The organism is Nocardia sp. NPDC051832 (assembly GCF_040681285.1).
GTDB lineage: Bacteria > Actinomycetota > Actinomycetes > Mycobacteriales > Mycobacteriaceae > Nocardia.
In genome coordinates this window covers 109,167-221,607 of record NZ_JBFAYL010000004.1, presented here as the reverse complement: position 1 = coordinate 221,607, position 112,441 = coordinate 109,167, and the positions used below count along the sequence as shown (strand labels likewise).

Sequence of the window (112,441 nt, the reverse complement as noted above, 5' to 3'; positions counted from 1 at the left end):
GCGCGCCCGGCCAGGCGCTGGCCGCGATCAGCCAGAGACCCCACCAGACACAGAAGTCGCCGAAGTAGTTCGGATGCCGGGTCCAGGCCCACAATCCGCGGTCCATGATCCGGCCACGATTAGCCGGGTCGGCTTTGAAACGGGCCAGCTGTCGATCGCCCACCGCTTCGAACAGCAGCCCTACCGTCCAGATGAGGACGCCCGCGCCGATCAGGAACCAGGCCGGGCCCCGGGTCGGTCCGGCCGCGGCCGAGACCTGAATCGGTAGTGAAATCACCCATTGCGCCACACCTTGGGTGAGGAAGATGCGGAGAAAGACCACTCCGGGGGAGCGACCGTGCCGGTCCAACAACTGGTCGTAGCGGGGATCTTCGCCGTGACCGCGGGTGCGCTGATACATGTAGAAGGTCAGGCGCAGGCCCCAGAGCGTCACCAGGACCAGCAGCAGTAGACGCCGGTCCAGCGGTGCGTCGCCGAGCAGTGCCGCGACCAGGGCGACCAGGACGAAGCCGAGACCCCAGATCACATCCACGACGTTGTATCTGCCCAGTCGGCGGGCCAGCACGAAGGTAAAGGTCTGGAGAGTGGCCAGCGCGATCGCCGACGCCAGCGAGATCATCAGTGCGACATGCCAATTCATGATGGGAGGACCGTCCGTCCGGGTGTGCGCCGCACGGTGGGAGCGAGTGCGCGCCGCACGTCGGGAGTGAGTTCGGGCTGCACGTTGGGAGTGAGTTCGGGCTGCACAGTGGGAACGAGTGCGGGCCGCACGGTGGAAGCGAGTTCGGCCTGCACGGTGGAAGCGAGTTCGGGCTGCACGGTCGGAGCGGGTGCGGGCCGCCGCGCCAGAATCTGGTCGACGCCCATGCGTCCGTGCTCGAAGGCGAGCGCGCCGCCCGCGAGATACAGCCGCCACGTGCGTGCGCCGGTCTCCCCGAGCAGCGCCACGGCCTCGTCCCAGCGCTCCTCCAGTCGGTGCAGCCAGGCCTGTGCGGTCCACACGTAGTGCTCGCGCAGGGCTTGGACGCCGCGCACTTCCAGTCCGGCGAGCTCGAGCCGGCCGATGGTGTCCCCGACCGGGCGCATGGCCATATCGGGTGCGATGAAGGATTCGATGAACGGCCCGCCGCCGGGATGGCGTCCGCGCCGCGACATCTGCTGCACCAGCACGGGCGCGCCGGGGGCGGCGGCGTCGTGGAGGGTGCGGGCGTAGCGCGGGTAATTGCGTTCGCCCACATGCTCGCCCATCTCCAGCGAGGCGACCGCGTCGAATCCGGTCTCGGCGAGTTCGCGATAGTCGAGCAGACGCACGCGAACCCGATCGCCCACGCCGCGTTCGGCGATCCGGGCTTCGATGTAGTCGCGCTGTGCTCGAGCGATGGTGATGCCGAGGACCTCGGCGCCGTAGTGCTCGGCGGCATGCAGGCTCAGCGACCCCCAGCCGCAGCCGACATCCAATAGCCGCTTACCGGGGGCCAATTCGAGCTTGGCGCACACCAGGTCGAGTTTGTCGCGCTGCGCCTCGGCGAGTCCGTGGCCCGGATCGTCAGGGACGCCGTGCGCGAAGTAGCCGCAGGAGTAGGCCATCGTGGGATCCAGGAGCAGGGCGTAGAAGTCGTTGGCGGCGTCGTAGTGGTGACTGATCGCGGCCCGGTCCCGAGACCGCTCGTTGCGCCGCCCGCGCAGCCGGGCCTGCGTCGACGGTGCGGGCGGCGGTGGGCCGAGCGCGCCGATCCGGGCGACGGCCACTGCGAGACGAGCGATGTCGGGCAGTCGCACCCCGGTGATCCGGCGGGTCGCGACGGTCTGCCACGCCGTGGCCAGGGCAGAGGACAGATCGCCGTCGACGTCGATCTCGCCGGTGACATAGGCCTGCGCGGCTCCGAGTTCGCCTGGGTGCCACAGTATTCGACGCAGCGCGCGCGGGCTGGTGAGATGCACGCGCGGTGCGTCCAGGGGGCCGGCGGCTCCGCCGTCCCACGTTGTCAGGCGTACCGGCAGGGGGCCGCGCAGCAGGGGGCGCAGGGCGGATTCCAGGTGGTCGGCGGCGGTCACGGGTGCTCCTCGGGCCGGTCGAGAACGATCTGCTGTACATCGAGGTAGCCGGAGCGGAATCCGGCCTCGGAGTAGGCGAGGTAGAACTGCCACAGGCGCCGGAATAAGGCGTCGAAGCCGAGCGCGGCGACGTCGGCGGCGCGGGCGTCGAAGCGCTCGCGCCACAGCCGCAGGGTTTGCGCGTAATGCGGTCCGAAGCAGTATCTTTCGCGCACGCGCAGCCGGGTGTGACCGGTGGCGGCGGTGATCGCCTCGGTGGAGGGCAGGAAGCCGCCAGGAAAGATGTACTTCTGGATCCAGGTGTAGGTGTCGCGGGTGGCGAGCATCCGGTCGTGCGGCATGGTGATCGCCTGGAGTGCGACCCGGCCGCCGGGAGCGAGCCGCTGGTCGAGGGTTTCGAAATACACCGGCCAGTACCGGTATCCAACCGCCTCGATCATCTCGACCGAGACGATGGCGTCGTATTCGCCGCGGACGTCGCGGTAGTCGCACAACTCGATGCGTACCGCATCGGCGAAACCCGCTGCGGCGACTCGGTTCCGGGCCAGGCGCACCTGCTGATCGGACAGCGTCACCGAATGTACCGTCGCACCGCGTGCGGCGGCGCGGATACTCAATTCGCCCCAGCCGGTACCGATTTCGAGGACCTTGGTGCCGGCGCCGACACCGGCGGCATCGAGCAGCTGGTCGATTTTCCGGCGCTGCGCCGCCGCGAGCAGTTCCCACGAGGCGCGACCGGGATCCTCGAACAGCGCCGACGAGTAGGTCATGGTTTCGTCCAGGAAGAGCTGGTACAGCTCGTTGGACAGGTCGTAGTGGTGTGCGACGTTGGCGCGGTTGTTCGCCGCGGTGCCCAGCTCCCGGGCCGGCCGAGCCGGTAGCACTCCGCGAAACCCTTGCAGCGCGGCAGGAATGAGCCGCGTGATGCGGGCGGCCAAGACGCTGAGCACAGCCGCGGGATCCGGCGCGGTCCATTCGCCCGCCGTATAGGACTCGCCGAACCCGATCAGACCCTGTCCGCCCAGCCGGGCGAAGAACGCCGCCGGGTCGCGAATGATCAAGCGCGGCAACATCTCGGTGCGCGCGCCCGCGCCGAGAACGGACCCGTTCGGGAGTTCCACCCGTAAGGGGATCCGGGAAACCGCCCGCCGGAACAGGAACTCGGCGCAGCGGGCGCGGAACCTGGCCCGCGGACCGGCCGGAACGGCGGGCAGCAGGTCACCGCCGCGGGCGTCGAGGCAGAAGCTGGTCATTGCGCAGTCCTTCGAGACGAGGTGGCGTGCGGCCGGGGAACCACCGGAACTCCCCGCGCCCACAGGGCGATTCCGTGCCGGCGAATGCGCAGGGCGGTCAGCCACGGGGAGAACGGGGCGCGTAGTTGCGCGCGCAGCACCGAGCGCGTGGTCAGCGGCATCCGCTGTCCGGTCATCGACGCCAGGAAGGGTGGCTGACCGTCCCGCAGCAGCGCGATACGCAGCGAAAGCCCGTCCGCGGGCTCCGGCAGCCGCAGCACGTAGCGACCCTCGACCGGGTTGAACGGTGACACATAGAACTGTTTGCCGACTTCCGCGCGTCCTCGGTCGTCGGTGCGCAGCACGTAGGCGTGCCGCGCACCGTAGGTGTTGTGCACCTCGGCGATGACGCTCCGGAGCCGCCCGTCGCGGCCGTGGCACCAGAAGACCGTGAGCGGATCGAAGACGTAGCCCAGCACCCGTGCGTTCATCAGCGCCGTGACGGGGCCGTCCGCGTCCTCGATGCCGTGCGCCTGGAGTGTCCGGTCGACCCGGGCTCGCAAATCCGCGCCTGGTCCGTCGAGGTGGTCCGTCGCGCGGAAATATCCGAAGGGCCGCAAGGGAACCGGCAACCGGGGTGGTGACTCGATGTCGAAAAACCAGCTGTAGCCGGGATAATCGAAATGATGGTGCACCGGTTCCCTGCGCGCATGGTGGATTCGAGTGAAGTACAGCGCGGGTGCCGTAGAGCCGGTCATAGCGCCGCCGATCGGGACAGTGCGGCGCCCGCCGGCTGGAGCCACCGGCCGCCGAGACGTTCGGCGGCCCGCAGCCCGGACAGCGCGCCGTCTTCGTGGAAGCCCCACCCGTGGTACGCGCCGGCGAAGGCGATCCGATCGGTGTCGAGCTCGGGCAGGCGGCCCTGTGCGGCAACCGATCCCGGGGTGTAGATCGGGTGCTCGTAGGTCATCTCGGCGATCACCCGGCGTCGGTCCACCAGATGCGCTCCGCCGAGGGTCACCAGGAACCGGTGGTCGCCGACCTGGTCGAGGCCCATGAGCCGGGTCAGGTCGTAGGTCACCACAACCCCGGCCGCGTCGCGAATTCCCGCTGGTATCAGATAGTTCCATGAGGCCCGCGCCTTGCGTGCGCGCGGCAGCAGGGATTCGTCGGTGTGCAGCTGGGCCTGGTTCACCGAATACGGCATGGCGTTGAGCACCGACAGCATCGCCGGGCTCGGCGCGGCCAGCAGCGCCAGTGCCTGATCCGGATGGGTGGCGATGACCGCGGCATCGAACCGGCGCGCACCGGCCGTCTCGGTGAGCAGCACGCCGTCAGGTCGCTCTATGATCGCGCGAACCGTTGTCCCGGTGCGTATTTCGCCGATCCGCTCGGCGACCTTGTCCACATACCGCGCGGAGCCGCCGACGACGGTGCGCCAGGTGGGGGAGCCGAAGACGGTGAGCATGCCGTGGTGGTCGAGGAAGCGGAACAGATAGTGCGCCGGGTACTCCCGGGCCAGCTTCGGATCACAGGACCACACCGCCGCCACCAATGGCGTGATGAAGTACTCGGTGAAGTAGGCGCTGAATCGGTGCCGTCGCAGGAACTCCGCCAGGGTGAGGTCGGTGTCGGGGTGCCGCAACAGGTCCCGCGCGGTCCGGTGAAAGCGCCGCACCTCGGTGAGCATGCGCAGGTAACGCGGCGTGGTCGCGGTGCGCGCGGACGGGAACAGACCCGAAAGGCCCTTCGCGCCAGCATATTCGAGACCTGTCGCATCCGCCCGCACCGACATGGACATGTCGGTGTCACGCGTTTCCACCTCCAGCTCCTCGAACAGCCGGAGCAGAGTCGGGTACGTGCGGTCGTTGTGCACGAGAAATCCGGAATCGACCCGGACGCGCCGGCCCGGCGCGACCTCGACCTCGTGCGTGTGCGCGTGCCCGCCGAGCCGGTGGTCCTTCTCGTACAGGGTGACGTGGTCGGTCCGGGACAGCACATAGGCGGCCATGAGCCCCGCGATGCCGCTGCCGACCACGGCAATCTCGCGGCCGCCGGACGCGGCGGCTGGAGAGCCGCCACCGAAGGTAGATCGCATACCTCGATTTCGATACGCCACCCGCCAGGGTTTGGTCGCCGACGCCACCGATATGGACGCGTCACCGCCGCCACGGATGCGGACGCTGGGCCACCGCCACCGCCACCGCCACCGCCACCGCCACCGCCACCGATGCTGGCGCTGCCGTCCGTCAGCCGTGGATCGATGGCACCGGTCGGCCGAGTAGATGCGCGAGCGCCGAGTCCAGATCCGGCGTGCGGAAGTCATGACCGGCCGACAGCAACTGTGCGGGCCGCACCCGCTGGCTGGCGGTGGCCAATTCGCGGGAGCCCTGCGCGCCGAGCAGCAATGCCGGTCCGAAGGCGGGTACCGGCAGCAGGGCGGGACGGTGCAGGGTGGCGGCCAGGGATCGGGTGTACTCGGTGTTGCGGACCGGATTCGGGGCGACGGCGTTCACCGGGCCGGACAGCGAATCATCCCACAGCGCACGGTGATACACCTCGACCAGATCGTCGATGCCGATCCAGGACAGCCACTGGCGGCCGTCGCCGATCCGCCCGCCGAGCCCGAGCGTGAACAGCGGGCGCAACAGCCGCAGAGTTCCGCCGCGCGGGGACTGCACGATGCCGGTGCGCACGCGGACGACCCTGGCCCCGGCGTCGGCGGCCGGGCGGGTGGCGTCCTCCCAAGCGGCGACCACGTCGGCGAGGAAGCCGTCGCCGCGCTCGCTGTCCTCGGTGAGCAGGGTGTCGCCGCGGTCGTAGCCGTAATACCCGATCGCCGAGGCGCTGACGAAGGTCCGCAGCCCGGCCCGCGCGGCGAGTTCGGCCAGTGCGCGGGTGGGTGCGAGGCGGCTGTCGGCGATATCGCGCCGATGCTGCTCGGTGAACCGGCCCGCGATCGACGCGCCCGCCAGATGGATCACCGCATCGACGCCGTTCAGAAGTTCGGGATCGGGTGCCGAAGGGTCCCATTGCCGCTCGTCGGGTGTGCGCGGCGCATGGCGCACCAGCCGCACCACGGTGTGGCCGCCCGAACTGAGGAACGCTGTCAGCGCCGACCCGACCAGCCCCGACGCCCCGGTGACGGCGATGGTCGCCCCGGCCAGACCGTGCTGGGCCGCGCGCTGATGCGCGGCTAGGTCGGCGGCGAGCTGGCGATAGCGATAGTCGAACGTGGCGTTCAACGCCGCGGCGGGGACGGGCGTCTCGACCCGATCGATGACGCGGGTATGCCCGTCGTCCACCGCTTCGAATTCATGAGTATGCCGCCACCGCACCGCGATTCCGGCGGGAGCCGACGCCGGCCCGTCCACCGCGACGGCGTCCGCGAACCGGTGCGGCGGATCGAAGGCTCGCCGGTCGTGCCTGGCCACCCACCGCAACCCGCCCGGCAACCGGAGCACCGCGCGGCCGTCGGCCAGTGAATCGGTCTCCTCGACCAAGGACAACGGTTGCCACGGCGGCGAGAGGCGCGCGAACGCGCCAGGCCGCGCGAACCACTCGAATACCTCGCGCTGTCCTGCGGGAACGATCGTCGAACGTTCGATGCCCATACTTCGACTGTAGTAGCCATCGCGGTCGATGCAACGTTTGTGCATCGCTAGTCGGATGCGGATGCGGATGCGGATGCGGCTGTAGGCCGCCGTCGAGGCCCGTTACTCCGCGGCCAGCAGGGCGAGATAGCCGTCGAGCCTCGCTGCGGCGGCGAGGAGGTTGCGGCTGCGGGTGGTCAGCCGGGTCTGCCAGGCATCGAGGAAATCCCGCAGTGCGTCCGCTCCGCCTGCCTCGCGTAGCGCATCGAGGAATTGCACGACCTGGGGGAGCGGGTAGTCGCCCTGGCGTAGTTGCCGGGCGATCTCGGCGTCGCGCACGCATTCCGGTCCGTATTCGCGGTAACCCGTCGCGCGATTCCGGTCGGGGCGCAGGATGCCGTGGGTTTCCCAAGTGCGCAGGGTCGCCGGGTGGACGCCGATCCGGCGGGCGAGTTCGCCCACGGTCAGCGGATGCCCCTGGGCGGCAGTTGGTTTCGTGGTGGCCAACGTGCTCAGGGCCGCGGCGACCTCGGTGCGGGTCGTGCGTTCGGCGAGCAGCTCCATATGTGCGGCGTCGATGAGCCGGTAGGCGGACTCGGTGTCTCCGCGGTTGATCGCACGCATGATCTGGACTGCTTGCTGATGAGTGTGGCCGCCGCGCAACGCGAGGAACGTGCGCAAAGCCTGTGCGTGCAGGGGTGTGTAGTGGCGGTAGCCGGTGGCGGTGCGTTCGGTCGGCGGCAGCACCCCGGCGTCGTCGTAGTTGCGAACCGCCTGGGCGGACAACCCGTGCTCCCGGGCGAGGTCGATCGGACGCAACCACATCCTCCTTTGAGGCTTTTCACCATCAATCGCAGGTGAAATCGGCAAAAGCTTCACTCGAATCTTCAACGATACTGTCAAGTGCAGTGCCAATTTGGAAGGGATACTCATGTCTACTGCCGCAGCACTGCGCGAGATCGGCCGCCAACTCGACGACCCGGCCGGTGTGGGCCGCGCCTTCGACGAACTGCTCGCCACACGAACCGAACCGCCGACGCTGCTCGCCCTCGGCGAGCCGACCCACGGGATCGAAGCGTTCCCGCTCCTGCGCAACGAACTCCTCGGTCAGCTCGCCGACCGGGGATTCCGGTCGATCGTGCTCGAAACCGACTTCCTCGCCGCACCGATCGTCGACGACTACGTGAACGGCGGCCCAGCGGACATCGATACGGTCCTCGCGACCGGATTCAGCCACAGCTTCGGCGCCGTGCCCGGCAACCGGGAACTCCTGGAGTGGCTCCGCGCCTACAACGCCGGCCGCGCACCCGAGGACCGAATTCGCTTCTACGGCTTCGACGCACCGACCGAGTACTCCAGCGCGCCGAGCCCGCGCCACACCCTGGCGCATGCCGTCGACTATCTGCCCACCGCGCTCCGCCCCGAATCCACCCACAACCTGGACACCCTGCTCGGCCCGGACAGCGCCTGGACGAACGAGGCAGCCATGTTCGACCCGGCCGCTTCGATCGGCAACTCCGGCAGCGCTCATGCCCTGCGCGTAATCGCCGACGATCTGACCAGCGCCCTGCACCGCGCAGGCCCCGCCCTGCGCCGCACAAATCCCATCGCCTACGACGATGCCCGCGCCCACGCACGCATCGCCCAGGCCCTGCTGCGCTACCACGCCGCCATGGCCACCCCCACACCCGACCGCATCGAAACCCTGCTCAGCGTGCGCGCCGAAATGATGGCCGAGAACCTGCTCACGATCGCCGCCCGCGAACAACGCCGCGGCCCAATCCTGGTGTTCGCCCACAACATTCACCTCCAACGCTCCCAGCCCGCACTGTTCGCCACGGACAACGCCCGCCCCTGGGCCAACGCCGGCGCCCTGGTCGACCTCGCCCTCGGTGACCGCTACCTGTTCATCGCCTCCGACGCCAACCCGCACAGCGACCACGGCACCCTCCAAGGAGCCCTCGCCGCCGCGACCACCCGCCGCGCCCTCTTCCCCACACCCGCCCTCCTCCCAGCCCTCCCGCCAACCATCGGTCCAGGCGAACCAATCCTGCCCGGCCATTTCCCCGTGAACCCCGCCGAACTCACCGGTGCCGACGCGATCATCTTCATCGCCGACACCGACGGCAAACGCCACCAGTACTGGTAGCGAATACGGCGGTAGCCCCGCTGCGCTGGGCATTTGGATCGGCTCGAGGTCGGCTCCTAGGTGGTGGCGGGACAGTCGGGGGATGACTGGGTGTTCGGGTGTGGTGGGTGGTTTCGGGGCGGGGGTTCTTCGGCGGGTTCTTGTCGTGGGGGCCGCGTGTGCTGGTGTGCTCGTGGGCTGCGGTACCGACGATGGGCCACCGGTTCCGGTCGGTACGACAACGGCAGTGCCGGTGACCAGTGCGCCCGCTGTCACCGCGCCGCCGGCGAGCGCGGACACGCCTGTGCCTGAGCCGACGGTTGTGCCGCAGTCCACGACTTCGCCGCAGCCCACCGCTGCGCCCGAACCCACCGCCGCAACCCAGCCCCCCGCCGCGCCGAAACCGACTGCCGCGCCTCAGCCGGCTCCCGCCCCGGAGCTCCCGGACCCGGGCTTCGAACCGCGCCCCGGTTACTGACCACGCCCGATCAGGCCGCCCATCTCGAGAAGGACTGCCCATGCCCAAGACGCTTCGCCGTCGTTGCCTGACCGCCGCGGCCTTGGCCGCTGCCCTGCTTCCGGCGCTGGCTCCGGTCGGGAGTGCCGCCCCCGCTCCCGGGAAATCGCTTGTGGTGCTGGGGGATTCGTTCAGTGCCAACGGCGATATCACTGCTGCGCTGGAAAACTCGGACCCGGCCGCCACCCCGGATTGCTCACACGGCCCGACCTCCTGGCCGACTCAGTTGGCGCAGCGCCTCGGCGTCTGGGGCACCACCGAGTTCGCCGATTTCTCTTGTCGCGGAGCGTCTTTGGTCAGTGGTCCGGGCCTCACCCTGGCGCATCAGGCGCGTAAGGCCGATGCCGAGGGCGCGTTCGGAGCGGGCACCGGGACGGTGCTCATTCAGTCCGGTCTCAACGACACGTGGGGGACCAACTCGATGCGGTTGCGTCAGACGCTGGTCGACTGTGTGCTGCAAATACACCTCAGCTGCGGACCGGAAGCGGCCGCGGAGGGCCGCGCGACCGATTGGCGCGGGATCAGCGGGGAGCTGTATACGGAGCGGATTCGCCCGATCGTGCAGTACGTGCGCTACTACGCCCCGAAGGCGCGGATCATCCTGGTCGGTTATCCGGAACTCGCCCGGCCCGGCCAGCAGCATCTGTGCGTCGATGTGTTCGGGATCGGGTCGATCGTGCAGCTCCGGGCGGGTTCGGCGATCGAACTCTTCGACCGGATCGACGCCGCCCAGCGCACCGCCGCCGAGCTGCTCGGCGTCGAATTCTTCGACGCGCGAGCGGAAACCGCGGGCCACGGCCTGTGCTCGGCGCAGCCGTGGGTGGCGGGCCTGCTCGATCCGCGCAGCGAATTGCTGGGTACGCCGCTGCATCCGACGGTGCACGGGGACCGGGTGGTGGCGGCGGCGCTGCACCGCAGGATCGCGGGCTGATGCCGGACGGCGCGGTGGCGCCGCGGCCGGCGCTGCCGTCGCTGACGGGTGCGCGCTGGTGGGCGGCCTTCGCGGTGTTCATCCTGCACGCGCTGGTGTTTCTGCCGGTGTATCCGTTCCAGAAGTCCGAGCTGTTCCGGCAGCTGCATCAGCTGCTGCCGATGCAGCTGGGTGCGGCGGGAGTGACGTTCTTCTTCGTGCTGTCCGGCTTCATCATCTACTGGTCGTTCCGGCCGGGCAGGTCGGTGCGGCGCTTCTATTGGCGGCGAGTGCTGAAGATCTATCCGACGCACTTGATCGCCGCGGCGGTGTTCGTGGTCGCGGCGAGCGTGCCGGTGCAGCGGCTGGTGCTGTGGGTGCCGAACGCGCTGCTGGTGCACACCTGGGTGCCGAAATGGACGACTGTCGGCGGCCTGAACGTGCCGTCTTGGTCGTTGTGCTCGGAAATGCTGTTCTACCTGAGCTTTCCATTGCTGCTGCCGCTGGTGCGACGGATCGGAGCGCGGCGGTTGTGGTGGTGGCTGGCCGGTCTCGCCGTCGCGATCCTGGTGCTGCACAGCGCTTTCTATCTCTGGGTGCCCGGCCCGAAAGGCATCGCCAACGCCTTCGCGCCCCGGCTGCTACCCGGCGACGCCTCGCCCTTCTACGAAATCCACGCCTCCCAGGCCTGGTTCGCCCAGGCCGACATCCCGGTCTCGCCCGCCTACTGGCTGAGCTACGACTTCCCGCCGGTTCGGCTGCCGGAGTTCTTCCTCGGTGTGCTCGCCGCGCGCCTGGTGCTGGAAGGGCGGTGGCGGCTGACCCGCACGATGTGGCCGCTGGCCGGACTGGCCCTCGCCTACGCGGCGACCTGGGTGGTGCCGGTGAACTACAAGATGTCGGCGCTGCTGGTCCTGCCGATGACGGCGGTGGTCGCCACGCTCGCCGCGCGCGACCTCGCGGGCAAGCGCGGTCACACTGCCACGCCCCGCATGGTCTGGCTCGGCAACATCTCCTACGCGTTCTACCTGATCCAGTACCCGGTCATGGTGATCGTCACTCGAATGTTCATCGGCGGGAAGCAGTTCGGCGTGGCCGGGTGGCTGGGGTGGGCCGGGCTCAGCCTCGTCGTCTCGGTCCTCGCGGCCGCCGCGATCTACCACTGGGTCGACGACCCGTTGATGCGGCGGTTCTCGGGTCGCCGGGTGGAGCCCGCCCCGGCGTCGAGAGCGCCGGTTCCGAGCGCGAAGGCGGGGTGACGAGTCGGCTCAACGGGTGCGCGAATGCACGTGGCGCACAATAAGTTAACTATGCTACAGCATTGCGGTGGAAGAACCGTCGGTGCTAAACTCCGCTGTCTAACGAACAGCGTCGTTTGTAGATTCTTATTGCGAATACGCGGCGGAGAGCATGACCGAATTCAGACTGTTGGGTCCCGTGGATTTGGTCGTCGCAGGGCGCTCCGTAGATTTGGGTCCATACAAGCAACGCGGCATCATCGCGGCATTGCTCGCCGAACCCAATCGGCTGATATCCACCGATACCCTGGTCGCCCGCGTGTGGGACAACCCGCCGGAAACAGTCCGGCATTCGGTGTACACCTACATGGCGCGCATTCGCCGGATTCTGCGCAGCGCCACCGCCGATACCGCGGACCCGATCGAGATCCGGAGCAGCCGTGGGGGATACCTGCTCGACGTCGGCCCGGAGCGGGTGGACCTGTCCGGTTTCCGTGCGCTGATCACCCGGGCCCGCGTCGCCGACGACCAGACCCGGGCGGCGACGCTGGCCGAGGCCCTGCAGATGTGGCGCGGCGATCCGCTCGCCGGTCTGGACAGCGCGTGGGCCCGGAGTTTCCGCTCCGGTCTGCGCCAGCTCCGGCACGAGGCGCTCGTCGACTGGGCCGACGTCCAACTGCGGCTCGGGCATCCCAAGGTCGTCGCCGCCGATTTATGGAAGGCGCTGATGGACGATCCGCTCGCGGAGGATCTGCACGAGCGGCTCATCAAGGCCTACTACCTGGATAATCGAGTGGCCGAGGCGCTGTCGCATTTCGATCGGATGCGCCGGACCTTCGCCGCCGAACTCGGTGTCGATCCCGGTCCGCGGCTGCGTGAACTGCATCGCGTCCTGCTGCGGGGTGAGTCTGCCCCGGTCGAACCGGCGGCCCCGCCAACCCGGGAGGTGCCCAGCGCGGAGGCACCCGACTTCCGCGGCCGCGAGGTCGATCTCGCGGCCGTGCGGCAGGCTTTGACGGCCGACCACGGCCGTTCCTCGAAACCGGTGCTGATCACCGGTGGTCCTGGAATCGGCAAGTCGGCCCTGGCGATTCGCGCGGCGCGGACCTTGCGCGCGCACTACCCCGACGGCGTGCTCTACGCCGATCTCGGCGGGTGCAGCGACCAACCTGCCGAACCGAGCGAGGTCCTGTACCGCCTGCTGCGCGAACTCCAGGTCGCACCCGCCGACATTCCCGCCAACTTCTACGCCCGCGCCGGGCGCTACCACGACCTGATGGCCGGACGACGCATGCTGGTCATCCTGGACGACGCGGCCACCACCACCCAGATCGCCCCGGTCCTCGCCGTGGGGGCGCACAGCGCCACCCTCGTCACCAGCCGGAACTATCTGTCCCCGCGCGGTGTTCGCACCATCGTGCTGCGGGAGCTGTCGGCCGCGGACAGCGTGGGGGTCCTGGCGGCGCTCGTCGGCACCGAGCGGGTGCGGGCCGAACCCTGGCCCGCCAGCACGATCGCCCGGTGCTGTTCCGGAATCCCGATGGCGCTGCGCGCGGTGGCGGCGCGCCTCGCCGCGCACCCGCGGTGGACTCTCACCGAACAACTGGGCCTGATGTCGGACGAAGACCAGCGCTACCGCCAGTTCTCCTACGGCGACCTGGACATCCGCCGCAGCATCGACGCCACAGTGTCGCGCCTGAGCCCGGACGCGGCGCGTGTCCTGCACTTCCTCGGCGCCACGCTGACGCCCCGCGAGCTGGTCACCACCCTCGCCGTCCCCGGTCTCACCACCGAGCAGAACGCCGCGGCCCTGGCCGAATTGGCCGCCGCCCACCTGCTTTCGATCCACGAACAGAGCGACGGCAACCGCGGCTACCTCATGCTGGAGGTCCATCGCCTGCACGCCAAACTGGACGCTCCGCTGCCGGTGTGACGGCCAGATCACCACGGGGCGTCACGTGCTCAGTCGCGCAGCCGGTGGCGGGCCTCGGCGGCGAGTTCGGCGGCGCTGTCGTGCAGGGCCTCGGCGAGTGGGTGTCCGGCGTTCCCAGTGCGGTGGGCGAGGACGGTCGGGCGGATCGCACGGGCGTCGTCGATGCGAACGATCGATAGCGCCGGAGGCAGTGTGCTGACCGTCAATCCGGGGATCACGGTGATGCCGAGACCGGCTGCGACGAGGCCGAGTTTGGTCACCCAATCGCGGGCGATGTGAGCGATGACCGGGTTCCAGTGCGCATCGCTCCAGGCTCCGAGCAAGGTGCTGCCCTGGTCCTCGCTGCCGGCGATCCAGCGTTCCGTGCGCAGTTCGTCGACCGGAACGCTGCTCCGGCCCGTGAGCCGGTGGGTCGCATGCACGGCGATGAACAGCGAATCATCGAGCAGGGGAGTGGAACTCACGCCGTCGGGCAGCTCGTGGACACCCGTCAGCACCGCAAGATCGATCCGTCCACGCTCCAGCGCGGCCAGCAAGCTCGGACTGGTTCCCTCCCGCAGCCGCACCTCCAGCCCAGGAAACCGCTGTGTCGCAGCGGCAATGGCGCGTGGCACCAGAGCCGCGGTCGCCGTGGCGAACGCGCCCACCCGCACCCGCCCGACCGGCCGCCGCACCTCGCGTAACTCCTCCCGAGCGGCATCGAGGGCATCGAGCACCGTCTCCGCCTGCCGCACCACGATCCGGCCGGCCTCGGTCGGGCGCACTCCACGGGGCAGCCGCTCGAACAAGGGCCGCCCCGCCGCCTGCTCCATCAACGTGACCTGCCGCGATACCGCGGACTGCGTGTAATCCAACCGTTCCGCCGCCCGCGAGAACGACCCGGCCCGCGCCGCCTCCCGAACCACCCGCAGCCCGATAACCGTGAACTCACCCATGCGTCAACGTGATACCACCGAAGCGATGTCTTCGCTGATCGCATGGTGGCGTCGGGCGGAACCCGCGGGCCTAGAGATGCCCTGGACACCCAGTGGCGCTGCGGAACAGGTGCGCCCAGGGAAGGGCCCACCCAGTTGGTCGGTGCGGTCTACTGGTCGACCGTGTCCAGCGCCGACTTTTCGAGGCGGTCACCCGAGCCCTTCAAGGACATGAACGAGCCTGGCTTGCGGCCTTCCTTCTGGATCCCCGAAACCGTTGCCTTGCAGACCGCTTCTTTGAGGAACGCGGCCGCTTTTCCACCCAGGTGGAGGTTGCGGGGGCTGTCGTCGCGGTGGCTGAGCTGGATGGTGCCGGCGCGGCGGCCCAGGCTGATGCCGGTGCCGATGAAGCCGATGCTCAGGCCGGTGGGCTGGTTGCCGGCGAGGCGAGCGAGCAGGGTATCGGCGGCGGTGGCGCCGAGGGGGCCCGCGGCTTGGCAGCTCATCCGCAGCGGCTGGTCGGAGGGAGCGGCGGCGTCACCGGCCGCGAGGACGCGGTCGTCGTCGATGCTGGTCAGCGTTTCGTCGGTGCGCAGGCGGCCGAGGTGATCGGTGCGGAGGCCACTGCGGGCGGCGAGATCGGGCACGCCGAAACCGACGGTCCAGATGGTGACCGAACTGTTCAGTACCGTGCCGTCGTCCAAGACGACCTGGTCCGCGCGCACTTCGGCGACGCGTGCCGTGTCGCGGACGTCGACCCCGTTCCTGGTCAGCCACTTGGTGATCGATCGCCGGGCCGGCGCCGAGACCGTGGGCGCCAGCCGGCCCCCGGCGAGGAGTGCGACGGTGTGGCCTTGCTCGGCCAGCTCGGCGGCGGTTTCGATGCCGGAGGGACCGCTGCCGACCACGGTGATCCGGGCATCGGCCGGCGCCGCGTCGAGGGCGCGGCGGAGTCGCTGCGCGTGTTCCCATTCCCCTAGGGGGTAGGCGAATTCGGCCGCGCCGGGCACTGAGGCGGGGGTGGTCGCGGTGCTGCCGACCGCATAGAGGCAGTAGTCGTAGTCGAGTGCGCCACCCGATTCCAGCTCGACCGCCCGGGCGGCGGTGTCGATGCGGGTCACGCTGTCGACGACCAGGCGTACTCCCGGCCCGAGCATCGAGCCGAAGTCCACGGCGGCGGCGCTGGTACCGGCGACCAACTGGTGCAGCCGAATTCGCTCGACGAACCGCGCGCGCGGGTTGACGAGGGTGATCTCGACATCCGCGCGCGCCGAAAGCCGGTTGGCCGCCAATGTCCCGGCGTAGCCGCCGCCGATGACAACGATCTTGGTGTTTTCAGACATGCCCTCTAGACACCGCTCACAGCGCGGACATGACAGTTCGTGACGCGTATCACCTACGGCTGCGCCGCAGCAGCTGCTCGAACCGTCCGGTCCGCGGGAAACAGCTGTGCGCCATCGTGATACCACCCATGCGAGAGTCTCGCTGGTCGCATGACCGCGCCCGCTCTAGCGTCGAAATCATGACGACAGCAGCCAATCGGGCCCTCGTGCGCACCGTTTTCGACCAGCTCGCACAAGGCAACACCCGCGCGCTGGGCGACGCCCTGGCCGATGACTGCCGCTGGACCTTCCCGGGCAATTGGTCCTGGTCGGCGACGTGGCAGCCGAAAAAACAAGTCCTGCACGGCCTCCTGCGGCCACTGCTGACCCAGCTCGGCAACGCCTACCGCATGGAAGCCGACATGCTGCTCGCCGACGGCGACCACGTCGTGGTCCAGGCCCGCGGCTACGGCGTCACCGTCGACGGCCACGACTACCACCAGACCTACTGCTTTATTTTCCGCCTGGCCGGCGGCCGCATCGTCGAGGTGCTCGAGCACTGCGACACCGCCTTGGTGGAACGAGTCCTGAAACCGGTTGCGGCGAAAGCGAACTGAGTGCCGCCCCGATAATCGGCAGGATGTCAAGCACGAGTCCCGGTTGGCCGCTTCGAAGGGCGTTTTATAACGCGTTCTATTAGCCTTAATTCATGGAAAGACTGTCTGGTTACGACTCCACCTTCCTTTTCTTCGAAACCCCGACTCAGCATCAGCACTTCGTAGGTCTCACGATTTTGAATCCGGACACCGAAGGTGCGAACTACTCGTTCGAATCCTTCAAATCGGAGCTGCGACGACGGCTGCCACTTGTGCCACAGTTTCGCAAACGGGTGTACGAAGTGCCGTTCAAACTCGGCCGGCCGGTGTGGGCGGATGACCCGGACTTCGACATCGACAACCACATCCGGCGCGTGCAGGCGCCGACGCCGTGCGGGCAGCGGGAACTGGCCGCGCTCGTCGCGGAAGCGGCCGGGTCACCGATGCGCCGCGATCGGCCGCTGTGGGAGTGGCTCATCGTGGAGGGACTGGACGACGGGCGAGTAGCGCTGATCCAGAAGTACCAGCATTCGATGATGGACGGCTCGACCGGTTCGGAGATCCGGATGCACACCTGTGAACTCGAGCCGGGGGTGCACAAGGAGGTGCCGGCCGACACCTGGGAACCCGAGCCGACCCCGACCGGAGCGCAGCTGCTCCGCGGGGCGCTGCGCAGCATCCCCGCCAAGGTGCGATTCTTCGCACTCCTCGCCGCCACCCTCCGGATCCTCGCCGGGGGCTTCGTCCGGCGCATGCGCACGCCGCGGGCCGATCGGATCTCGATGAAGGCGCCGCGGGCGCCGTGGAACCGCGCGATCTCGGCCGAGCGTTCGGTCTCGTTCGTCAAGACCGATCTCGCCGAGGTGAAGGAGATCAAGAACGCCTTCGGCGTGAAGGTCAACGACGTGGTGCTCGCGGTCGTCGGCGGCGTGCTGCGCCGGTATCTGGAGAAGCACGCCGCGCTGCCGGAGCTGTCCCTGGTCGCCACGGTGCCGATCAACGGCCACCAGGTCAGCCAGCTCGACGACGTCATCAACCAGAACGGGGTGATGCGGTCCACCCTCGGCACCGACCTCGCCGATCCGGTGCAGCGCCTGCACCGCGTCGCGGCGAGCACCCAGCGCGCGAAATCGGCTTATGTCGGCATCGATTTCCTGCTGACCTGGGCCGAGTACTTCCCGGCGAACTTCCTCAATCTGGTGACGCGCGTCGTTTCCAGCTGGCGGGTGGCCGATCGCGTCTCGATGTCGGGTCCGCAGAACCTGACCGTCTCCAACGTCCCCGGCTGGTTCGCCCCGCTCTACGTCTTCGGCCTGCGGATCGAGGCCAGCTACCCGTTCGCACAGGTCATGCACGGCAACGGGCTGCTCGCGGCGGTGCTGTCCAACAACGGTGACATGGACTGGGGTTTCATCGCCTGCAAAGACCTGATGCCCGACATCGAGGAACTCGCCGAATCGGTGCCCCTCGAGCTCGCCGATCTGCTCGCGGCCGCTCGTGCGCTGACCTAGCCCCCAAATCCGGGGGTTCCCCTTGTCTTTCGGCCCAACTCAGACGGTCGTACAGTGCTGATATGCCCGATCAAGCGGACGAAGACCACATGCTCTCGCTCGCCGCACAGCTATGTTTCGCCCTCTACTCCACCTCGCGGTCGATGACGGCGGTCTACCGGCCGCATCTGGACGCCATGACGATCACCTATCCGCAATACCTGGCGCTGCTCGCGCTGTGGGAGCGGCCGGGCATGACGATGAAGGAGCTCGGCGAGCAATTGCGCCTGGACTACGGCACCGTCTCGCCGTTGATCCAGCGCCTGACCGAGCACGGCCTGGTGGAGAGCGTGCGCAATCCGAACGACCGGCGGGCCGTTCAATTGCGCGCGACCCCAGCGGGTCTCGCGCTACAGCAGCGCGCGAAGGAAATGATCGACAAGGTGTTCTCCGAGATCGCGTGGCCGGTGGATGACCTCGTGCGGCTCCGAGACCAGGTCATCGCCCTGGGCGAGCGTCTGGACGCGGTCGTCGCGGAGCGCTCGGAATCTTGACTTCGGGCCGGCGTGGGCAGATTCACGGATTTCTGTGAGTTAGCCGACGCTTTCGGTGGTACTCCGGGGGTGTGGTTACCCGGCGCCGACAGGAAGGGAGGGTTCCTCGGATGACAGCGAGGCATGCCCCTGTGCCCGAGCCGCTGCCATCCAAGGACCAGTTGCTGGCCGCATTGCGCGGCCACTATCTGCTCGGCCCGCTGTGCACTCAGGCCTATGGTCTGGCGGAGTTGCACCGGCAGCGCCGGGACCGACCCGACCGCTCAGCGGATATCGACCAGAGCCGTACCGAATTGATCGAGGAGATCGACGATTGGGCCGACTGGGCGCTGCCCGATCCCCATCCGGGGGCCCGGATGACCCCGGACCGCCTGGGCCTGGTGATCGACCGGATGGCCGACGCCTCCGAGTACGCCTTCCGTTTGCTGATGACGATCGATCCGGGCAGTCACGAGATGCACGCGGCCTGGACCCGGCTCGCCGAACTCGAGATCGCGTACGGCGAGTTGTCCGCGGGGCTGCTGTCGGGGCATCGGCGCCTGCCGCGCGGGCAGGCGCACGCCTCCAGCAGCCGTTGACGGGTCAGTGCGCCACCGGTTCGGCGAGGGACCGCCGGGCGTAGGCGCGGACATCGGCGTCGCTGTCCTCGGTGGCCCGCCGCAGCGCGGCTCGCACCGCGTCGTCGTCCGGCCAGGTGGCCAGGGCGAGCACCGCCGCCTTGCGAACGTCGAGGTGCGGATCATCCAGCGCGCCGTCCAGTGCCGGGACCGCGGCCCCGGGGTCCGCGCCCGCCAGCCCGCGGGCCGCGCCGACCCGCACCTGCCAGGCCGAATCCCGCAGTGCGGTGGTCAGTTCGGTCAAGTCGGCGGCCTCGGAGCCGAGCGCGCCGAACGCGGCCAGCGCGGCGGCGCGTACCAGCGGGTCCCGGTCGGCGGCGAGGTCGCGGACGACCTCGTTGCCGCCGTCGCCGATCGCCGAAAGACCCTGGGCGACAACGATGCGCACCTCACGATTGGCGTCCCGGGCGGCCGCGGCCACACCGTGCCGGTCGTCCAGCGAGACCAGCGCCCGCACGGCTTCGATGCGGACTCGATGATCCGCATCGGCCAGGGCGGCGGTGAATTGCGCCGCGCTACCGGACTTCAGGGCGCGCAGCAGATCGACGACGGTCGCCCGGACGATCGGATCGGCCGAGCCGAGATGGTCGGCCAACCCCGCCGCGGCGGGCAGCACCTCGACGAGTTCGCGCAGCCCCTCGGTGGCCGTCCGGCGCACGGCGGGCGCGGGATCGCCCAAGGCCCGCACCAGGATCGGCGCGAAACCCTCCGGAGTGTTCTCGGTGAGCACCCCGATCGCGGCCACCCGCACCTGCGGGTCCGGATCGGCCAGGTAGTCCGAAAGATCCGGCACCGTGGGCGAATCCAGCGCCAGCAAGCCGACCAGCCGTGGTGACGGGGGAGCGACCGGCTCCCGGCGCGCCTGCGGCGCCGCCGACGCCTGCGGGGCGCGCTGCCCGACCAGTTCGGGCTGTTCGACCGCGAGCACGGTGCTGTCGGCGCTGGGCAGGTCGTCCAGGCCGGGCACCGGCACGAGATACGGCGCCACCGGCCGCTTGCGGAATTCCATTGCGCCCGCGGCGTTCTTGCGCAGATTCAGGTGGTAGCGCCACTGCTGGTCGTCCCGCTCGGGGAGGTCCGCGCGTTCGTGATAGAGCCCCCATCGCGATTCGGTGCGGGTGAGTGAGCTGCGCGCCGCCATCTCGGCGCAGTCCCGGATGAAGGAGACCTCGGCGGCCCGCATCAGCTCGTGCGGTGTGCGCGCGCCGATCCCGGCGACATCGCCGTGCATCCGCTCGAAGGTTTCCACCGCGATCGACAGCTTGGCGGCGGTCTTCGGCGGCGCCACATAGTCGTTGACGAAGCGGCGCAGCTTGTACTCGACCTGTGGCTGCGGCGGGCCGTCCGGGTTGCGCAGCGGCCGGTAGATCAGATCGTGCGCGGCGGCGAGCTGGTCCTGCGGCAGCGCGTCCGGCGCGGCGACCTCGGCGAGGGTTCCCGCCGCGTGCGCGCCCGCGAGATCACCGAAGACGAACGCGCCGATCATGTAGTTGTGCGGCACGCAGGCCAGGTCGCCGGCGGCGTAGAGGCCGGGCACCGTGGTGCGGGCGTTCTCGTCGACCCACACGCCCGACGCGGAATGCCCGCCGCACAAGCCGATCTCGGAGATGTGCATCTCGATGTCGTGGGTGCGGTAGTCGTGCCCGCGGTTGGCGTGGAAGGTGCCGCGGGTAGGTCGTTCGGTGGTGTGCAGGATGCCCTCGAGGGTGTCGAGGGTCTCCTCCGGCAGGTGCGAGACCTTCAGATAGATAGGGCCGCGAGCGGATTCGATCTCGCGCTTGACCTCGGCCATCATCTGCCCCGACCAGTAGTCGGAGTCGACGAAGCGCTCCCCGTGCGCGTTGACCTGATAGCCGCCGAACGGGTTGGCGACATAGGCGCACGCGGGTCCGTTGTAGTCCTTGATCAGCGGGTTGATCTGGAAGCACTCGATCCCCGACAACTCCGCGCCCGCGTGGTATGCCATGGCGTATCCGTCGCCCGCGTTCGTCGGATTCTCGTACGTGCCATACAGATAACCCGAGGCGGGCAGGCCGAGGCGGCCGCACGGACCGGTGGCCAGGATCACCGCCTTCGCGCCGACGGCGACGAATTCGCCGGTGCGCGTATTCAATGCGGCCGCTCCGATGGCACGGCCGCCCTCGGTGAGCACCCGCACCGGCATCAGCCGATTCTCGATCTGGATCTTCTCGCGCATCTTCCGTTGCCGCAGTACGCGATACAGCGCCTTCTTCACGTCCTTGCCCTCGGGCATGGGCAGCACGTACGACCCGGAACGATGCACCCGGCGCACCGCGTACTCGCCGTACTCGTCCTTCTCGAACTTCACCCCGTAGCGCTCCAGCCGCTGCACCATGGCGAAACCGCGGGTCGCGGTCTGGTAGACGGTGCGCTGGTCGACGATGCCGTCGTTGGCGCGGGTGATCTCGGCGACGTAGTCCTCGGGTTCGGCCTTGCCCGGGATGACGGCATTGTTGACGCCGTCCATGCCCATGGCGAGCGCGCCGGAATGCCGCACGTGCGCTTTCTCCAGCAGCAGCACGTTCGCGCCCGCCTCGGCGGCGGTGAGCGCGGCCATGGTGCCCGCCGTACCGCCGCCGATGACCAGGACATCGCAGTCCAGGCGCGTGGTTTCGGCCAAATCAGGAATTTCCATCGGTGACAACAGCCTTCGGGGTCAGCGGGCGGCGATCTCGGACTGGCCGAGCGCGGCGATGATCTCGGCGCGCGCGGCGGAGCGATCGACGCCCGGGGTACGGGGACGCGGCACCTCGAGCAGGGCGCGCAGCGGCTGACCGGCGCGGCCGAGCACGGCCACCCGGTCGCCCAGCAGCAGCGCCTCGTCGACATCGTGGGTGACGAACAGGACGGTGCTCGGGTGCGTCTGCCAGGTCTGGATGAGCAGGCGCTGCATGGTGGCGCGGGTCTGGGTGTCCAGCGCGCCGAACGGTTCGTCCATCATCACCGCGCGCGGAGCGCCGGCCAGTCCGCGCGCCAGCTGCACGCGCTGGCGCATGCCGCCGGACAGGCTCTTGGGCAGGAAGTCGGCGAAGCCGGTGAGCCCGACCTCCTCGATCCACTGCTGCGCCCGCTCGCGCCGCGCGGCGCGCGCGGCTAGGGCGGCCCGCAGCCCGGAGGCGGGCGCTTGCTCCCCTCGAAGCCGCAGCGCCAGTTCGATATTCGCGCGCACGGTGCGCCAGGGCAGCAGCGCGTTGTCCTGGAAGACCACCGCCCGGTCCCGGTCGGTGCCGGTGATCGCGACGTCGTCGGCGAAAACACCACCGGAGTCCGGGCGCAGCAGTCCGGCCAGCGCGCGCAGCACCGTGGACTTGCCGCAGCCCGACGGTCCGGTGAGGATCAGGATCTCACCCGGCCGCACGTCGAGCGTGAGGTCGGCGATCACGGGTGCGCCGCCGTAGGACAGATGCGCCCGGTCCAGGCGCAGATGCGTGCCGATGCCGGTCATTTCGAAACCTCCTGGACTCGCGGCAGCCAGCGGGTGGCGCGGCGGCCGATCACTTCGACCGCGGCGGAGGTGGTGTAGCCGAGTACGCCGATGGTGATGATGCCGACGAATACGCCGGGATAGTCGACGATGGTGTACGCCTGCCAGGTGCGGTAGCCGACACCGAGGCGGCCCGAGATCATCTCCGCGGAGACCACGCAGATCCAGGCCACGCCGATGCCGACCGACAAGCCGCCGAACACGCCGGGCAGACTGCCGGGCAACACCACTCGCCACAGCACGTCCCAGCGGCTGCCGCCGAGGGTGCGCACCGAGTCCTCCCAGAGCGTCGGCAACGCGCGCACCGCATGCCTGGTGGACACCATCACGGGGAAGTAGGCCGCGACGAAGGTGATGAAGACGATGCCGGCCTCGTCACTGGGGAACAGCAGGATCGCCACCGGCACAATGGCGATGGCCGGGATCGGCCGCGCCAGTTCGGTGAGCGGCCCGATGGTGTCGGCGAACCACCGCGAACGGCCCAGCGCCACACCGGTGCTCACGCCGAGCGCCGCGGCCAGTCCGAACCCGGTGAGGATCCGGATCAGTGACTGACCGAGATCCAGATAGAAGGTCTCGGTGCCCAGCTGCGTCCGGAAGGCCCGGACGATCTCGGTGACGGTCGGCAGCGTGTCGAAGCGCACCCAGAGCCGGAGGTCGTTGGCGGTCACGAACTGCCACACCGCGATCGCGGCGAGCACCGCGGCGACGCGGACGATCCGGGACCGCCACACCGCCCGTCCGGCGCGGGGCCGGGCTTCGGCCGCCGCCGTGTCGGCGACCGGCGCCGCTTCGAGATCCAGGACGGCGGCCGTACTCATACTCGCACCTCGGTGACGGCCTGTTCGAACCCGACGGTGACACCCGAGGGATGCTGGGCCAGGTAGCGCCCGGCCGCGGCGGCCGTGGTGAAGGGCAGGTAGGTTTCGCCGTCGCGCACCCAGATCGCCTTGTCCGCGAACCAGCGAGTGCCGAGTTCGGCGTCGGGCACATACCCCACGCGCACCGACTTGCCCTGCGCCCGGCCCTGTTTGACAGCGCGCAGCAGGCTCGTCGGATCGGCGGCCGGTTGGGTCGAAGCCTGGCCGTCGAACCAGATCTCGCTGGCCAGTGCCGGATTGCCGACCGTCTGGTTGCTCACCGGATCGGTGCCCTTGACCAGCGACGGATTCGCGGTAGCGGCGAGCGCGGCCGCGTAGTCCTGCCCGCGTTCGGCGAAGGCCTTGCGGAGCGCGGTGTCGTCGACGAACTTGTCGATATCCAGTTCGGCGAAGTCGCCGATAGACTTCAGGTAGGTGACATCGCTTTTCAGCGTCTCCACCAGGCGCGATTTGACGGTGGCGTCGAAGGAGGTGCCGCCGGGGCCGTTGTAGAGGTACACGACCTCGGTCGGGAGGCCAGAGTTCTCGGCCACGATCTGGGCTGCCTCGAGGGGCTTGTCGTTGAGGAACTGGGTGGCATCCAGTTGCGCTTGCAGGAACGCATCGAGGACCTCCGGATGCTTGGCGGAGTAATCGCGGCGCGCTACCACCGCGTGAAAGGTGGGCACGTTCAGTTCGGCGCCGTCGTAGAGCAGCTTGGCCTTGTCCTGGAAGACCAGCAGGCCGGGCCAGGCCACGAACTGCGAAAGACCCTGCACCTGACCCGATTCCAGTGCGGACGCGCCGATCTGCGGTTGCTGGTTGAGTACTTCGACGCCGGTCTTGGGATCGATGCCGGCCCGGGTCAGCGCCTGCACCAGCGTGCCGTGCCCGGCCGAACCGACACTCGCGGAAACCTTCTGCCCGGCCAGGTCGGCGAGGGTGCGCGCGGGCGAATTCGGCGCCACCACAACCATGTTCAGCGCGCCCCTGGGGTTGTAGCCGGTCACCGACACCAGGGCGGTCCGGGCGCGCTCGCTGGCCTGGGTGCGGGAACCGTTGATCAGCACCGGGTAGTCGCCCATGGAGCCGATGTCGATCTTCTCCGCCACCATCTGCGCGGTGATCGGCGCACCGGTGTCGTAGTCCTGCCACTCGACCTGGTACTTGGCGCCGCCGATCCGGTTCAGCCGCTGCTCCAGGAAACCCTTGGCACGCAACAGTGTTCCGGCGGTGACGGTGTTGATGGTCTTGGACTGGTAGCCGACGACCACCTTGACGGTGTCGCCGGCGGTCGCCTGCTCCAGCGAGCAGCCGGTCAGGGCGAGCGCGGCGGCGAGCAGGACGGGGGCGAAAGGCGTTCTCTTCATGGGTCTTTCCGGGTTCAGCGCAGCAGATAGGGCATGTTGACGGTGACGGCCCCGGTGGGGCAGCGGGCCGCGCACGGGCCGCAGTACCAGCACTCGTCGACGTGCATGAAGGCCTTGCCGTTCTCGGGGTTGATGGCAAGGGAATCCAGCGGGCAGATCTCGACGCACAGCGTGCAGCCCTGGATACACAGCGATTCGTCGATGGTGACGGGGATATCGGCACGCTGATTCGCGAGCGCCATCAGATGACCTTCCATTCGGGATTGGTGCGGGTCAGGTTGCCGCGCATGGTGATTCGGTCGCCGCGCATCCGGATGAACTCCAGGTCCACCGGGGCGCCGTCGTCGAGGCGGGTCAGCCGCTCCAGCATCAGCAGCGGCGCGGCGGCCGGGACGTCGAGGGTGGCGGCGGTGTGCGGGTCGGCGGCGACGGCCTCCATGGACAGGTCGGCCGAGCCCAGGCGCTGTCCGCTGATCTGCTCGAGCAACACGAAGATGTCGGTGGTTTCCAGGTCGTGGTCGAGCACCTGGGCGCCGATCTCGGGGGTGAGGTAGGTCAGATCGAGGCTCAGCGGCAGGTCGGCGAGGTAGCGCAGCCGCTCCAGGTAGACCACCCGGGCGCCCGGCTCGAGGCCCAGCCGGCGGGCGACCGCCGGCGGTGCGCTGATCCGCATGGCGGCGCGCACCTCGTTGCGAACGGTGCCGTGGCCCTGGAAGGTCTCTTGTAAGCCGAGCAGGGCGTCCAGGCCGTGGTCGTATTTCTTGGCGGCGACGCGGGTGCCGACTTTGGGCAGGCGGTCGATCAGGCCCTCGTCCTTGAGCAGCGCCAGCGCTTCGCGCACGGTGTTGCGGGAGGCGTCGTGCTCGGCGGCGAGCTGCTGTTCGGTGGGCAGCACGTCGTCGAAGGCGCCCGCGTGGATCTGGTGACGCACCAGATCGGCCACGCGGCGCGCCTGGTCGGCGCGGAGCCGGCGCACCGGCGCGGGTGCTCTCTGATCGTCCTGTGGGTCGCTGACCTGCATGAACAGTGACGATAGTGGGGTTTGGAGGGCCCGCTCGCCGCCACGAGCGGGCCACTCTGCCCACCACTCTCAATGCGCCGGTTCGGTCTCGGCGCTACCTGGGGAAATGGCGGTGCGCCGGGGCTTTACGCCACCTCGCCGGGGGTGGTGGGAGTTCGGATCACGGGGATTCCAATGACCTAGAACCAGGAGTCGCGCATCTCCAGCGTGGTGCGATCGCCGGCGGCGAGCAGATCCAATTGCGGGGCGGTCTTGGGCAGTTCATAGGCGAAGAAGTACCGTGCGGCGGCCCGTTTGCCCGCGTAGAAGTCGCCCTCCCGGCCCTCGGCGGCGAGCAGCTGCTCCAGCCAGATCCACGCGACGACGTGATGACCGAACGCCTCCAGATACACCGTGGCCTGGGCCATCGCGGCGGCCGGATCGGCGAACAGGGCGACGGTGACGCTCAGCAGCCGCTGCCACGACGTCTCCAGCTGCGCGCCGAATTCCGCGGCCGGACCACCGATCTCGGTGGCCGCGCGCACGGTGCTGGTGATCCGCTCGGTGAGCAGCCGCAGGCTCGCGCCGTCGTGCTGGACCACCTTGCGGCCCAGCAGATCCAGGCCCTGGATGCCGTGCGTGCCCTCGTGGATCGGGTTCAGGCGATTGTCGCGGTAGTGCTGTTCGACGTCGTATTCGCGGGTGTAGCCGTAGCCGCCGTGCACCTGGATGGCGAGGTTGTTGGCTTCCAGGCACCACTGCGACGGCCAGCTTTTCGCGACGCCGGTGAGGATCTCGAGCAGCAGGGTGTGCTCGCGCGCCCGGTCCGGGTCGGTCGCGGTGCGGGCCAGGTCGACCAGGCGGTTGCAGTACAGCAGCAGCGCGAGCGCGCCCTCGGCGTACGCCTTCTGCGCCAGCAGCATGCGTTTGACGTCGGCGTGCTCGATGATCGGGATCTGCGGGGCCGCGGGGTCTTTCGCGGTGACCGCGCGACCTTGGTGCCGTTGCCGGGCGTAGTCCAGGGACTTCAGGTAGCCGGTGTAGCCGAGCGCGGTCGCGCCCAGGCCGACGCCGAGCCGGGCCTCGTTCATCATGTGGAACATGTAGGACAGCCCGCTGTGCGGTTCGCCGACCAGGTAGCCGACCGCGCCGGGCGCGCCGTCCGGATTGTGCTTGCCCTCACCGAAGTTCAGCACCGTGTTGGTGGTGCCGCGGTAGCCCATCTTGTGGTTCAGGCCCGCCAGCGCCACGTCGTTGCGCGGGCCGAGCGAACCGTCTGCGGCGACCAGGTACTTCGGCACCACGAACAGCGAGATGCCCTTGGTGCCGGCCGGTCCGCCGGGGATCTTGGCCAGCACCAGGTGCACGATGTTCTCGGTGAGCTCGTGATCGCCGCCGGAGATCCACATCTTGGATCCGAACAGCCGGTAGGTGCCGTCCAGCTGCGGTTCCGCGCGGGTGACGAGGTCGGCCAGCGAGGATCCGGCCTGCGGCTCGGACAGGCACATGGTGCCGGTGAACCGGCCCTCCAGCATCGGCCGCACGAACCGCTGGACCTGGTCGGGGGTGCCGTGTGCGGCCAGCAGGTTGGCGTTGCCGACGGTCAGGAACAGATAGCCGGTGGTGCCCACGTTCGCGGCCTGGAAGAACCCGAACCCGGCGGCCTCCACGGTCGCGGGCAGTTGCAGCCCGCCGATCTCCGCGTCCATCGCCGCGCCGATCAGGTTCGCCTTGGTGAACGCCTCGACCGCCGCTTTCACCTCCGGGATCAGGGTGACGCGTTCGCCGTCGAAACTCGGTTCATTGGCGTCGCCGAGCTTGTTGTGCGGGGCGAAGTACCGGGTGGCGAGGTCCTCGCAGAGCTCCAGGAACCCGTCGAAGGTCTCCCGCGAATGCTCCTCGAACCGGGGCAACTCGGTCAGCTCCTGGACCCGCAGCCATTCGTAGAGCAGGAACTCCAGGTCCCTGCGGGAGAGCAACATCGAACGCACGGGCAATCCTCTCGCACTGTATCCAGCCCCGGTGTCGGGCTAATTTGATACGTTACTACGTTCGTGTCGCCAATGGGCGTGGGGATCCCCAGCCGCTCAGCGCGGGCCGTAGGTGTTGAGGAACAGCGTCGGCCCGTCCAGGTCGCCGCGCGCCGAGAGATCGGTGATCGCGGCGAAAGCCTTTGCCGTGTAGACCGTTTCGAGATGCAAGCCGACCATGTTGGCGCGGTCGCGGGCCGCGATCGCGGAGAGGGTCTCGTGGCCGTAGCCGGGGCCGAGCCAGTCGCGCAGCATGGTCACGTCCTCGGGGACCAGGCCGGTGGGCTCGAACTGGGCGCCGCGCTCGCGCAGCACCGCTTCGGCGCGGGTCGCGAGGTCGACGATGTGCTTGGCCGCCAGCGGAAGGGTGTCGTTGACGACGATGCCGAGCACGCGGGTGCGCAGGCCCGCCAGGCGCAGGCCGAGCGCCAGCCCCGCGGCCGTGCCGCCGGAGCCGACGGCGGTGACGAGATGGGCCGGTTCGGGCAGGTCGCCGGCGTGCACCTGGGCGGCGAGTTCCAGCGCGGCCTCGACATAACCGAGGGCGCCGATCGGTGAGGAGCCGCCCACGGGCAGGTAATGGGGGAGCTTGGCGCCGGAGGAGTGCCGCAGCATCAGCCAGGGTGCGGTGAGGATGGTGCGGAGCTTGGAGCGCGTGTGGTGCAGGGTCGCGCCGGAGGCTTCGAGGCGTTCGAGCTGCGCGCGCACGTGGTCGTCTTCGGGCTGGTCGACCAGCGCCAGCGCGATATCCAAGCCGAGTTCGCGGCCGTAGAGGGCGGCGGCCAGACCCCAGTTGGTGCCGGTGCCGCCGACGGTGACGATGGTTTTGGTGCCGCGCCGTTGCGCGTCGGGTAGCAGCCATTCCAGTTTGCGGATCTTGTTGCCGCCCCAGCCCCCGGACCCGTAGACGCTTTCGTCCTTGCACCACACCGGGATTCGGATGCCGAGCGGCAGTTCCCGGACCGGAGTCGGGGTGTCGCCGAGGCGGAGAAACGGAAGCTCCGGCGCTACCTCGGGAAAGCGCTGGTGCAGTAGGGAATCCGTCAACGTTCCTCCTTCAAGCCGCGTCGCTGGAGAATCTATACGACGGAGCTCCGCGACCCCGGCGCGCGCTATGGGTGGTGCGGGCGCCGGGGTAGCGGGCGCCGGGATTGATGAGGGAGATCCCGGCGCAGTGTCCCATCCTGGACCCCGGAGGTCCCCCGGGTGTGCGGTTCGCCCGCATTAGGGGAAAAATCCGGGATCCATTGGGGGATCAGGTGAGCAGCTGATCCAATCGAGCCACGCAGACCGCGGACAGATCGCCCATGCCGAGATGGCTGGACATGCGCAGCAGCGGCACCGACAGGGTGATCGCGCACAGGATCTCGTTGAACCGCAGATTCCGCACCGGCCAGCCGGTGACGGTCTCGTATCGCGCGATCGCCTCCTCGCGGCCGGGTGTGCCCGGCAACCGCGCGCGGCCCTGGAAGTCGCTGCTCAGCCAGTCGGTGAACAGCAGCCAGGCCAGGTCGAACTCGTGGTCGCCGAGATGAGCGATCTCCCAGTCGAGCACGCCGAGCACCGCGAGGTCCCCGCCGTACAGGATGTTCGACAGCCGCGCGTCACCCCAGCACAGGGTGACGTGCTCGGCCTGATAGCGATGCTCCCGCAACCAGGTCAGCGCCCGTTCGATGGTGGGCGCGGGGTTGGTGGCGGCCCAGTGCACAGCCCAGTCGAGATAATTGATCGCCTGCTCGACGGGGTCGGCCCCGAGCTGGTCCATCCGCAGGAAATCCAGGCGCAGCGCCGCCGGGTCCAGCTGATGTATCCGCGCCATGGTGTCGAGGCAGTGCCACCAGATCGTGGTGCGATCCTCGGGTTTCGCGTCGTAGTACATCCCGGATTCGTGATAGGTCGGCACGTCACTGGGTGTGCTGCCGCCGTCGATGCGGTCCATCACGAAATACGGGGTGCCCAGGGCGGTGTCGTCCGGCTCGATCCAGCGCACCTCCGGCACCGGAAGGCCGGTCCCCGCAAGACGTTTCATCACCAGGAACTGCCTGCGCAGGTCGTAGTCCGGGAACAACGACGCTTCCGGCGGCCGCCGGAACACCAAACCCGTTGTCGCGCCCTCGGCGTCGACGGCGTCGAACAGATAGGTTTCGGTGGCGAATCCCTGTTCGGCGCGCTTCCAGCCGGAAATCGCCGAGCCGGGGATGTGCTGCTGGACAATCGGTTCCAGGGCGGCCGGTAGTTCTTCCGGGCTGAGTCGCATGCCGCTCACCACCCGGTGTAGCCGTAGCGCGGGTACGCGCCCATGAACACCATTTCGAGCAGTCCGTGCCCGACCTGCTCGCCCATGCGTACTTCGCACAGGGTCTCGCTGAGCAGGCTGATCGGCTGAATCTGTGCCAGATCGGTGGTGTCGACGGTGAAGCCGTCGCTGTAGGCGGCGCCGCGCCACATGCCGGCGGCGTAGCCGCGGTACTCGTTGTATCCGGCCAGGCCCGGCCAGAACCGGCAGATCGGAGTCACCTCGATCGTCGAGCTGCTGCGGTCGGCGTGCTGCACGGTGAAAGTGCCACCGCTGGCGACTCGCAGCTCGGATTCGAACCGCAGCTCGTGTTCGACATCGATGATCGGTGTGGCCGCTCGGCCGGTCGTCGTCGGGTAGAGCACTTCGCCCTCGAACTGCCAGCGCTCGCCGGTGCTGGTCTCGCGTTGCGCGAAATGCACCAGCTGGTCCTCGAACTGGAAGATGCCCATGTAGTACAGCACCCCCTCGGGGATCTCGGAGGGTTGCAGGTCGGGGCCCTCGCCGAGGCTGCCGCCGCCGGGGCCGTGCCGCACGCCCCAGGAATGGTCGCGGCCGAACCACCACTGGTCCGGGTCGATCTCGATGCGCCGGCCCTCGATCTCGATCCAGCCGGTGACCGTGCCGTTCTGGTAGTACCGGCGGGCGTCCTCGCGGACCCGGCCGCGCTCGCGATGGAATGCCGGTGTCTGTTCATAGGCCGGGAAGTCGCCGTGGAAATCCAGCTGGAAGCTCAGTCCGTGCTCGTTGTCCGCCAGGGAGGCGCGGGTGCTGAGCAGCGGTTCGGTGATCTCGTAGGTATAGGGACCTACACTCCAAGCGCCCAATCGGGCTCTGGGCGTCCGGTATTCGGTCGACAGGCGCACCACCTTCGCTTCCTTGCCGGCGAGGGTGACCATCGCGTAGGCATCCATGACATTGCGGTTCGGGAATCGGGCCAGTCCGGTCATGATGCTGATCTCGCCGGATTCGTCGAAGCCGTACATCACCACCCGCTCGGTCCAGCGCAGATCGCTCTGGGCGACATGATCGAACGTGGTGGGCAGCTGGTGGGCCAGCATTTCGTCCTCGGGTACGAGCACCGTGTTACTCCTTCTCTCGGGTCGTCACCTCAATGTAATACGATATGGCTCGCAACGTAATTGTTTTCCGCAAATAACTCCGGGTACGCTCCGACCGTGACCTCCAATGGATCTTCGAGTGCCCGGCCCGCCGCGGGGCGGCCGCGTGATGCGCAGATCGATCGGGCCGTCCTCGAGGCCACCCGCACTCTGCTGTCGGAAGTCGGCTACCAGGACACCACGATCGCGGCCGTCGCCCGGCGTGCGCACGTCGGTACCGCGCCGATCTATCGCCGCTGGCCCGGCAAGGAAGCCCTCATCGAAGACGCGGTCTTCGGATCCGAGAACCTCTGGCTCCCAGCCGAAACCGGTGACCTGCACGCGGACCTGTCGGAATGGGCCCGCCTGTTCGTCCGCCGGATCGCCGAACCCTCGACCCGCGCCGCCATCCCCGGCCTCATCTCCTCCTATCACGCGGAACCCGAGCGATACCGGGACCTACACGACCGCGCCGACCTGCCGGCCCGCCAAGCCCTCTGCGACCGCATCCACGCCGCCCTCCCCGCCGGCGCGGACGGGTCGGCCACAGCGGATCTGGTCTTCGAGATCCTCGTGGCCCGCACCCTGGTCCGCGGCCTGATGCACGGCTACGACGACATCGACGACTTCTGCACCCGCACCGCCGACGCGTTGGTAGCCCTGATCAAGGCCGCCGTGTAGGGCGCGGGGCGGCAGCGCCTACGGGAGAACTTGGTAGGACAGCGCCCGGGCGAACGGAACGCCGGTGCGCTGGGCATACACCTTCCGCTCCCGTACCTCCCGCAGGGTGCGCGGCCGGAATCCCGGACCGCCGCAACAGGATTTGTGGAACCCGACGCCGGCGCTGAGCAGGACCGACAAGGTCCGCCAGGCATTCGTGTCGCGTCGCTTCGGTGCGGCGAAGGCGGAACCGGCGTGGATCAACGGCTTGCGGCAGCGTGGGCAGCGCCGCGTGCGGTCGTGGAGTCCGGGATAGGACTGCTTGTACGAGGCGCGACAGGGCAAGCAGACGTAGGAGGTCTTCGACGCGGGCATTTGTCGAGGCTAAGTCCCTGGGAGCTGTCGAAGCGAGTGAATTACCGTGCGCTGATTCAGAAGTCGGCGACGACCTCGTGGTGAGTCACCTCGGCGTCCCAGTGCGAGAGCAGTTCGCGGGCCAGGTCGTCGACGACGGCGCGTTCGGGGTGCTTGCCCGCGAAGACGCGGACCGCCTGCATGCTGGTGAAGAAGGCGATCGAGGTGAACTGGATCTCGTCGCCGTCTCGATGACGCAGTAGGCGCGCGCCCCGAAACCCATGCCCCAGGGTGAGTTGCGCGGCGACCTCGGATTCGTAGTGCCGCTGGTAGTCCTGAGCTTTGTCGAGCGGGGCCCAGCCCCGCCACATTCGTGCGATCATCCGGCGCTCCGTTCGCAATCCACTGTAGCGCTGGGGGAGTCAGCTCCGCGTGGGTTCGAGGAGGCGGTGCTGGTGCGCGAGGGCGGCGGCCTCGGTGCGGGAGGCGGCGGAGAGTTTGGTGAGGATGCGGGAGACGTGGACGCCCGCGGTGTTGGCGCTGATGAAGAGTTCCGCGGCTATTTGACGATTGCTCAATCCCTGGGCGACGAGGTGGAGCACGTCGAGTTCGCGGGTGGTGAGGCCGAAGGTGCGCGGAGGTTCGGTGCGGGTGCGCGCGGATTCGTAGAGGGGGAGGCGGGCGCGCTCAGCGGTGTCGTGAATCGCGTCGAACAGCGGTCTCGCGCCCAGGTCGTCGGCGATGACCGCGGCTGCTCGCAGTGCGGTGTGGGCCGCGGGGCGATTGCCGACAGCCAATTCGGCTCGAGCGCAGCGGAATAGCGTGCGGGCCTGCTCCAAGGGGTGCTGCACCGCCTGCCAGGCTGTCACAGCGGCCTGCCAGTCGGCGCGCGCGGTGGCCGCGGCGAAGACCGCCCGGTGGGCCGCGGCCACCGGCGTCGTGCACGGCAGTGCGGCGGCCAACGGCTCGAAATCCATGGCCTGCTCCGGAATCCGGGTGCCGAGGGTGAGCAGTGGCCAGGTCTCGTTCGGGTACTTCTGAACGTCGTCGGTGCTCAGGGCATCGGCCAGGATGCGCGCTGCGCGGGCCGGATCGGCATGCGCGAGTTCGGCTTGCACCTCGATCAGTTCCAGGCGGTAGTGCCCGACCCATCCCGCCTGCCCGAGCTGCCCCTCGGCAGCCGAGACGGCCGTCGCCCCCATCTCGAACTCGCCACGCGCCAAGGCGATTCGCGCCAGGCACAGGTGCAGCGCGGCCGTGGCCAAGGACGGCAGTGGATCGCCCAGCGCGTCCGCGATCAGCTCCTCCGCCTCCGTCCAGCGGCCGAGCGCGGTGAGTGCTTGCGCCCATTTCACCAGGAGGATAGGCCCGCGCTCACCGAACTGATACATCTCGTGCGCGGTGCGAAGCCCGTGCTGAATGATCTCGATCGCAGCGATGTAGTCACCCGCGCCGACCAAAGTGGCTGACTCCCAAGTGACTACCGACAACACCGTGTGCACGTCCTGTGCCTCCTGCGCAGCGGCGCGCGCTCGCCCGAAGTGCTGGACGGCCAGCGCCGAATCCGTCTCGGCGAGCCCGAGATACGCGTGCGCTCGGGCAGCTAGAGCGGAGTACCGGTGAGTGGTCGATGCGTCTGGGGCGATCGGAGCCTGCTGAGCCGCCTGGGGATTGGCGGCCGCCTGGCCAGAGCTGGGGTGGCTTGCGGTTGGGCTGTTGTGGGGCTGGGGTTTGGCGGCAGCTTGGTCGGAGGTGGGGTGGTTTGCGGTTGGGCTGTTGTGGGGCTGGGGTTTGGCGGCAGCTTGGTCGGAGCTGGGGTGGCTTGCGGTTGGGCTGTTGTGGGGCTGAGGTTTGGCAGCAGTGTGGTCCGAGCTGGGGCGGGGTGCGATGAGGCTGTTCCGAGTAGCGGCTGCCGCATGAAGTTGTTGGGCGATCGCCAGTGCGGCTAGGGCGTTGTCGCGCGCTAGGGTTGTATCGCCCGCGAAGACTTGGGTGGCAGCGAGTTCGGCGAGGATTTCACCGCGCAGCAGGGTCGGGAGATGCGCCGGGAGCAATGTCAGCGCGTGCTGCAACTCGTCGTGCCCGCCCGTGCCGTTGTGGTTGCGCAGCTGGGCCCGCTGCCGATGCAGGTGCGCGGCACGCGTGGGCTCGGCTTCCGCATTGATCTGGGCGAGAGCCTGATCGGCCGCTTCGATGCCCCGATCCACCGCGTTGGTGTGGATGCAGGCGTCGACGATGTGCTCGAGGACTACCACTCGTTCGAGTTCCGGGCGCTCGGTGGCCCGGGGGCGCGCGGCGGAATCCGTTGTCGGCGTCCAGCAGTCGGCGAGGCGGTGTGCGGTACCGACGTCGATCGCCGTGCCCTCGGTGACTGTGCTCCAGAGTTCGAGCACCACGGTCAAATGGTGCAGCCGTTCGGGATGCGCGCCGGCCAGCGTCGCGTCCATGGCGGCCGCGAGTGCGGACGTGAGCGCGGTCAGGTGCTCGCCCGCGGCTCGGGCGTGCCGGGCCAGCTCGGCGTTGAGCCGCTTCGGTGGGAGCAGATCCGGGTGGTCGCCGAGCAGGTTGGTCAGCCTGGCGTGCAGGCGCTTTCGTTCGATCGGGAGGAGGTCCTGGTACACGGCTTCGCGAATGAGGACGTGGCGGAACTCGTATCCGGTGTCCGTCGGGATGAGCCAGTGGTGCTCGATCAACTGGCGCAGGGTGTTTCGCAATTGTGCGCCCGGGAGTCCGGCGGCGGCGGCAAGCAGGTCGTGTTCGACGGGTGAACCGGCGACGGCCGCGAGTTGCAGCACCTCGCGCGGCGCGTCGTCCAGGTCGGCTTGTGCGGCCAGCAGCAGGTCGGTCAGTTCGGCAGGGGTGTCCTCGGGTGACCGGCTCAGCGCTTCGACGAAAAGCGGATTGCCCGCACTGCGTTCGAAGACGCGGGCGATCAGCGGCGGTTCCGGCTCGCGTTCCAGCAGCGCGGCGAGCAATCTGCCGACTTCGTGTTTGGTGAGCGGCTGCGGTGCGATCAACTGAACCGCGGGGTTGCGGCGGAGCTCGGCGATCAGCCGGCGCAGCGCCGTGGAGCCGGAGGGCCGGTAGGTGCCGACGATGAGCAGTTGGGGCTCAGCGAGATTGGCGGTCAGGAAGGTCAGGAGCTCGCGACTGGAGTCGTCGGCCCAGTGCAGGTCTTCGAGAATCAGCACGACCGAGCGCTGCGCGGCCAGCTGTTCGAGCAGCGTGAGCAGTTCACCGAAGAGCCGAACTCGATCGGTGCCGCCCTCCGCCGAACCGCCGGCACCGGCCAACTCCGGAAGCCAGCGGGCAAGCGCAGGCTGCGCGGGCAACAGCGCGGCCAATGCTGACACCCCCTGCTCCCGCAACAGTGCCCGCAGCACCGCGATGAACGGCGCGAACGGCACCCCGGCGCTGCCGAACTCCGGGCACCGCCCCAGCAACACCAACGTCCGGGATCCCTGGCGCGCCACGAACTCGGCAACCAGCCGCGACTTCCCGATCCCCGCCTCGCCCGCCACGAAAGCCGCTCGCACCTGCGGGGTATCCACCGCCCGCAGCAACGCCGACAGTTCATTCCCACGACCGACGAAGACGCCGCTGGCCGACACGCTCACCACCCGTCGATCATCCCCGCTCCCGACAGGCGCGCCAACTCCTAGGGTTTATAACGAGATCTGGTGATGTGGGGACACCCTCTTTACTCGAAGTATTACTGGCATGAGCAACAACGAAATTCGCCCCTTCCGCATCGACATCCCGCAGGCCGACATCGAGGATCTGCGCGACCGGCTGGCACGCACCCGCTGGATCGACGAGGTTCCCGGCACCGGCTGGGAGCGGGGAGTACCTACCGCGTATCTGAAGGAGTTGGCCGGCTACTGGGCCGAGAAGTTCGATTGGCGGGCGGTGGAGGCGGAGCTGAACGCCTACCCGCAGTTCACCACGAGTATCGACGGGCAGAACATCCACTTCCTGCATGTGCGGTCGGCGGAGGAGAGTGCGACGCCGCTGCTGCTGATCCACGGCTGGCCGAGTTCGATCCTCGACTTCCTGGATCTGATCGGGCCGCTCACCGACCCGAAGGCGCACGGTGCGCCCGATGCGCCGGCCTTCGATCTGGTGATCCCCGCACTCCCGGGGCACGGGTTCTCCGGCCCGCTCACCGAGAACGGCTGGAACGATGGGCGGATCGCGGCGGCGTTCGCCGAACTGATGGCGCGCCTCGGGTATGACCGCTACGGCGTGCAGGGCGGCGACCACGGCGCCTTCATCGCGCCGGCGCTGGGCCGGGTCGATGCCGAGCATGTGGCGGGCGTGCACGTCAACTCGCTGGTCACCTTCCCGATCGGCGAGCCGTCCGACTTCGCCGCGCTCACCGAAGCCGAGCAGGCCCGGCTGGCGGCCATGAAACAGTTCCAGAACGACGGTGCGGCCTACATGAACCTGAAGGGTTCCCGTCCCAACACCATCGCGCAGTTGCTGGCGGATTCGCCCGCCGGGCAGCTGGGCTGGATCGTGGAGAAGTACCACGAGTGGACCGACCGGACGCGGGCGCTGCCCGAGGACGCCGTCGGCCGCGACCGCCTGCTGGCGAACGTGAGCATGTACTGGTTCACCGACACCGCCCGCAGTGTCGCGAACATGTACTACGAACGCTTCCACGACGCGGAGATGTTCGCCCCGAAGGGCACCGTCCCGACCGGCGTCGCGGTCTTCAAGGACGGCGACTACGCGATCCGCCGCTTCGCCGAGAAGGCGCACAACATCACCCACTGGTCGGAGTTCTACTCCGGCGGCCACTTCCCGGCCCTGGAGGTCCCCGACCTGCTCACCGGCGACATCCGCGAGTTCTTCGGCGGCCTCGCCTAGCGATCCGGTCATGATCATCCGGAGCTGGTGGCGACCACCAGCTCCGGATGATCATGCTGGTCAGTCGAGGCCGGTGAGGAGGGCGATGATGGACTGGGCCATGGTGGCCGGGTCGCCGTCGCCGGGGCGCAGCACGAGGTGCGGGTTGGCCGGGGTTTCGTAGGGGGCGTCGATGCCGGTGAAGCCGCGGATCTCGCCGGCCCGAGCTTTGGCGTACATGCCTTTGGGGTCGCGGGATTCGCAGATTTCCAGTGGCGTGTCGACGAAGACCTCGACGAAGGGGATGCCCGCTGCTTCGTGCACGGCCCGGGCCTTGTCCCGGTCCGACTGGTAGGGACTGATCAGCGAAACCACCGCGACTACACCGGATTCGGCGAACAGCCGGGCGACTTCGCCGACGCGGCGGATGTTCTCCACGCGGTCCTCGGCGGAGAAACCGAGGTCGGCGTTGAGGCCGTGGCGCAGATTGTCACCGTCGAGCAGGAAGGCGGGGCGTCCGGCGGCGACCAGGCGGCGTTCCAATTCGACGGCGACCGTGGACTTTCCGGATCCCGACAGCCCGGTCAGCCAGACCGTCAGACCCCGGGTCGCGCGTTCTTCGCGGCCGACGGCGGTGGAATGCCAGACCACCCGCGCCGACGGCAGCGTGGGTCCGGTGATCATGCCCGCGGCGACGGTGTTGCCGGTGGTTTCGTCGACCAGGATGAAGCTGCCGGTGTTGCGGTTGCGGCGATAGGGATCGAACAGCAGCGGCTGCCGGGTGCGCAACTGAATACGCCCGATCTCGTTGAGCGCCAGTGCTTCGGGGTTCTCGTCACGGTGCAGCGTGTTCACGTCGAGCCGATAGTCGAGCGTACGCACCTCCGCGGTGACGGCCCGCGTGGTATGCCGCACGGTATAGGTCGCACCCGGTGTCAGCTGTGCGTCCTCGGCGAACCAGCAGACCATCGCATCGATGTCGCGCCCGGTCAGCGGCCGGTTGGCCGGCCGGCAGATCAGGTCGCCGCGCGAGATGTCTATCTCGTGGGCGAGCTGCATCGTGACCGCCTGCGGGGGAAAGGCTTCCGCGATCGGCGTGCCGCCGGGCCCCCAGATCGCGGTCACCGTCGTCGTCAATCCCGAAGGCAGCACCGCGACCTCGTCACCGGCCTTGAACACCCCGCCCGCCACGGTGCCCGCGTAACCCCGGAAATCCTTTGCGTGGCTGCGTGTTACGTACTGCACCGGGAACCGTGCGTCGATCAGGTTCCGGTCGGAGGCGATGTGCACCTCTTCCAGGTGGTGCAGCAGGGGAGTGCCCTCGTACCACGGCATGCTGGCGCCGCGGTGCACGATATTGTCGCCGTGCAGCGCCGACATCGGCACGAACGTCAGGTCGGAGACGTCGAGTTTCATGGCGAAACCGGCGAATTCCTCCCGGATCTCTTCGAACCGGTCCTGCGACCAGTCGACCAGGTCCATCTTGTTCACGCAGAGCACCAGGTGCGGAATGCCGAGCAAACTCGCCAGGAACGCGTGCCGCCGGGTCTGCTCGACCACGCCCTTGCGCGCGTCGACCAGGATCAGCGCCAGGTCCGCGTTGGACGCGCCGGTCACCATATTGCGGGTGTACTGGATGTGCCCGGGGGTGTCGGCGATGATGAATTTCCGTCTGGGCGTGGCGAAGTAGCGGTGCGCGACATCGATGGTGATGCCCTGTTCCCGCTCCGCGCGCAGTCCGTCGGTGAGCAGCGCCAGATTCGGGTAGGCGTCACCGCGGTCGCGGCTGGTGCGCTCGACCGCGGCCAGCTGATCGGTGAAGATCGTCTTCGAGTCGTACAGCAAGCGCCCGATGAGCGTGGACTTTCCATCGTCCACACTGCCCGCCGTCGCCAATCTCAGCAGCGTGGTCATCAGAAGTAGCCCTCTCGCTTGCGATCTTCCATGCCCGCCTCGGAGATGCGGTCGTCGGCGCGGGTGGCGCCGCGTTCGGTGACGCGGGTCGCGGCCACCTCGACGACCACCTCTTCCGGTGTGGCGGCGGCGGATTCGACGCAGCCGGTGCAGGTGGCGTCGCCGACGGTCCGGAAGCGCACGGTCGCCTCGAACGGCTGCTCACCGTCGAGCAACTCCAGAAAGCGCGTGTGCGCCAACAGCATTCCGTCACGTTGCACTACCGGCCTGCGGTGCGCGTAATACAGCGGCGGCAGCTCGATCCGCTCCGCGGCGATGTAGTTCCAGATGTCGAGCTCGGTCCAGTTCGAGAGCGGGAACACTCGAATGTGCTCGCCCCGGCGATGTTTCCCGTTGTAGAGGTTCCACAGTTCGGGTCGCTGGTTGCGCGGGTCCCACTGCCCGTATTCGTCGCGGAAGCTGAACACCCGCTCCTTGGCCCGGGCCTTCTCCTCGTCGCGGCGGGCGCCGCCGAAGACCGCGTCGAACTCGCCCTCGCGGATCGAGCGCAGCAAGGTCGCGGTTTGCAGGCGGTTGCGGGACGCGCGCGGCCCGGTCTCCTCGACCGACCGCCCGGCGTCGATGTCCTGCTGCACGCTCCCGACCACCAGCCGCAGGCCGTATTTCTCGACGGTGCGGTCGCGGTATTCGATCACCTCGTCGAAATTGTGGCCGGTGTCGATGTGCAGCACGGGGAACGGCAGCGGCGCCGGCCAGAAGGCCTTCGCCGCCAGGTGCAACATCACCACCGAGTCCTTGCCGCCGGAGAACAACAGCACCGGACGTTCGAAAGTCGCTGCGACTTCCCGGAATATGTATGCCGACTCGGCCTCGAGCGCGTCTAGATGCGGCAGCTCGTAGGTGCTCGCCGTCGACTTCGCGTACTGGCTCACGGATCAAAACTAGAACACGTTTCGACCATCGGTCAATGCCTGCTCCGCGCGGGCCGTCGCCCACCGGACGCGGCGGTCACCGCATCGGCCGCCGCGACGAGAGCCTTTCCTCGGCGGTCGATTTCGGCTCCGGTGATGGACGCCCCGACGTGCATGGTCAGCACCATGTTCTGCCGCCCGTCCCCGCCGAAGGTGGGCGCCGCCAGCAGGCTCACCGGATGCTCCTTGCGCGGCCGCAGATCGGTCCCGAGGTAGACCCGCTCGCCCAGATTCGTCACCAGCTCGGCGACCAGTTCGCGCAGTTCGTCCGGCAATTCGCGGGTCGCGACACCGGCCAGCAGCGAGTACAGCTTGCCCCCCGCGGCGGTGAGGCTTTCGACCAGATAGCCCCGCTCCCGGCACTCCGCGACCACCTGCCGCAACCGGGCCTCGTCCTGCTGGACGGGCACCGTCGGCGGCTTGGCCAGCCAGGAGTCGAACGCCGCGTCGGTGTCCCAGAGCACGTACATCAGCCCGACCGGCGGCGCGAACGCGTAGGCCGCGCCGACTTTGACCATGCCGGGCCCGGTGCTCTCCAGCACCAGGATCTGCTCGCCGACCACGGCCGACGCGGTGCAGGTGGTGCGGTACCTGGCGCTGAGTTCTTCCAGTTCGGTGCGGGCGATGGCGGAGATCGCGAAGCCGTCCTGCGCGACCCGCCCCGCCGCGATCAACGCCGGCCCGAGCCCGTAGGTGAGCGCCCGCGGATCCCGCACCAGGTACCCGGCGGCGGTCAATTCGGTGAGAATCCCCAGGCAGGTGGGTTTCGCGAGGTCGAGTTCGCGGGCGAGCTCGGAGAGTCCGAAGCGCTTCCCGCGCTGCTCGACGAGGAAATCGAGCACCTGCACCACTCGGGTCGTGGGTGCGGATCGACGGGCAACCATGGACAACTCCTAGAACAGGTTCTAATCTTGCTCGTATCGAAATGTACCAGAGCGGTACAGATTTGGAACGTTGGAGATGCCCTTGACCGAGCCCGCCATGCTGACCCAGCCGTTCGCCGACGCGATCGCCGCGGCCGAGCAGATCATCACCACCGCGCCGCACGTCCGCACCGAGCAGGATCTCGTCGAGGGTTACGACTACCTCGCGGGCAGTATCCGGGCCTCGCTGCAGATGGCGTGGGCGTATGAGCGCGATTTTCCGTTCTTCGTCCAGTCCACCGGGCCCTACACCAAAATGGGCCTGGACAACCCAGACACCCTGTACTTCCACTCCTACCTGCGCCCGGACGCCGACTATGTGGTGACCGGCAAGCGGGGGACCACCCGGGATCTGAGCTTTCAGGTGCTCAACGGCGACTATTCGCCGGTGGACGTGCCCGACAGCCTCACCGCCTTCGACGACCGCGCCCTCGAGATCGCCGCGGACGGCACCTATGAGATTCGCTTCGGCCCGGGCGAACCGCGTCCCGGCTACGTGCAACTCGGCGCCGACGCCGCCATGCTGGTCGTGCGCGAGGTGTTCAGCGACTGGGCCACCGAGAAGCCGGGTTCCATCCGGATCCAGCGGGTCGACAAGATCGGTGCCGCGCCGCCGCCGCTGACCAAGGACCTGATGACCAAGCGCTACGGCGTGGCGGGCAAGATGCTGATCTCCCGGCTCAACACCTTCCTGGCGTTCCCGAAGTGGTTCTATCTGAATCTCCCGGTCAACACCATGACCGAACCGCGCCTCACCCCGGGCGGCCTGTCCACCCAGTTCTCCTCGGCCGGGCACTACGAGCTCGACGACGACCAGGCCATGATCATCACGGTGCCGAAGTCGGATGCGCCGTATCAGGGCTTCCAGCTGGGCAGCATGTGGTACCTGTCGCTGGACTACATCAACCACCAGACCAGCCTGACCGCCGACCAGGCGCACGTGGATCCGGACGGCAAGATCCGCTTGATCGTCAGCGAGCGAAACCCGGGTCTGGTCAACTGGATCGAACGCACCGGGCACGACCGGGGCTATGTGCAGTTCCGCTGGCAGCGGGTCGCGCGCGAGATGAAACCGGAGGACGGCCCGACGGTCGAGGTGGTCGCGGTCGAGGAACTGGCGCAACGGCTCCCGTTCTACGACGAGGCCCGGATCACCCCGGAGGAGTGGCGGGCGCGGATCGCGGCCCGGCAGGTGGCTGTCGCGGAGAGGATGCTCGGCTGATGTTGTTGCAGGACAAAGTGGTGGTGGTGTCCGGGATCGGCCCGGGACTCGGCCGGGCGATCGCGGTGCGGAGCGCCACAGCGGGTGCGGACGTGGTGCTGGCCTCGCGCACCGAATCCCGGCTCACCGAGGTGGCCGAGGAGATCAAGGGACTGGGCCGGCGCGCGCTGGCCGTGCCGACCGACATCAACGACGACGCCGCGGTCGCGCACCTGGTCGAGGCCGCGCAGGCGGAGTTCGGCCGGGTCGACGCGCTGGTGAACAACGCCTTCGCCATGCCGCCGATGGCGAACCTCGGCGAGGTCGACCTCGCCGAGGTTCGCGCCGCCTTCGAAACGAATGTGCTTGCCGCACTGCGCATGACGCGGTCCTTCGCGCCTGCGCTGGCGGAGTCCAAGGGCGCGGTCGTGATGATCAACTCGGCGGTGCTGCGGCACTCGCGGCGCACCTTCGGGCCCTACAAGATGGCCAAGGCGAGCCTGCTGGCGATGTCGCAGAGCCTGGCCACCGAGCTGGGGCCGCAAGGCATCCGAGTGAATTCCATTGCGCCGGGGTATATCTGGGCTGAGAACCTGAAGTGGTATTTCGGCTACCTGGCCAAGAAACGCGGCATCACCTCCGAAGAGGTGTACGCCGAGACCGCCAAGACTCTCGATCTGCGCAAGCTGCCCGAACCCGACGAGATCGCCGACGCGACGGTCTTTCTGGCCTCGGACATGGCGCGGGCGATCACCGGGCAGTGCCTGGACGTGAACTGCGGCGAGTACCACCACTAGATGTCTGCGAGGAGAACCCAGATGATCGGTCGACCGGACGTCGGCACCATTGATGACCTACACGCGTCGGCGACCAAAGTCGTCGGCCTGGATGACTTCGGCGACGACGGCTACCGCGCGGGTTTGCAGGTGCTGCTGGAGTCCTATGCCGCGGACGCCGAGCTGACCCCCTTCGGCAACAAGATCAACCGCGCGTTCCTGCGCGGTGCGCTGATCGCCCGATTACTCAGCGAGTCGGCGTGGCAACGCTTTCCGGAGCACGCGGAAGTCGGGATCGACCGTCCGATCTTCGTCACCGGCCTGCCCCGCTCGGGCACCACGGCCGTGCACCGGTTGCTGAACGCCGACCCGGGGCACCAAGGCCTGGAAATGTGGCTCACAGAATTCCCGCAGCCGCGCCCGCCGCGCGAGACCTGGGCGGGCGACCCGGTGTATCAGCGTCTGGAAGCCGCCTACGACAAGCACCACGTCGAGCACCCGGAATTCATGGGCGTGCACCATATTTCGGCCGACCAGGTCGAGGAGTGCTGGCAGCTGCTGCGGCAGTCGGCGCTCTCGGCATCCTATGAGTGCCTGTCCTATCTGCCGAGCTACTCCGAATGGCTGCGCGAGCAGGACTGGACCGACGCCTACCGCCGGCACCGCCGCAATCTGCAACTGATCGGCCTCAACGACGCGAATCGCCGCTGGGTGCTGAAGAATCCGAGTCACCTGTTCGCCCTGGACGCGATCATGGAGGTGTATCCGGACGCGCTCGTGATCCAGATGCACCGCGACCCGCGCACCATCATCGCCTCGGTGTGCAGCCTCAACGAGCAGGCCTCCGCCGGCTGGTCGGAGAAGTTCCGCGGCCCGGTCGTGGGTGCGGCGCAACTGGATCTGTGGGCCCGCGGCGCGGATCGTTTCCTCGCGGATCGCAAGCGCCACAATCCGTCTCAGTTCTGCGACATCTACTACGAGGACTTCGTCGCGGACCCGATCGGCATGGTCGCCTCCATCTACCGGCATTTCGGCCTGGAGCTCACCGAGAGCGCCCGCGCCGCGATGGCGGCACTGCACTCCGAGAGCACCTCGGGCGCGGCGCGTCCGGTGCACAAGTACACCCTCGACGACTTCGGCCTGACCGCCGATCAGGTCGACGCGCGCTTCGCGGACTACCGGGCCACCCACTTCCCGGGCCGCTGACGCGAAAGTCTCCGGGCGCACGGCAGCTCCGCCGTGCGCCCTTTTCGCGTCTTACTGCTGGCCGGGCTTGAGGACGATGAACAGGCCGTGGGCTTCGGCGCAGAGCCGGTCGCCGTCGTGCAGGGTGGCACGCAGGTACACCTTGCGGCCGTCCTGGCGTTCGGCCCAGGCGCGCAGGTTCAGCTCGGTGTTCAGGGGCGTGACGGATCGGTAGTCGACGGTGAGGGACGCGGTGCGCGTCACCGAACCGGTGTGCACGGCGGCGGCCATGCCCATCAGGTCGTCGAAGCCGAGGGAGATGTGCCCGCCGTGTGCCGCATTGTTGCCACCGAGGTGGAAGGTGCGGAAGGTGATGCGCGCGTGCACGCCGTCGCGGGCGGCGGTGTCGATGCTGAACGGCGGCAGCGTGATGTTGCCGCGGCCGGGCAGATCGTGCCGGGTCCAGGTGGGGGCGGACCACTCCGTGACGACCGCGGCCTCGAGCTTCTCGTTCAGCTTCTCCAGGATGCCGATGGTCTCCAAGGCCAGGTCATCGCTGGGACTGAGCAGGCGGGCGCGGTCCATCAGGGTGCGCACCTGCTCGATCAGCTCGCCGTAGTGCGCGCCGCCACGGACGGTGCTCTGGCCGTTGGCCAGCTCGGCGTCGATCGCCTCCACCATCGGCCGGAACCCGCCTTCGTGGTGCTCTTCGCTCGGCAGCGCCGCCGGCCGCAGTTCACTCATATAGAACATGTTATTGGTTGCCCGCCGGGTGCTCGCGCACGGGACGGCAACGGCGCGGGGCGGGGGCGTTGTGCGGCCCGAATGCGGTGCACCTAGTCTGGGTACCCGATCATCCATCAGGTCTCGACGAAGTACCCCACGCGGGCACCTTTCCCGTGTGCGTGCGGCTGGCGAAAGGCATTGTCCCGATGCGTATTACGGCTGTCGTCTTCGATATGGACGGCATACTGATCGACTCCGAACCGGTGTGGGAACGGGTTCGGCGCGACTATGTCGCGGAAAAGGGCGGGCGGTGGTTACCGGATACGCAGAAGCGCCTGATGGGCATGAGCACCGGCGAGTGGTCGGAGTACCTCAGCGGTGAGCTCGGGGTCGGCGAAGCGCCCGACCGGGTCGCCGACGACGTGATCGAGCGCATGGCGGCGCACTACGACAAGGAAGTGCCGCTGCTGCCCGGCGCGGTGGAGGCGGTGCAGCGGATGAGTGAGAACTGGCCGCTGGGTGTGGCCAGCTCCTCGCCGCGGACGCTGATCAACACGGTGCTCGGCCGGACGGGGCTGATCGAATTCTTCGACGTCACCTTCTCCACCGAGGAGGTCGACCGTGGCAAACCGGCGCCGGATGTGTACGTGGCGGTCGCGGCGTTCCTCCGGAAGAAGTCGACAGACTGTGCGGCAGTGGAGGATTCGAGCAACGGCATCCGTGCCGCGCACGCCGCGGGCATGCGCGTGATCGCCGCCCCGCGCCCGGAATACCCGCTCGACGACGACGCGCACGCGCTCGCCGCGCACGTCATCGACGGACTCGACGAGCTCAGCCCCGCCCTCGTCGACGACCGCGCCTGACGGCGGCTCAGCCGCGGTAGGACTCGAGCAGGGTGCGTGCGGCGGCGGCGATGTCGTCGTCCAGCCAGCTCGGCAGCGCGGGGGCGTGGGCATGGCGGCGCAGCGCCGCGTAGGGGAGGTCTACGACGGCGCGGCTGATCGCGTCGATCTCGCGGTCGCCGTCGCGGCCGGTGAGCTCGCGGGCGATCCGGCGCAGGTGGTCGATGAGCGGCGCGTTCATCCCGTTCAGGCGGGCCTGGAAGGCGTCGTCGGGGCCGCCGTCGAGCAGGTCGCTCGGGCGCAGGCTGAGCAAAAGCCTTGCGTCATCGGGTAATTCGCGGCCGAAGCCGATGGCTGCGCGCACCATCGCGACGCCGGCCGCGACCGGGTCGGGATCCTCGGCGCCCGCCATCACCCCGTGCTGGAACCGGGCCAGCGCGCGCAGCCAGGCCTCGGTGAGGACGCCGTTGCGGTTGCCGAACCGGTGATACAGCGTGCCTACCGGCGCGCCGCTGGCCGCGGCGATGGCGGCGACGCTCGCGGCGCGCGGACCCGCGCCGAGCACCAAAGTGCGTGCGGCGTCGAGGATCACATCCGAATCATGCTTGCGGGGTGGTGCCACTACTAGTACGTTCCTTCTATATGGAGCGGTTGCCCTATATTGATGAGCACTTCACAGTAGTCGACGCGAATCGTGAGCGGGCTTGGAAGGCGGTGCTGAAGGTGATCTGCAAAGACCCGTACGACCTGTCGACCGTACCCGGGGGATTCGAGCTCGAGGCCGCCGAGGAACCGGTCCGGCTGGCGCTGAAAGGCAGGCACTGGTTCTCGACCTACCAGCTGATCTTCCTGCTCGACGAGGAAGGCCCGAGCCGCACGCGGGTGCGCGCCGAGAGCTGGGCCGAGTTCCCCGCCCTGTCCGGCAAGATCTATCGCGCCCTGGTGATCGGCAGCGGCGGGCACAAGCTCGTGATGCGCCGGCTGATGCGCCGAATCGCGGCGGCGGCATGATGCCCGGGGTGGTCTGGGGCGCCACCGAAGCCGAACAAGAACTGCCGCTGCCGTGTGACGAGGTGCAACCGCGCGGCCACCAAGCCGATCGGGCCATCAGCATCGCCGCACCGCCCGGCCTGGTCTACTCCTGGCTCTGCCAGCTGCGCGTCGCGCCCTACAGCTACGACCTGCTCGACAACTTCGGCCGCAAGAGTCCGGCCCGCCGCGACCCCGCCCTCACCGAACTCGAAGCGGGTCAGAGCTTCATGACCGCCTTCCGCCTGCACTCCTTCGTCCTCTCCCGCCACCTCACTCTGGTCTCGGGCAACCTCTGCGTGACCTATGCCGTCTGCCCTGAAGGCGCGGGCACCCGCCTGCTCGTCCGGCTGCGCTGGCGGATCCCGCGAATAGCCTTCTACGCCTTGACTTTCGGCGACGTGATCATGATGCGCAAACAGTTACTGAACCTGAAATCGCTGGCCGAAGCCGAAGCTGCCTCCGGCGGCGATGCATGATCGACTCATGGTGAATTATGTTGAGCTCGGTGCTGTCCGGACCTGGTACGACGAGTCCGGGGCGGGCGAGCCGGTGCTGCTGCTGCACGGTGGATTCGTCGACTCGCGGTCGTTCGATCCGGCGGTGCCGGGGCTTGCCGAGCGATTTCGGGTCTACCGGATGGACCGCCGTGGGCATGGGCGGACGCCGGATGTCGAGGGGCCCTTCACCTATGACGCGATGGCCCAGGACACCATCGCGTTCCTGGACGAAGTAGCCGGTGGCCCGGCGCATCTGGTCGGGTACAGCGATGGTGGGATCGTCGCGCTGCTGGTGGCGATCCGGCGGCCGGACCTGGTCGCCAAGCTGGTGCTGATCAGCGCCAATTTCCATCACGACGGCCTGGTGCCCGGGGTGCTGGAGAGTTTCGCGGACGAGGAGCCGATGCGGCGCTTGGCCGCTCGATACGGCGAGGTGTCGCCCGACGGCGAGGCGCACTTCCAGGTCGTCGCCCAGAAGGTGCTGGCCATGCCGAGAAGCCAGCCGACGCTCACCAGCGAAGACCTGGCCAGCATTACCGCCCGCACCCTGGTGCTCGCCGCCGATGACGACGCGATGACCTTGGAGCACACCATCGCTCTGTACCGGGCGATCCCGAACTCCGAACTGTCCATCGTCCCGGGCACTTCGCATCTGCTGGTGGTGGAGAAGCCCGCGGAGGTGTATCGCCTGGTCGGCGATTTCCTCACCTCCGAACCGCCGCGGACCTGGCAGCCGATTCGCCGCGCCTGAGGTTCAGTACGGTGCCGGGTGGCCGTTCGCGTGTGCGCGGGCGGTCCAGCGGCCGCGGTCGTGGCGGACTTCCACGGAGTGGTCGAAGGCAGCGGTGACGGTGTCGGTGGTGATGACCTCGTGGGCGGGCCCGGCGGCGACCGTGCGGCCGTCGGCGATGAGCAGGGCGTGGGTGGTGGTGGTCGGCAGTTCTTCCAAGTGGTGGGTGACCAGGATGGAGGCGACCTCGGGGTGGGTCTCGCCGAGGGTGTCGATGGTGTGCAGGAGTTGTTCGCGGGCGGCCAGATCCAAGCCGGTGGCGGGCTCGTCGAACAGCAGCAGCAGGGGTTCGGCGACCAGGGCGCGGGCGATGAGGGTGCGCCCGCGCTCGCCCTGGGAGAGGGTGGGCCAGGTGCTGTCGGCTTTGCCCTTCAGGCCGATGGTCTCGATCATGGCGTCAGCGCGGCGGACTTCATCGGAGCTCGGGGCCCAGCGCATCGGGAGGTCGATGGTGGCGGTGATGCCGGTCAGCACCACCTCGCGGACCGTGAGCGGATAGCGCAGCGGATGCCGGGGATTCACGTGCCCGATCGAGCGCCGCAACCGGGCCAGCTCGACCCGGCCCATCTGTTCGCCGAGGACGTGCACGGCGCCGGTGGTCGGGAAGGTGACCGCGCCGCAGAATCCCAGCAGGGTGCTCTTGCCGGCGCCATTGGGGCCCAGCAGCGCCCAGTGCTCGCCGGCCCGCACGGTGAGCGAGATGCCGTGCAGGATCTGGTTGCCCTCGCGGCGGAAGGTGACATCGTCGAGTCGCAGGACAGGTGAACCGGTCACCGGGATACCTCCATCTGTGGTGTTCACGAGAACGCCGCCTTCAGCTGGGTCAGGTGGGCGCGGCTGAATTCGGCTGCGGCGGCGGGCTTTCGGTGCGCGATGGCATCCGTCAGCCGGATATGCGCGTCGTGGTCGGCGGACTCCGAAGGCACCGGGCGGATCTTCAGCATGTCGATCATCGCGACCCGGAGCCGGGGCAGGAAGGTGTCGAAGAGCTGGGTCAGGACGTCGTTGTGAGCCGCGACGATCACCGCGCGATGAAAGGCCATGTCCGCGTCCACGTGGACATCGATGGGTTCGCCGTGCGCCTCCCGGGCGGCCAGGGCGCGGCGGAGGGCGCGCAGGTCGGCCGGGGTGCGGCGCTGGGCGGCGAGGGCAGCGGCCTCGGCCTCGATGGCGATGCGCGCCTCGATCACCGCGGCGATGGTGGCGCGGCGCAGCACCACGTCCCAATCCTCGCTGACATCGAGCGCGGTGACGAAGACGCCCGCGCCTTGGCGGCTGTCCAGCACGCCCTTCCCGGCCAGTTCGCGGATCGCCTCGCGCAGCGTCGAGCGACCCACGCCGAGCTGCGCGGCGAGGGTGGTCTCGCCTGGCAGGCGGTGTCCCAGCGGCCATTCACCTCCGCGAATGCGGGCCAGCAGCAACTCGGCCGTCTGCGCGGCCAAGGGGTGGCGGCGTACTTGGGCGACCATTACGACCTCTCTACTTGTCTGAGGAGTTGTGTATAGTCTAGCCATCATGCGCACCATGCTTCTGCTTAGCCGCCACGGCGGGGCCTGAACGACCGGCCGCCCGCCGTGGGGCTTCGTCGTGGCCGGTCACCGTTCGTCGAATAGTGACAGGAAGCAGATCCTTGAGTACGCGCGTATTTCCCTGGAATCGTCAGCAGCGGTCCCCGATGCCCTCCCATCGCTACCGCGATGTCTTCGACCGGGTGGAAGTCCCACTCACCCAGCGTGATTGGCCCAGCGCCCGGATCGCACGAGCGCCGTTGTGGGTGCCCGTCGATCTGCGGGACGGCAATCAGGCGCTGGCCGAACCGATGGACCCGCGGCGCAAACGGCGCTTCTTCGAACTGCTGGTGGCCATGGGCTACAAGGAGATCGAGGTCGGCTACCCGTCGGCCTCGCAGACCGATTTCGATTTCGTCCGGCTGATCGCGGAAACCGGTCTCGCGCCCGAGGACGTCACGATCGTCGTATTCACCCCGGCGCGTGCCGATCTCATCGCACGCACGGTGGAATCGGTGCGCGGCATCGGCAACGACGTGGTCATCCACCTGTACACCGCCACCGCTCCGGTGTGGCGAGACCTGGTGCTGGGCAGGGGCAGAGCCGAACTGCGCGAGCTGACCGTCGCGGGCGGGCAACGGATCCTCGACCTGGCCGGGCACCTGCCGAACGTGCGCTTCCAGTTCTCGCCCGAGGTGTTCAACCTGACCGAGCCGGACTTCGTGCTCGACCTCTGCGACCGCATGACCACCCTGTGGGACGCGACGCCGCAGCGGCCGGTGACGCTGAATCTGCCTGCGACAGTGGAGGTCGCGACCCCGAACGTCTACGCCGACCAGATCGAGTACATGCACCGGAATCTGGCCCGCCGCGACAGCGTCATCCTGTCGGTGCACCCGCACAACGACCGCGGCACCGGCGTCGCCTGCGCCGAATTGGCGGTGCTGGCCGGTGCGCAACGGGTGGAGGGTTGTGTTTTCGGGAACGGCGAACGCACCGGCAACGTCGACCTCGCCACCCTGGCGCTGAACCTGCACGCGCAAGGGGTGGACCCGATGATCGACTTCTCCGACATCGACGAGATCCGGCGCACCGTGGAGTACTGCACCCGCTTGCCGATCCACGAAAGGCATCCGTACGCAGGCGAGTTGGTGTACACCGCGTTCTCCGGCACGCACCAGGACGCGATCCGGAAAGGGTTCGCCGAGCATCGCGTCCGGGCCGCCGCCACCGGTATCGCCGAACGCGAACTCGATTGGCAGGTCCCGTATCTGCCGATCGATCCGGCCGATGTGGGCCGCAGCTACGAGGCGGTGATCCGGGTCAACTCGCAATCCGGCAAGGGCGGCATCGCCTATCTGCTGGAGTCCGAATACGGCATCGACCTGCCGCGCGAGCTGCAGGTCGACTTCGCCCGCCGGGTCCAGGCGCACACCGACGCGACCGGTCGCGAGGTCACCGCGGCGGAGTTGCGCGACCTGTTCCAGGCGGCTTACCCGACGCGGGTCGCGGCCACCAGCCACTAGCTCGCTAATCGGGCGACCGGCCGACATCTTGGCCCAAAATGCTCGAGATGTCGGCCGGGCGTGCGAAGGTAATCGGCGTGGTGCGGCACGTGCAAGGGAACCTCCCGGCGGAGGTGACGAGCTTCGTCGGTCGTGGTGGCGAAGTGGCCGCGGCCAAAGGTCTGCTGTCCAGCACCCGGCTGCTCACCCTCACCGGGCCCGGTGGCGTAGGGAAAACGCGACTCTCCCGGCAGGTCGGCGCGGCGGTGCGGCGGGCATTTCCCGATGGCGTGTGGCTGGTCGAAGTGGCGCATGTGCACGACGGGGAACTGGTCGGGTTGAGCGTCGCCAACGCCCTCGGCCTGCGCGACGACACCAGCGCGCCGCTGGCCGGGCTCATCGAATACCTGGCGGGCAAGAGCCTGCTGCTGATCCTGGACAACTGCGAGCATCTCATCGACGCCTGCGCGGAGCTGGCCAGCCGGCTCATCCCGGCGACCACCGACGTGCGGATCCTGGCCACCAGCCGGGAGCCGCTCGGCGTGGACGGCGAGCAGATCATGCCGGTCGCGCCGTTGACGGTGCCCCCGGTGGATGAGGACGGCGCGGAGCTCCTCGGCGCCACGAGCGGCGACGCCGACGGCGGTGAGCGCAGCGACGCGCTGCGCCTGCTCACCGAGCGGGCGCTGGCCGCGAATCCGGAGTTCCGGGTCACCGACGCCAATCATGGTGCGCTGGCCGCGATTTGCCGCCGCCTCGATGGGATTCCACTGGCGCTGGAGCTGGCGGCGCTGCGGTTGCGGATGTTCACTCCCGATCAGGTGCTCGAACGCTTGGACGACGCGATGAAGCTGCTGACCACCGGCCTGCGCACCGCCCCGCGCCGGCAGCAGACGCTGGAGGCGGCGATCCGGTGGAGCTACGACCTGTGCACGCCCGACGAGCAGCGGCTGTGGGAGCAGCTGTCGGTCTTCGCGGGCGGCTTCGACTTGGATGCCGCCGAGGCCATCTGTTTTCTGGAACCGCCCGCGGTGCTGGTGGATTCGCTGACCGGCCTGGTCGACAAGTCGGTGCTCACCTACCGGCACGACAGCGACGGGACCGGCCGGTACACCATGCTGGAGCCGCTGCGGCAATTCGCGCTCGGCGCGCTCACCGCGCACGGCGACGAGCGGGCGGTGCGGATCCGGCACCGCGAGCACTACTATCTGCTGGCCCATCGCGGCCGTACCGACTACTGGGGTAGCCGCGACGCCGACTGGTTCCGGGAAGTCACCCGCGAGCATCCGAATCTCCGCGCGGCACTGCAATTCTCACTGTCCGACCCGGGCGGCGCGCGCCGGGCGCTGGAGATCGCGAACGAGCTGCGGCCCTTCTGGGAGCACTACCGGTTCCTGCTGGAGGGGTACCGCTGGCTGGGCGAGGCGCTGGCGAAGGATCCGGAGCACAGCGTGGCCCGGGCGCGGGCGCTGGCCGCTGCCTCGGTGATCGCGGCCATGCTGTCCGACACCGCCGAAGCGAACCGGTTCGCGCGCGAATGCCTGGAACTGGCCACCGAATTGGATGCCACCGAGGTGCTCGTCGAGCACCGGCTGTTGTCCGCGCTGCTCACCTTCGCGGGCAACGACCCCGGCGGCGCGCTGGATATCGCCGTGCAGGCGTCCGGGGAGGCCGCGCAGTGCGCGCACCACGGCGTGGAGATGGAGAGCTTGGCGTTCGGGTATGTGTGCGCGCTGATGCTGGAGGACGCACGGGCCGATTCGATCGCGGAGCGGTTCCTCGGCAAGACCGCCGAACACGGTTCCCACTTGCTCGGCGGTCTCGCCTACTGGGCGCGGGGCACCAACGAGTGGCGAAATGGCCACCAGGACAAGGCTGTTGCCGATCTACGCCGGGCGCTCGAACAGTTCCGGCTGTTCGACCGGTGCGTGTGGTCGGCCTCGGGGTTCGACGGACTGGCCTGGGCCGCCGCGGCGCAGGGCGATCATGTGCGCGCCGCGCGGCTGATGGGCGCGGCGGTATCGGTCCGGCGCGGCAGCACGCAGCGCCTGGCGCACGCGATGACCGAGGCGGTCGGCGACAAGGTCCGGGTTCAGGTCGCCCAGGCCATGGGGGACAAAGAGTTCCGCGTGGCCTTCGATGCCGGTGCGGCGCTGCCGTTGGACGAGGCGATGAGTTATGCGATCGGCGCCGAACCCGTTGCCGCGCCGGTACCGAAAGCCGCCGCGGCCGATGTCCTCACTCGCCGCGAGAAAGATGTCGCCCGCTTGGTCGCCGCCGGTTACAGCAACAAGCGCATTGCCACCGAGCTGGTGATTTCGATCCGCACGGCGGAAAGCCATATCGACCACATTCTCACCAAGCTCGGTTTCACCTCCCGTACGCAAATCGCCGGTTGGGCAACGCAAAACCTCGGCTGAGCGGCTACTCGCCGGTCTCGCCGTCGATCGCCTCGCGGAGCAGATCCGCGTGCCCGTTGTGCCGGGCGTACTCCTCGAGCATGTGCAGGTACACCCAGCGCAGGCTGTACGGTTCGGTGCGCTTGGGGCTCGGGTGCTGAAAAGTGCTGTCCAGCGCCAGATCCCGGACGGCCGCGTCGCACTTGACGATTTCGTCCCGGTACCGGGCGTAATCGCGGGGCGCGTCGGCGACGTCGAGGGCGTTGAAGTCGGCGTCGACATCGTCGTCGTAGTTGTGGACGTAGCCGACGTCCTTACCCGCGGCCGTCAGGCGGAACCAGCCGCGCTCCACCTCCGTCATGTGCCGGACCAGCCCGAGCAGGGTGAGATTGGAGGTGGGCACGACGCGCGTCGCGAGCTGCTCGGCGGACAGGCCGGAGCATTTCCAGAGCAGCGTATCGCGGTGGTAATCCAGGAATGCCTGGAGTTGGGTGCGCTCGTCGCCGATGAGCGGGGGTTCGCGTCGATCGATATCGGGTGCCTTCCACGTCATCCGCCGACCCTAACCCGGCCCCTCGGCGCTCGCGACCGCGTTTTAGCGCAACCCGTGGATGAGGAAGTCGGTGACGGCGCGTTCGAAGGCGGCTTTGCGTTCGATCTGGACCCAATGCCCGCACCGGCCGAACAGTCGCAGGTCTGCGTTGGGCAGCTGCCGGGAGGGCAGCAGCGCACCCTCGGCCGGGGTGACCCGGTCGTCCCGGCCCCACAGCATGAGCACCTCGTTGCGCAGCCCGCGCAACCGGGCCCACAACGGAACCTGATCGGCGAGAGCGGGATCGGCGAAGGTGGCGTACGCGTCCCGGAGGGCGGCGATGGCGGCCGGGTCGGCGGCGGTGCGCAACCTGGTCTCCACCAACTCGTCGGTGAGGATCGACTGATCGAACACCATGGTGCGCAACCAATCCAGGACGCGGTCCCGGGTCGGATCCATGGTGAAGTCGAGCAACCGTCGAATCCCCTCGGAGGGTTCGGGTCCCAGGACGTTGACCCCTACGCCACCCGGAGCCATCAGCACCAGCCGGTCGACGCGCCGGGCGTGTTCCAGCGCCACCAGGGTCGCCACCGCACCGCCCATGGAATTGCCGAGCAGGTGCGCGCTGGGCAGATCCAGCTGATCCAGCAGGCCGACGACGGCGTCGGCGGAGATCCGAAGATAGTTGCGCTCGTACACTTCCGGACGCTCGCTGGCGCCGAAACCGGGCTGATCCAGGATGAGGCACCGGAAGTGCTCGGCGAGCACCGGCAGGTTGCCGCCGAAGTTCGCCCAGCCCGAGACGCCCGGACCGGAACCGTGCAACAGCACCAGCGGCGGACCGGAACCCGCCTCGTGGAAGCGAAGTTTCAGCCCATCGACGGTGACCCAGCGGGTCGTGGACTCCGCGGTCAGCATCAGATCATCCGATCTTCGATGGTGATGCCGAACTCGCCGCGCCCGAACATCGCCAGCGCCCGCTCCACGTCGTTGATGACGTGCACGCTGCCGGCGTGCGCGTCGCGCCAATGGCGTTCGATCGGATTGGGTTTGCGGATGGAGTGCCCGCCGGAATTGTCGAACAGCAGCTCGATCGCCTGGATCGACCGTTCCGTGCCGCGCACCTGGTCGCGGCGGGTCCGCAGGCGCACCGACTGCGGAATCTCCTCGCCCGCTTCGGCATAGCGCAACAGCTCGGAGATATTGCGTTCCATCTGCAAGATCGCCGCATCGATCTCCGAGGCCGCCCGCGCCACCCGGACCTGCGCGAAGCCGTCCTCGGCGACCTTCTGCCCGCCGTAGGACAGTCGCACCCGGTCCCGCATCCGCTCGATGTGCGCCTCGTAGGCGCCCTCGGCGGCGCCGATGATGGGCGCGACGATGGTGTTGGAGAACACGGCAGCGAACGGAATCTTGTACAGCGCAGCAGGATTGGCTTCTTGGCCCGGACCGCGCAGCTCCGACTGCTCCTGCGCGCTGAAGGCCCGATGGTGCGGGACGAAAGCCTTGTCGATGACGATGTCGTTGCTGCCGGTGCCGGACAGGCCCACCACGTGCCACACGTCGTCGATCTCGTAATCCGCGCGCGGCACCAGAATCGTCAAATACGTGCTGGGGACACCGTTTTCGTCCGGCGCCAGCGCACCTAGGAAGACCCACTCGGCGTGCGCGCAGCCGGAGGAGAAGCTCCAGCGGCCGGTCACCTCGTAGCCGCCCTCGACCGGCGTCAGCTTGCCGGTCGGCGCGTACGACGACGAAACCAGCGTGTCCGGGTTCGTGCCCCACACCTCTTCCTGCGCCTGGAGCGGGAACAGCGCCAGTTGCCACGGGTGCACGCCGAGCACCGAGGACACCCACCCGGTGGACGGGCAGGCCGCCGCGATCGCCCGGATGACCTCGTAGAACGCGACCGGCGAGGCTTCGTCGCCGCCGAACCGCGACGGTTGCAGCATCCGGTACACCCCGGCCTCGGTCAGTTCCTGGATGCTCTGCACCGGTACCTGCCGCTGCTGGTCGGTCTCCGCGGCCCGCTCCCGGATCGCCGGCAGCAGATCCCGCACCCGATCGAGCACCTTGTTGGTCATGACGGGCGTCCTCCTGCGTTCTCCGGGAATAAGATCCGGCACTTCCAGGATCGCGCACCAGACGCGCAGATCGTGCCGTTTCTCCGACGTTATGCCGGTGTATCCCCCGGGTCAGCGCCCAGTCCCGATGATCGGAACCGATAGCCGGTCAGTCGCCGCCGCCCCCGCCACAGCCACCGCCGCCGCAACTGCTGCCGCCGCCGCAACCGCCGCCGCTGTCGCTGTCACCGCCGCCCCCGGCGTCCCAGTCGCCGCCGCCCGAGCTGCCGCCGACGATCAGCGCGATGATTCCGATGACGACGAGGGCGACACACGCGATGCCCAAGAAGGTTCCCATTTCCGGAACGGTAACTCCGTGCCCCGGAGTCGTACAGAGTTGACAGTGCGGCTCAGGCGTGGCGGGCGGCGGCGCGGCCGGCGCGGCGGCCGAAATAGGTGCCGTCGCCCAGCGAGGTGCCGCTGATATAGCCCTCGCCGTGCAGGCCCGCGCTGGCCCGGCCCGCGGCATACAGACCGGGGATCGAGTGGCCGTCGAGGTGGCGGACTTCGCCGTCGACGGTGGTGTGCAGGCCGCCGAGGGTGAAGACCGAAGCCCCGGTGCCGCGGCGGGCGGTGGTCTGCCCGGGCGGGCGGACACCGGCTTTGATGTCGATAGCGGCCAGTGGGGGAGTCAGCGGGCGCAGCCAGCGGGGTGCTTTGTGGAAGTCGGGATCGGCTCCGCGCGAGGCGAATTCGTTGTATCTGGCGAGAGTGGCCGCGAGCGCGCCCGGTGGAAGTCCGAGCAGGTCGCCGAGTTCGCCGGCGGTCTCGGCGACGTGGGTGGGCTGGACGCCCCAGCGCTGCGGTTCGGGCACGTCCTCGTAGGCCTGCTCGTCGAGGATCACCCAGATGTCCAGGTCCTGGCGGAAGAGGGCGGCTTGGCCGATGCGGCCGGGGTAGGTGTCCTCGGTGACGAAGCGCTGGCCGCGGCCGTTGACGACCAGGCCGCGGGCGGCGAATCCGGGGATCAGGGACAGGCCGACCTGGCCCGTCGACATGTGCCGGACCGCCGCCCCGATGGTTTGGGCCATCCGGATGCCGCTGCCGTCGTCGGCGCCCGCGCTCACCTTGGTGTGCCCGAGCAGGCGCGGGGCGTGCGCGGCCAGCATCTGCTCGTTGTCGACGAAACCGCCGGTGGTGAGGACGACGCCGCGGTGGGCGCGGACCGTGAACTCCTGTCCGTACCGGCGCGCTCGGACGCCCGCCACCGAACCATCCTCGGCGACGATAAGGTTCGTCGCCACGGTATCGAATCGCGCTGTCACCCCGGCGGATTCGGCTGCCGAGACCAGCACGTCCATGAGCAGCTTCCCGCCGAAATCCTGGGCGGTGGGACGATGCCCGCGCGGGGCGGGGGTCGCGAGTTCGGTGAAGGGCCAGCTGTTCTCGCCCAGCCACATGAGGCCGTCGTCGGTCGGCGGCACCCAGGTGGGCGTGTCCCAGAGACTCGGCTTGAAGGGCACGCCGCGGTCGGCGAGCCAATGGAAGTGCTCGACGCTGTCCGCGCTGTACAGCGTTATCTTCTGCGCGTCGGCGCCGGGTCCCAGCGCGGCCCGCAGGAACGCCGCCATCTGCTCGGGACTGTCGTCGAACCCGCAAGCTTGCTGGACAGGCGTCCCGCCACCGAGGTAGATCTCGCCCCCGGACAGGGCCGAAGCGCCGCCCGGCCCGCCCGCCTTGTCGAGGACCAGGACCTGGGCGCCCGTGGACGCGGCTTCGAATGCCGCTGCCGCCCCGGCACATCCGTAGCCGACGACCAGGACATCGGTCTCGAGATCGAAATGCGTCATAGCGGCCAGATTCGCCGGTTTCGTCGGCGCATCGCGGAACCCATCTCGGTGGGCAAGGGCGGCGGACCGCTGAGTGGGACTGAGTTCGGTCGTCGGGGGGCGCACTCGCGACAGTGTGTGAACGGCGTCACTTTCAGAAACAGGGCGCAGTGAGGAGAGAGACGAATGGGTGCGTCGCGCAGCGACTCGTTGAGGGGTGGCGGCCGGGCGGCGGGTGGGCTGCGGGTCCTGATCACCGGAGTCACCGAACCCAGCGGTCGCGCGGTAGCGCGCATGCTGTTGGCCGCCGGGCATGAGGTGGCGGGGCTGGACCACCGGTGGCATCGCTTCGTGGATCCCCGGGTGCGGTTCACCGCGGGCAATCCCGCCGATCCCGCGGTGTGCGCCGAGGCCGTCGCGGACTGTGCCACGGTGCTCCATCTGGCCGGGCCGGACGTCGCGGCCATCGCCGACGCGGTCCGCGAGGCCGACGCGCACCTGGTCGTTCCGGTAGTGGCGGGTGCGCGGTCGGCGGGCGTGCCAGAGGCGGAAATCGCTCAGGTCCTGAAGGATTCGGGTGCCGAGCACCTCCTAATTCGCACCGCGCCGCCCGCGGGCCGCCGCATCGGGCAGCAGACCCGGCGCGCGCTGGAACCGATCCTCGGCTCCCGCTCGGCGGAGAACTTCCAGCTGCTGCACACCGACGACCTGGAACGGTTCCTGGTGCTCGCCGCCACCGCACCGCGTGTCGGCGTTGTCGAACTGGCCGCGCCCGGCGTGGTCAGCACCTCCCATCTGCGGGAACTGATGCGCGAGAACGGCGTTCGCTATTCCGCCTGGGTCCCGGGCTGGTCCGCGCGCGGGCCATTGCTGGATCCGACTGTCGTGCAGGAGGACTGGGGCTTCCGGTGCGGCTGGACCGCTCAGGAGGTGGCCGCCGATCTGGTGCGTGGCCTGGTCGGCCGCAAGCCCGCCGGCGGTGATTTCCGGACCGGCCGCGGCGCCATTCCGCTGCCCGGCCACGTGATTCCCGCTCGCGCGCGCACGTCGGACAACCACGAACTGGCGAATGTCGCGCCGGAGGGCCTGGAGGGTGAATTCGACGACCGGGTCGACCCGCGGTACCCGGTCCACACCGCGACCAACACCTCCGAGGCGCTGCCGGGCCCGCTCACCCCGCTGACCATCGATCTGCACGCCGGTGCGATCCGCCTGGCCAACGAGGCCATGGGCACGATGATCGCGCTCGACGGAATCGCCTTGGAGCACTGGACGAGTCGCGTCACCACCGTGCTCGGCCATCACATCTACATCAACGCCTCGATCGGCGTGCTGGCCGCGGAGAACATGCCGGGCTGGGACGAGGAGAGCATCCGCCGCGACGCCTACGGCAACATCCCCGACGAGATTCCGCTCACCCCGCACGGCAAACCGCCCATGCCGACCGGCCTCGGCAGCGTCGTGGGCACCTGGCGGGCCACCTCCCGGGTGATCGCCACCGCGCGCCGCTTCGGCGCGACGGCCGAACTGATCAACGCGGCCGCCAAGGCCGAAGCGCTGGACGCCGCCGCGATCCACGAGCTCAGCGACGAACAGCTGCATGTGCGCGCTCTGCTCTGGCGGGACCGGCTGTATCAGGCCTGGCAGGCCGCCTCCATCGGCGTCATGATGACCGGCGCGGCCACCGCGATCCATGCCCGCGGCAAGAACGCGGGCGAGGTGCCGATCGATCTCCAGCGCCTGGAGTCGGCGAAACCGATGCTCGCGGTGGAACGCCTCGCCGAGGTCTGCCGCGCGGATCCGGACCTGCGGGAACTCGCCCGCGCCGGGGATGTCGCCGGAGCCCGGGCCAAGTCGCCCGCCTTCGCCGCCACCTTGGACGAGGAGCTCGCGAAGGTCGGTCACCGCGGCCCCGGTGAATGCGAACTGATCAACCCGACCTTCGGCGACAAGCCCGCCCTGCTGGTCACCGCCGCGGCACGCGCCGCCGAAATGCCGGCTCCGAAACGGGAACCCGTCGACCCGTCGCCCGGCCGTACCGCGCGGATGGCCGCGGGGGCGACCGTCGCCCGGGAACGCGCCCGTGACGCCGTCGTCCGCATCAACCACTGCCTGCGCCTGGCGGTGCGGGAACGCGGCGCTCGCCTGGTCGAGGCCGGTGTGCTCCGCGCGGCCGAGGACGCCTGCTTCCTCACCTTGGACGAGATCTTCGGACCGCCGGTCGACGTTGCGGAGGTGGCGGCCCGCCGCCAGGCGGAGCGGGACCGGCTGAAGGGCCTGCGGATGCCCGATGTCATTGCCGGACAATGGGAACCGGTCGCCGACGCGGGCGCGCTCGGCGCCGACGAAAGCCTCACCGGCATCGGCGTCTGCCCCGGCGTCGTGGAGGGCCGGGTGAAACGCGTGCTCTCCCTGGACGACGACATCGAACCCGGCGACATCCTGGTCGCCGCGGTCACCGACACCGGCCACACCGCCATGTTCGCCTACGCGGCGGCCGTGGTCACCGACATCGGCGGTTCCGCCTCGCACGCCGCCATCGTGGCTCGCGAATTCGGCATCCCGTGTGTGGTCGACACGAAAACCGCCACTACCAGCCTTTCGGACGGGCAGCGCGTTCGCGTCGACGGGGCCGCGGGCACCGTCACCCTGCTCGCCGACGCCTGAGCGCCCGAGCCGTCGACGGGCTCGTTCGGCAACTGGTTTTCGGTGCGCTGCCGTCCCGGTCCCCTCGGATCGCGACGGCAGCGGCGGGTCAGGAGGAGGTGAACCGGTCGGCCGCCACACCGTGCAGGTGGCCGGGCGGCAGCTTCCGGCCGCACTGCACCAGCAGCAGGTCCTGGGCGCGGCCGGTCAGCGGTTCACCGGAGCCGTAGGTCCAGTCCATATCGTCGGCGCGCAACTGGACGCCGGCGAGGTCGGCGCCGAAGAACTCGATGCTCTTCGGGGATTGGTCGTTGATCACGTACCGCAGCCGGTCTTCCGGGACGACGCGATCCAGGCCCAGAGCCACCGTGATGTCGAGACCGTGGATGACGTCGTGCCCGAGCGCGTCCTCGAATTTGCCGCCCGGCGGCTTCCACGGGTGCGCGATGTTGTCGCGCAGGCACCGGACGAACTCCGCCGGCGAAATCTCCGCGGTTTCCCGCCGCGCCACCCGGTCCGCCATCCGATTGAAATTTCCGCGGGCCCTGATCATCTCCAGCCCGAACTTCGGCAGTGACATCCGGAACGGCATGGTGATGTGCGCGACGACCTCCCGCACCCGCCAGCCCGCGCACAGCGACGGCCGATCCCAGTCCGCCTCGTCGAGCCCGGCCAGTAGATCGGCCAGCTCACCCCGCTCCGCCTCGATTGCCTTGCGTACGTCGGTCTCACTCATCGGCTCTCCTCGCCTCCGGTCCTCGAGTGTGGACGGTGCCAGGGGTGCGAATTCATCGGCGTCGGCAGAACCGGGAGCTCTACCTCGCGCGCAGGAAGGTACCGGCGTGGATTTCGGTGCCGAAGCCGTCCGCGAATTCCCCGTACTCGTAGAGCACATGCCCGTTCACCAGGGTGGCGGCGACGGCGCGGTCGTTGCGGTTGACCATGCGCCGCACCTCGATGCCGGGCATGGGTGCTTCGGCGTAGGCCGCGCTGGATCCGTCGAAACCGGCCGGATCGATCACCGCGATATCGGCGCGCGCACCCGCACGCAGGTGCCCGGCGTCCAGGCCGTACCAGTCGGCGAGTTCACCGGTGAGCCGGTGCACGGCCTGCTCGATCGGCATGAAACCACGCTGGTGCACCCGTTCGAGCATGCGCAGGCCGAAATTGTAGAACGCCATGTTCCGCAGATGTGCGCCGGAATCGGCGAAACCGACCTGCACCTGCGGCGAGAGTTGCAGCCGGTCCAGCACGTCGTCGCGATCGTTGGCGATGACGGTGCGCCAGCGCAGGGCGGGGCCGTGCGCGACCGTCAGATCGAGCAGCGCGTCGGCGGGATGGATGCCGCGTTCCGCGGCGACCTGGCCGAAGGACTTTCCGATCACCCCGGAGTCCGGGCAGGCCACGATCTCCGCGTCGTGCAGATCGCGATGCCACACGCGCGGACCGAACCGTTTGGCGAGATCCTTGCGGAACCGCCGCCGGTACTCCTCATCGGCGAGCAGTGCACTGCGCTTCATGACATCGCGAATGTTCAAAGCCGCTACGCCGGAACCGAATTCCTCGAACACCACCAGGTCGACACCGTCGGCGTACACCTCGAACGGGACCGGCAGATGCTGCCACCGGAACCGCGCGCCACCCAGTTTGTTGGACAGCCAGGCCGCGGCGACGGCGGCGCGCGCGGTGGTCCGGTCGGCCTTCACGTCGGCGGCGGCGATCAACGTGGTCTTCAACGGCCGGCGGAACCGCCCCGCGCTCTGCGCGAAGTACCGTGCCATCTCCAGCCGCGAGGTGAGGTTCGGCGTGCTCTGATGCACCCGATTCCGTTGCCGCAGAATCTCGTTCAGTGCCGCGTACTCCCGCCAGGAGGCGTACGTCGACGGCAGCTGGCGGGTGGGGTAGCGCTTGCCTTCCAGCTTCGAGAACGAACTGCGAATAGTGGACAGCCCGACGAACCCGGCATCCAGCGCGTCGCCCAGCATGCGGCGCATGCGATCCAGCTCCGCCGCGGTCGGCTCCACATTCGCCTCGACCGAACGACCCAAACCCATCACGGCAACACGAATATCGGAATGCCCCAGCAGTGCGGCCACATTCGCCCCGAGCGGCCGCGCCGCCAGCGACGCGGCGTAAGACTGGGGATCCTCCCAATCCTTGTGCTCCTTCACCGCCGCGTTGACCGCGTCCCACGGCAGCGCCTCGACGCGCGCGAACATATCGGCGCAGTCCTCGGCCCCGGCATACACCGTGGACAACGAACAATTCCCGAACACCACGGTGGTGACGCCATGCCGAACCGATTCCCCCAGCCCAGGACTCCCGAGCACTTCCGCGTCGTAATGCGTGTGCACATCGAGCATCCCCGGCAGCACCCACTTCCCCGCCGCCTCGATCGTGCGCCCCCCGTCAGGCAACCCCACCTCCACCGCGACAACCTTGCCCCCGGCGATCCCGACATCAGCGACCTGAGGCGCGCTCCCCGCACCGTCGAACACCAGCCCGCCACGAATCACCACATCGCACCGCGTCATCGCAGCCCCTCACATGCTCGAGATATCCAGTACCCCCGGTATGCCCTACATGCTCCCACGCCGCACCCCGCCACGTAGTGACATCCGCCGCCGCGAGCGGTGCGACGGGATGCGCCACGCGTCGGTTCGCCGGTATGACCTCTCTCCGCAGCCGGACCGCAAATTCCCCGGGCCACAGGCACTTCACCCAGCGGATCGTCACCCGACCCACTCGATCGCAGCTGTGCGTTCGCGGGCGGCCGAGTGAAGTCGACAGCTGTGCCGCGGTCTGTCGTCGATCAGGACTGTTCGGAATTGGCTCCCAGTGGGCACCTCACGCGGTGGTTTGCCACTACACCTGCCCGGTCGCAGGTGTGTGGTCGCCGGTAGGTGGGCGACGCCATCGCCGGCACCGGTGGCCCAATCGCCTTCGGGGGGGGGTGCGCCACCTTCCTGGCGGGCGTTCGGCGGCGGCCATCAGCTGCTTGTCGGCAAGGCCGGGTAGCGACAGCCCTTGGTGGCGAGCGCGCACGCGAAGTCGGGGCGTTCCGGTGCGGCGCGTTTCGCGAGTCAGCGGTATTGGAGACGACTGGAAGCCGGATCAGATGCCGTGGGACAGGTTTCGGGCGGCTTGGTACTGGGTGCGGATGTCGTGGCCGGTGGCATTGTCCGGAGGTACGGGTATTCGGGTGGATGGCGGGGTCGGCCAGGTGGGTGGGGTGGTGGAGCCGGTGCGGGCCCAGGCGGCTTGGCGGGCTGCGCCCAGGGCGACGTACTCGGCTGGGGTGGGGACGGTGACCGGTGTGTTGAGGATTTGGGCGGTGAGGGTGCGGACCAGCGCCGAGTGGGCCGCGCCGCCGATGAGCAGGATGCGGTTGAGGGGGACGCCGGTGCTGTGTAAGTGGTCGAGGGCGTCGGCCATGTTGCAGAGCATGCCTTCGTAGGCGGCGCGGGCGATGTTGGTGGGATGCATGTTCTCTGGGCGCAGGCCGTGCAGGGTGCCGGTGGCGTGCGGGAGGTTCGGGGTGCGTTCGCCGGTGAGGTAGGGGAGTAGCACTATTCCGTCGGCGCCGGGGTTGGCCTGGGTGGCAAGGCGTTCGAGTTCGGCGAGATCGACGCCGAGGAGGTCGGCGGTGGCGGTGAGGACGCGTGCGGCGTTCAACGTGCAGACGAGCGGGAGGAAATCACCTGTCGCACTGGCGAATCCGGCGATGGCGCCGGTGTTGTCCGCGCTGGGTGTGGCAGTGCGGGCGAAAACGGTGCCGCTGGTGCCGAGCGATACCACCACATCGCCGGGTTCGATCCCGAGGCCCAGCGCCGCACCGGCATTGTCGCCGGTGCCCGCCGCGACCAAGACTCCGGACGGAGTGTGCCCGGCCGCCTCGGCGGGCTCCAATACACGCGGCAAATGCGGGATGCGGTCCCGGAAGGCCAGGGCGAGAAGATCTTTGCGGTACTCGCCGGTCGCCGGTGACCAGTACCCGGTACCGGAGGCATCCCCGCGATCGGTCGTCGGCTCAGCGCCTTCCCCTCGCAGTCGCCACGTCAAATAGTCGTGCGGCAGCAGCACCGTGTGCGCGCGATCGGCGGCATCGGGTTCGTGATCGGCGAGCCAGCGCAACTTCGCCACGGTGAACGCCGCCACCGGCACACTGCCCACGCGATCAGCCCAAGCCTGCGGTCCACCCAGCTCCGCGATCAAATCCTCGGCTGCCCCGGCGGACCGAACGTCGTTCCACAGCAACGCGTCCCGCACCGGTCGCCCACGGGCATCCAACGCCACCAACCCATGCTGCTGCCCAGCCACCGCGATCGCGTCCACTTGATCGAGCAGCCCCGCCCCCGCCGCACCCAGCGCCGCCCACCAAGCCTCGGCCGGCACCTCCGTCCCCTCCGGATGCGCGGCCTGCGCTTGCGCCAGAATCTCGCCCGAATCCGCATCGCAAACAACGACTTTGCACGACTGGGTAGAACTGTCCACGCCCGCCACCCGGGTCATCGACCACCGCCCATCACGCGCCGCCCGGACGAATCTGGATCTTCCGGCCGACTCCGTCCCGGAAGGCTTGGAGCGCATCGGCGAACTGGTCGAGACCGAACGAGTGCGTGATCATGGTGTCGGCGTCGATGGCCCCGGTGCCCATGAGTTCCACTGCGCGCCCGAAACTTCCGAGGACCGCCATCGAGCCGATGATGCTGATTTCGTCGTTGTAGACCCGGAAGGGCGAAATCGCCGCTGTCGCGGCACCCGGGGCCACTCCGAACTGCTGGAACACACCACCGCGCCGTACTCGGGTCAAGCCGTCCTCGATGGCCGCGATCGCTCCGGTGCAGTCGATCACCACCTCCCACCCCTGCGCTCGCGCGAACTCGTCGGCATCGTTCGCGGTCGCATCGGCTCCCAATTTCGCTGCCACCTCGAGCCGCGCGGTATTCACGTCCACGACCGAGACCGAGGCCGCCCCTGCGGTCCGGGCCAACTGCAGCATCAACAGACCCATGGTTCCCGCTCCATAGAGCAGGTAGTGGGCCCCGAGCGTGCGCGGTAACCGATCGAACGCGTGCACCGCACACGACAGCGGCTCCACCAGCGCGCCGTGCGCCATCGACAACCCGTCGGGCAGTCGATAGCAGTTCGCCATCGGCACCGCCACATACTCCGCCATCGCCCCGTCCACGGTGTCCCCGATGGCACCCCACCGCTCACACAGATTCCCGCGCCCGATGCCGCAGTAATGGCAAGCCCCGCAGAACAGCGACGGATCCACCGCCACTCGATCGCCGGCCCGCCAGTCACCAGCGGATTCGGCTACCGCACCGGCGAATTCGTGCCCCGGCACGATCGGGTACGGCGTCGGCGGAAACTCGCCCTCGACGATATGCACGTCGGTCCCGCAGATCCCGACCGCATCCACCCGTACGATCACCTCCCCAGCGCGTGGCACCGGATCCGGCACCTCCCGCACCGAGAACTGCCCAGGCGTCTCCACCACCACCGCGCGCATCCCTCTACCTTGCACCCGAACCGGCCCCGCCGACGGCATTTCGACTGCTCCCAGGTCGATGTCGCCTGCCGCCACTGTTCGGCTCGGTCGAGTGGGGCACCCACCGTGGAGCGCTCCCTGCGGGGAGCCGGCGACCGCCAGCAGGTCCGTTGCGGCGGGGACCATGGTAGGCCGTTCGGTCAGGTACCCGGTGTGGCGGCGGGCGGCGTCGGGCACACTGGTGCGGTGTCCAGCGTGGTCGAGATGGCAACTGCACGGGTTCCCGGCGGGATCCGGTGGTCGGCGGTGCTGTGCGGGGTGGGGTGCCAGGCGGGGTGAGCGAGAGAGCGGGCGACGAATTCGAGCTGCGGGTCCGGACCGGTGCGGGGGATGATCTGGGCGCGCTGACCGATCTGATGCTGGACGAACTCCTCGACGCGCCGGCGGCGCCGGCGGACCCGTTTCTGGAGATCGAACGGGCGGGCGGCCGGCGGATTCGTGCTCGGCTGCTTCCGGATCTCGTCTACCAGTTGAGCCACCACTCCGACGCCGGCGAGTTCGAGCTCTATACCTCCGATCCCACGCTGGTTCGCGACATCCTGTGGGCTTGGGTCGACGAGGAACCCTGGTGGCTCGACCGCGTCGCCTGGTCACCCGTCGACCCGGCGATCGCCGAGATCGAATCCATGCGCGTGGAAATGGCGGGCATGCTGGACGGTATGTCGCTGCTCGACGATATCGGGTCCACCATGGACGACGCGCTGGCTCGCGCCGATGAGCTGCTCGGAATGGATTGGGACGCTGAGGATTCGGGCCCGCAAGCCGATTCCTGATGGTGCCGCTGGTCGATTCCGGCGGTTGCGATCCGGTCGCCGTTCGCGCGAACTCACCCAACGTCGTTGCGGCCCCTGGTATCTGTTGATCCGAGTCGACATCTCCGACCACCCAGCTGCGGGAGGCACGGCATGGCACGCATCGGCGTTATCAGTTTTTCGGACGGGCGCGACTATGTGCACGCGGGGATCGCGCATTTCATCAGAACTACCGAAGATCAGTTGGTCGCGGCGCTGACCGGGGCCGGGCATGAGGTGGTCCGCGGGTCGACGCCGATCAGCGACAATGCGCTGGCCGGGTCGGTGGCGCGGAGTGTGGCGGCGGCCGGGGTGGATTTGACCGTGTTTCACTATGCGGTCTGGGCGTTTCCGCATTTCACGATGCTGGCGGCGGGGGCGACGCCGGGGCCGTTGCTGCTGTTGTCGAATATCGATCCGGTGCAGCCGGGGATGGTGGGGATGCTGGCGGCCGGCGGGGCGCTGGATCAGATCGGGCGGGAGCATGCGCGGTTGTGGGGAGATCCGGCGGATTCGGCGTTGATCGCATCGATCGGGGTGCGGGCGCGGGCGGCGGGGGCGGTTTCCGCGTTGCGGGGCAGTACTTTCGGGCGGTTCGGTGGGCGGCCGATGGGAATGAACACGGCTGTCGCCAATACCGATCAGTGGCAGCGGCTGTTCGGGATCGATGTCGAGGAGATCGATCAGTGGGAGATCGTGCGGCGCGCGGAGCTGGCCGACGGTGCGGAGGCCAAGGGGGCGCGAGAATGGCTGGAGCGGCAGGCGACCGTGCATTACGACGGGGCGAAGCTGACTCCGGAATTGCTGGAACGGCAGATTCGCTCGTATCTGGCGGTGCGTGAACTGATCGAGGAGTGGCGGCTGGATTTCAGCGGGATCAAGGGACAGCCGGAGCTCACCCAGTATTTCGCGACCATGGATGTCACCGAGGCGTTCCTCAACGATCCCTACGACTGGAATGGCCCGAAAGACACTCACGTGTGCGCCACCGAGGCGGATATGGACGGTGCGCTGACGATGCAGCTGCTCAAGCACATCGCCGGTACGCCAGTACTTTTCGCGGACGTGCGGCACTATCACGCGGATCGTGACATCTGGGATCTGTGCAATTCGGGTCAGCACGCCACCTGGTTCGCGGCGCGCAGCGATGATCCGGCGGAGAATCTGGCGAAGGTGCACCTGTATCCGGAAGTGTTCTTCTTCCCGGCGGGCGGGGCGTCCGTGCACCACCTTGCGGCGCCGGGAGAGATGACGCTGGCACGGCTCACCCGCAAAGCCGGGGAGTACCGAATGCAGCTGATGCTGGGCGAATTCGAGAACTACGACGCGGACACCAACGAGACGTTGATGCGGCAGTCGACCTGGGAATGGCCGCACGCGTTCGCCCGGCTCGACGCGCCCGCCGAGGATTTCCTGTCCCGATTCGGCGCCAACCACATTCACGCGGTTCCCGGCGATCACCGCGAAACCGTCCGCGCGGCCTGCGGCCTGCTCGGGGTGACCCTGGACGAGTTCACCCGGGGTGAGCGGTGAGCGACGCGTTGTTCCTCGGTATCGACATCGGGACATCCAGCGCGAAAGGCGTGCTGGTGCGCCCCGACGGCAGCATCGTCGCCAGAGCGGAACGCGCGCACAGTGTTTCGACGCCGCACCCGGGTTGGGTGGAGCACGACGCGGAGAAGATCTGGTGGACCGAATTCGTCGAGATCACCCGGGAACTGGTCGCCGCCGCGGGCGGCGTCCGCCTCGGCGGCCTCGGCGTCTCGGGCATCGGCCCGTGCCTGCTGCCCGCCGACGCCACCGGTAGTCCGCTGCGCCCCGCGATTCTCTACGGCGTCGACACCCGCGCGACCACCGAAATCGCGGAGCTCAAAGCGGAATTCGGCGCGGAGGCGGTCCTACAACGAGCGGGTTCACCACTGACCACCCAGGCGGTCGGCCCGAAACTGCGCTGGCTCGCCCGGCACGAACCGGAGGTCGCCGCGCGCACCGAACTGCTGCTGATGGCGAGTTCCTTTCTGGTGCACCGGCTCACCGGCCGCTACGTGCTCGACCATCAGTCGGCCAGCCAGTGCGTCCCGATGTACGACCTGCGCGAGCGCGCCTGGTCCGCGGACTGGTGTGCGGCCATCGCGCCCGCCCTCCGGCTGCCCGACCTCGTCTGGCCCACCGAGCTCGTCGGCGAGGTCACCGAAACCGCCGCCGCGGCAACGGGTCTGCCCGCGGGCCTGCCGGTCACGGCCGGCACCGTCGACGCCTGGGCCGAGGCGGCCAGCGTCGGCGTGCGAGCCCCCGGCGACGCGATGGTCATGTACGGCACCACCATGTTCCTGGTCCAGGTGCTGACCGATCCGCAACCACATCCGGGCCTGTGGACCACCTGCGGCGCTTGGCCCGGCACCTATACGGTGGCGGCGGGCATGGCCACCTCCGGCGCGGTCACCGACTGGTTGCGCAAGCTGGTGGGCGGCGACTTCGCCGAGCTCGTCGAGGAGGCCGCGCGGGTCCCGCCGGGCAGTCGCGGATTGCTGATGCTGCCGTACTTCGCGGGCGAACGCACGCCCCTGTTCGACCCGGACGCCCGTGGCCTGATCGCCGGACTGACCCTCGGTCACGGCCGCGCCGAGTTGTACCGCGCCGCACTGGAATCCATCGCCTACGGCGTCCGGCACAACCTGGCCGCGATGAGCGAGGAGGGCGGGCGGGCGCACCGCCTGGTCGCGGTCGGCGGCGGCACCCGGGGCGGACTGTGGACCCAGATCGTCTCCGACGTCACCGGCCTGCCGCAGCAATTGACCGCCGAGACGATCGGCGCCTGCCTCGGTGACGCGCTGTTCGCCGCCGCCGCGGCGGGCATCGATACGTCGAACTGGAACCCGATGGCGCACACCGTCGAACCCGACCAGCGGCGCTACGACCAGTACGAACCGTTCTACCGGCACTACCGCGAGCTCTACACCGCTACCGCCGAGATCGCGCACTTCCTGGCCCGCGAGCAACATCGCGCACACCGGTCTGGTGCCGACTGAGACCCCCATGCGAGGATGCAAGGTTGTTTTCACCATGATTGGGTGTTGCGGTACCAGCGAACACCCGGGAGGACCTGCAATGCCCACCGTGACCTTGACCCAGCACAACTTCAGCTCTGTCGTAGCCGGCAACAACATCGTCCTCATCGACTGGTGGGCCGGCTGGTGCGGGCCGTGCACGCACTTCGCGCCCGTGTACGAGGACTCCTCGGACCGCCACCCGGAGCTGGTGTACGGCAAGGTCGACGTCGAAGCCGAGATCGAGCTCACCGCGCTGGCACAGGTCGACCGGTTCCCGACCCTGATGGCGTTCCGCGAGGGGTTGCTGGTGTTCAACCAGCCCGGGTTCCTGCCCGCCGCCGATCTGGAAGAGGTGGTGCAGCAGATCATGTGGATGGACATGGACGCCGTGCGCCGCACCGCCGCCGAGGCCGAGGGTGGTCAGCAGGTCGTCGCGAAGACCAGCGCGCCCACCAATTCGCAGCGGCTCGCCGGTCAGGCCGCCGGGCCCGCCCGATACGGCTGGCCGGGCTTGTGACCCCGGCGGGATCTACCCCGGACCTGTGGCGGCTCGACGCCGCGCGTACCCGCTCGGTCAGCCCGGAGAATCCGACCGGCGTGCGCGGCGGCGGCGCACAGGCCACCGAGGGCACCGGCGCGCACGCGTCCCGGCTCCTCGGCCCCGGCTGGAAGGTCTCGCCCTCCATTTCTCTCGCCCCGGGCGAAACCGCTGTGCTGGCAGACGTTTCCGGCCCCGGCGTGTTCCGGCATTTCTGGCTGACCACCGATCGTTCGGTATTGCGCCAGCTGACACTGCGGATGCACTGGGACGACCACCCGCACCCGGCCGTCGACCTCCCGCTCGGCCATTTCTTCTGCAACGGGTGGGAAGAACTGGCCCTGCTCGGCTCGGAAATGCTGGTCGTCGCCCCGGCAGGTGGCCTGAACAGCTACTGGCCCATGCCTTTTCGCGCCCGCGCCCGGATCACCCTGCACAACGGCAGCGATCGCACGGTCCCGGTCTACTACCAGCTCACCTATACCGAGGAAGACCTCCCAGCGGACGCCGCCTACCTGCACACCGAATGGCGGCGCAGCGCACCCCTCGGCACTCCCGCCGTGCACACCATTCTCGACACCACCCCCGGCCCCGGCCGCTACGTCGGCACCTATCTGGCGATCCAGCCCGGCGCCGACGGCTGGTGGGGCGAGGGCGAGCTCAAGTTCTACCTCGACGGCGACACCACGCACCCGACCCTCTGCGGCACCGGCACCGAGGACTACTTCGGCGGCGCCTGGAACTTCGACCTGGCCGGTGTCTACCGCACCTACTCCACCCCGTATCTCGGCCTGCACCAAGTACTTCCACCGAACGAGATCTACCAGGCCCACCAACGCTTCGGCATGTACCGCTGGCACGTTCGCGATCCGCTCTGCTTCCAGGAAGACCTGCGCGTCACCATCCAAGCCCTGGGCTGGAGCGACCCGGAGACCTACCTCCCGCTCGAACACGCCGACATCGCCACGACCGCCTGGTGGTATCGGGGTTAACGCGGGACGGCTGTTCCCGAGGTGCGCGTGGGAAAACTCAACTGCGCCAAGTGGACTCCGCCCTGGCCCCAGCCCGCGCTGGTGATCCACCACCGGCCGTCGTCCTGCACCAGTTCCGCGGCGTGCGAGCGGATGTGGCCGACCTTGTCGCCGATGCGGAAGCGGAAAGGGTTGTCGCTGCGGAAGACATCGGTGCCGACGTAGGTGGGGCGGGGGCCGATGAACAGGTACCAGGAGTTGTTGTGGGGAACGACGAACGGGGATTCGGTGTTGCCGGCCTCGGTGCCGACGGTGGGATCGGTGTAGGCGATGTGGCGGTCGCCCCAGTGCGTGAGGTCGGTGCTCAGGCGGTAGCAGACGACGTGGTGACCGCCCTGCGCGGTGCTGTTGGCGCAGTAGTACATCACCCACTTCTCGCCGATGCGCAGCACCATCGGGTCGCGGGCGTCGTAGCCGTCGCGGAAGAGCGGGCCGTGCGGGCTGCGGGTCCAGCGGAACAGGTCGGGGGAGGTGGCGAGGTTGATGGCGGCGCGGGTGCGGTCCGGGCCGCCGCCCGCGTAGAACATGTAGTAGCGGCCGCGGGCCTGGATGACGTGCGGCGCCCAGAGATGGGTTTCGCCGTAGCCCGGATCCACGGTCAGCGCGGGTGCGCGTTTGGTCCAGGGTCCGTGCAGGTCGCGGGCTACGGCGTGGGCGAATTCGATCTCGTGGAACGGGTCGGCGGGCTCGGGATGGGTGATGCCGAACAGGTGCCAGCGGCCGTCGTCGGCGCGCACGATCGTGTGATCGTTGATGTACCAGGGGCGGTGTTCGCCGACCGTGGGGTCGTAGATCTTCGCGAACGGCCCTGCTCGCACCTCTTCGCGCGTCGCCATACCGACCATGATCCCGCCGCCGGGGGATTTGCGGGCCGGAGTCAGCTCTCCGGCGTGCCGCCGGCGCCCGGGTACTGCTGCGCCCCAGGATGCTGCTGTGCGCCTGGGGCGTTCGGGTAGCGCCTGGTCTGGTCGTGCGAAATCTGCTCGGTCAGCTCGCCCGGATACTGCGGATTCGCGGCCGGGTAGCGTTGCTCGGTCCCCGGAAACGGCTGTGCCTGCCGAGCCGGATGCGGCATGAAGGCGGTCGGCGCTTCCGGCCCGGTCGGATACGGGTGCCGGACCGGCGGTGGCTGGTGGGCGGTGGCGGAGGTGTCCGCGTTCCCGCCGCGACGGAACCGCTGGGTCAGCTGACCGACCCGGCTGCCGGTGAAATGCGAGCCGTACACGCCGGTCGCGAGCGCGCCGGTGACCAGCACCGCGACGCCCGCCACCCAGTGGATATGCCAGAACGCGGCGATCACGCCGACGATCGAGGCGAGCACCGCCACACCCTTGGCTGCCCCGTCCCGGCCGCGCTGCTCGGCGCCCGGCAACGCCCCGATCATGATCAATACCGCGAGCAGCGGCAACGCGATCGCGAAGGCGATCACCGAGATCTTGGCGGAGGCGCCGAGCGACTGCGCGGTGAGGAAACCTTGCAGGATCACCACCCCGATCGCGATCAGGCCGCCGTACATGAGGTTGTTCTGCTGGGTCCAGCTCTGCCGCTCCGCGGGGGTGGCTAGCTCGGAGTAGCCGTCGTCCTCTCTCATGCAGGCGACCCTACCCGCGCTACCCCTGGACCAGCACCTGACGCAGTCGCGTCAGCTCCGCCGCGCTCAGTCCGTGCGTGCGCAGCCAGGCCGCGCCGCCGCCGTGGGTGGCGTGCAGCCCGGTGAGGAACTGCCGGATCACCTCCGGGTCCACGGCCAGGATGCCGGTATTGACCGGCGGCAGACCGTGATAGGAGGGCAGCGCGTCCAAGCGGGCCCGGATGCGGGCCAGACGTTCGCCGGTCAGGGCGTAGTCGGTGGCGATCGCCTCGGCGGGTACGCCGACCGCGTCCAGCAGGACCGCCGCGACGAGGCCGGTGCGATCTTTTCCGGCCGCGCAATGGAATACGACGGAGTGCTGCTCCGGGTCGGTGATGATGCGGGCCGCGGTCACCACGGATTCCGCACTGCCGCCGAGCAATTCGCGATACAGCCCGACCAGGTCGTACCGTTCGCCGTCGGGGACCAGGTCGGCCGGGGTGAGCGTGGTCTGGGTGGGCTTGCGCACCGGCAGGTTGACCTTCCGCACCGCGGAGTCGCCCAGCAGGCCGTAGCCCTCCCGCTCCACCTCGTCGGGATTGCGCAGATCGATCAGGGTGCGCAGGCCGAGTTGGCCGAGCAGCGTGCGCAGGTCGCCCGCGGTGAGATGCTGCGGCGTGCTCGCGCGGTAGACGACGCCGAAACGGGTTGTCCCACCGCCCGCTACCGGCAGGCCGCCCAGATCGCGGACGTTGTCGATCTCGGCGAAATCGATCCAGCGTTCCTGGGGGACGGCAGTTTCGGTGTACATCAGTGCGCCCGTCCTGCCGCGGCTTCGTCGGCCCGGGTCAGCCCGGCCAACGCGATCAGGTCCTCGTGCAGTTCGAACCACACCGTGTGATAGCTGTCGATGATCGGGCGCGCCACCCAGAGATGGTCACCCGCCTGAATTTTCGCCACCGCGTCGTCGAAACGCGCCGGGTACGGGCGCAGCCGGGGTGCGATCGAGCCGATCCACCGGATCAGCGGCGTCACCCGCTCGTGCAGTCCCAGCAGCCGGCCCAGCACCGCCGCGTCGTAGTCGCTGTCGGCGTGATCGTTCGGCGTCGCGGCGTCTTTCATCTGCCAAGCGGTGATGACCTCTTTGAGTTCGCCGTTGAACCCGCAGAATTCCTCGTAGATCGCGGTGACCGCGTTCGAGTCGACCTGGCCGCGTTCCTGTTCCAGCAGCGCGGCCACCTGCTCGCGGCCCTCCGGGGTCAGCCGCAATCCGGCCGGTGTGTTCGCGCACCAGCCCTGGTCGACGAGATCGGCGCAGCGGCAGACGGTTTCGTATTCCGGCTGGCCGAGGCTGGTGGCCACGGCCTCCGGGCGCACCCGTCCCTTGATGCCGATCAGCCGGAGCAGTGCCAAATCGGGGGTTTCGGTGGTCGGCTGCGTCTGGCTGTCGTGCGGGGTGGTGCGCGGCAGAGCATCGGACGCAGGCAGGGTCCCTGCTGTCATCGTTCCATTGTCGGCCGAATCGGCCGCTGATGAACGGCTTTCATCCGCGCCGGAACGAGCCGCCAGGGCTGCGGGAAGTTCACCGGGATCGACTGTGGCCCAAGCGGCGAGGCGCGCCACGTCCTCGATCACGGCCTGCTCCACCGGCTTTCCGGCGACCTCGCCCAGCAGCACCACCCCCGCCCCGCCGTCCACGGTGACGATGCGTCCCGCCAATGCCGCGACGACGCCCGGCCCACAGCCGACCACGCACGGGCGGCCCAGCTCGCGGCTGACCAGCGCCGCATGCGAAGTGGCGCCGCCCAATTCGGTGACGATGGCACGCGCGGCGATCATGCCGTGCAGGTCGTCGGGGCTGGTGGTGGCGCGCACCAGGATCACGTCTTCGCCGTTGGCAGCGCGGGTTTCGGCCTCGTCAGGGTCGGTGACGACGACGCCGGCGGCCAGCCCGGGGCAGGCGGATTCACCGCGCGCCAGCGGCATCGCGCCGGTATCGGTCCCGGACTCCGGGCGCAGCACGGTCCGCAGCTGGTCGGCGCCGACCCGGCGCAGCGCTTCCTCGGCGTCGATGAGTCCCTCGTCGACCATCGACACCGCGGCCCGCACCGCCGCGCGGGCCGACCGTTTCGCCGGACGCGCCTGCAAGAGCCACAACCGCCCGGCTTGCACCGTGAACTCGATGTCCTGGATATCGCGTCCGTCGCGCTCCAGCAGCGCGGCGGCGTCCAGCAGCTGGGCGTGCGCCTCGGGCAGGACCTCGGCGAGATCGCGCAGCGGCCGCGGCGTGGTCCGGCCGGACACCACGTCCTCGCCCTGGCCGCCGACCAGCCACTCGCCGAACGGTTGCGGCGCACCGGTATTCGGATTCCGGCTGAACAGCACCCCGGTGCCGGAGTGTGCGTCGAGATTGCCGAACACCATGGCCTGCACCGTGACCGCCGTCCCGAGTGCCGCCGAGACGCCGCGATGGCGTCGATAGGCCTTGGCACGGGCGGAATCCCAGGACCGGAACACGGCCGTGATCGCGCCGCGCAACTGTTCCCAGGGGTCCTCGGGCACCTCCGCGCGGGGGTCGCCGAGCACGATCTCGCGGTATTGCGCGAGGAAGCGCCGGTGCGTGTCGCTCGCGTAGGACGGGCTTCCCGTCTCGCTCAGCAGCGCTCGCTCCGCCGCGGTGTTCATGCCGAGATTGAGGACCGTGTCCATCATTCCGGGCATGCTCACCGCCGCCCCGGATCGCACCGAGACCAGCAGCGGCCTGTCCGCGGCGCCGAATTCGCGACCGGTACCGCGCTCCAGGGCGGCGATGCCGTCCCGCACGCCCGCCCAGACCGCGGCGCTCAGGTCGCCGTGCACGCCGAACTCGGCCCACGCCTCCGTGGTGAGCACGAACGCGGGCGGCACCGGGAGTCCGAGCGCCCGCATGTGATTCACGCTCCACGCCTTGCCGCCGACGCGGTCCCGCGACAGCGCGCAGGTTCCGTCGAGCTCGGCGACCGAAGGGGCGTTCACCTGGTCGGGATGGTCCGGCAACTCCACGGGCCCCACTCCGGTCGTCATGTCACTCCTTCGGTTTGCAACTGTCGGAAAGCCACCGCGCACAAGCGGGTGACGGCGGCGGATCCGCCGCGAATCGGAGTCGCGGCGGCCGGTCGTGGCTGGAACTCCACAGACTCGGCAGCGGATCGCCTGGACGAATGGCGCGGTTCAGGCGCGAACTCCAGCCTGCCGGGGCGCGACCCGGATGCGTACCGGTCGTCCCGGTCACCAAGACGCGGTGCCGCCGGAAAAGCAGTGGGCCGCGCGGGGGTGGGCGGCCTAGCGTGAGCCCATGATCTCCGATGATCAGGACGAGGTGATCGACAAGTCCGCGGATCCCTGGACCGCCCATGATGAGACGATGGCCAGCATCGGCTTCTGGGCCATGGCGCGGCAGTTGCCGGTGCTGATCGGCCAGGTCCTGCGTGAGTGCTGGGCGGTGAGCAAGCGCGACACCGCCGCGCTGGTGCTGTGCTCGCTGATCGCCGAGGTGTTCACCGCGGTCGGGCTGCTGGCCACGACGAATGTGCTGGAGCGGCTGTTCGCGGGCGGGCCGACGCCGGAGCGGTTGCGCGCCGCCGCGCCCGCGCTGTTCCTGATTCTGGCGGCGGTCGTGCTGCGCGGCACGTTGCGGCAGGCGGCCGTGTGGGTGCGGTCCCGGCTCGATCCGCAGATCCGGCGCAGCCTGCGCGTCCGGTTGCTGGAATCGACTACCGGAGTGCGGCTTTCGGCGTTCGACGACGATGTCTTCCACAACACCCTGCACCGGGTGCGGGAACGCGCCCAGCACGCGGTGCGGCTGCTGCTGGAGGGCACCCTGCGCCTGCTGGCCGGCGGCATCAGCTTGATCGCCGTCGGTGGCGTGCTCACCGTGCTGCACCCGGTGCTGCTGCCGCTCATGCTGCTCGCGCTGGCGCCCACCTGGTGGGCGTCGGTGCGGACGGCGCATCTGAGCTACGAGGTGTACGCGGCCAGCAGCGGCGCCGAGCGCAGATTGGAAACGCTCACCACGCTGATGGCCGACCGGGGGCCCGCCGGTGAGGTCCGGGCGTACACGATGCGCGATTTCCTGCTGCGCGAGTTCCGGCAGCTGGCGGTGCATGTGCAGGACCGCACGCTGCGGATGGAGCGCCGTCAGGCGGTGAGCCAATCGATCGGTGAGGCGCTGAGCGCGGCCGGCGTGGGCGTCGTCTATCTGGTGCTCGGTGTGCTGTTGTTCGCGGGTGCGCTGCCGCTCGCGGTCGCGGGCACCGCGGTGGTGGCTATCCAGACCGCGATGAGCACGCTCCGAGGTGTGGTGGAGAGCCTGCACTGGACCTACGAAAACGCTTTGTACTACCGGGATTACCTGAATTTCCTCGCCGCGGCGCACGAGCGGCGGGAGCGGCGCGGCGGCGTGCGGCCGCCGCCGGAGGTGGACCGGATCCGGGCCCGTGGGCTGACCTTCACCTACCCCTCCGGTGATCGCCCGGCGCTCAACGGTGTCGACATCGATATCGAACCCGGCGAGATCATCGCGCTGGTCGGCGAAAACGGTTCGGGCAAAACCACTCTCGCCAAAATCCTGAGCGGCCTCTACGAACCGGACAGCGGCACGGTGACCTACGGCGGTGTACCGCTGACCGACATCGACCTCGAACTGCTGCGCGACCGCATCGCGGTGATCGCGCAGAACTTCACGCACTGGCCGTTCTCCGCTCGCCAGAACATCACCATCGGCCGCGCCGACCACCCGCAGTCGGCGACCGCGCTGAAACAGGCCGCTGCCGCCGCGGGGGCCGACGAAGTCTTCGCCGAACTCCCGAAAGGCGCCGACACGCTCCTGGACCCGACCTACGCGGGCGGCTCGGAACTCTCCGGCGGCCAATGGCAGCGCATCGCCGTAGCTCGCGGCCTCTACCGGGACGCTCCGCTCCTGATCTGCGACGAGCCCACCGCAGCCCTGGACGCGCGGACCGAGCACGCCATCTTCGAAACCATCCGCCGCCACGCCGCCCAGCGCACCGTCGTGCTGATCACCCATCGCCTGGCCAGCGTCCGTTATGCCGACCGCATCTACGTGCTCGACCACGGCCGGATCGCCGAACACGGCGCGCACCGAGAGCTCATGTCCCGCAACGGCATCTACGCCGAGTTCTACAACCTGCAAGCTCGAGCCTACGAGTAGACCCGGCTCAGGCGACTTCCTTTTTCATCTGGGCGGTGATGATCTTCTGGTAGCCGGGGCCGAAGATCCGGGGGAGCAGGGCGATGACGCGGGCATCGGCGCCGATGAGGATTTGGGCCTTGTCTTTGCGGATGCCCTTGAGCATGGTCTTGGCGGCGGATTCGGGGGTGGTCTTGGCCAGGCGGTCGAAGTTGGCGGCGAGGGCGTCACGGTCGCGGTCGCCGCCGGCGCGGGCCTTCCAGGCGATGCCGGTTTTGACCATGCCGGGGTGGACGGAGCTGACGCCGACCGGGTGACCCGCGATCTTCATCTCCTGGCGCAGGGCATCGGTGAAGCCGCGGATGGCGAATTTGGTGGCGTTGTAGGCGCCTTGGCTGGGGCAGGCGGCCAGGCCGAACATCGAGGAGACGTTGGCGATGTGCCCGTCACCGGAGGCGATCAACTGGGGGAGAAAGGCTTTGGTGCCGTACATGACGCCCCAGAAGTTGATGCCGACGATCCACTCGAAGTCCTCCCAGCTGAGTTCTTCGACATTGGCGGTGAGGGAGACGCCCGCGTTGTTGACCAGCAGGTTGGCCGGGCCGAAATCGGCGTGCACGTCGTCGGCGTGGGCGTAGACGGCGGTCCGGTCGGTGACGTCGAGCCGGTAGGCGCGGGCCTGGGCGCCGGCCTTCTCACACAGTGCGGCCGTCTCGGCGACATTGTCGAGGTTGCGGCCGGACAAGGCCAATCGTGCTCCGCCGGCGGCCAATTCGAGCGCGAGCGCCCGGCCGATGCCCGCACCGGCCCCGGTGATGACGGCGACTTTGTCCTGAAAGTTCTTCACGGTGTCCCTTACTTGGTGGTGTAGCCGCCGTCGGCGACGAATTCGGAGCCGGTGCAATAGCCGGCTTCGTCGGAGATCAGGAACAGCACCAGGCCGGCCAGTTCCTCCGGGGCCGCGGCGCGGGGGAGCGGCTGGTCGTGCACCATCGCGTGCGAGCGATCGGATTCGGAGGTCATCTCGGTGGCGACCACGCCCGGATGCACCGAGTTGACGCGGATACCGTCGACGCCGAACTCCTGCGCGGCCGCCTTCGTCATCCCGCGCACCGCCCACTTGGAGGCGACGTAGCCGAGGATGTTGCTGAAGGCGATGATGCCGCCGATCGAGGAGATGTTGACGATCGAACCGCCGCCCGCCCGGCGCATCGAGCCCACCACGGCTTTCATGCCGAGGAACACGCCGATCTGGTTGACGTCGAGCACCTTGCGGAAATCCGCCTCGGCCAGCCGCTCGATCGGATCGACGTGCACGATGCCCGCGTTGTTGACCAGACCCGACACCGGCCCGAACAGCCGCTCGGCCTCGGAAACCACGGACTGCCAAGCGGATTCGTCGGTGACGTCGAGCGGCATGAACGCCGCCCGCGGACCGAGTTCGGCCGCGACCGCCTTGCCCTCGTCGGCCAGCACGTCGGCGACCACCACCGCGGCGCCCTCGGCGACCAGGCGGCGCGCGAAGGCCGCACCCATGCCGCGCGCACCGCCGGTGATGATCACCGTCTTGCCGTTGACCCTGCCCATACCCTGCTCCTTACTGCTCGAGGTCGGCGAGATGCTGGGCGGCCAGGTAGCCGAACACCATGGCGGGGCCGATGGTGGCGCCCGCACCCGCGTAGCTGTTGCCCATGACGGCGGCCGAATTGTTGCCCGCCGCATAGAGTCCCGGGATCACGGCGCCGTCGGCGCGCAGCACCCGGGAGTGTTCGTCGGTGACCAGTCCGCCCTTGGTGCCCAGGTCGCCGGGCACCATCTCGACCGCGTAGAACGGGCCCTGATCGATCGGCGCGAGACAGGGATTCGGCCGCACGGTGGGATCGCCGTAGTACTGGTCGTAGGCGGACTCGCCGCGGCGGAAGTCCTCGTCGCGGCCGGCGCGGGCGAATCCGTTGAAACGCTGGACCGTCGCGGTCAGCTTGTCGGCGGGCACACCGATCAGGCCGGCCAGCTCTTCGAGGGTGTCGGCTTGTTTGATGATGCCCGCGTCGAAATACTTCTGCGGGATAGGCCGTTTCGGGAAGGTGCCGAGGAACAGATACCGGTCCCGGAAACGCTGATCCATGATGAAGTGCGCGGGCACGTGCCCGACGCCGGTGGCGTGCCGCTCGTACATGGTGTGCACCACGTCGACGTAACTGGCCGATTCGTTGGTGAAGCGTTCACCAGCGTCGTTGACCATGATCCCGCCAGGCTGGGAGCGTTCGGCCAGGCAGAAGAACGGCGGACCGTCCGGGTTTCGCACCGAGGGGCCCCACCACGCGTCGTCCATCAAATCCAGTGCCGCACCGGCGGACTCACCCGCGCGAATACCTTCGCCGACATTCTCGACCGCGCCGACGGTCCAGTCGGTGCTGACCGGCCCGGTGAAGTACTGCTGACGCATCTCGAGGTTGTGCTCGAAGCCGCCCGCCGCCAGCACGACGCCGCGCCGCGCGCGGATCTCGATCGGCTTGCCGTCCCGTTCCGCCCGCACGCCGGCCACCGCGCCCTCGGCGATGATCAGTTCCAACAGGGGCGTATTCAGCCACACCGGCACGCCTTCGTCGCGCAACGCCAGCCACAACCGCGCCACCAGCGCCTTGCCCAGGCTCAGCGGAATCCGCCCGCGCAGCCGGTTGGCGACCGCCTTCGCGCCGACCCGGATCGCGGTGCGCTTGCCCTTCCAGGTCCGCCCGATCATGTTCAGATCATGAAAATCGCTGACCGTGAACGCGATTCCCTTCGGGCCCGACATGGTCGGCTGATTGATCAGCGCCAGATCCGTGCCGAGCAACCGGCCGTCGACGATCGCCGGTTCGATGCTGCGGCCCTGGGCGAGTCCACCGGGCTTCTCCGGGTGGTAGTCGGAATAGCCACGGTCGTAGACGAATTGCAGATGCGAGGTGCGGGCCTGAAGATAGGTCATCATGCGCGGGCCATGGTCCAGGAACGCGTCCTGCTTGACCTGCGGAACCCGATCGCCCACCACCTCTTTCAGGTAGACCCGGGCCAGATCGGGGCTGTCCGGCACGCCTTCGCGCACCAGCACCGGATTGTTCGGGATCCACACACCGCCACCGGACCGCGCGGTGGAACCGCCGAACTTGGCGCTCTTCTCGATCACCACCACCGACAGCCCGCGATAGGCGGCGGTGAGTGCGGCGGTCAGTCCCGCCGCGCCCGAACCCACTACGACAACGTCGAATTCCATCGAAGTCCCCTCGCTCAGTAACCGGCGCCGGTCAGCATGCCGCCGTCCACGACGACCTCGGTGCCGGTGCAATAGCCGGCGGCGTCCGAGGCCAGGAACACGACGGCCTCGGTCACCTCGGCAGGCTGTCCCCAGCGCGAAATCGGCAGTCCGGCAAAGAATGTGCTGCCGTCGACGCCGGAGCCGGCGGCTTCGGTCATCGGTGTGGCGATACCGCCCGGATGCACCGAGTTGACCCGGATGCCGTGCTTGCCCAGCTCCCGCGCCGCCGACTTGGTCACCCCGCGAATCGCGAACTTGCTCGCGCTGTACGCGGACAGACCGGCCGCCCCGACGAAGCCCTCGACCGAGGAGATGTTGACGACGGATCCGCCGCCGGACTCGGTCAGCGCCGCCGTGGCCGACTTGATCCCGAGCCACGTGCCGGTCACGTTGACGTTCAGGATGGTCGTGAAATCCCGCACCGACATGTCGGCGATGGACTGGAAGCGCAGGATCCCGGCATTGTTGACCAGCACGTCCAGTCGCCCGAACCGCCCTTGCGCCTCGGTAACCGCTGCCGCCCAATCGGTTTCGCTCGTCACGTCGTGATGCAGATAGTGGCAGGCGGGCCCGAGTTCGGCCGCCAGCTCCTTGCCCGCCTCGTCGAGGACGTCACCGAACACCACCCGCGCGCCCTCGGCGACGAACCGCCGCACGTGCTCGGCGCCCATACCGCGCGCGCCACCGGTGATCAACGCGACCTTGCCTGCGAGTCGACCCGCTCGATCCTGATCCATGGTTCGAACGCTAAGTCCGGGGCCGTGGTACGAGCCGGTGCAGTCTCAACTACCGAGACACCGGTCTGACCTCTATTCGAGGATCCGAAATATCACTACTAGGCATATGCCGTTCGAGTCGGTGCCCGGGCTGGTCCCAGCCACCGAGACATGCCGCTGACCACTCATCAGGCCTCAGCGATATTTCTACTAGGCATATACAGACTTGGAGGCAATGCATGAAGTTCTCGATGATCTTCGAGGCGCAGATGACCAACCCTTCGGCCGATCACGAACGCCAGGTGTTGCGTGATTGTGTCGAGCAGGCGGTGCTGGCCGAGGAGATGGGCTTCGACACCGTGTGGGCCGTCGAGCACCACGGGCTGAAGTGGTACGCGCATATGAGCGCCCCGGAGATCTTTCTGACCTGGGTCGCCGCGCAGACCTCCCGGATCCGGATCGGGCACGGCGTGGTGTGCATGCCGTTCAACTTCAACCATCCGGTGCGCGCCGCCGAACGCGCGGCCATGCTCGACGTGCTCTCCAACGGGCGGGTCAACCTCGGCGCGGGCCGTGGGGCCACCCCGCAGGAGACCTCCATGTGCGGTGTCGACCCCGACCGCACCTACCAGGAGGTCGAGGAGTCGCTGCGCATCATCGGCAAGGCGTGGCAGGACCCGGAGGGCGAATTCGAGTGGCACGGTGAGCTGCTCGACATCGACCCGCATCCGCTGCTGCCGCGTCCGGTGCAGCTGCCGCACCCACCGCTGTTCATGGCGTGCACCAAGAAGGACACCCTGAAACTGGCGGCCGACTACGGCATCGGCGCGCTGGTGCTGGGCTTCGCGGGCATCGAGGAGATCGCCGACCTGCGCCGCACCTACGACCAGGCCATCGCCGAACGGACCGGGGAGAAGTTCGTCTCCACCGTCGTCAACGATCATTTCGCGGCGCTGTGCCCGACCATCGTGCTCGACGATCGGGAGAAGGCTCAGCAGATCGGCGCGCGGGGCCAGCGCTTCTTCGCACAGTCGATCAAGCACTGGTACGGCGCGGGCCCCGTCCCGGACGAGGCCGTGGACGCGAGCGTCGACGAGGTGGCGGGCATCAAGAAGGCCGCCGAGGAGCATCTGGCCTACCTGCACGAGGCGAAGATTCCGGTAAAGCCCGGCGCCACTTCGGTATTCAACGTGGAGCACGCCTACGGCAGCCCCGAGGACGCCATCGCCTACGTGGAGCGGCTGCAAGCGGCCGGCGCGGACGAGATCCTGTGCCTGATCCAGATGGGCACCGTGCCGCAGGAAGCGTGCCTCGAGACCATCCGGCATTGGGGCGAGAAGGTCATCCCGCACTTCCGCAAGCAGTAACCCAGCACTCTCGACAAGGATCCGAAATGACCGATCTCACTGGCAAAGTCGCCCTCATCACCGGCGCCGCGCGCGGCCAGGGCGAGGCCGAAGCCCGTCTGTTCGTCGCCCAGGGCGCGCGCGTCGTGCTTACCGACGTGCTGGAAGCCGAGGGTAGTGCGGTCGCCGAATCCCTCGGCGACGCAGCCCGTTTCGTCCGCCACGACGTCAGCAGCGCCGAGGACTGGGCGAGTGCGGTGCGCACCGCCGTCGAGGAGTTCGGCGGCCTGCACGCTCTGGTCAACAACGCCGCCATCTATACCGCCAAGCCGCTGACCGAGACCAGTGCCGAAGAGCTGGAACGCATCCTGCGCGTCAACGTGATCGGCTCGTTCCTCGGTATCCAGGCCGTGGTCGGACCGATGGCGCAGGGCGGCGGCAGCATCGTCAATATCTCCTCGCAGGCGGGTTTGCAGGGCTTGCAAGGGCATGCCGCCTACGGCGCGTCCAAATGGGCGCTGCGCGGCCTCACCAAGACCGCCGCCCTCGAACTCGGGCCTGCGGGTATTCGCGTCAACTCGGTCCATCCCGGACCGATCCTGACGCCGATGATCGGCCATCTCGGCCTCGGCGCGGGCCCCGGCAGCTTCCCGACCCTCCCGCTGGGCCGGGTCGGTCTGCCCGACGAGGTCGGCTCGCTGGTGGCATTCCTGGCGTCCGATCAGGCCGCCTTCATCACCGGCGCGGAACTCGCCATCGACGGCGGCCTCTCCGCCGGTCCCTTCCTTCCGCCGGGCATGCAGCCCTAACCGCTACCCATCTGCCAACATCAGAAGTCAGGAGACGGCGATGCCGTTGAAGCCAGAGGCGCGGGCGATCGTCGACGCGGCCAACGCGTCGTTCCCGAAGCTCGGCACCGAGGTGCTCGATGCGGCGGAGGCGCGGCGCATGCTCGCCGCCCGGCCGGCCGCCGCGATCGAGCCGATACCGGTCCGCAAGGTCGAGGAACGCCTGGTCCCCGGACCCGAAGGCGCACCGCCGGTCCGGGTCCGCATCTATCACCCGGCGGGCGCGACCGGCGAACTGCCCGCCGTGGTCTTCTACCACGGCGGCGGTTTCACCATTTGCAGCCTCGATTCCCACGACCAGCTGTGCCGCGCCATGGCCAATGGCGTCGGCGCGATCGTCGTCTCGGTCGACTACCGCCAAGCTCCCGAGCACCGCTTCCCGGCTGCCGCGGAGGACGCCTACGCCGTGCTGTGCTGGGTAGCCGAACTCAAAGCATCCCTCGGCGGCGACCCCACCCGGATCGCGGTCGCGGGCGACAGCTCCGGCGGCAACCTCGCCGCGGTAACCACCCTGATGTCCCGTGACCGCAACGGCCCGGCCATCGCCTGCCAACTCCTCATCTATCCCATGCTCGACCCAGCCTGCGACACCGCCTCCTACCACGACAACGCGCACGGCTACTTCGTCACTGCCGACCATTTGCGCTGGTACTGGCAGCAGTACCTCGGTCCGGACGCCGCCACCGCCAACCCCTACGTCGCGCCCCCGCAGGCCACCGACCTCTCCGGCCTCCCCCCGGCCCACATCGTCACCGCCGAGTACGACCCACTCCGCGACGAAGGCGAAGCCTACGGCGCACGCCTGCGCGCGGCAGGCGTCGACACCGAGATCCTCCGCTACGACGGCGAGTTCCACGGCTTCTTCAGCATGGCCGACCACCTCCCGGACGCGAAAGAGGCTGCGGCCGCGGCATATTCCGCGCTTCGCCGAGCGTTGAGCTGTTAGGACCGGAAGCGCTGTGTTGGCCCGCGGTCTGTCAGGTGGACGCCGGTTTCTGGGCAACCGTGATGACGTACAGCCCGCCGCGTAGGCGTTCGGTCTCGACGCCATCGGTCAACTCGGCGAGGTCTTCCCACGGGCGGCGCTCCACGTCGCCGAGTACGGTCGCTCTACTCATCGTCTGGATGAACGGCCGCAGCCGGCGAAGGCGTTGTGGCAGATGGCCTTCCGAGATGACGATCCGCCCTCCGGGTGCGAGCCGTGCCCAGGCTTGGCGCAAGGCCGCCCGCGGATCCGGGATGATGGCGTAAGAGAGTCCGAAGAAGACCCCGTCCATGTGGTCGAATGCGGTCGGGTTCATCGCGTCGTCCTCGACCAGGGTGACATTGCGCCAGCCGCGCTTCTCGGCGAGCTGCCGCGCTCTGGCGAGCATTCCCGGCGAGATGTCGACGCCGATGACAGTGCCTTCGGGGCCGACTGCTGTCGCCAGCATCCCGAGATGAGCCCCACTGCCACAGCCGATTTCGACAACCGTCTGGCCTGGTTGCAACTTCAGGCGCTGTACCGCGCGTCGGCGCATGCTCGGAGTAACCGACATCGACGCCATGAAGAATTGATAGAACGGTGCGATCCGATCGTAACGTCGCCGCACGCCGTCATTGTTGTTTTCCGGCCACCCTGCCCCCATCGGCCGATCCTACCGAGAGCCCAATCTGTACGAAGCGGAATGGGATTCGCTCAGGGGCGGGATCTCATACCGTCGAGAAGGAGAATGTCGGTGTCGGGAGCCGCAGCGTCAGTTACGACGACCTCGTGGTGCGCGGCCCCGACGGCTGGCGCATTGCCCATCGTAAGCTTACGGCGCACCGTAAACCACTGGGGGCCTGAAGGTCTGGGCCGATCAGCTGGCGCCGACCCGGCGTCGGCGGTGCGGCGGTCTGCCATTGCGAGTGGGTGGTGGGCGGATGCCGGCCAGGACCGGGGCCACGCCCATTTCCGTGAGGAGATCCGCGGTGGATTTCGGCGCGCCCTTGGCGCAGGCCCGATCGTAGGAGCGATCGATCAGGTCGATGAGCGCTCGTTCGCAGCGGCTTGTGTAAGTCACCTGCCAGGTGGGTCGGGCGAATTCCCAATAGTCGCGGCCGGGTTTGCCTTCGAACACGCTTTCCAGGGCGATCTCCAGATCCCAGGTCGGCAAACCGACGCGCTGGCTGGTCAGCCAAGACAGGAAAAGCAGGTGCATGTACTGGAATTGGCGTTTCTCCGGGAAAGCGCTGGCCGAGGCCATCGGCAGCCCGCCCCAGCAGGCCATCAGGACCGGGTCGCTCATCGACAGTTCGCGCAATTCCTGATGCCGCCGCCGATGTTCCTCGATCCGGGCCGCTCGCAATTCCTTGAGTTGCAAACGCGATTGCACGATGATTCCGACGAGCGCAAAAATACCGACCAGCGCGGCCAAAGCCTGCCCCAGATCGCCGATCTCCGCCCACCCCATTGTTGGCTCCCCAATTCCGTTCCGCCCCTGGATTTCAGGATACGCGCGGAACCGGAAACGTCACGGAACGCGACAGAGCGCCCCCTGCCGGCGGCAAGGGGCGCTCCGAGCATGCGCCTAGCCCTGTGTCAGGGCGTGGCTGGCGCCGCGGTGCAGGGGGACGGGATCGGTCTTCTTGGCATTGTCCTTGACGATACCCTTGGCCGCCGAGTTCGCCTGCTCCAGTTGGGGTTTGCGATCGAAGACGGTCTTGGCGAGCACGCAGGCCAGGTTGGCGTCGAGGTCGTCGCGGACCAGCAGGACATTCGGGACGACGATGGTCTTGGCGTCGGCCGTCATCCCGTAGGTGGCGGCGGGGATGGTGCCTTCCTCGTAGACGGGGCTGATCTTCTGCATCGCGGTGTTCAAGGCGGCGATGTCGAGGAACTGGACCTGGTCGCGGGCGGAGGTGAACAGATCGGTGATGCCCGGGGTGGGCAGGCCGCCGGAGAAGAACATGGCGTCGATGGAGCCGTCCTTCATGCCGTCCACGGTCTTGGTGAGATCGAGGCGCTGGGCGGAGATGTCACTATCGGGGTTCAGGCCCGCGGCCTGCAGCACCCGGTTGGCGATCACCTCGGTGCCGGATTTCGGCGACCCGGTGGAGATGCGCTTACCGCGCATGTCGGCGACCGAGTTGATATTGGCGCCCTTGCGCACGACCACCTGGGTGTAGTTGGGGTACAACCGCGTAAGCGCTTGCACCGGTTGCTTTTTCCCGTCGAAGCTGCCGGTGCCCAGCACCGCGTCGGCGGCGGAGTCGGCCAGCGAGAACGCGACCTGGTAGGTGCCGGCGACCAGCTGCTGAATGTTCTGCACGGAGGCGCCGGTTTCCGCGGCGGTGGCCTTCACCGTGCCGTTGGTGGCCTGCGAGATCTGGTCGGCGTAGGCGTTTCCGAGCGCGAAGTACACGCCGGTGGCGTTGCCCGTGGCGATGCCGACCCGAGTCTCCTGGTGCACTTCGCAATTCACCTCCCCGCCGGCATCGGTCTTCGGCGCGTCGCGGCGACCACCGCAGCCGGTGAGTAGTCCGGCCGACAGCACCGCGACGCCGAGCACCGCGATCACCCCCGCCGCTCTCGGCCTAACGAAACCCTTTGCGACTGCGCTCATGTCGTCCTCCTTCGTGACAGGGCAGTGACCCCGACGGCCGCGACCACCGCGACCAGCCCGGCGATGATCGCACCGGGCTCCAGGTACAGCAGCGTAAGCCCACCGAGAGCGGCGAGCACGCGGGCGGGCGTCCCGGCCGGGCCGACGCCCAGAATCCAGCCGCCGGTCGCGATGGAAAGCGCGGCCACGGCCAGGCAGGCGACCACCGTCGTCCACAGCACGCCGACCAAAGACCCACGGCCCAACAGGGATTCGCCGTTCGCGGTCATCACGAACACCACCGGCACCACGAACGCGGGCAAGGCGTATTTCAGCGTCTGCCACATCGTCGGGACCGTCTTGCCGCCGGTGATCGCGGCCGCGCCGACCGCGGCGAGTGCGGTCGGCGGCGTCACCTCCGACAGCACGGAGTAGTAGAAGACGAACATCGCGGCCGCCGGCGCGGGTACGTCCAGTTCCAACAGCGCGGGTCCGATGATGGCCCAGCCGATGATGAACGACGCCGTCACCGGCACCGCCAGCCCGAGCATCGCCAGCGCGATCGCCGCGAAAATGACCGTGAGCAACAGGATTACGGTGTGATTGTCCGAGACCGCGCCGGCCGCTTTCACCAGCAGGGCGGCCAGCTGGGCGCCGAGACCGGTCTTGGTGGTCATCGCGGTGATGACGCCCGCGGAGGTACACACCGCGACCACCGGGAGCGCCGAACGCACACCGGAGCTGAGCGCGTTGAAGACCTGTCGCGGTGACCGCGCGCGTTCCCGAGTCTTGGCATCCAGGAACGCCAGCACGAACGCGAGGGCTGTCGCGTACACCACCGACTTGGTGGCACTGACGCCCGCAAGCAGCAGGACCACGATCACGATCAGGGACAGGAAATGGTAGCCGAAGCGGCCCAGCAGGCGCCAGACCGACGTGGTCGCGATTTCCACCGGACGCGTGCCCAGTCGCCGCGCGTCGATCTCGACGGCGAGCAGAATTCCCAAGTAGTACAACAACGTCGGGATCAGCGCCCAGCCGAGCACGGTCACGTAGGAGACATCGAGGTATTCGGCGACGATGAATGCCGCCACACCCAGCGTCGGCGGCGACAGGATCGCGCCGACGCCCGCCGCGGCCAGCATGCCGCCCGCCTGCTCCGGCGGGTACCCGGCCTTGCGCAGGATCGGCCAGGTCACCGCGCCGACGCTGACCGCGGTGGCCGTTCCCGATCCGGAGACGGTGCCGAGCAGGAACCCGGAGGCGACGGTGGTGCGTCCGGCCGCGGTCCGGGAGCGCCGGAACGCCGAGACCGACAGATCGACGAAGAACTGTGCGGCGCCGGAGAATTCGAGGACCGCGCCGTAGAGGGTGAACAGCACGATGTAGGTGGCGGCGACATCGAGCGGCGTGCCGAAGAATCCGCTCGCCGAGTTGTAGAGCGCGTCGATGATCTGCGCGTAGTCCAGTCCGGCATGGGCGATGTCCCAGTGCTGGGGCATCAGTCCGCCGTAGTAGCCGTAGGCGACGAACACCACGCAGACCAGGGGCAGCACCCAGCCGGTGGTCCGGCGGCAGGCTTCCAGCACGAGCACCAGCAGAATGGCGCCCATGGCGATGTCGACCGGATCGAACAGCGCTTGCCGATCCAGGAAGTCGTCGTAACCGCCACCGCCGGAACCGATCTGGATCGGCAGTACCGGGTAGAGGCAGACCAGCAGGGTGAGGGCGGCCAGCGCCCAGTCCAGCGGCCCGGGACCGGATTCCCGGTCCAGCCAACGGATTCCGGAGCGGTAGGCGAGGAAGATCAGCGGCAGGGTGCCCGCCAGGAACACCACGAGGTAGTACTGGCTGCCCTGTGGTAGCGGACGGAACACCTGCCACAGCGCCAGCAGCGCCACCGCGAACGCGGCGGCGGCGACGATCCACTCCGGCAACCCCGTCAACGTCCGGGCCGGGCGCTCTTCGTCGTCGACCTCGATCGCCTGCGGGAGTTGCCTTGGCTCGTCCGGCAATTCGACGCGGGTGGTTTCGAACTTCCCCGGTTCGACCTGCTCGGCCTCGGTCTTTTCCGGTTCGGCCGGGGGTAGCGGCCGTTGCTCAGCGGACGGCTCGCCCCCCGATTGAGCGTCCTGCGAGTCCAACATGGCGCGACGATATCAACGCACTAGGTCAAGATCACAGAGTTTTGAAACATGTGGGCCCGAACATTAACTATTCCTTAGGTGTGGGGATGCCCACACTTCGCTCGGACTCCGTTGCGCCCCAGCGGGCGAGCATTGCCCCGGGGGTGACTCCGCCCATCGCGACCGTCGTCCGGACCAGATGCGATTGATCGGCGAAGCCGGTCCGCGCGGCCACCTCGGCGGCCGGGCGGAACGGTAGCTGAACGACTGCCTCACGCAGCCGATGCCAGCGCCGCAGCGTGCTCAGCGAGCTGCCCATCGCCTCGGCGCCGAGCTGCCGTAACCGCCTGGGCGACACCCCGACTCGCGCGGCCAGATCCGCTGCCGGGTAGCCGGCGTCGAGCAGGTCGAGCGCTCGGCGCAACCGCGGGTCCAGCGGCGGGGTGGCGCCGAGCGTCCGGTGCACGGCCGCCCGCAGCCGATCCGGTTCGAGCTCGGTCCCCAGCCCGGTCAGCAGCCGTGCGACCTGGGTGTCGTCCAGCGCGTGCACACCCGCCGGACCGGACAACCGATGCGGGTCGATCCACAGCGAGACATACCCCGCCGGATAACTGAACGTGCGAAAGACGCCGGGCGAGACCAGGATTCCGGGCCCGGTGACGGCTCCGCCGGTGTCCGCGCGCGCCCGCACCGGCGCGCCCGCGGACAGCACGAGCTGCCAGGCCGGATGCCGGAAACCCTTCGGCTGCGCGGCGGCATTGTCGGCGATGCAGGCGAACTCAGCGCCTACCGCGACGAACGCGGCATTGCCGTTTCGTTCAATACGCCAGGAGCGCGCCTGCTCGACCATGAATCCATGGTTGCACCCGCATCCGACTCCGCCTAGCGCGTCGCTCAGTGACGTTGACCTCGTGAAAGGCTTGACGATGAGACTCCCGAAATCCGCGCATACGGCGTTGCCGTGGCGCGTCCACGAGATCGCCGATGATTTCCTCATCGAGGACGTGTGGGCCTTGCCGACACCGGGCGGCCCCGGCGACCTGCCGGACTTGGTGGCCTGGTTCGCCTCCGACGACGGCGACGCCGAACCGCCGGCCGTCTACCGCACGCTGTTCGCAATCCGCTGGAAGCTCGGCGCCCTACTGGGCCTGGATGCCGAGAAATCCGGTGTGGGCAAACGCGTCCCCACCGTGCGCAACCGCCTACCCGCCGACCTGCGCGACGGCCCCCGCGGCCCCGACCTGTCCACAGTGCCATTCACCTCGGTCTACCTCACCGACACCGAATGGGTCGCCGAAATGGGCAACCGAACCGTGCACGGCCTCATGCACATCGGCTGGGTCCCAGACGGCACCGGCGGCTACCACGGCCAAATGACCGTACTAACCAAACCAAACGGCCTCTTCGGCAAGCTCTACATGGCCGCAATCCTGCCCTTCCGCTACGCCTTGGTCTACCCCGCCCTGATGGCGATGATCAAGCGCGGCTGGGCAGCCCGCGACAGCGCCCGCCCACACCCGTAAGCCAGGCCTCGTGCCGAAATGCGATCGCCGAGCTCGGCCGTGTAGCCGCGCGCAGCGCTGTGGCGGAGCTGGTTACAGCGCTGCGCGCGAGTACACCCGTGCGACGGCCGCTGTGTGGTGGCGGCCGGGCCTGTACGGCGGTGAACGGCCGCCACAGTCACGTAGCACAACACGTACGTGGGACCTGACCGAGCACGCACTCGGCGTTCGCCTCGGTCAGGTCCCGCTTATCGGCAGTCGGCGAGTACACCCGTGCGAGGGCCGCTGTGTGGTGGCGGCTAGGTCTGTGCGGTGGTGAACTGCCGCCACTCACGTTGGCACGCACAAGAATTACGTGGGCTCTGACCGCGTATGCACTCGGTGCTCGCCTCTGTCAAGGTCTCGTCTGTCGGGTGTATGCGGCCGCGCGCAGCGCTGTGGTGGAGCTGGTTACAGGGCTGCGCGCGAGTACACCCGTGCGACGGCCGCTGTGTGGTGGCGGTTGGGTCTGTGTGGCGGTGAACGGCCGCCCCGCACTCACCTCTGCACGCACAAGACCTACGTGGGACCTGGCCGAGCGTGCACTCGGTGTTTGCCTTGGTCAGGTCCCGCTTATCGGTTGTCGGCGAGGGCGGTGAGGGCGCGGTCGACGTCGGATTCGGTGTTGTAGAGGTGGAAGGAGAAGCGGAGGCCGCCGGCGCGGGCGGAGGTGAGGATTTGGGCTTGTTCGAGGCGAGGGGCGGCGTCGCCGGCGCCTGGGACGGTGACGATTGCCGAGGATTGTTGGAGGGGCTGGTAGCCGAGGTCGATGACGGCGGTGCGGAAGCGATCGGCGAGGGTGAGGTTGTGTGTGTTGATTTTTTCCACGGTTAGTTCGTCGAGGAGTTCCAGGCCGGCGAGCGCGACGACCACGCCCAGGAAGTCGGGCGTCTGATCGAAACGCCTTGTGGTGGTGGGCAATGCGACCGGGTTGTACAGCTCGGCCCAGCGGTCTTCCGCCGCATACCAGCCCGGTCCGACTGGCAGCATGCCCTCGATGGCCTCGGGGGCGGCCGCGAAGAACGCGACACTGCGCGTCCCGATCAGCCATTTGAAGCTGGCGCAGACCCAGTAGTCCGCATCGGCGAAACGGAGCGGGACCCAGCCCGCCGCCTGCGTCGCGTCCAGCAGCAGCTTCGCGTCGTTGGCCCGGGTTACCGTACGCAACAACGCCGTATCGGTGATCCGGCCGTCGGACGACTGCACCACGCTCACCGCGACCAATGCCGTTTCCGGCCGCACCTCCGTGGCGAGGCTCTCCAACGGCACCGTGCGCACCACGAGATCGCCACGGAACAGGAACGGCATCGTCACCGAGGAGAATTCGCCCTCGGCGACAAGCACTTCCGCACCGGCCGGGAGCGCGGCGGCGACCTGACCGATGAGCGCGGAGGCGGTGTTGCTGATCGCGATGTCGTCGGGCTGCGCTCCCACCAGCAGTCGCGCGAAGGCCGCCCGGATCTCGGGCACCAGATGCTCGTGCACCATCGGCGATCCACGCCCCTGCAACCATCGATCTTGGACGTCCCGCAACGCGGTGAACGCTCGGGCGGGCGCGATCCCGTGCGAAGCGGTATTCAGATAGACGGTCTCCGGGGCATATTCATCAGGCGCTAGGGACATGCTTCCAGCCTGAACCCGCCCCACCGACCCGTCCAGCGCCACCGCTGCCAAACTGGACCGATCTTCGGCCACCCGGCAATGCCATTAACCGCCCACTCGGCATCCAGCCAGCCGCCATCTTGTCGGTGGCCATCCTGTCGGCGGCCATGTGGTCAGCGCCATTTCGGCGATCCGGTCAGCCAATCAACCCCGCGCGCCTCGGTCACGCACTCGGCCCACTGCAGGCGGCCCGTCCAGCGCCACCGCTGCCTGGAGCGTCTTCGGCCATCCGGCAACGCCATTAACCGGCCACTCGGCATTCAGCCAGCCGCCATCCCGTCAGCGGCCCATCCTGTCGGCGGTGATCCTGTCAGTGGCGGTCCCGTCGACGGCCATGTGGTCAGCGCCATTTCGGCGATCCGGTCAGCCGGTCAACCCCGCGCGCGCCTCGGTCACGCACTCGGCCCACTGCCGGTCTCCGAGTTCGGTGACACCGGTGTCGGTCATGAAGGCGCTGGATACGATCACCTCGGGGGCGAGGCGGCCGATTCGCTCCAGGCTGGACACCAGGGTGTCGCGGTCGCTGTGGCCCTCCAGGTAGCCGGCCCACCAGCCGTCCTTGCCGAGCACCAGGGTGTCGCCGGTGAACAGGTGGCGGCGGCCGGAGATGGTCGCCAGATAGCAGGCGCTGCCTGGGGTATGGCCGGGCGTCGGAATCACTTCCAGTCCGCTGATCGCGAAGTGCCGGGTGTCGAAGGCGTCGTCGACGGGGGTCTGGGTGACCTCGTCGGCGTCGGCCTTGTGAATGTGCAGCTGTGCTCCGAAGCGCTCGCGGACGGTGGCCAGCGACGAGGCGACCTCGTCGCGATGGCTCAGATACTGGTGTGCGACGCCGCCCAGTTCGGCGATGTGATCGAACTCGTGCTCGTGGGTGGTGTTGTAGAACAACACGTTTCCCTCGGGCGAGGTCCACAGATAGGCGTTGGTGTTCAACCCGGGGAACGGGCTCAGCGTCTCGGTCTGCCAGAGGTCAGCGGAAATCTGCTTCATGACGTGCTCCTACCGGTCCCAGCCATCCGGTGCGAGACCGGAGCTCGTGGTCTCGATGCTGTCGGTACCGAGCCTAGTCCGGTCCAGGAAACAGGTCAGTCGGTTCTGGCGGTCGCCCACCTGTTCGTCAGCAGCTGGAAGCTCGGTGTGTCCGCGAGCGCCTGCGACGATTCATAGATGCGCTGATAGCTGGTGGCGGCGATACGCCAGCGGCCGTCGGCGTCGAGCCGGTAGCTGTCGGTGTAGTAGCCGGAACCGCGAATCAGGACGCCGTACTCGGTGGCGATCACCGTGTCTTCGAAAAGCCAGGAGCCGGTCGCGGTTTCGCCGTCGACCTGGATCTCGGGATGGTTCGCGACATGCGTGGTGTTGACCGCCGGGCCCAGATTCTGCCGCATGAAATCGGTGATCGCCGCGCGCCCGTCGAAAACCAGGGCTTTGCCGAGAGCGTGGGTGCCGTAACGACCTTCGGCGTCCTCGGCGAGCGTGTCGGCGAACTCGTCCCAGTCCTTCAGGTCGAGCGTGCGGAAGTAGCGGTACTTCAGCTGGCGGATGGCTTCCAGGGCGGCGAGATCCATCCGCCCAGGCTCGCACGCGTCCTGGGCCGGGACAACCACTCTGCCAGCGCGGTTCCGGTGGTCAGGACGGGATCTGGACGAGTGCGTATCCGGTGTGCTGGGTGCCGGCGTCGGCGATGCGCTCGCCGTCCGGGCCCCAGCCGCCGCTGCCGCCCCGGCATTCGCCCACCTGATTGCTGCCGGTGACATTGGCCAGGACGACGTAGAGCCCGTTCTCCCGCGCCCGGACCGGATAGACCCGCTCGAACGAGTCGTTGTCCACATCGAGCACCGAGCTCGCCAAATAGGCCTGGCAGCCATCGGCTTTCGCGCGCTCGGCGATCTCGGGGAAGCGGTTGTCGTAGCAGGTGGCCAGGGCGAACCAGATACCGTCGAGCTCGAATCGGCCGTCCCGGTCGCCGGCCGCGAAGACCTCGTCCTCCGGGCTGTACAGATGCCGCTTGTCGTAGCGGGCCAGCAGCTCGCCCGCCGGTCCGATCACGAGCGAGGTGATGGCCGGCCGCCCGCGGCCGGTGACCACCGCCGCGTTGACCACGGCCGCCGCGCCGGCGGCGCGGCAGGCCGCGCGAACCGGATCCAGTCGCGGATCCTCCTGCGCCAGCCAGAGATTCGGCTCGGCACGGATCTGGTCCGGCACGTATCCCGGCACCGCCAGCTCGGGAAAGACGACCACCCGGGCGCCGGCCGACCGGATCAAGGTCGCCATGGTCTCGACATTGCGGGTGATCGCACCGGGAATGGGAGCGAACTGCGCTGCTGCGACGATCATGCGCCAATCCTCACCCGTCGGCCGCCGCACCGCTCAGTGGGTGTGCGGTGCCGACCCGCCGTGCTGCGGAACCGGTTGCGCCGCGCCTGGTTTCACCAGCCGATAGCGCAGCATCATGTCATGGTCCTCGTGATCGCCGAGATGACAGTGCCAGACATAGCCGCGCAACGGATTTCCGTGCTTGTCGGCGCCGAACTCGCGATCCGGGTCGAAGCCGAGCTCGGCCTCGGTCGGGAAACGCATCAGCACCTTGGTGACCTGGAACGGCGGGCAGTGCACCGTGTCCTTCCAGCCGGCCTCGTACGGTCGCGGACCCGACATCTCGCCCACCAGAAAGGGTTCCGCGTCCGGAGTCCACCTGGTGTGCGGCGGCGGGCTCGGATGGGCCAGCTTGTAGCCGGGGACGTTGTACAGCTGCCGCCCCAGGATCTGGAACTGCACCAGGTGGATGTGCACCGTGTGCGGAGTCTCGGTGACGTTCACCAGATTCCACTGCTCGACCGCACCCTCCTCGGGCAGCTCGATATCCGCGGAGTCGAACATCAGATTGTTGATGTTGAAGTACAAGAACGGCGGTTTCGCCTCCACCGGCTCGTTCAGGGTGGCGGTGCGCACCCGGGTCACCGCGCCGCGATCGATCGGCACGATGGCCGGGGGCCGATCGGGTCCGCCGCGCAAAGTCGCGGGCACCGGTCCGGTGAACGCCGGCCGGTCGTCGACAGCGAACTGCATGATGTTCGGGATCAGCCGCGAACCCGACAGCTGGGAAAACGCGTTGATCTGAGCATCATTGCGCAATTCCACCCGATCACCCGGCCGCAGCCCGGAGAAATCCGCCAGCAGGTCGTAGCGTTCGCCCGCGCCGATCGGCAAGCTCGTCACCTGCCGCGGCGCATCGAGCAACCCGCCGTCGCCGCCGATGACCCAGAACGGCATGCGGTTGGCGAAGAACAGGCGGTAGTCATCCATCGCCGACGCGTTGACCATCCGAAACCGGTAAAGTCCCCGGCCGACAGTGAGTTTCGGCCATGCCTTGCCGTTGACGCACATGACGTCACCGCTGAACCCGCCGCCCCAGAAGTTGCGCGGCAGCACGGCCGACAGGTGAAAGCGCATTTCGCCGTTCGGATAGAACAGCCGGTCCTGCAGGATGAGCGGAATCTCGAACTCGCCGCTGGGCAGCCCGAGCGGATTGTCCGGCGCGCCGGTGTCGAATTCATCGCGCACCCAATACATTCCGGCCAAGCCCGCATACATGTTCAGGCGGGTCAGGCCCATGGCGTGATCGTGGTACCAGAGCGTGGTCGCGGGCAGATCGTTGTTGAAGTCGTAGCCGCCGGACTGCCCCGGGGTGAACGTGTCGTACGGATGCCCGTCGCTGCCGGGCTCGTTCGGCGCGCCGTGCAGATGCACCACGATCTTCGGCCGCGTCAGATCGCTGTGCTCGGATCCGTGGATATCCAGGTCGATGTCACCGGCCAGCAGGTGCTCGCCGAGCTCGTTGGCGAACACCGTGTGCGGCGCGGACTTTCCGGATCGCACCTCGAGGGTGGGCCCGAGATGCGGGAGCCCGTCGTAACCCCAGGATCGAGCGGACGGTAGATCGCGATGGAAGACATGCCGCCCCTCGCGCACCGGAATGGTCCCGCCGAGCCCGCGCTTCGGCGGGATCGGCAACTCGTCGACGTACGGGGTCAACGGCGGCGACCGGTGGATCAGCGGGACGCCGGGAATCGCCGGCGGCCAGGGAATGTCTTCGGCCCGCGCCGAGGGGAGCGCGACCGCGAAGGGCGCGGCCAGCGCCGCCCGGAGCAAGGTGCGGCGGGGGAGTGCGGTCCGCGCCGGGCGTTCGGATCGGGGCGGCATAACGAGACACTTCCTGGACGCACGTACAAGACTGTGCGAGCCTATCCGCCGCTGCCGCGCGATAGCGACCCGGACATCCGCTGCGCCACCGAGCGAGCGTCAGGTGAATAGCAGATGAATAGTTGCTGTCGACCACCTCGGATGCCTCGGCGCCGGCAGCGCCCCGGGGTACTCGCGAACTGGGCGCGGCCCACGCGTCCGAGTTCCGCCCACGCCGAGGAGACCGCCGTGACCCAGAGTCCAGCCACCGGCAGCCGCACCAACGACCCCACCCTCGACCAAGACATGGCCTTACGCGTCGCCGCCCGCCGACTGGCGGAAGAGTTCGACGCCATCGCCGACGAGGCCGTCATCGAAGGCATGCTGAACGCCGCGTACCACCACCTGGTCGCCGACGCCACCCTCGACAACTTCCTCCCGCTGCTGGCCGAACGCTTCACCCGTGAGTGGTTGCGCGCTGCCGCCGGTGATCGGAGGGTGTCCGCCACTCGCTGAACCGCACGCAGCTCCGGGTCCCAGGGCCGGGAGCGTCAGCCGTTGGGCCGCACCAGGATCTGGATGTGATCGTCGGGGTTGCGGAGCGCTTCGATCGCGCCCGCGACTCCGTCCAGCCCGACCTGATCGGTGATCAGGGCGGCGGCGTCGATACTGCCGTCGGCGATGCGGCCCAGCGTCTTCGCGTACTCCTCATGCGGGTAGACCATGCACATCTGCAGGGAGATGTCCTTGTAGATGCCCACGATGGGGCGAATGACGTCGTCGGTCATGACCGAGCCGACCTGCAGGATCGTGGTTTGCCGGGGCACCTTGTACATCAGGTCGTTGAGCATCCCCGGAACGGCGGCACAGACCCAGACGTGCAGCAGCTGACCGGACGAGGCCGCCGCGCGCCAGACCTCGACCGGGTCCTGCACGCCCGGATCGACCACCCGGTGTGCGCCGAGCCGTAAGGCGGTCTCGCGCCGCAACTTCGAAGGATCCGACGCGATGATGGGTGCGACGCCGCGCTCGGCGAGAGCGGCGACGACACCCAAACCGACTGGACCGCAGCCGATCACGATTCCGGTGCCACCCTGGCCGATGCCGGTGCGCGCGACATTGCCGTAGCCGACCGCCAGCGGTTCGGTGAGCGCGGCGACGTGCGGCGGGACATGCTCGGGGATGGGTTCCAAGGCCATGGCCTGCAACACCATTCGCTCGCCGTAACCGCCCGGGAAGTCGTTGGAGAAGCCGACGCCGTGAATCTGCCCGGCGTGATCAACGGCCCAGGGGAGCGCGACGACCAGTTGACCTTCGGTGTGCGGCGTGTCCGGCCCCGCCGAGAGGACACGGGCGGCCAGCTCGTGGCCCAGCACCACATCGCGGTGCGGGTCGAATTCGAAGGTAGGGACGCCGCTGTCCCGGGAGGCCTGGAGAAACTCGTCGGTGAAGTCCAGGGCCTGCTTGTCGGACCCGCAGATGCCGCACGCCACGGTTTCGACCAGGACCTGTCCCGGACCGGGTACCGGCTCGGGCACCTCGTCCACGACCAGTCGCCGATCGCGCATCACTACCGCCCGCATCAGTTGCTCTCCTCGGCGCCGAGCGCGGAAGCCAGTGCCTGACCGTGCTTTTCGAACGCGCTCTGGATGCCGGCGGTCAGGCCGCCGATCATGCGTTCGCTGTTGGCGTGTGCCCATTCCAGCGAGGCGACACGGTTGCGGTTGGCGCGGGTGAAATGCGGAATCACGTGCTCGGCGAACAGTTTCGCCGAGCGCTGGGTGGCCTCCCAGTCCGCGACATTGAGGCCCAGGAGCAGGAAGGTTCCGAAGCCGCCGGATTGTTCGGCCAGCTTCTCGATCGTGGCGATCGCGTCGTCGGGCGTGCCGATGGTGGCGCGCCCGAACGCGGGGAATCCTTCGCCGGCCCACTGCTGCACCGCGGCGCGCGCCGAGGTGTTCCACGGGGCTTGCCTGCCGCTGAGCTTCTCGATGTAGTCGACGAGATGACCGACACCCCACTCGGCCTCGCGCAGGGCCTGTTCGCGGGTCTCGGCGATATGCATCGGGGCGACGAGCCGCCACTGCGACCGGTCCACGGTGTGCCCGTGCTCGGCCATGGTCCGCTCGTAGACCTTCCAATTCGGCAGCAGCGCTTCGTATCCGGAGGGATCGGAGGCGGCCAGCGACAGCAGGCCCGCACCGTGGCGTCCGGCCAGCACCGCGCCCGAGGGGGAGATGGTGGACGCGACCGCCAGCTCCAGGTCGCCGTACGGCAGCAGCTGGAGCCGGGCTTCCTCCAGGTGGTACCACTCCGAACGCGCGGTGACGGTTTCCCCGCGCAGCAGCCGGACCAGCACGGCCATGGACTCGTGCATCATGTCGCGCTGCCGGACCGGATCGATGCCCATCATGGCGGCATCGGTGGCCAGCTGCCCCGGGCCGACACCCATCATGGTGCGGCCCATGGTCAGGTGATCGAGCAGGCACAGCCGGTCGGCGAGCATCATCGGCTGGTGATACGGCAGCGAGTTCACGCCGGTGCCGAGTTTGATCCGCCGCGTGCGCTGAGCGGCGGCGGCGAGGAAAACCTCAGGGGCGGCGATGATTTCGAGCCCGGCGGAGTGGTGCTCGCCGACCCACGCCTCCGCGTAGCCGAGCTGATCGGCCAGTTCCACCAAGGCCAGATCGCGGTGGATCTGCAAGGTGGGGTTGCCGGTCAGCGGGTGATAGGGGGCGATGAAGAATCCGAACCGAGTAGGCCCGTGCTGCTCGTTATCGCTCAATGCAGTTGTCCTAACTAGTACTACTGAATCACCGGGACCAGTCGTGGCCCCAGTAGCTGTCGGCGGTGATCTCCTCCGCGCTGTAGGTGGATTCGTCGACCTGCGTGCCCTCGGTGCCGAATTCGAGGTCCCAGCCGCCCGGGGTGCGGACGTAGAAGGAGATCATCTTGTCGTTGGTGTGCCGGCCCAGCGTCGAGGACAGGTGGTACCCGGCCTTGCCGACCCGATCCAGCGCCCGGCCCACATCGTCGAGCGAGTCGACCTCGACCATGATGTGCACCAGCCCGGAACCCTCTTGCCCGCCCGAGGGAATCAGCGCAAGGCTGTGGTGGCGTCGATTGACGCCGAGGAAGCGCACCCGCATCGGGCCGTACTCGGGCGGCGTCGGCAACCGGAACGCGCCACGCGGCAGGAAACCCAGCACCTCGGAATAGAAGCGGAACGCGGCATCGAGATCCGGCACCGGCAGGACGGCGTGGCCGAGGCCCAATCCCTCGGTGACGAAGCGGTTTCCGTGCTGACCCACCACGGGGGAGTGGTCGAGCACCGGCCCGTGGAACACCTCCACAGTGGTGCCGGCGGGGTCGAGGAAGCTGATCGCTTCCTCGACCCGGCGCGCGTCGGCCTCCGCCAGCGTCAGCTGCGTGACCTCGATGCTGAACTGCTCCACGGCGGTCCGGACCTGCGCCAGCGCGCGATAGTCGCGCACTTCCCAGCCGATGGCGAGCACCTTGTCGGCGTCGCCGGGCACCAGTTCCAGCCGGGCGGCGCGCTCGTCCATACGGAGATAGAGCGCGTCCGGATCGGGTCCGGTCCCTTCGGCGAAGCCGATGACGTCGAAGGCGAAGGTGCGCCAGGCGTGCGGGTCGCTGACCGCGACCTTCACATAGCCGAGCGAGCTGATGACTGTCATTGCCGAGATCCTTTGGCGAGAGAGGGTCAGAGAAGGTCGTGGTCGCGGGTGTGCAGGCCCAGAGCGCCCGCGGTGACGGCGTTTTCGATGCTGCGCCGCAGCGCGAGGCAGCCGCGGAAGGGGCCGTCGCCGGCTTCGGCGCAGCTGCGGGCCGCCGCGCCGTTCCACTGCACACTGGTGTGCGCGGGACTGAATTTGACGACGCTGACCAGGTTTCCGCAGGCGTCGCAGGTGATGGCGGGCATGGCTAGCTCAGGCGCCCGGCGGCGAGGTTCTCGGCCACTTCGGCCTCCCACGCGGTCACCGCGCGGGTGGTGTCGACCTCGAATTCGAAGCGATCGGTCATCTTCTCGTCGATCTCGGCGACGTCCCGGTAGAACTGCTCATACCAGCGCCGCAGCTGGTAGACCGGACCGTCCTCCTCGCACAGCAGCGGGTTGTCGATGCGGGTCTTGCGTTTCCAGATCGCGACGTCCTGCTCGAATCCGCGGCCCAGGCCGCTCGCGAACCGCACCGCCATGGCATCGGCTTCCGCCGGGGCGAGCCCGGGCAGCTTCTTCACGATCGCGCCGTACTGCAGGACGAACTTGGTCGGCGTCACCGGGTAGTGGCAGTTGATCAGCACCGATTCCACTGCGACGCCGTTGGTTTCGCTGACCAGGTGATCGATCATGTAGGAGGGCCCGTAGTAGTGCGCCTCGGAGCGCAGCACATTCTTCCCGCCCGCCTCTTTCGCCAGTTCGCCCTGGACGTCCTCGCGTCCGATCGAGGTCATGTACTGGCTGGCGACGTGTCCTTCGAAGACGTTCTTGAAGTACGTCGGGAAGGCGAAGTGCACGTAGAAGAAATGCGCCATGTCGACGACGTTGTCGATCACCTCGCGGCAGTTCGCGCCCTCGATGACGATCTCGTTCCAGGTCCAGTCGCTCCACTCGTCGCTGAAGACGCCGTCGATCCGCGGGATCGTGACCTCCTCGGACGGCGGGTTGCCCTCCGGGTCGTGCCACACGAACAGCTGCTTGTTCTGTTCCAGCGTGGGCCAGGCCTTGGTGCGCGCCAGCGGCGGTACCCGGCGGGCGTACGGGATGCCGGCGCAGCGGCCGTTGCCCTTCCAGCGCCAGTCGTGGAACGGGCAGGCCAGGGCGTCGCCCTTGATGGTGCCGTCGCCCAGGTTTCCGCCCATGTGCCGGCAGTAGGCGTCGAGCACGTTCAAGGCGCCGTCGCCGGCGGCGAAGACGACGAGCTCGGTGCCGAAAGCCTCGATGGTGTGCGGCTTTCCGTCGCGGAAGGAGTCCGCGAGGCCGAGGCAGTGCCAGCCGCGGGCGTACCGTGCGGGCGGGGCGCCGGTGTCGATCACGCGCACCTGATCGTCGGTCATGATGTGAATTCCTCCGAAGGTATTTCGGTCAGGTCTATGACGAGCTGGGTTATTTCGATGCTGAGACCGCTGCTCGGGGACCGGTAGGTGTGGTCCCACTCAACGGGCGTTGCTCGAGCCGCTCGAAACCGGAGCGATAGAACAGCAGCGGGGGCGCCTCGCGCTGTTCGCCGAGCGCGGTGACGTGCCCGACCACGATGGTGTGATCGCCGCCGTCCACCTCCTGTGCCAGCGTGCAATCGATCCAGGCGATCGCGCCCGCGAGCAGCGGTGCGCCGTTGGGGGAGCGCGTCCAGTCCAGGTCCGCGAATTTCTCCGTCCCGCTGCGGCTCAACTGGCGGCATACCGATTCCTGATCGGCGGCAAGGATGTTCACGCAGAACCGGCCGACCTCGCGGATACGCGGCCAGGTGGTGGAGGTGCGGGCGGGGAAGATCGCGACCGCCAGGGGGTCCAGCGACAGTGCGGAGAACGACTGGCAGGCGAATCCCAGCGGTCGCTCCCCGTCCAGCGCGGTGACGGCGGTGACGCCGGTGCAGAACCGACCGAGGACGGCCTTGAAGTCGAGGTCGACGGCCATATCGGCAGCCATCCTTTCACGATGAAGTTTCTACTAGACATATTCCGTTTCGCCATGAAAGTAAGCTGTGACCGCGAGGGGGTGTCAAGGATGGATTCCGGCTACCGAGAAGATCCGTAGCGGTCTACGTAGTTTCCGGGATTCGCCCATCGGCCCGGGTCGGCACTGTGATGGGGGACACAACGAGGACTGCCGAAACCGCACATGCCTAGTCGAAATACTCCTAAGCTTGGATGCGCTACACCACTGGAGGTAACCATGACGGTCGAGATGCTGACCCATCCCGAGTCCGGCGAAGCGTGGACGGGAACGGGTCGAGCGACCGCCAAACCGGCGCAACCGCCGGTGTCCATGATCGAACGAATGACGTTGATACTGGACGCCTTCGACGGCTCGACCCCGACGCTCACGCTGCTCGGCCTGGCCGAACGGACGGGTCTCCCGCGCTCCACGGTGCATCGCATCCTGGACCAGATGATCCGGCTGCGCTGGCTCGCGCACGCCCCCGGCGGCTACCGGCTCGGGATGCGCACCCTCGAACTCGGCGGACTCGCCGCCGACCACAACGAGATTCGTGATGTGGTGAGTCCGCTGCTGCACGACCTGGCGCAGCGCACCGGCATGGTCGGGCACCTCGGCGTGCTCGACGGGCGTGAGGTGCTCTACCTGGACAAGGCCGGCGGCCGCGGCACCGCGAACGTGCCGACCCGGCTGGGCGGCCGAATGCCCGCGCACAGTACGGCTTTGGGCAAAGCGCTGCTCGCTTCGCTGGAGCCGAGCATCGTCGAAGCCTCCTTCCGGGATCCGCTACCCCAGCTGACGCCCCGGACCATTTGCGACAGAGGCGAATTGCATCGCGAGCTGGCCCGGATCCGGCACCGCCAGGGCGTGGCCGTCGACAACGAGGAAGCGGTGGCGGGCATCGCCTGTGTCGCGGTGCCCGTGCGCGGCCGGGGCGCGGCCGTCGCCGCGCTCTCGCTGACCGCCCAGATCACCGGCGAGCGAACGGCTCTGGACACCGCGCGGCTGGCCCGCGTGCTCGTCGAGGTGGCACACGAGGCAGGCCGCAGCCTGTTCCCGAGGCATGCGCGGTGGCGCTAGCAGGATTTTCCTGGTCAGGGATATGCCTAGGCGATATAGTCCGATTCGTGAGTGATCGAACCAGGCGTGGCCATGAGTGACGCGAAGGTGCCCGAGCTGCCGACCACCAGCTGGGCGGTGCTCGGAATGCTTTCGCACGCCGAGGAATTGTCCGGCTACGACCTGAAGAAGTGGGCCGACTGGAGCCTGCAGTTCTTCTACTGGAGTCCCTCCTTCAGTCAGATCTACGCCGAACTGAAACGCCTGGAGAAGCACGGCTACGCGACCTCGCGCACCGTGCTGCAGGACGACGGCGTCCGCGGCAAGCGGATGTACGCCATCACCGATTCCGGCCGCGCCGCCGCGGCCCAATGGGTCAACCACGCCCCCGTGGAGGCCCCGGTTCTGAAACATAGTGTCATGCTGCGCGCCTGGCTCGGCCACCTCGCCGAGCCGGACCGCCTGCGCGAAATCCTCACCGAGCACATCGATTACGCCGAGCGGATGCGCAAGCTGGCCGAAATCGACGCCGAGGGCGCCGACGAGAACCCCGACTGGGCCTATCCGGGCGCGGTCCTGCGCTGGTGCGTCCGCCACTACGAAGCCGAACGTGACTTCGCCAAGGAACTCCTCGCCGACGTGGCCAAACTCGCGGCCGAGGCCCCGAAGCGCCCCCCGAAACCGAAGGGCCGCCGCGCTTCCTGACGCGCGTAGTCATGGCCGGACCCGGCTGCCTGCCACTCAGCGAGACATCCTCTTTGTATCGCGGCTAGGGGTATTTCTAATAGGCATATAGGAGGTGGTCATGCGGACCGATATCGTGCTGCAACGCTCGCTGGACCCGGTCGAGGCGGGGATCGCCGCGATCGCGGCGGGTGGGTTGGTGGTCGTCGTCGACGACGAGGATCGGGAGAACGAGGGCGATCTGGTGCTGGCCGCGTCGTTGGCGACGCCGGAGACCATCGGGTTCATGGTCCGGCATACCAGCGGGGTGCTGTGCGCTCCGATGACCGGGGCTGAGCTGGATCGGTTGCGGCTACCGCCGATGGCGGCGGTCAACGAGGACCCCAAAGGCACCGCGTACACGGTGTCGGTGGACGCGGCCGGCGGGATCAGCACCGGCATTTCGGCCGCGGATCGGGCTCGGACCGTGCGAGTGCTGGCTGACGCGGCCACCGTGGCGAGTGACCTGACGCGGCCGGGACACGTGTTTCCGCTGCGGGCGGATCCGGACGGTGTGCTCGGGCGACCCGGGCATACCGAGGCCGCGGTCGATCTGACGCGGCTCGCGGGATTGCCGCCCGCCGGTGTGATCGCCGAGATCGTGCGGGACGACGGGTCGATGGCGCGGCTGCCCGAGCTCGTCGAATTCGCTCGCGCACACCAGCTTCCGATCATCTCCATCGCCGATCTGATCGAGTACCGGCAGCGGGTCGAGCGCACCCTGAGCCGGGTGGTCGAGACCCGGCTGCCCACCAGGTTCGGCGAGTTCCGGGTGGTCGGCTACTGCGACGACCGCACCGGAACCGAAACGCTCGCACTGGTTTTCGGCGAGCCGGGCGCCGACGGCGTGCTGGCCCGGTTGCATTCGGAATGTCTCACCGGTGATGCGCTCGGCTCCCTGCGCTGCGATTGCGGAGACCAACTCGACGCCGCGTTGCGGATGATCGCCGAGGCCGGGAGCGGCGTGGTGGTGTACCTGCGCGGGCAGGAGGGGCGCGGTATCGGATTGCTGAACAAGCTGCGGGCCTACCAGCTCCAGGATCGTGGGGCCGACACCGTCGAGGCGAATCTCGCGCTGGGCCTGCCCGCCGACGCGCGGGAGTACACCGCAGGCGCACAGGTTCTCGCCGATCTGGGCATCCGCTCGGTGCGGCTGCTGAGCAATAACCCGGCCAAGCAAGCCGGTCTCGAGGAGCACGGGGTCACGGTGTTGCAGCGGCTCCCGCTGCAATCGACGCCGACCGAACACAACATTCGGTACCTGCGCGCCAAGCGGGATCGCATGAATCATCAACTCGTGGATGTCGACGCGATACCGCAGCGTGCCACCTCATAATTCGGCCGGCCCGAGCTAACCGGACCGCCCTGCTACGGTGCGCGGCGCGGTCCGGATCGGTGAAGCTTTTCCGGTTCTCGCGGTGGGCGATGAGCATGCGCCGGGGTGATTTGCCCCAGGATTGCCGAATCGCCAGTGTTTCACTGTGGAGTATTTACGTTCCCGGCCGCCGCGCCGCGACCTGCTGGTTTCCTGAGGAGGTCAGGATGGAGAGTCCGCGAGTTGGGTGAGCCGGAAGCCGGGGACCGCGGTGCACCGAATACCTCTGAGACAAGATCACTTTCGTTCGGGCTGGGCGTGGTCGGCGCTGGGCGCGCTGCTCGCCGTCGTCGGGGTCGTGGTGTGGGTAGCGCGCCCCGAACCGATCACCTGCGAGGCGACCACCACCGCCACCGACACCATGGCCACGACGCAGATCGCGTTGCCGCCCAGCAGTTCCGGCGTCGCGACCAAGCGCACCACGCCGCCGGAACCGGCACCCACCGCCTCGCCTTCTTCGGCGGTGCCGGGGGAGGCGCGCTACTACTCCTTCAGCCCCGGCGTCGCCTGCTCATATCAGGATCTGCCGGTGGACGGCTTCTATGTCGGCATCTCCACCCATGAGTACGGCAACGCCGACCTGTGCGGGGCCTTCCTCGACGTTCACGGCCCGTACGGCGACGTCCGGGTCCTCATCGCAGACCGCTGCCCGGGCTGCGCACCGGGTCAACTGGATCTGAGCACCGCCGCCTTCGAGCAGATCGCCGACCCGTCCCAGGGGGTCGCGGACATCCGCTACAGCGTGGTGCGCGACCCGGATCCGGCGCCGGAAGTGATCTACGAGGTGAAGCCGGATTCCTCGGCGAGCTGGCTCGCGGTGCTGTTCAGCAACACCGGAAATCCGTTGCGGCAGGTCGCGATTCGTCCGGCCGACGGCGGCGACTGGCAGGACCTGACCCGCGGCCCGGACAACCACTGGACCATCTCCGGCGCGGGCGAGGGTCCCTTCGCCGTGCGGGTCACCGATCTCTACGACAACGCGACCGAGATCTACGGCCTCACCCTCGACCCCGGCCCGCACCGCACCGGCGCTCGCCTCTACCCGAACGAACCCCCGCCGGAACCCGACACCACGACCACCGAACCGGCCCCGGCCCCGCTGCCTGCCCCGACCGCCCTGCCCACGACTCCCGCCGGGTCGGAAGCCGACCGGGCACTGGCGGAATGTAAGGCAGGCTAGCTCCCCCCGACGAGCGCGTCGGCCAGCGCTCGGGTGAGCCATTCGGTGTACCGCTCGAGCGACCAGTCGCACAGCAGGACCAGGCGCTCGTAGTGATCGACGGCGAGATAGTTCCACAGGATGTCCCGGACCTCCTCGACCTCGAGGTCCGCGCGCAACTGACCCGTGCCGTGCAGGTGGCGCCCGAGCATCAGCATTCCGGTGCGGCCCTCCTCGGTGAGTTTGTCCCAGACCGGCGTCAACGAGTCGTCGACGTGGCGGGCGTCCCGGATGAGGATCTGCACCCGCGCCGACCGCTGGGTCCGCACGGCGAGTCCCGCGACGAACATCGCGATCTTCCGCCGCGCGTCGGGCTCGTCCTGGATGGCCAGCTGCTGGGGGCGCTGCGCGACCGGCACCGGCTCGTCGTCACCGGCGATCACGAAGTCGAAGACCGCTTTGGCGACCGCCGCCTTGGTGCCGAAACCCTTGTACACGCTTTCCGCCGAGACGCCCGCGTGGGCGGCGATCCCGGCGATGGTGGTCGCGCGGAAGCCGTCCCGCTCGAACAACTCGCGCGCCGCGACGACCACGGCGCGGCGCCGGGCGCGGGCCTGCTCCTGCCGGCCCGTCGCGTCATATTGCCTCTTGACTGGCGTCATCTCCCGTCCCACACTTTTAAGTACAGTCTAACTGTATCTAATTTGGAGCCCATCATGATCACTCTGCCCACCGATCTGAAATCTGTCGCCATCCGCAGCATCGAGCTGATGACCGAGGGGACCCCGGCCGATTTCGCCGAGGTCGTCCACCCGGACGGAATTACCCGCGAACGCAAGGCCGCGCCGCCCGCCGCGCGCGGCACCGGTCCGGAGGCGTTCTACCAGCTCGCGAGCTGGCTGAGCGCCGCCATCAGTGACCTGTCCTACGAAATCCATTGCGCCGCCGCCGAGGGTGATCTGGTCACGCTGAACACCACCATGCGCGGTCGGCACACCGGGCCGGTGGTCTTCTACGACGAGCAGGCCGAGGTCGAGCAGGCCTTCGCGCCGACCGGCAAGACCTTCGAGATCACCCAGTCCCATTGGTTCCGCATGCGCGAGGGCAAGATCGCCGAGCACTGGGCCAACCGCGACGACCTCGGCATGGCCCTGCAACTGGGCTGGGTGCCGCCGACGCCGATGTACCTGCTGCGCTGCGCCAAGGTGAAGCGCGCGGCGCGAAAAGCGCTGCGCGCCTAGCCTTCCGGTCAGCTCGCGGCGAGCTTCGCGGCCAGCGCCCGTCCGGCGGCGCGGCCGGAGAAGATGCAGCCGCCGAGGAAGGTGCCCTCCAGGGCGTTGTAGCCGTGCACGCCGCCGCCGCCGAAGCCGGCCACCTCGCCCGCGGCGTACAGGCCCGGGAACGGATCGCCGCCGGGCTGGATGACCTGGGAGTCCAGGTTGGTTTGCAGGCCGCCCAGGGTCTTGCGAGTCAGAATATTGAGGCGGACCGCGATCAGCGGGCCCGCCGCCGGATCGAGGATGCGATGCGGCTTGGCGACCCGGCCGGCCTTGTCACCGAAATACTGGCGCGCGTTGGTGATGGCCATGAGCTGGCTGTCTTTGCTGAATTTGTTCCCGATCTCGCGGTCGCGGGCCACGATCTGACGTTCCAGGGCGGCGTAGTCCAGTTGCGGGCCGCGGGCGATCTTGTTCATCCCGTCGACCAGATCGCGCAGGTTGTCGGCGACCACGAAATCCGCGCCGTGCTGCTTGAACGCTTCGACCGGGCCGGGCGCGCCCTTGGCGACCCGGCTCTTGAGGGTGAGCTTCAGATCCTTGCCGGTGATATCGGGATTCTGCTCGGAGCCCGAGAGCGCGAACTCCTTCTCGATGATCGACTGGGTGAGCACGAACCACGAGTAGTCCTCGCCGGTCGCCAGGATCTCCCGCATGGTGGCGTTGGTGTCGAAACCGGGGAAACACGGTGCGGGCAAACGCTTTCCGTGCGCGTCGAACCACATCGAGGACGGGCCGGGAATGATCCGGATGGCGTGGTCGGGCCAGATCGGATCCCAGTTCATGATGCCCTCGGTGTAATGCCACATCCGGTCGCGGTTGACCAGGGCGGCCCCCGCGGACTCCGAGATGCCGAGCATCCGGCCGTCGACGTGCGCGGGCACGCCCGAGATGAGGGTCTGGGGGCACGGCCCCAGACGATCCACCGGCCAATTGCGGCGGATCATGTCGTGGTTGTGCCCGATACCGCCGGAGGTCACGATCACGGCCTGAGCGCGGAACTCGAAGTCGCCCAACACCTCTCGGGATGAAGCCTTACCGCGCTCCAGATCGGTGTCCTCGAGGACGCTGCCGCGGACGCCGACCACCGCGCCGTCCTCGACGATCAACTCGTCCACCTGATGCCGGAAGCTGAAGCCCACCAAGCCCTTTCGCTCCGCCTCCAGAACCGGCTCGGCGAACACCCGCAACACCTCGGGCCCGGTGCCCCAGGTGAGATGGAACCGCGGCACCGAATTGCCGTGCCCGTCGGCGAAACCGCCGCCGCGCTCGGCCCAGCCGACCAGCGGCGTCACCCGCAAACCCAAGTCGTGCAAGTAATCCCGCTTCTCGGTGGCGGCGAACCGGACGTAAGCCTGGGCCCACTGGCGCGCCCAACGATCCTCGTCGTCGCGGTCGAAACCGGCCGAGCCGAGCCAATCCTGAAGCGCTAGTTCGTAGGAGTCGTGGATGCCCAGGCGCCGCTGCTCGGGGCTGTCGACGAAGAACAACCCGCCCAACGACCAGAACGCCTGCCCGCCCAGGTTGTTGCTGTTCTCCTGATCCAGCAGATGCACCTTGTGGCCGGCCTTGCTCAGCTCGTACGCGGCGACCAGTCCGGCCAGGCCGGCGCCGACGACGATAACCTCTGCCGCATCGGCGAATTCGGGACTGCAGTTCTTCATGTCGATCCTTCGGTGGTGGGGGTGCTGTACGCCAGCACCACATGACAGAAAAGGTCGGTGCGCCGTCGCCGGACCTGGCGGCTGCGCGGTTCCATCAGGACTTGCACGGCGGTGCCGTCGTGCACGGCGACGAGGGCCTGCCCGAGCGCGGTGGGGTCGGGGACGATGCGCCCGGCCCGGGCCAGCGCGGTCACGATCGTCGGGATGAGCGCGGCGACGATCGCGTCCTCCCGTGCGGCGACGACCCGTCGCAGCGCCGGTGTGCGCAGCGCGTGTGCGGTGAACTCCGCGGTGATGCGGAACCACGCCTCATCCAGCGGGACCGCGCGCACCAGCCGGTCCACCGCGGCGGTGATGTCCTCGGCGCCGTCGACGGCGATGTCGTCCAGGGTGGCGCGGACATCGGCGAGCATGTCGGCCGATCGCTGCTCCCACATGGCCAGGAACAGCTCGTCGAGCGAGCTGAAGTTCGAGTAGAACGCGCCCCGGGTGAACCCGGCCCGCTCGCACACCCGCTCCACCGAGGCCCGGCCGAATCCTTCCTCGGCGAACACCTCATAGGCGGCCGTGAGCAGCCGGTTTCTGGTCTCGACCCGCCTGCGGGTGACCCGCGGCGCGCCCATTGCCGACGCCAACGGAAACCTCCTCCGCGCTCGATACACTTCTGTATTCAATACAGAAATGTATCAGAAGCTCAGCTGCCGGGCAGGCGTACGAGCGGAACGCCGGACAAGCCTCGCTCGCACAGCAGCACCGTGGCGGTGATCGCTTGATCTTTCGGGATAGTCCGGCGGGAATCGAGCCATTGCCGGGCGGTGAACCGGCAGATTCCCACCAGTCCGGCCGCCAGCATCCGCGCGCGGAACGGATCGGTGCTCGGCTCGCGGGCCAGCAGGCCGGCCACCGCGAGGACGCAATCATCGATCGCGCGGTCGACGCGCAGGCGCACGGCAGGTTCGGTCGGCACCTCGGTCTCGAAAACGAGCCGGAACCCCTCCGGATCGTTGTCGATGAAATCGAAGCAGACCTCGACCGCGGCCCGGGCCCGGCTCGGACCGCCTCCCGCGGCATTCAACGCCTCCCGGATCCCGGCGACCAATCGGTCCAGGCGCGACTGGAGGACGGTCAGGTAGAGGTCGAGTTTGCTGGAGAAATGTTTGTACATGGTCGGTTTGCTCATGCCCGCCAGGTCGGCGATCTCGCGCATCTGGGCCGCGTAGTACCCCTGATGCCCGAACACGTCCGCGGCTGCCGACAACACCTGCTGGCGTTGTGCGGCGCGCGCCGTGCGCGCGTGCATGCCGCGATCGGAGAGTCCCCGCACCCGGAGCATCTCAGCACGCTCGTCCCGCACCGACTGTGTCATGCCGCCCTCGCCTGTTTCCGCAACGCCCCGACCTCGTGAATCGGTTCGGAACAGCGTGGCGAGAGTATTGGCGACATGTCAACAAGGTGTGAGATATCTGTCGGGCGAGCTGCCGTGCTGTCATGATGGCGGCAGCGCCGGAGGTGTCATCGTCCAGAATCCGTCCCGGCGTGAAAGGTTGCGAGAGACAGTGGATTTCGAACTTCCCCAGGAACTGGCCGGATATCTGGCCGAGCTGGATGCTTTCATCGACGCCGAAATCGTCCCGCTCGAGCAGCAGGCCGACAACATGCGTTTCTTCGACCACCGGCGCGAGGATGCCCGCACCGACTGGGAGCGCGGCGGCCTGCCGACCGCGGAATGGGAGCAGTTGCTGGCCGAAGCGCGGCGTCGCGCCGATGCCGCGGGCCACTACCGCTACGCCTTTCCGCGGGCGTTCGGCGGGCGCGACGGCACCAATCTCGGTATGGCGGTGATTCGCGAGCACCTGGCCGCGCGCGGACTCGGCCTGCACTGCGATCTGCAGAACGAGCACGCCATCGTCGCCAACAACGTAGGTCTGCTGCTGATGCTCGAGTACGGCACCCCGGCCCAGCAGGCGCAGTGGGTGGACGGACTGGCCGCGGGCACCAAGGTCTTCGCCTTCGGCATCACCGAACCCGAGCACGGT

Annotated in this window: 102 protein-coding genes and 1 pseudogene (2 of these 103 only partly in view); 37 read left to right on the top strand and 66 right to left on the bottom strand. The window is 68.6% G+C overall.

Translation table 11 applies throughout. From position 1 onward, the window contains the following. The 7 genes from AB0M14_RS26625 to AB0M14_RS26595 all read right to left on the bottom strand — a co-directional run. On the bottom strand, positions 1 to 640 hold the 5' portion of the coding sequence (locus tag AB0M14_RS26625; RefSeq protein ID WP_364999461.1) for a DUF1295 domain-containing protein. The gene continues 146 nt to the left of window position 1, outside the view; the window shows 640 of its 786 coding nt (coding positions 1–640); the start codon lies at positions 638 to 640; the stop codon falls past the left edge of the window. After that, positions 637 to 2,055 (bottom strand): cyclopropane-fatty-acyl-phospholipid synthase family protein, encoded by a 1,419-nt coding sequence (locus tag AB0M14_RS26620; protein ID WP_364999458.1) that lies wholly within the window; start codon positions 2,053 to 2,055, stop codon positions 637 to 639. The genes AB0M14_RS26625 and AB0M14_RS26620 overlap by 4 nt, the downstream gene beginning before the upstream one ends. Next, positions 2,052 to 3,308: a cyclopropane-fatty-acyl-phospholipid synthase family protein gene (locus tag AB0M14_RS26615; RefSeq protein ID WP_364999456.1), complete on the bottom strand. Its 1,257-nt coding sequence runs from the start codon at positions 3,306 to 3,308 to the stop codon at positions 2,052 to 2,054. Before AB0M14_RS26615 ends, AB0M14_RS26620 begins: the two co-directional genes overlap by 4 nt. Further along, complete coding sequence (locus AB0M14_RS26610; RefSeq protein ID WP_364999454.1) at positions 3,305 to 4,045, bottom strand: DUF1365 domain-containing protein; 741 nt, start codon at positions 4,043 to 4,045, stop codon at positions 3,305 to 3,307. The genes AB0M14_RS26615 and AB0M14_RS26610 overlap by 4 nt, the downstream gene beginning before the upstream one ends. Beyond that, a complete protein-coding gene (locus AB0M14_RS26605; RefSeq protein WP_364999452.1) occupies positions 4,042 to 5,385 on the bottom strand; it encodes an FAD-dependent oxidoreductase in 1,344 nt (447 codons plus the stop codon). The genes AB0M14_RS26610 and AB0M14_RS26605 overlap by 4 nt, the downstream gene beginning before the upstream one ends. A 151-nt stretch (positions 5,386 to 5,536) precedes the next feature. Continuing rightward, positions 5,537 to 6,901 carry a TIGR01777 family oxidoreductase gene (locus tag AB0M14_RS26600; protein WP_364999450.1) on the bottom strand — a complete coding sequence of 455 codons (1,365 nt, stop codon included), beginning with the start codon at positions 6,899 to 6,901 and terminating at the stop codon, positions 5,537 to 5,539. Between the two features lie 102 nt (positions 6,902 to 7,003). Then, the gene (locus AB0M14_RS26595; RefSeq protein WP_364999449.1) at positions 7,004 to 7,699 is read right to left on the bottom strand and encodes a MerR family transcriptional regulator; all 696 of its coding nucleotides are present in this window, start codon (positions 7,697 to 7,699) and stop codon (positions 7,004 to 7,006) included. 112 nt (positions 7,700 to 7,811) lie between these two features. Here AB0M14_RS26595 and AB0M14_RS26590 point away from each other — a divergent pair, with 112 nt between their 5' ends. The 4 genes from AB0M14_RS26590 (at position 7,812) to AB0M14_RS26575 (ending at position 13,606) form a co-directional block, all read left to right on the top strand. Then, the gene (locus tag AB0M14_RS26590; RefSeq protein ID WP_364999447.1) at positions 7,812 to 9,029 is read left to right on the top strand and encodes an erythromycin esterase family protein; all 1,218 of its coding nucleotides are present in this window, start codon (positions 7,812 to 7,814) and stop codon (positions 9,027 to 9,029) included. Positions 9,030 to 9,526: 497 nt separating this feature from the next. After that, a complete protein-coding gene (locus AB0M14_RS26585) occupies positions 9,527 to 10,456 on the top strand; it encodes an SGNH/GDSL hydrolase family protein (protein ID WP_364999445.1) in 930 nt (309 codons plus the stop codon). After that, on the top strand, positions 10,456 to 11,694 hold the full coding sequence (locus AB0M14_RS26580; RefSeq protein ID WP_364999443.1) for an acyltransferase: 1,239 nt from the start codon (positions 10,456 to 10,458) through the stop codon (positions 11,692 to 11,694). The genes AB0M14_RS26585 and AB0M14_RS26580 overlap by 1 nt, the downstream gene beginning before the upstream one ends. Positions 11,695 to 11,845: 151 nt before the next feature. Continuing rightward, complete coding sequence (locus tag AB0M14_RS26575; protein ID WP_364999441.1) at positions 11,846 to 13,606, top strand: BTAD domain-containing putative transcriptional regulator; 1,761 nt, start codon at positions 11,846 to 11,848, stop codon at positions 13,604 to 13,606. A 29-nt stretch (positions 13,607 to 13,635) separates the two neighbouring features. Here AB0M14_RS26575 and AB0M14_RS26570 read toward each other — a convergent pair whose 3' ends face one another. Beyond that, positions 13,636 to 14,541, bottom strand: coding sequence for a LysR substrate-binding domain-containing protein (locus AB0M14_RS26570; protein ID WP_364999439.1), 906 nt, complete (start codon positions 14,539 to 14,541; stop codon positions 13,636 to 13,638). Between the two features lie 149 nt (positions 14,542 to 14,690). Further along, positions 14,691 to 15,863, bottom strand: coding sequence for an FAD-dependent oxidoreductase (locus AB0M14_RS26565; protein WP_364999438.1), 1,173 nt, complete (start codon positions 15,861 to 15,863; stop codon positions 14,691 to 14,693). 179 nt (positions 15,864 to 16,042) lie between these two features. Here AB0M14_RS26565 and AB0M14_RS26560 point away from each other — a divergent pair, with 179 nt between their 5' ends. The 4 genes from AB0M14_RS26560 to AB0M14_RS26545 all read left to right on the top strand — a co-directional run bounded on the left by AB0M14_RS26560 (position 16,043) and on the right by AB0M14_RS26545 (position 19,060). Beyond that, on the top strand, positions 16,043 to 16,459 hold the full coding sequence (locus tag AB0M14_RS26560) for a nuclear transport factor 2 family protein (RefSeq protein WP_364999436.1): 417 nt from the start codon (positions 16,043 to 16,045) through the stop codon (positions 16,457 to 16,459). A gap of 92 nt (positions 16,460 to 16,551) precedes the next feature. Further along, on the top strand, positions 16,552 to 17,949 hold the full coding sequence (locus tag AB0M14_RS26555) for a wax ester/triacylglycerol synthase family O-acyltransferase (protein ID WP_364999434.1): 1,398 nt from the start codon (positions 16,552 to 16,554) through the stop codon (positions 17,947 to 17,949). Positions 17,950 to 18,011: 62 nt separating this feature from the next. Beyond that, positions 18,012 to 18,482 (top strand): MarR family transcriptional regulator, encoded by a 471-nt coding sequence (locus tag AB0M14_RS26550; protein WP_364999432.1) that lies wholly within the window; start codon positions 18,012 to 18,014, stop codon positions 18,480 to 18,482. 110 nt (positions 18,483 to 18,592) lie between these two features. Continuing rightward, the gene (locus AB0M14_RS26545) at positions 18,593 to 19,060 is read left to right on the top strand and encodes a hypothetical protein (protein WP_364999430.1); all 468 of its coding nucleotides are present in this window, start codon (positions 18,593 to 18,595) and stop codon (positions 19,058 to 19,060) included. A gap of 4 nt (positions 19,061 to 19,064) precedes the next feature. Here AB0M14_RS26545 and AB0M14_RS26540 read toward each other — a convergent pair whose 3' ends face one another. From AB0M14_RS26540 to AB0M14_RS26495, 10 genes are all read right to left on the bottom strand, one after another. Next, on the bottom strand, positions 19,065 to 21,755 hold the full coding sequence (locus AB0M14_RS26540) for a fumarate reductase/succinate dehydrogenase flavoprotein subunit (protein ID WP_364999428.1): 2,691 nt from the start codon (positions 21,753 to 21,755) through the stop codon (positions 19,065 to 19,067). A 21-nt stretch (positions 21,756 to 21,776) separates the two neighbouring features. After that, positions 21,777 to 22,565, bottom strand: a complete 789-nt coding sequence (locus tag AB0M14_RS26535; RefSeq protein WP_364999427.1) for an ABC transporter ATP-binding protein — start codon at positions 22,563 to 22,565, stop codon at positions 21,777 to 21,779. Continuing rightward, positions 22,562 to 23,425, bottom strand: a complete 864-nt coding sequence (locus AB0M14_RS26530; RefSeq protein ID WP_364999425.1) for an ABC transporter permease — start codon at positions 23,423 to 23,425, stop codon at positions 22,562 to 22,564. The genes AB0M14_RS26535 and AB0M14_RS26530 overlap by 4 nt, the downstream gene beginning before the upstream one ends. Beyond that, positions 23,422 to 24,834: an ABC transporter substrate-binding protein gene (locus AB0M14_RS26525; protein ID WP_364999424.1), complete on the bottom strand. Its 1,413-nt coding sequence runs from the start codon at positions 24,832 to 24,834 to the stop codon at positions 23,422 to 23,424. The genes AB0M14_RS26530 and AB0M14_RS26525 overlap by 4 nt, the downstream gene beginning before the upstream one ends. A gap of 14 nt (positions 24,835 to 24,848) precedes the next feature. After that, a complete protein-coding gene (locus AB0M14_RS26520; RefSeq protein WP_067844087.1) occupies positions 24,849 to 25,076 on the bottom strand; it encodes a ferredoxin family protein in 228 nt (75 codons plus the stop codon). Further along, positions 25,076 to 25,855 (bottom strand): GntR family transcriptional regulator, encoded by a 780-nt coding sequence (locus AB0M14_RS26515; RefSeq protein WP_364999422.1) that lies wholly within the window; start codon positions 25,853 to 25,855, stop codon positions 25,076 to 25,078. Before AB0M14_RS26515 ends, AB0M14_RS26520 begins: the two co-directional genes overlap by 1 nt. Positions 25,856 to 26,034: 179 nt before the next feature. After that, entirely contained in the window at positions 26,035 to 27,825 is a 1,791-nt protein-coding gene (locus AB0M14_RS26510; protein ID WP_364999420.1) for an acyl-CoA dehydrogenase, read from the bottom strand. 96 nt (positions 27,826 to 27,921) lie between these two features. Next, positions 27,922 to 28,911 carry a pyridoxal-phosphate dependent enzyme gene (locus AB0M14_RS26505; protein WP_364999418.1) on the bottom strand — a complete coding sequence of 330 codons (990 nt, stop codon included), beginning with the start codon at positions 28,909 to 28,911 and terminating at the stop codon, positions 27,922 to 27,924. Positions 28,912 to 29,119: 208 nt separating this feature from the next. Next, a complete protein-coding gene (locus tag AB0M14_RS26500; RefSeq protein WP_364999416.1) occupies positions 29,120 to 30,121 on the bottom strand; it encodes a phosphotransferase family protein in 1,002 nt (333 codons plus the stop codon). 5 nt (positions 30,122 to 30,126) lie between these two features. Then, a complete protein-coding gene (locus tag AB0M14_RS26495) occupies positions 30,127 to 31,242 on the bottom strand; it encodes a hypothetical protein (RefSeq protein WP_364999415.1) in 1,116 nt (371 codons plus the stop codon). A 96-nt stretch (positions 31,243 to 31,338) separates the two neighbouring features. On the opposite strand from AB0M14_RS26495, the gene AB0M14_RS26490 reads away from it, so the two are divergent. Beyond that, complete coding sequence (locus AB0M14_RS26490; protein WP_364999413.1) at positions 31,339 to 31,941, top strand: TetR/AcrR family transcriptional regulator; 603 nt, start codon at positions 31,339 to 31,341, stop codon at positions 31,939 to 31,941. A gap of 18 nt (positions 31,942 to 31,959) precedes the next feature. Here the strand turns inward: AB0M14_RS26490 and AB0M14_RS26485 are convergent, their stop codons facing one another. Genes AB0M14_RS26485 through AB0M14_RS26475 form a run of 3 tightly spaced genes read right to left on the bottom strand, consistent with a single transcriptional unit; the run spans position 31,960 to position 35,894 of the window. Then, positions 31,960 to 32,295: a hypothetical protein gene (locus AB0M14_RS26485; RefSeq protein ID WP_364999411.1), complete on the bottom strand. Its 336-nt coding sequence runs from the start codon at positions 32,293 to 32,295 to the stop codon at positions 31,960 to 31,962. A gap of 56 nt (positions 32,296 to 32,351) precedes the next feature. Further along, positions 32,352 to 32,657: a hypothetical protein gene (locus AB0M14_RS26480; RefSeq protein WP_364999409.1), complete on the bottom strand. Its 306-nt coding sequence runs from the start codon at positions 32,655 to 32,657 to the stop codon at positions 32,352 to 32,354. 39 nt (positions 32,658 to 32,696) lie between these two features. Beyond that, positions 32,697 to 35,894, bottom strand: a complete 3,198-nt coding sequence (locus tag AB0M14_RS26475; RefSeq protein ID WP_364999407.1) for an AAA family ATPase — start codon at positions 35,892 to 35,894, stop codon at positions 32,697 to 32,699. 100 nt (positions 35,895 to 35,994) lie between these two features. On the opposite strand from AB0M14_RS26475, the gene AB0M14_RS26470 reads away from it, so the two are divergent. Then, a complete protein-coding gene (locus tag AB0M14_RS26470) occupies positions 35,995 to 37,146 on the top strand; it encodes an epoxide hydrolase family protein (RefSeq protein WP_364999406.1) in 1,152 nt (383 codons plus the stop codon). A 60-nt stretch (positions 37,147 to 37,206) separates the two neighbouring features. Here AB0M14_RS26470 and cysC read toward each other — a convergent pair whose 3' ends face one another. From cysC to AB0M14_RS26455, 3 genes are read right to left on the bottom strand one after another with little or no spacing between them, the layout of a single operon-like run. Continuing rightward, entirely contained in the window at positions 37,207 to 39,039 is a 1,833-nt protein-coding gene (gene cysC / locus AB0M14_RS26465) for an adenylyl-sulfate kinase (RefSeq protein ID WP_364999405.1), read from the bottom strand. After that, positions 39,039 to 39,971 carry a sulfate adenylyltransferase subunit CysD gene (gene cysD, locus AB0M14_RS26460; protein ID WP_364999403.1) on the bottom strand — a complete coding sequence of 311 codons (933 nt, stop codon included), beginning with the start codon at positions 39,969 to 39,971 and terminating at the stop codon, positions 39,039 to 39,041. Before cysD ends, cysC begins: the two co-directional genes overlap by 1 nt. Before the next feature lie 32 nt (positions 39,972 to 40,003). After that, a complete protein-coding gene (locus AB0M14_RS26455; RefSeq protein WP_364999401.1) occupies positions 40,004 to 40,894 on the bottom strand; it encodes a helix-turn-helix domain-containing protein in 891 nt (296 codons plus the stop codon). A gap of 97 nt (positions 40,895 to 40,991) precedes the next feature. On the opposite strand from AB0M14_RS26455, the gene AB0M14_RS26450 reads away from it, so the two are divergent. From AB0M14_RS26450 to AB0M14_RS26440, 3 genes are read left to right on the top strand one after another with little or no spacing between them, the layout of a single operon-like run. After that, positions 40,992 to 42,155: a hypothetical protein gene (locus AB0M14_RS26450; protein ID WP_365000486.1), complete on the top strand. Its 1,164-nt coding sequence runs from the start codon at positions 40,992 to 40,994 to the stop codon at positions 42,153 to 42,155. Then, on the top strand, positions 42,155 to 42,931 hold the full coding sequence (locus AB0M14_RS26445; RefSeq protein ID WP_364999399.1) for an SDR family oxidoreductase: 777 nt from the start codon (positions 42,155 to 42,157) through the stop codon (positions 42,929 to 42,931). The genes AB0M14_RS26450 and AB0M14_RS26445 overlap by 1 nt, the downstream gene beginning before the upstream one ends. A 21-nt stretch (positions 42,932 to 42,952) precedes the next feature. Beyond that, positions 42,953 to 44,116, top strand: a complete 1,164-nt coding sequence (locus AB0M14_RS26440) for a sulfotransferase (protein WP_364999397.1) — start codon at positions 42,953 to 42,955, stop codon at positions 44,114 to 44,116. Positions 44,117 to 44,167: 51 nt separating this feature from the next. Here AB0M14_RS26440 and AB0M14_RS26435 read toward each other — a convergent pair whose 3' ends face one another. Beyond that, positions 44,168 to 44,839, bottom strand: a complete 672-nt coding sequence (locus AB0M14_RS26435) for a PaaI family thioesterase (protein ID WP_364999396.1) — start codon at positions 44,837 to 44,839, stop codon at positions 44,168 to 44,170. A 188-nt stretch (positions 44,840 to 45,027) separates the two neighbouring features. Here AB0M14_RS26435 and AB0M14_RS26430 point away from each other — a divergent pair, with 188 nt between their 5' ends. Further along, positions 45,028 to 45,684: an HAD family phosphatase gene (locus AB0M14_RS26430; RefSeq protein ID WP_364999395.1), complete on the top strand. Its 657-nt coding sequence runs from the start codon at positions 45,028 to 45,030 to the stop codon at positions 45,682 to 45,684. A gap of 7 nt (positions 45,685 to 45,691) precedes the next feature. On the opposite strand, the gene AB0M14_RS26425 is transcribed toward AB0M14_RS26430, so the two are convergent. Continuing rightward, complete coding sequence (locus tag AB0M14_RS26425) at positions 45,692 to 46,285, bottom strand: TetR family transcriptional regulator (RefSeq protein ID WP_364999393.1); 594 nt, start codon at positions 46,283 to 46,285, stop codon at positions 45,692 to 45,694. Here AB0M14_RS26425 and AB0M14_RS26420 point away from each other — a divergent pair. From AB0M14_RS26420 to AB0M14_RS26410, 3 genes are read left to right on the top strand one after another with little or no spacing between them, the layout of a single operon-like run. Continuing rightward, positions 46,276 to 46,674, top strand: coding sequence for a hypothetical protein (locus tag AB0M14_RS26420; RefSeq protein WP_364999392.1), 399 nt, complete (start codon positions 46,276 to 46,278; stop codon positions 46,672 to 46,674). The genes AB0M14_RS26425 and AB0M14_RS26420 overlap by 10 nt on opposite strands. Beyond that, positions 46,671 to 47,171, top strand: coding sequence for a hypothetical protein (locus tag AB0M14_RS26415; protein ID WP_364999391.1), 501 nt, complete (start codon positions 46,671 to 46,673; stop codon positions 47,169 to 47,171). Before AB0M14_RS26420 ends, AB0M14_RS26415 begins: the two co-directional genes overlap by 4 nt. 7 nt (positions 47,172 to 47,178) lie before the next feature. Continuing rightward, positions 47,179 to 47,943, top strand: a complete 765-nt coding sequence (locus AB0M14_RS26410; protein WP_364999390.1) for an alpha/beta hydrolase — start codon at positions 47,179 to 47,181, stop codon at positions 47,941 to 47,943. Positions 47,944 to 47,946: 3 nt separating this feature from the next. On the opposite strand, the gene AB0M14_RS26405 is transcribed toward AB0M14_RS26410, so the two are convergent. Beyond that, a complete protein-coding gene (locus AB0M14_RS26405; RefSeq protein ID WP_364999388.1) occupies positions 47,947 to 48,756 on the bottom strand; it encodes an ATP-binding cassette domain-containing protein in 810 nt (269 codons plus the stop codon). A gap of 23 nt (positions 48,757 to 48,779) precedes the next feature. Further along, positions 48,780 to 49,451, bottom strand: a complete 672-nt coding sequence (locus AB0M14_RS26400) for an FCD domain-containing protein (protein WP_364999386.1) — start codon at positions 49,449 to 49,451, stop codon at positions 48,780 to 48,782. A gap of 206 nt (positions 49,452 to 49,657) precedes the next feature. On the opposite strand from AB0M14_RS26400, the pseudogene AB0M14_RS26395 reads away from it, so the two are divergent. Continuing rightward, positions 49,658 to 50,986: pseudogene (locus tag AB0M14_RS26395) on the top strand (2-isopropylmalate synthase); the annotation flags it as partial. Positions 50,987 to 51,063: 77 nt separating this feature from the next. Next, the gene (locus AB0M14_RS26390) at positions 51,064 to 53,415 is read left to right on the top strand and encodes a LuxR C-terminal-related transcriptional regulator (protein WP_364999384.1); all 2,352 of its coding nucleotides are present in this window, start codon (positions 51,064 to 51,066) and stop codon (positions 53,413 to 53,415) included. Positions 53,416 to 53,419: 4 nt separating this feature from the next. Here the strand turns inward: AB0M14_RS26390 and AB0M14_RS26385 are convergent, their stop codons facing one another. From AB0M14_RS26385 to AB0M14_RS26365, 5 genes are all read right to left on the bottom strand, one after another. Beyond that, positions 53,420 to 53,947 carry a DinB family protein gene (locus tag AB0M14_RS26385; RefSeq protein ID WP_364999382.1) on the bottom strand — a complete coding sequence of 176 codons (528 nt, stop codon included), beginning with the start codon at positions 53,945 to 53,947 and terminating at the stop codon, positions 53,420 to 53,422. Positions 53,948 to 53,989: 42 nt separating this feature from the next. Further along, entirely contained in the window at positions 53,990 to 54,844 is an 855-nt protein-coding gene (locus AB0M14_RS26380) for an alpha/beta fold hydrolase (protein WP_364999380.1), read from the bottom strand. Continuing rightward, entirely contained in the window at positions 54,844 to 56,010 is a 1,167-nt protein-coding gene (gene hsaA, locus AB0M14_RS26375) for a 3-hydroxy-9,10-secoandrosta-1,3,5(10)-triene-9,17-dione monooxygenase oxygenase subunit (RefSeq protein ID WP_364999378.1), read from the bottom strand. The genes AB0M14_RS26380 and hsaA overlap by 1 nt, the downstream gene beginning before the upstream one ends. 148 nt (positions 56,011 to 56,158) lie before the next feature. Continuing rightward, positions 56,159 to 56,347, bottom strand: coding sequence for a hypothetical protein (locus AB0M14_RS26370; protein ID WP_364999376.1), 189 nt, complete (start codon positions 56,345 to 56,347; stop codon positions 56,159 to 56,161). A 52-nt stretch (positions 56,348 to 56,399) separates the two neighbouring features. Then, complete coding sequence (locus tag AB0M14_RS26365; protein WP_364999374.1) at positions 56,400 to 57,944, bottom strand: FAD-dependent oxidoreductase; 1,545 nt, start codon at positions 57,942 to 57,944, stop codon at positions 56,400 to 56,402. A 60-nt stretch (positions 57,945 to 58,004) separates the two neighbouring features. Between AB0M14_RS26365 and AB0M14_RS26360 the strand changes: the two genes are divergently transcribed. Further along, a complete protein-coding gene (locus tag AB0M14_RS26360) occupies positions 58,005 to 60,485 on the top strand; it encodes a PEP-utilizing enzyme (protein WP_364999373.1) in 2,481 nt (826 codons plus the stop codon). Positions 60,486 to 60,573: 88 nt separating this feature from the next. On the opposite strand, the gene AB0M14_RS26355 is transcribed toward AB0M14_RS26360, so the two are convergent. From AB0M14_RS26355 to AB0M14_RS26340, 4 genes are all read right to left on the bottom strand, one after another. After that, positions 60,574 to 61,200 (bottom strand): maleylpyruvate isomerase family mycothiol-dependent enzyme, encoded by a 627-nt coding sequence (locus AB0M14_RS26355; RefSeq protein WP_364999371.1) that lies wholly within the window; start codon positions 61,198 to 61,200, stop codon positions 60,574 to 60,576. A 79-nt stretch (positions 61,201 to 61,279) separates the two neighbouring features. Then, positions 61,280 to 62,998, bottom strand: coding sequence for a hypothetical protein (locus AB0M14_RS26350; RefSeq protein ID WP_364999369.1), 1,719 nt, complete (start codon positions 62,996 to 62,998; stop codon positions 61,280 to 61,282). Positions 62,999 to 63,578: 580 nt separating this feature from the next. Further along, positions 63,579 to 64,976, bottom strand: a complete 1,398-nt coding sequence (gene xylB / locus AB0M14_RS26345; RefSeq protein WP_364999367.1) for a xylulokinase — start codon at positions 64,974 to 64,976, stop codon at positions 63,579 to 63,581. Positions 64,977 to 64,989: 13 nt separating this feature from the next. Then, entirely contained in the window at positions 64,990 to 65,982 is a 993-nt protein-coding gene (locus tag AB0M14_RS26340; RefSeq protein WP_364999365.1) for a zinc-dependent alcohol dehydrogenase family protein, read from the bottom strand. Between the two features lie 314 nt (positions 65,983 to 66,296). Between AB0M14_RS26340 and AB0M14_RS26335 the strand changes: the two genes are divergently transcribed. The 5 genes from AB0M14_RS26335 (at position 66,297) to AB0M14_RS26315 (ending at position 71,392) form a co-directional block, all read left to right on the top strand. Then, positions 66,297 to 66,794 (top strand): hypothetical protein, encoded by a 498-nt coding sequence (locus tag AB0M14_RS26335; protein ID WP_364999363.1) that lies wholly within the window; start codon positions 66,297 to 66,299, stop codon positions 66,792 to 66,794. Between the two features lie 132 nt (positions 66,795 to 66,926). Further along, positions 66,927 to 68,345, top strand: coding sequence for an L-fucose/L-arabinose isomerase family protein (locus tag AB0M14_RS26330; protein WP_364999361.1), 1,419 nt, complete (start codon positions 66,927 to 66,929; stop codon positions 68,343 to 68,345). After that, positions 68,342 to 69,841: an FGGY-family carbohydrate kinase gene (locus AB0M14_RS26325; RefSeq protein ID WP_364999359.1), complete on the top strand. Its 1,500-nt coding sequence runs from the start codon at positions 68,342 to 68,344 to the stop codon at positions 69,839 to 69,841. The genes AB0M14_RS26330 and AB0M14_RS26325 overlap by 4 nt, the downstream gene beginning before the upstream one ends. Before the next feature lie 79 nt (positions 69,842 to 69,920). Then, positions 69,921 to 70,379, top strand: a complete 459-nt coding sequence (locus AB0M14_RS26320; RefSeq protein WP_364999357.1) for a thioredoxin domain-containing protein — start codon at positions 69,921 to 69,923, stop codon at positions 70,377 to 70,379. Continuing rightward, positions 70,376 to 71,392, top strand: a complete 1,017-nt coding sequence (locus tag AB0M14_RS26315) for a glycoside hydrolase family 172 protein (protein ID WP_364999356.1) — start codon at positions 70,376 to 70,378, stop codon at positions 71,390 to 71,392. Before AB0M14_RS26320 ends, AB0M14_RS26315 begins: the two co-directional genes overlap by 4 nt. On the opposite strand, the gene AB0M14_RS26310 is transcribed toward AB0M14_RS26315, so the two are convergent. The 4 genes from AB0M14_RS26310 to AB0M14_RS26295 are packed head-to-tail and all read right to left on the bottom strand — an operon-like array spanning position 71,389 to position 76,064. After that, positions 71,389 to 72,267 carry a glycosyl hydrolase family 32 gene (locus tag AB0M14_RS26310; protein WP_364999354.1) on the bottom strand — a complete coding sequence of 293 codons (879 nt, stop codon included), beginning with the start codon at positions 72,265 to 72,267 and terminating at the stop codon, positions 71,389 to 71,391. The two genes, AB0M14_RS26315 and AB0M14_RS26310, sit on opposite strands and share 4 nt — an antisense overlap. A gap of 41 nt (positions 72,268 to 72,308) precedes the next feature. Continuing rightward, positions 72,309 to 73,022: a hypothetical protein gene (locus tag AB0M14_RS26305; protein WP_364999352.1), complete on the bottom strand. Its 714-nt coding sequence runs from the start codon at positions 73,020 to 73,022 to the stop codon at positions 72,309 to 72,311. Between the two features lie 19 nt (positions 73,023 to 73,041). After that, on the bottom strand, positions 73,042 to 73,812 hold the full coding sequence (locus AB0M14_RS26300) for a tyrosine-protein phosphatase (RefSeq protein ID WP_364999350.1): 771 nt from the start codon (positions 73,810 to 73,812) through the stop codon (positions 73,042 to 73,044). Beyond that, complete coding sequence (locus AB0M14_RS26295; protein WP_364999348.1) at positions 73,812 to 76,064, bottom strand: pyruvate, phosphate dikinase; 2,253 nt, start codon at positions 76,062 to 76,064, stop codon at positions 73,812 to 73,814. The genes AB0M14_RS26300 and AB0M14_RS26295 overlap by 1 nt, the downstream gene beginning before the upstream one ends. A gap of 271 nt (positions 76,065 to 76,335) precedes the next feature. Between AB0M14_RS26295 and AB0M14_RS26290 the strand changes: the two genes are divergently transcribed. Then, positions 76,336 to 78,210 (top strand): ABC transporter ATP-binding protein, encoded by a 1,875-nt coding sequence (locus tag AB0M14_RS26290; RefSeq protein ID WP_364999347.1) that lies wholly within the window; start codon positions 76,336 to 76,338, stop codon positions 78,208 to 78,210. A 7-nt stretch (positions 78,211 to 78,217) separates the two neighbouring features. Here AB0M14_RS26290 and AB0M14_RS26285 read toward each other — a convergent pair whose 3' ends face one another. Genes AB0M14_RS26285 through AB0M14_RS26270 form a run of 4 tightly spaced genes read right to left on the bottom strand, consistent with a single transcriptional unit; the run spans position 78,218 to position 82,221 of the window. After that, a complete protein-coding gene (locus tag AB0M14_RS26285; RefSeq protein WP_364999346.1) occupies positions 78,218 to 79,036 on the bottom strand; it encodes an SDR family NAD(P)-dependent oxidoreductase in 819 nt (272 codons plus the stop codon). A gap of 8 nt (positions 79,037 to 79,044) precedes the next feature. Beyond that, positions 79,045 to 79,776 carry a glucose 1-dehydrogenase gene (locus AB0M14_RS26280; protein ID WP_364999345.1) on the bottom strand — a complete coding sequence of 244 codons (732 nt, stop codon included), beginning with the start codon at positions 79,774 to 79,776 and terminating at the stop codon, positions 79,045 to 79,047. 10 nt (positions 79,777 to 79,786) lie between these two features. Continuing rightward, entirely contained in the window at positions 79,787 to 81,442 is a 1,656-nt protein-coding gene (kstD, locus tag AB0M14_RS26275) for a 3-oxosteroid 1-dehydrogenase (protein WP_364999344.1), read from the bottom strand. Between the two features lie 14 nt (positions 81,443 to 81,456). Next, entirely contained in the window at positions 81,457 to 82,221 is a 765-nt protein-coding gene (locus AB0M14_RS26270; protein ID WP_364999342.1) for a glucose 1-dehydrogenase, read from the bottom strand. A 218-nt stretch (positions 82,222 to 82,439) separates the two neighbouring features. On the opposite strand from AB0M14_RS26270, the gene AB0M14_RS26265 reads away from it, so the two are divergent. Genes AB0M14_RS26265 through AB0M14_RS26255 form a run of 3 tightly spaced genes read left to right on the top strand, consistent with a single transcriptional unit; the run spans position 82,440 to position 85,340 of the window. Continuing rightward, entirely contained in the window at positions 82,440 to 83,567 is a 1,128-nt protein-coding gene (locus AB0M14_RS26265; RefSeq protein ID WP_364999340.1) for an LLM class flavin-dependent oxidoreductase, read from the top strand. A 26-nt stretch (positions 83,568 to 83,593) separates the two neighbouring features. After that, positions 83,594 to 84,355, top strand: a complete 762-nt coding sequence (locus AB0M14_RS26260) for a glucose 1-dehydrogenase (protein ID WP_364999338.1) — start codon at positions 83,594 to 83,596, stop codon at positions 84,353 to 84,355. Positions 84,356 to 84,395: 40 nt separating this feature from the next. Next, complete coding sequence (locus AB0M14_RS26255) at positions 84,396 to 85,340, top strand: alpha/beta hydrolase (protein ID WP_364999336.1); 945 nt, start codon at positions 84,396 to 84,398, stop codon at positions 85,338 to 85,340. Positions 85,341 to 85,371: 31 nt separating this feature from the next. Here AB0M14_RS26255 and AB0M14_RS26250 read toward each other — a convergent pair whose 3' ends face one another. The 5 genes from AB0M14_RS26250 to AB0M14_RS26230 all read right to left on the bottom strand — a co-directional run bounded on the left by AB0M14_RS26250 (position 85,372) and on the right by AB0M14_RS26230 (position 90,936). After that, complete coding sequence (locus AB0M14_RS26250; protein ID WP_364999335.1) at positions 85,372 to 85,986, bottom strand: methyltransferase domain-containing protein; 615 nt, start codon at positions 85,984 to 85,986, stop codon at positions 85,372 to 85,374. Between the two features lie 249 nt (positions 85,987 to 86,235). Further along, positions 86,236 to 86,793 carry a DUF6082 family protein gene (locus AB0M14_RS26245; protein WP_364999334.1) on the bottom strand — a complete coding sequence of 186 codons (558 nt, stop codon included), beginning with the start codon at positions 86,791 to 86,793 and terminating at the stop codon, positions 86,236 to 86,238. A gap of 153 nt (positions 86,794 to 86,946) precedes the next feature. Continuing rightward, the gene (locus tag AB0M14_RS26240) at positions 86,947 to 87,981 is read right to left on the bottom strand and encodes a TAXI family TRAP transporter solute-binding subunit (protein ID WP_364999332.1); all 1,035 of its coding nucleotides are present in this window, start codon (positions 87,979 to 87,981) and stop codon (positions 86,947 to 86,949) included. Then, complete coding sequence (locus AB0M14_RS26235; protein WP_364999330.1) at positions 87,978 to 90,107, bottom strand: TRAP transporter fused permease subunit; 2,130 nt, start codon at positions 90,105 to 90,107, stop codon at positions 87,978 to 87,980. The genes AB0M14_RS26240 and AB0M14_RS26235 overlap by 4 nt, the downstream gene beginning before the upstream one ends. Positions 90,108 to 90,174: 67 nt before the next feature. After that, the gene (locus AB0M14_RS26230) at positions 90,175 to 90,936 is read right to left on the bottom strand and encodes an AraC family transcriptional regulator (protein ID WP_364999328.1); all 762 of its coding nucleotides are present in this window, start codon (positions 90,934 to 90,936) and stop codon (positions 90,175 to 90,177) included. 76 nt (positions 90,937 to 91,012) lie between these two features. On the opposite strand from AB0M14_RS26230, the gene AB0M14_RS26225 reads away from it, so the two are divergent. Then, complete coding sequence (locus AB0M14_RS26225) at positions 91,013 to 91,609, top strand: DUF2867 domain-containing protein (protein WP_364999327.1); 597 nt, start codon at positions 91,013 to 91,015, stop codon at positions 91,607 to 91,609. 591 nt (positions 91,610 to 92,200) lie between these two features. Here the strand turns inward: AB0M14_RS26225 and AB0M14_RS26220 are convergent. The 5 genes from AB0M14_RS26220 to AB0M14_RS26200 all read right to left on the bottom strand — a co-directional run bounded on the left by AB0M14_RS26220 (position 92,201) and on the right by AB0M14_RS26200 (position 97,492). Further along, positions 92,201 to 93,250, bottom strand: coding sequence for an aminotransferase class V-fold PLP-dependent enzyme (locus tag AB0M14_RS26220; RefSeq protein ID WP_364999326.1), 1,050 nt, complete (start codon positions 93,248 to 93,250; stop codon positions 92,201 to 92,203). A gap of 402 nt (positions 93,251 to 93,652) precedes the next feature. Then, entirely contained in the window at positions 93,653 to 94,279 is a 627-nt protein-coding gene (locus AB0M14_RS26215) for an MBL fold metallo-hydrolase (protein WP_364999325.1), read from the bottom strand. A gap of 95 nt (positions 94,280 to 94,374) precedes the next feature. After that, positions 94,375 to 94,857, bottom strand: a complete 483-nt coding sequence (locus AB0M14_RS26210; RefSeq protein ID WP_364999324.1) for a nuclear transport factor 2 family protein — start codon at positions 94,855 to 94,857, stop codon at positions 94,375 to 94,377. A 61-nt stretch (positions 94,858 to 94,918) separates the two neighbouring features. Further along, on the bottom strand, positions 94,919 to 95,626 hold the full coding sequence (locus tag AB0M14_RS26205; protein ID WP_364999322.1) for a carbon-nitrogen hydrolase family protein: 708 nt from the start codon (positions 95,624 to 95,626) through the stop codon (positions 94,919 to 94,921). A 33-nt stretch (positions 95,627 to 95,659) separates the two neighbouring features. After that, positions 95,660 to 97,492, bottom strand: coding sequence for a multicopper oxidase domain-containing protein (locus AB0M14_RS26200; protein ID WP_364999320.1), 1,833 nt, complete (start codon positions 97,490 to 97,492; stop codon positions 95,660 to 95,662). A 228-nt stretch (positions 97,493 to 97,720) separates the two neighbouring features. Between AB0M14_RS26200 and AB0M14_RS26195 the strand changes: the two genes are divergently transcribed. Further along, the gene (locus AB0M14_RS26195; protein ID WP_364999318.1) at positions 97,721 to 97,987 is read left to right on the top strand and encodes a three-helix bundle dimerization domain-containing protein; all 267 of its coding nucleotides are present in this window, start codon (positions 97,721 to 97,723) and stop codon (positions 97,985 to 97,987) included. A 35-nt stretch (positions 97,988 to 98,022) separates the two neighbouring features. Here the strand turns inward: AB0M14_RS26195 and AB0M14_RS26190 are convergent, their stop codons facing one another. From AB0M14_RS26190 to AB0M14_RS26165, 6 genes are read right to left on the bottom strand one after another with little or no spacing between them, the layout of a single operon-like run. Beyond that, positions 98,023 to 99,054: a zinc-binding dehydrogenase gene (locus tag AB0M14_RS26190; RefSeq protein ID WP_364999316.1), complete on the bottom strand. Its 1,032-nt coding sequence runs from the start codon at positions 99,052 to 99,054 to the stop codon at positions 98,023 to 98,025. After that, positions 99,054 to 100,256: an LLM class flavin-dependent oxidoreductase gene (locus AB0M14_RS26185; RefSeq protein WP_364999314.1), complete on the bottom strand. Its 1,203-nt coding sequence runs from the start codon at positions 100,254 to 100,256 to the stop codon at positions 99,054 to 99,056. The genes AB0M14_RS26190 and AB0M14_RS26185 overlap by 1 nt, the downstream gene beginning before the upstream one ends. Before the next feature lie 28 nt (positions 100,257 to 100,284). Beyond that, positions 100,285 to 101,169 carry a VOC family protein gene (locus tag AB0M14_RS26180; protein ID WP_364999313.1) on the bottom strand — a complete coding sequence of 295 codons (885 nt, stop codon included), beginning with the start codon at positions 101,167 to 101,169 and terminating at the stop codon, positions 100,285 to 100,287. A gap of 26 nt (positions 101,170 to 101,195) precedes the next feature. Continuing rightward, entirely contained in the window at positions 101,196 to 101,414 is a 219-nt protein-coding gene (locus tag AB0M14_RS26175) for a hypothetical protein (protein WP_364999311.1), read from the bottom strand. A 2-nt stretch (positions 101,415 to 101,416) separates the two neighbouring features. Continuing rightward, positions 101,417 to 102,547 carry a Rieske 2Fe-2S domain-containing protein gene (locus tag AB0M14_RS26170; RefSeq protein ID WP_364999310.1) on the bottom strand — a complete coding sequence of 377 codons (1,131 nt, stop codon included), beginning with the start codon at positions 102,545 to 102,547 and terminating at the stop codon, positions 101,417 to 101,419. A 49-nt stretch (positions 102,548 to 102,596) separates the two neighbouring features. Further along, on the bottom strand, positions 102,597 to 103,139 hold the full coding sequence (locus AB0M14_RS26165) for a flavin reductase family protein (RefSeq protein ID WP_364999308.1): 543 nt from the start codon (positions 103,137 to 103,139) through the stop codon (positions 102,597 to 102,599). 246 nt (positions 103,140 to 103,385) lie between these two features. On the opposite strand from AB0M14_RS26165, the gene AB0M14_RS26160 reads away from it, so the two are divergent. The 4 genes from AB0M14_RS26160 (at position 103,386) to AB0M14_RS26145 (ending at position 107,485) form a co-directional block, all read left to right on the top strand. Next, the gene (locus tag AB0M14_RS26160; protein WP_364999307.1) at positions 103,386 to 104,228 is read left to right on the top strand and encodes an IclR family transcriptional regulator; all 843 of its coding nucleotides are present in this window, start codon (positions 103,386 to 103,388) and stop codon (positions 104,226 to 104,228) included. Between the two features lie 72 nt (positions 104,229 to 104,300). Continuing rightward, positions 104,301 to 104,912, top strand: coding sequence for a PadR family transcriptional regulator (locus tag AB0M14_RS26155; RefSeq protein ID WP_364999305.1), 612 nt, complete (start codon positions 104,301 to 104,303; stop codon positions 104,910 to 104,912). Between the two features lie 100 nt (positions 104,913 to 105,012). Then, the gene (locus AB0M14_RS26150) at positions 105,013 to 106,266 is read left to right on the top strand and encodes a bifunctional 3,4-dihydroxy-2-butanone-4-phosphate synthase/GTP cyclohydrolase II (RefSeq protein WP_364999303.1); all 1,254 of its coding nucleotides are present in this window, start codon (positions 105,013 to 105,015) and stop codon (positions 106,264 to 106,266) included. A 226-nt stretch (positions 106,267 to 106,492) separates the two neighbouring features. Continuing rightward, entirely contained in the window at positions 106,493 to 107,485 is a 993-nt protein-coding gene (locus tag AB0M14_RS26145; protein ID WP_364999301.1) for an expansin EXLX1 family cellulose-binding protein, read from the top strand. Here AB0M14_RS26145 and AB0M14_RS26140 read toward each other — a convergent pair. Continuing rightward, on the bottom strand, positions 107,482 to 108,126 hold the full coding sequence (locus tag AB0M14_RS26140; protein ID WP_364999299.1) for a helix-turn-helix domain-containing protein: 645 nt from the start codon (positions 108,124 to 108,126) through the stop codon (positions 107,482 to 107,484). The genes AB0M14_RS26145 and AB0M14_RS26140 overlap by 4 nt on opposite strands. Before the next feature lie 54 nt (positions 108,127 to 108,180). On the opposite strand from AB0M14_RS26140, the gene AB0M14_RS26135 reads away from it, so the two are divergent. Then, a complete protein-coding gene (locus AB0M14_RS26135) occupies positions 108,181 to 108,705 on the top strand; it encodes an ester cyclase (RefSeq protein WP_364999296.1) in 525 nt (174 codons plus the stop codon). Between the two features lie 8 nt (positions 108,706 to 108,713). Here AB0M14_RS26135 and AB0M14_RS26130 read toward each other — a convergent pair whose 3' ends face one another. The 3 genes from AB0M14_RS26130 to AB0M14_RS26120 all read right to left on the bottom strand — a co-directional run bounded on the left by AB0M14_RS26130 (position 108,714) and on the right by AB0M14_RS26120 (position 111,771). Further along, positions 108,714 to 110,405: an FAD-binding dehydrogenase gene (locus AB0M14_RS26130; RefSeq protein WP_364999294.1), complete on the bottom strand. Its 1,692-nt coding sequence runs from the start codon at positions 110,403 to 110,405 to the stop codon at positions 108,714 to 108,716. Continuing rightward, entirely contained in the window at positions 110,402 to 111,028 is a 627-nt protein-coding gene (locus tag AB0M14_RS26125; RefSeq protein ID WP_365000484.1) for a TetR/AcrR family transcriptional regulator, read from the bottom strand. Before AB0M14_RS26125 ends, AB0M14_RS26130 begins: the two co-directional genes overlap by 4 nt. 71 nt (positions 111,029 to 111,099) lie before the next feature. Next, the gene (locus AB0M14_RS26120; protein ID WP_364999292.1) at positions 111,100 to 111,771 is read right to left on the bottom strand and encodes a TetR/AcrR family transcriptional regulator; all 672 of its coding nucleotides are present in this window, start codon (positions 111,769 to 111,771) and stop codon (positions 111,100 to 111,102) included. Positions 111,772 to 111,961: 190 nt separating this feature from the next. Between AB0M14_RS26120 and AB0M14_RS26115 the strand changes: the two genes are divergently transcribed. Next, on the top strand, positions 111,962 to 112,441 hold the 5' portion of the coding sequence (locus tag AB0M14_RS26115; protein ID WP_364999291.1) for an acyl-CoA dehydrogenase family protein. 783 nt of this gene lie beyond the right edge of the window; the window shows 480 of its 1,263 coding nt (coding positions 1–480); the start codon lies at positions 111,962 to 111,964; the stop codon falls past the right edge of the window.

Bases quoted from the DNA above. Each gene is read 5' to 3' on its own strand.
- AB0M14_RS26615 (WP_364999456.1), bottom strand. From the start codon at position 3,308: ATGACCAGCTTCTGCCTCGACGCCCGCGGCGGTGACCTGCTGCCCGCC.
- AB0M14_RS26610 (WP_364999454.1), bottom strand. From the start codon at position 4,045: ATGACCGGCTCTACGGCACCCGCGCTGTACTTCACTCGAATCCACCAT.
- AB0M14_RS26605 (WP_364999452.1), bottom strand. From the start codon at position 5,385: ATGCGATCTACCTTCGGTGGCGGCTCTCCAGCCGCCGCGTCCGGCGGC.
- AB0M14_RS26600 (WP_364999450.1), bottom strand. From the start codon at position 6,901: ATGGGCATCGAACGTTCGACGATCGTTCCCGCAGGACAGCGCGAGGTA.
- AB0M14_RS26590 (WP_364999447.1), top strand. From the start codon at position 7,812: ATGTCTACTGCCGCAGCACTGCGCGAGATCGGCCGCCAACTCGACGAC.
- AB0M14_RS26585 (WP_364999445.1), top strand. From the start codon at position 9,527: ATGCCCAAGACGCTTCGCCGTCGTTGCCTGACCGCCGCGGCCTTGGCC.
- AB0M14_RS26580 (WP_364999443.1), top strand. From the start codon at position 10,456: ATGCCGGACGGCGCGGTGGCGCCGCGGCCGGCGCTGCCGTCGCTGACG.
- AB0M14_RS26575 (WP_364999441.1), top strand. From the start codon at position 11,846: ATGACCGAATTCAGACTGTTGGGTCCCGTGGATTTGGTCGTCGCAGGG.
- AB0M14_RS26570 (WP_364999439.1), bottom strand. From the start codon at position 14,541: ATGGGTGAGTTCACGGTTATCGGGCTGCGGGTGGTTCGGGAGGCGGCG.
- AB0M14_RS26565 (WP_364999438.1), bottom strand. From the start codon at position 15,863: ATGTCTGAAAACACCAAGATCGTTGTCATCGGCGGCGGCTACGCCGGG.
- AB0M14_RS26560 (WP_364999436.1), top strand. From the start codon at position 16,043: ATGACGACAGCAGCCAATCGGGCCCTCGTGCGCACCGTTTTCGACCAG.
- AB0M14_RS26555 (WP_364999434.1), top strand. From the start codon at position 16,552: ATGGAAAGACTGTCTGGTTACGACTCCACCTTCCTTTTCTTCGAAACC.
- AB0M14_RS26550 (WP_364999432.1), top strand. From the start codon at position 18,012: ATGCCCGATCAAGCGGACGAAGACCACATGCTCTCGCTCGCCGCACAG.
- AB0M14_RS26545 (WP_364999430.1), top strand. From the start codon at position 18,593: ATGACAGCGAGGCATGCCCCTGTGCCCGAGCCGCTGCCATCCAAGGAC.
- AB0M14_RS26540 (WP_364999428.1), bottom strand. From the start codon at position 21,755: ATGGAAATTCCTGATTTGGCCGAAACCACGCGCCTGGACTGCGATGTC.
- AB0M14_RS26535 (WP_364999427.1), bottom strand. From the start codon at position 22,565: ATGACCGGCATCGGCACGCATCTGCGCCTGGACCGGGCGCATCTGTCC.
- AB0M14_RS26530 (WP_364999425.1), bottom strand. From the start codon at position 23,425: ATGAGTACGGCCGCCGTCCTGGATCTCGAAGCGGCGCCGGTCGCCGAC.
- AB0M14_RS26525 (WP_364999424.1), bottom strand. From the start codon at position 24,834: ATGAAGAGAACGCCTTTCGCCCCCGTCCTGCTCGCCGCCGCGCTCGCC.
- AB0M14_RS26520 (WP_067844087.1), bottom strand. From the start codon at position 25,076: ATGGCGCTCGCGAATCAGCGTGCCGATATCCCCGTCACCATCGACGAA.
- AB0M14_RS26515 (WP_364999422.1), bottom strand. From the start codon at position 25,855: ATGCAGGTCAGCGACCCACAGGACGATCAGAGAGCACCCGCGCCGGTG.
- AB0M14_RS26500 (WP_364999416.1), bottom strand. From the start codon at position 30,121: ATGCGACTCAGCCCGGAAGAACTACCGGCCGCCCTGGAACCGATTGTC.
- AB0M14_RS26485 (WP_364999411.1), bottom strand. From the start codon at position 32,295: ATGCCCGCGTCGAAGACCTCCTACGTCTGCTTGCCCTGTCGCGCCTCG.
- AB0M14_RS26480 (WP_364999409.1), bottom strand. From the start codon at position 32,657: ATGATCGCACGAATGTGGCGGGGCTGGGCCCCGCTCGACAAAGCTCAG.
- AB0M14_RS26470 (WP_364999406.1), top strand. From the start codon at position 35,995: ATGAGCAACAACGAAATTCGCCCCTTCCGCATCGACATCCCGCAGGCC.
- cysC (WP_364999405.1), bottom strand. From the start codon at position 39,039: ATGACCACGCTGCTGAGATTGGCGACGGCGGGCAGTGTGGACGATGGA.
- AB0M14_RS26455 (WP_364999401.1), bottom strand. From the start codon at position 40,894: ATGGTTGCCCGTCGATCCGCACCCACGACCCGAGTGGTGCAGGTGCTC.
- AB0M14_RS26450 (WP_365000486.1), top strand. From the start codon at position 40,992: ATGCTGACCCAGCCGTTCGCCGACGCGATCGCCGCGGCCGAGCAGATC.
- AB0M14_RS26445 (WP_364999399.1), top strand. From the start codon at position 42,155: ATGTTGTTGCAGGACAAAGTGGTGGTGGTGTCCGGGATCGGCCCGGGA.
- AB0M14_RS26440 (WP_364999397.1), top strand. From the start codon at position 42,953: ATGATCGGTCGACCGGACGTCGGCACCATTGATGACCTACACGCGTCG.
- AB0M14_RS26435 (WP_364999396.1), bottom strand. From the start codon at position 44,839: ATGAGTGAACTGCGGCCGGCGGCGCTGCCGAGCGAAGAGCACCACGAA.
- AB0M14_RS26430 (WP_364999395.1), top strand. From the start codon at position 45,028: ATGCGTATTACGGCTGTCGTCTTCGATATGGACGGCATACTGATCGAC.
- AB0M14_RS26415 (WP_364999391.1), top strand. From the start codon at position 46,671: ATGATGCCCGGGGTGGTCTGGGGCGCCACCGAAGCCGAACAAGAACTG.
- AB0M14_RS26410 (WP_364999390.1), top strand. From the start codon at position 47,179: ATGGTGAATTATGTTGAGCTCGGTGCTGTCCGGACCTGGTACGACGAG.
- AB0M14_RS26400 (WP_364999386.1), bottom strand. From the start codon at position 49,451: ATGGTCGCCCAAGTACGCCGCCACCCCTTGGCCGCGCAGACGGCCGAG.
- AB0M14_RS26390 (WP_364999384.1), top strand. From the start codon at position 51,064: ATGTCGGCCGGGCGTGCGAAGGTAATCGGCGTGGTGCGGCACGTGCAA.
- AB0M14_RS26385 (WP_364999382.1), bottom strand. From the start codon at position 53,947: ATGACGTGGAAGGCACCCGATATCGATCGACGCGAACCCCCGCTCATC.
- AB0M14_RS26380 (WP_364999380.1), bottom strand. From the start codon at position 54,844: ATGCTGACCGCGGAGTCCACGACCCGCTGGGTCACCGTCGATGGGCTG.
- hsaA (WP_364999378.1), bottom strand. From the start codon at position 56,010: ATGACCAACAAGGTGCTCGATCGGGTGCGGGATCTGCTGCCGGCGATC.
- AB0M14_RS26370 (WP_364999376.1), bottom strand. From the start codon at position 56,347: ATGGGAACCTTCTTGGGCATCGCGTGTGTCGCCCTCGTCGTCATCGGA.
- AB0M14_RS26360 (WP_364999373.1), top strand. From the start codon at position 58,005: ATGGGTGCGTCGCGCAGCGACTCGTTGAGGGGTGGCGGCCGGGCGGCG.
- AB0M14_RS26355 (WP_364999371.1), bottom strand. From the start codon at position 61,200: ATGAGTGAGACCGACGTACGCAAGGCAATCGAGGCGGAGCGGGGTGAG.
- AB0M14_RS26350 (WP_364999369.1), bottom strand. From the start codon at position 62,998: ATGACGCGGTGCGATGTGGTGATTCGTGGCGGGCTGGTGTTCGACGGT.
- xylB (WP_364999367.1), bottom strand. From the start codon at position 64,976: ATGACCCGGGTGGCGGGCGTGGACAGTTCTACCCAGTCGTGCAAAGTC.
- AB0M14_RS26340 (WP_364999365.1), bottom strand. From the start codon at position 65,982: ATGCGCGCGGTGGTGGTGGAGACGCCTGGGCAGTTCTCGGTGCGGGAG.
- AB0M14_RS26330 (WP_364999361.1), top strand. From the start codon at position 66,927: ATGGCACGCATCGGCGTTATCAGTTTTTCGGACGGGCGCGACTATGTG.
- AB0M14_RS26320 (WP_364999357.1), top strand. From the start codon at position 69,921: ATGCCCACCGTGACCTTGACCCAGCACAACTTCAGCTCTGTCGTAGCC.
- AB0M14_RS26310 (WP_364999354.1), bottom strand. From the start codon at position 72,267: ATGGCGACGCGCGAAGAGGTGCGAGCAGGGCCGTTCGCGAAGATCTAC.
- AB0M14_RS26305 (WP_364999352.1), bottom strand. From the start codon at position 73,022: ATGAGAGAGGACGACGGCTACTCCGAGCTAGCCACCCCCGCGGAGCGG.
- AB0M14_RS26300 (WP_364999350.1), bottom strand. From the start codon at position 73,812: ATGTACACCGAAACTGCCGTCCCCCAGGAACGCTGGATCGATTTCGCC.
- AB0M14_RS26295 (WP_364999348.1), bottom strand. From the start codon at position 76,064: ATGACGACCGGAGTGGGGCCCGTGGAGTTGCCGGACCATCCCGACCAG.
- AB0M14_RS26290 (WP_364999347.1), top strand. From the start codon at position 76,336: ATGATCTCCGATGATCAGGACGAGGTGATCGACAAGTCCGCGGATCCC.
- AB0M14_RS26280 (WP_364999345.1), bottom strand. From the start codon at position 79,776: ATGGGCAGGGTCAACGGCAAGACGGTGATCATCACCGGCGGTGCGCGC.
- kstD (WP_364999344.1), bottom strand. From the start codon at position 81,442: ATGGAATTCGACGTTGTCGTAGTGGGTTCGGGCGCGGCGGGACTGACC.
- AB0M14_RS26270 (WP_364999342.1), bottom strand. From the start codon at position 82,221: ATGGATCAGGATCGAGCGGGTCGACTCGCAGGCAAGGTCGCGTTGATC.
- AB0M14_RS26265 (WP_364999340.1), top strand. From the start codon at position 82,440: ATGAAGTTCTCGATGATCTTCGAGGCGCAGATGACCAACCCTTCGGCC.
- AB0M14_RS26260 (WP_364999338.1), top strand. From the start codon at position 83,594: ATGACCGATCTCACTGGCAAAGTCGCCCTCATCACCGGCGCCGCGCGC.
- AB0M14_RS26255 (WP_364999336.1), top strand. From the start codon at position 84,396: ATGCCGTTGAAGCCAGAGGCGCGGGCGATCGTCGACGCGGCCAACGCG.
- AB0M14_RS26240 (WP_364999332.1), bottom strand. From the start codon at position 87,981: ATGAGCGCAGTCGCAAAGGGTTTCGTTAGGCCGAGAGCGGCGGGGGTG.
- AB0M14_RS26235 (WP_364999330.1), bottom strand. From the start codon at position 90,107: ATGTTGGACTCGCAGGACGCTCAATCGGGGGGCGAGCCGTCCGCTGAG.
- AB0M14_RS26230 (WP_364999328.1), bottom strand. From the start codon at position 90,936: ATGGTCGAGCAGGCGCGCTCCTGGCGTATTGAACGAAACGGCAATGCC.
- AB0M14_RS26225 (WP_364999327.1), top strand. From the start codon at position 91,013: ATGAGACTCCCGAAATCCGCGCATACGGCGTTGCCGTGGCGCGTCCAC.
- AB0M14_RS26220 (WP_364999326.1), bottom strand. From the start codon at position 93,250: ATGTCCCTAGCGCCTGATGAATATGCCCCGGAGACCGTCTATCTGAAT.
- AB0M14_RS26215 (WP_364999325.1), bottom strand. From the start codon at position 94,279: ATGAAGCAGATTTCCGCTGACCTCTGGCAGACCGAGACGCTGAGCCCG.
- AB0M14_RS26210 (WP_364999324.1), bottom strand. From the start codon at position 94,857: ATGGATCTCGCCGCCCTGGAAGCCATCCGCCAGCTGAAGTACCGCTAC.
- AB0M14_RS26205 (WP_364999322.1), bottom strand. From the start codon at position 95,626: ATGATCGTCGCAGCAGCGCAGTTCGCTCCCATTCCCGGTGCGATCACC.
- AB0M14_RS26200 (WP_364999320.1), bottom strand. From the start codon at position 97,492: ATGCCGCCCCGATCCGAACGCCCGGCGCGGACCGCACTCCCCCGCCGC.
- AB0M14_RS26190 (WP_364999316.1), bottom strand. From the start codon at position 99,054: ATGCGGGCGGTAGTGATGCGCGATCGGCGACTGGTCGTGGACGAGGTG.
- AB0M14_RS26180 (WP_364999313.1), bottom strand. From the start codon at position 101,169: ATGACAGTCATCAGCTCGCTCGGCTATGTGAAGGTCGCGGTCAGCGAC.
- AB0M14_RS26175 (WP_364999311.1), bottom strand. From the start codon at position 101,414: ATGCCCGCCATCACCTGCGACGCCTGCGGAAACCTGGTCAGCGTCGTC.
- AB0M14_RS26170 (WP_364999310.1), bottom strand. From the start codon at position 102,547: ATGACCGACGATCAGGTGCGCGTGATCGACACCGGCGCCCCGCCCGCA.
- AB0M14_RS26165 (WP_364999308.1), bottom strand. From the start codon at position 103,139: ATGGCTGCCGATATGGCCGTCGACCTCGACTTCAAGGCCGTCCTCGGT.
- AB0M14_RS26160 (WP_364999307.1), top strand. From the start codon at position 103,386: ATGACGGTCGAGATGCTGACCCATCCCGAGTCCGGCGAAGCGTGGACG.
- AB0M14_RS26155 (WP_364999305.1), top strand. From the start codon at position 104,301: ATGAGTGACGCGAAGGTGCCCGAGCTGCCGACCACCAGCTGGGCGGTG.
- AB0M14_RS26150 (WP_364999303.1), top strand. From the start codon at position 105,013: ATGCGGACCGATATCGTGCTGCAACGCTCGCTGGACCCGGTCGAGGCG.
- AB0M14_RS26140 (WP_364999299.1), bottom strand. From the start codon at position 108,126: ATGACGCCAGTCAAGAGGCAATATGACGCGACGGGCCGGCAGGAGCAG.
- AB0M14_RS26135 (WP_364999296.1), top strand. From the start codon at position 108,181: ATGATCACTCTGCCCACCGATCTGAAATCTGTCGCCATCCGCAGCATC.
- AB0M14_RS26130 (WP_364999294.1), bottom strand. From the start codon at position 110,405: ATGAAGAACTGCAGTCCCGAATTCGCCGATGCGGCAGAGGTTATCGTC.
- AB0M14_RS26125 (WP_365000484.1), bottom strand. From the start codon at position 111,028: ATGGGCGCGCCGCGGGTCACCCGCAGGCGGGTCGAGACCAGAAACCGG.
- AB0M14_RS26120 (WP_364999292.1), bottom strand. From the start codon at position 111,771: ATGACACAGTCGGTGCGGGACGAGCGTGCTGAGATGCTCCGGGTGCGG.